Genomic DNA, 108,118 nt, shown 5'->3' on the forward strand with positions numbered 1-108,118 from the left:
CGAACTCGCCCTGGGGAATGAAGATGACGCGGGTGACCGAGAACACGAGCACCAGCGCCAGCGCCATGAGCCCGTAGATCGCCCCGTTCACGATACCGTCCTGCCCCAGTATCAGGGCGATTTGCAAGTCCATGCATCCACTCCGGCGTGGCGCACGCAGGCCCCCGGCCCGCGTACGCGCTCGCACGCACGCTCCGGTTGAAGGTCAGTCTTGAGGCTGGTATTTCCAGGTACCGTTCTCGATCTTGACCATCACGCGCGCGCGCTGGTCCAGACCCAGATGGTCCGTGGGCGACATGGTGAAGATGCCATGGGCGCCGGGAACGTCCTTCACCGACTCGAGCGCGTCGCGCAAGGCGGCACGGAAAGCCGGCGTGCCGGGCTGCGCCTTCTTGAGCGCGGCCGGAATCGCGGCGCTCATCAGCAGGCCTGCATCCCAGGCGTGGCCGCCGAAGGTCGAGACGCTGCCCTTGCCGTTGGCCGCCTCGTAGGCGTTGACGTAGGCCAGCGCCGACTTCTTCAGCGGATGCGAATCGGGCAGTTGCGCCGCCACCAGCATCGGGCCGGAGGGCAGCAGCGTGCCTTCGACGTCCTTGCCGCCGACGCGCAGGAAGTCGGCGTTCGCGACGCCGTGGGTCTGGTAGATCTTGCCGGCATAGCCGCGCTCCTTGAGCGTCTTCTGCGGCAGCGCGGCCGGCGTGCCGGAGCCGGCGATCAGCACCGCATCGGGCTTGGCAGAGATCAGCTTCAGCGTCTGACCCGTGACCGAGGTGTCGCTGCGCGCGTAGCGCTCGTTCGCCGTCACCTGCAGCTTCTTGAGCGCGGCGGCCTTGCCGAACTCCTGGAACCAGCCTTCGCCGTAGGCGTCGGAGAAGCCGATGAAGCCGACCGTCTTGACGCCGTTGGCCGCCATGTGCTCGGCGATGGCGAGCGACATCATGATGTCGTTCTGCGGCGTCTTGAAGACCCACTTGCGCTTCTCGTCCACGGGCTCGACGATGCGCGCCGAAGCCGCCATCGAGATCATCGGCACCTTCTCCTCGGCCACCACGTCGATCATGGCCAGCGAGTTGGGCGTGACGGTCGATCCGATCACGATGTCGACCTTGTTCTCGCTGATCAGCTTGCGCGTGTTCGACACCGCCGCGGTGGTGTCGGATGCGTCGTCGAGCACGATGTAGTTGATCTTCTGGCCGCCGATGGTCTTGGGCATCAGGCCGATGGTGTTCTTCTCGGGGATGCCGAGCGAAGCGGCCGGGCCCGTCGCCGACAGCGTGACGCCGACGTTGACGTCGGCCTGCGCGGCAAAGGCCATGGCGCACAGGAGCGCCACGCCGAGGCGGGTGAATGATTTCATGAAGGTCTCCGTTGGTTAAAAGATTGCGGCCGCTTCAGCGTTCGTCGAAGGACAACACCACGCGCTCGGTCAAGGGATGCGCCTGGCAGGTCAGGATGAAGCCGCCCGCCACCTCATTCTTGTCGAGCGCGAAGTTGCGCTCCATCCGCACTTCCCCTTCCAGCAGCTTGGCACGGCAGGTGCCGCACACGCCCGAGGTGCATGAATACGGCACCTCCAGGCCCGCCGAAGAGGCGGCGTCGAGGATACTCGGCTGGCCCTTGGCGAACGGGATTTCGCGGCTGAGTCCGTCGCGCACGATGGTGATGCGCGCCTGCTCGGCATCGCCGGGCTGCGCCTCGTGCACCACGGCGCCGACCGGCCCGGCGGGTTGGGCGATGCCGAAGCGCTCGATATGGATGCGCTCCTCGGGCACGCCGGCCGCGAGCAGTGCCGCCTCGGCCTCGTCGTTCATCTGGAAGGGCCCGCAGATGTAGACATGGTCGATCTGCCCGGCGGGCACCAGGCCTTCGAGGAACTCGGCGATCTTCTCGCGGTTCATCACGCCCATGTTGATCGGCACGTCGGTGTGCTCGTCGGAGAACACGTGCTGCAGCGCGACCCGCGTCATGTAGCGGTTCTTGAGGTCCTCGATCTCCTCCTTGAACATCGTGGACTTGAGTGAACGGTTGCCGTAGATCAGCGTGAAGCGGGCGAAGGGCTCGCGCGCCAGCACGGTCTTCATGATCGAGAGGATGGGCGTGATGCCGCTGCCGCCCGCGATGCCCACGTGGTGGCGGTGGGCCTCGGGCTCGATCGGCACGAAGAAGCGCCCCTCCGGCGCCATGACCTGCAGCGTGTCGCCCGGCTGGAGCGCGCTGTTGATCCAGTTGGAGAAGGTGCCGCCCTGTACCTTGCGCACGCCGACGCGCAGCTCGCCGTCGTCGACGCCGGCGCAGATCGAATAGGAGCGCCGCAGGTCCTGGCCGTCGATCTCCTTGCGCAGCGTGAGGTACTGGCCCTGCGTGAAGCCGAAGACCTCGCGCAATTCCTCCGGCACGTCGAAGGAGACGATCACGGCCTCGGAGGTGTCGGGCTCGATCCTGCGCACGCGCAGGGGGTGGAAGATGACGCTCATATCGGCTTGAAGTGTTCGAACGGTTCCCGGCAGGCAAGGCAGCGGTAGAGCGACTTGCAGGCGGTGGCGCCGAAGGCAGACAGCCGCTCGGTGTGCCGGCTGCCGCAGCGCGGGCAGGCAACGGCCGCGCCGGTCCCGCGCCCGAAGATGCGGATCGGGACGGCATCGCCCGGCGCCACCGGTCCGGGCGGTGCAATGCCGTATTCGGAGAGCTTGCGCCGGCCTTCCGCGCTGATCCAGTCGGTGGTCCAGGCCGGCGCGCGCTGCAGCGTGACATGGGCCGGACCGAGGCCTGCTTTCTCGATGGCTTCGAGCACGTCGCGCTCGATCACTTCGGTTGCGGGGCAGCCGGAGTAGGTCGGCGTCAGCACGACTTCGAGTGCATCGCCCCGCTCGATCACGTCGCGCACGATGCCGAGATCGCACACCGAAAGGGCCGGCACTTCGGGATCGAGCACGGTGCCGAGCACCTCCCACGCCTGCTCGCAACGCGTCGGGGCGAAGGCGGCAACATTCACCATACACCCCCCGGATAAGCGCGCTGCAGATGCTGCATCTCGGCCAGGATGTAGCCCATGTGCTCGCTGTGCACGCCGTGCTTGCCGGTGCTCAGGAAGGCCGACTCGGCCGGCGGCACGAGCAAGGCCTCGTCGAGCACGGCGCCCATCTCGGCGAACCAGGCTTCGCGCAACACCGCCCACGCCGGGCCCAGGCCGCTGGCGCTGGCTTCCTCGTCCACGGCGTCCGAGGCGAACAGTTCGGGCACGAAGCGCCACAGCTCCTTCAGCGCAGCCTCCATGCGCGCATGCGATTCGTCCGTGCCGTCGCCCAGGCGCACCACCCAGTCGGCCGAATGCTGCTGGTGGTAGCGCGCTTCCTTGATCGCCTTGCCCGCGATGGCGGCGACCTCCTCGTCGCTCGACGATGCCAGGCGCTCCCACAGCAGCTTGAGCAGCGTCGCGACCATCGCGTTGCGCAGCACGCTGAAGGCGAAGTCGCCGCGCGGCAGCTCGACCAGCGTGAGATTGAAATAGTCGCGCTCGTCGCGCAGGAAGGCGAGCAGGTCTTCATCATGCGCGCGGCCTTCGATCTGGCCGGCCCGGGTGAGCAGCGCACGCGCCTGGCCTACGAGATCGAGCGCCATGTTGCTCATGGCGATGTCTTCTTCGAGCGCCGGCGCGTGGCCGCACCACTCGCCAAGGCGTTGGGCCAGGATCAGGCAGGTGTCGGCGATGCGCAGCAGGTACTGCACGGCAGGGCTGCGGTCGAGTTCGATGGATGCTTGCATGGGGCCTCAGTTCACATGTGGTCGACGGACTTGGGCAGCACGTAGAAGGTGGGATGGCGGTAGACCTTGTCTTCCGCCGGATCGAAGAACATGTCCTTGTCGCCCGGATCGCTGGCCACGATCTGGTCGGAGCGCACCACCCACACGCTCACGCCTTCCTGGCGCCGGGTGTAGACGTCGCGCGCCATCTGCAGCGCCATCTTGGGGTCGGGCGCGTGCAGGCTGCCGCAATGCTTGTGGTCCAGGCCCGCCTTGCTGCGCACGAACACTTCCCACAGCGGCCACTCTTGATCGGTTGTCATGCGGCCTCCTTCAGGTGATTCTGTTTTCGCGCATGCGCCAGCGCCGCTTCGCGCACCCAGGCGCCCTCTTCCCAGGCCTTCACGCGGGCGCCAAGGCGTTCGCGGTTGCACGGGCCGTCGCCGCCGATCACGCGCCAGAACTCGTTCCAGTCGATCGGCCCATGGTCGTGCGCCTGGCGCTCCTCGTTCCACTTGAGATCGGGGTCGGGCAAGGTCACGCCGAGCACCTTGGCCTGTTCGACCGCGGCATCGATGAACTTCTGGCGCAGGTCGTCGTTGGAGAAACGCTTGATGCCCCAGCGCATCGATTGCGCACTGTTGGGCGACTGCTCGTCGGGCGGGCCGAACATCATCACGGACGGCCACCACCAGCGGTTCACCGCGTCCTGCACCATGGCCTTCTGCGCCTCGGTGCCGTGCTGCATCATCGTGAGCAGCGCCTCGTAGCCCTGGCGCTGGTGAAAGCTCTCCTCGCGGCAGATGCGGATCATCGCGCGCGCATAGGGCGCGTAGGAGCAGCGACAGATCGGCACCTGGTTCATGATCGCCGCGCCGTCGACCAGCCAGCCGATGGTGCCCATGTCGGCCCAGGTCAGCGTGGGGTAGTTGAAGATCGAGCTGTACTTGGCCTTTCCCGTGTGCAGCGCATCGAGCATCTGGTCGCGGCTGGTGCCGAGCGTCTCGGCCGCGGCATAGAGGTACAGGCCGTGGCCGCCCTCGTCCTGCACCTTGGCCAAGAGGATGGCCTTGCGCTTGAGCGTGGGCGCGCGGCTGATCCAGTTGCCTTCGGGCAGCATGCCGACGATCTCGGAATGCGCATGCTGGCTGATCTGGCGCACCAGCGTCTTGCGGTAGTGCTCGGGCATCCAGTCCTTGGCCTCGATGAAGCCGCCGGCATCGATGCGTTCGTCGAAGCGCTGCTCGAGAACCATTTCCTCCGCCGACCGGACGACCTTCTTGCCGTCGCCGGATTCCTTGCCCATGGTGTCCATGGCTTGGGTGTACATGACGCTTTCCTTTCAGGTCTTGGGGCGCTCGTCGACCACGCGCCGGGCCTTGCCGGTCAGCGTGCGTTCGATCGAGTCGGGGCGTTTCACCAGCACGGTGGTCGAGATGCCGACCATGGTCTTCACGCGCTGCTGCACCCATTGCGCGATCTGCTCGCGTTCGGCGTCGCCGAGGTCGCCGGCGCCGGCCTGCACTTCGCAATGCAGCTCCACGCTGTCGAGATGGCCCTCGCGCCCGACCTTGATCAGGTACTGGCCCGAGAGCTTCTCGTGCGCGAGCACGATCTCCTCGATCTGCGTCGGGAACACGTTGACGCCGCGGATGATCAGCATGTCGTCGCTGCGCCCGACGATCTTTCCCATGCGGCGGAAGCTGCGCGAGGTGGGCGGCAAGAGGCGCGTGAGGTCGCGCGTGCGGTAGCGGACGATGGGCAGCGCTTCCTTGGTCAGCGAGGTGAAGACGAGCTCGCCCTCTTCGCCGTCCGGCAGCACCTTGCCGGTCTCGGGATCGATGATCTCGGGATAGAAATGGTCTTCCCAGACCACGGGCCCGTCCTTGCTCTCGATGCACTCGCTGGCGACGCCGGGACCCATCACTTCCGAGAGGCCGTAGATGTCGACCGCGTCCATGCCGCCCTTGGCCTCGATCTCGCGGCGCATCGCCTCGGTCCATGGTTCGGCGCCGAAGATGCCGACCTTGAGCGAGTTCTCGCGCGGGTCCAGCCCCTGGCGCTGAAACTCCTCGATGATCACCTGCATGTAGCTGGGCGTGACCATGATGATGTCGGGCCGAAGGTCGCGGATCAGCTGCACTTGCTTCTCGGTCTGGCCGCCCGACATCGGGATCACGGTGCAGCCCGCGCGCTCGGCGCCGTAGTGCGCGCCCAGTCCGCCGGTGAAGAGGCCGTAGCCGTAGGCCACGTGCACGATGTCGCCGGGCCGTCCGCCCGCCGCGCGGATCGAGCGCGCCACCAGGTCGGCCCAGTTGTCGATGTCCTTCAAGGTGTAGCCCACCACCGTCGGCTTGCCGGTGGTGCCGGAAGACGCATGGATGCGCGCGACCTGTTCTCGCGGCACGGCGAAGAGGCCGAAGGGGTAGTTGTCGCGCAAGTCCTTCTTGACGGTGAACGGAAACTTCGCGAGGTCGCTCAATTGCTTGAGGTCGCCGGGGTGCACGCCTTTTTCATCGAAGGCCTTGCGGTAGTGCGGCACCTTGTCGTAGGCGCGCTGCAGGCTGGACTGCAGGCGCTGCAGCTGCAGCGCGGCGATCTCGTCGCGACTGGCCTTCTCGATCGCCTCGAGGTCGCCGGGTGCCGGGCGTTGAACGGGCATGGGGGTGTCTCCTTCTCTTCAAGCCGCAACGACGGGCTTGCCTTTGATCGTGTAGGAGCGTCCGCGGAACACCGCGATCCGCTCGCCGCGCTGATTCAGGACCTCGGTGTCGTAGACGCCCATGCGGCCCGCCTTCGACACTTCGACGCAGCGCGCAACCAGCCGGTCGCCGTGGCGCGCCGGCGCGACGAAATCGATGCCGAATCCCGAGGCGACGGTCACCTCGTTGTAGGAGTTGCAGGCATAGGCGAAGGCCGAATCGGCCAGGGTCGAGATGAAGCCGCCGTGGCAGATGTCGTGGCCGTTGAGCATGTCTTCGCGCACGGTCATGGCGATGTCGGCGCGGCCTGGCCCGATGGCCTCGACCTCCATGCCGAGACCGCGCACGGCGCGGTCGTTGGCGAACATGGCATCGCGCACGCGTTCGGCGGTGTGTTGGGGATGGGTCTCGCTCATCGACGGAACTCCTCAGCGGTCGGTGAAGCGCGGCGGGCGCTTGGCGCGGAAGGCTTCGACGCCCTCGCGGTAGTCGTTGGCGGCACCCAGGCCGCCTTGCAGCCTGGCTTCCATCGCGAGCGCGGACTCCAGATCGAGCTGCTGCGCATCGGCCAGCGCCTGGCGCGTGGCGACCAGTGCAGCAATCGGCATGTCGGCCAGGCGCGTGGCCAGGGTCTCGACCGTGAGCGCCAGCTCGGCGTCTTCCACGCACTTCCAGATCAGGCCCATCTGGGCGGCCTCGGCGGCCGGCAGCTTCTCGCCCAGCAGGGCGAGGCCGAGCGCACGCGCTTGGCCCACGAGCCGCGGCAGCAGCCAGCTGCCGCCGGTGTCGGGCACCAGCCCGATCTTGGTAAAGGCCTGGATGAAGCTCGCGGAGCGCCCGGCCACGACGAGATCGCAGGCCAGCGCGAGGTTGGCGCCCGCACCGGCCGCGACGCCGTGGACCTCGGCGATCACCGGCACCGGCATCGAGCGCAGGCGCAGCACCAGCGGTGCGTAGAGCGATTCGATGACGTGGGCCAGGTCCTTGGGCGGCGCACCGGGCGTGTAGTCGGGCGCGACCATCGGGTCGGCCAGGTCCTGGCCGGCGCAGAAGGCACGCCCTGCGCCGCCGAGCACCACGCAGCGCACGGCACTGTCGGCCGCCGCCTCGTCGAGCGCCGCCATGAGCGCGGCATGCAGTTGGGAGTTGAAGCTGTTGAGCGCTTCCGGCCGGTTGAGCTGGAGCGTGCGCACGGCGCCAGACTGTGTGATGCGTACCAGGGGTTCGTCCATCGTGGTGCTGAGGTGTGAGGATTGATCGGCCAAAAGGGCGAGTTCAATAATTGACCGACCGTTCGGTTGATTATAGGATTCGCGGTCTTGCTGCCGCAAGCCTTGTCCTTTGGTACTAACCCTTAAGCCTAGCTCGCGGCACTCCTTTTTCCAACATCGCCGGAGACCTTCACCCATGACCGCCCTGTTCGATCGCCATCGCACGCTGCTCGACGACGCCCTGCGCGCCCTCGCCCACCGCGGCCATTGGTCCCCTTTTCCGGAAGCCCCTTCGCCCAAGGTCTATGGGGAAAGCGCGCAGGCCGAGGGCCGCAACGCCGCGCTCGCGCTCTGCGGCAAGGACTACCCGCTGGACCAGCCCGGCGAACGCGCGCGCGTCGCCACCGAGCGTTCGCCCTTCGGCGCCACGCTCGACATCCGCTATCCCGAATGCGAAGGTGAAGCGCTGGTCGCCGCCGCGCTGGCGGCCGAGCCCGCCTGGCAGGCCATCGGCCCCGAAGGCCGCGTGGGCGTCGTGCTCGAAGCCTTGAAGCGCATCCATGCACGCAGCTTCGAGATCGCGCATGCCGTGATGCTGACCACAGGCCAGGGGCCGATGATGGCTTTCCAGGCCGGCGGCCCCCATGCCCAGGATCGCGCGCTCGAAGCCATCGCCACCGCCTGGAAAGCCATGGCCGACGTGCCGGCCGAGGCCACCTGGGAAAAGCCGCAGGGCAAGAACCCGCCCGCGGTGCTGAAGAAGCGCTTCGAAGTCGTGGGCCGCGGCATCGCGCTGGTGATCGGCTGCGCGACCTTCCCGACCTGGAACACCTACCCCGGCCTCTTCGCGGCGCTGGCCACCGGCAACCCGGTGATCGTCAAGCCCCATCCCAACGCCGTGCTGCCTGCGGCCATCACGGTCAGCGTGCTGCGCGAGGTGCTGGCCGAAGAGGGGCTGGATCCGAACCTCGTGACGCTCGCGGTCAGCGCCGAACCGCAACTGGCGCAGATGCTGGCCACGCACCATGCGGTGGCCTCCATCGACTACACCGGCGGCAATGTCTTCGGCCGTTGGCTGCAGACGCATGCGACGCAGGCCCGCCTCTATGCCGAGATGGCCGGCGTGAACCTGCTCGTCATCGAATCGACCGATGCCTATGCCGCGATGCTGCGCAACCTCGCGCTGTCGCTCTCGCTCTACAGCGGCCAGATGTGCACCACCACGCAGAACCTGCTGGTGCCGGCTGAGGGCATCCGGACCGACCAGGGACACAAGAGCTTCGAACAGGTCGGCTCCGATCTCGCGCAGGCGATCGACCAACTGCTGGCCGATCCGAAGGTGGCGCTGACGGTGCTCGGCGCCATCGGCTCGCCCCAGACCCTCGAACGGCTGGACAAGGCCGCGAAGGTCGGCCGCACGGTGCTGGCCTCGCGCAAGCTCGAGCACCCCGAGTACCCGCAGGCCGAGGTGCGCACGCCGGCGATCGCCGCCTTGGGCGTGGACGATGCCGACATCTACGAGCAGGAGTGCTTCGGCCCGGTGTCCTATCTGGTGGCCGTGCCTTCGCGCGAGGCTGCGCTCGAAATCGCCGAGCGCAGCGTCCTCCGACATGGCGCCATGACCTTGGGTCTCTACTCCGACGACCCGGCGTACATCGACGACATGGTGAACGCCGCGCGGCGCGCACGCGTCGCGCTATCGATCAATCTCACCCAAAGCGTGATGGTCAACCAGTCGGCCGGCTTCTCCGACTTCCACGCCACCGGCGGCAATCCGGCGGCCAATGCGGCCTACACCACCCTCGCCTTCGTGGCCGACCGCTTCGTGGTCGTGCAGCACCGCCGCCACGCTTGATCAACCGGGAGCTGCCATGCCCTGCTACGCACTCGAAGGCGTCGTGCCGGTGGTCGACCCCAGCGCCTACGTCCATCCCACGGCCGTGCTGATCGGCGACGTGATCGTCGGCCCCGGCTGCTATGTCGGTCCCTGCGCGAGCCTGCGTGGCGACTTCGGCCGCATCGTGCTGGAGCGCGGCGCCAACGTGCAGGACAACTGCACGATCCACGGCTTCCCGGACCAGGACACGGTGGTCGAGGAAAACGGCCACATCGGCCACGGCGCCGTGCTCCACAGCTGCGTGGTGAAGCACGATGCGCTGGTGGGCATGAACGCGGTGGTGATGGACGAGGCCGAGATCGGCGCCTTCGCCTTCGTTGCGGCCTGCGCCTTCGTGCCGGCAGGCATGCGGGTGCCGGCGAAGAGCCTGGTGGCCGGCATTCCCGCCACGGTGCGGCGCGAGCTCGGCGACGACGAGATCGCGTGGAAGCGCGAAGGCACCGAGATCTACCAGGACCTCACGCGCCGCTGCCTGGACAGCCTGGTGGAGGCCGAGCCTTTGCGTGCGGTGGAGGCCGATCGGCCGCGGCTCAAGTCACCGGACGTGCGCTCGCTGATCGCGACCCGGCGCGGCTAGGCCTGCGAAATGACGGTCCGCTCGATCAGGCGGTCGTCGCCCAGCACGATCATCGCGAACAGCAGCTCTTCGAGGTTGTTGGCGAGCGAGGTCTTGCGCGCGAGCAAGGGCGTGGCCTTCGGATCGATCACCAGGAAGTCCGCCTCGCAGCCCGGCTGCAGGTTGCCGATGACGCCTTCGAGCCCCAGCGCGCGCGCCGCGCCTGCGGTGTGGCGCCACCAGAGCTGCGAAGGCGGGATGCTGATGCCCGGCTTGGTCTGGCCCTCGCGGCCCACGTAATAGGCGGCCATCATGGTCGAGAAGGGGCTGAAGCTGGTGCCGCCGCCGACGTCGCTGGCCAGGCCGTAGGCATAGCCGATGCGGTCGGCGCCCTCGAAGTCGAAGAAACCGCTGCCGAGGAACAAGTTGCTGGTCGGGCTCACGGCCGAGGCGGTGGCGGTGTCGCGCATCAGGCGCCGGTCGTCGTCGTCGAAGTGGATGCAGTGGGCGTAGACGGCGCGCTCGCGCATCAGGCCGAAGCCGGCATAGACGTCGAGGTAGGAGCGCGCGCCGGGGAACAGCTCGCGCGCCCACTTCACTTCGTCCTTGTTCTCGGCCACGTGCGAATGGATCCAGGTGTCCGGGTATTTCGCGGCCAGCTCGCCGGCGCCGCGCAGCTGGGCGTCGGTGCTGGTCGGCGCGAAGCGCGGCGTGATCGCATAGCCCAGGCGATCGACGTTGTGCCACTGGCGGATCAGCGACTCGGTGTCGATCAGGCTCTGTTCCGTCTGGTCGCGCACGCCGTCGGGCGAATGCCGGTCCTGCAGCACCTTGCCGGTGATCATGCGCAGCCGGCGGCGCTGCGCCGCCTCGAAGAAGGCCTGCACCGACTGCGGATGCGAGGTCGCGAAGGTCAGCGAGGTCGTGACGCCGTTGCGCAGCAGCTCGTCGAAGAAGACCTCGGCCACCTCCGCCGCGTGCGCCGGGTCGGCAAAGCGGCTCTCGGCCGGGAAGGTGTAGTTCTCGAGCCAGGGCAGAAGGCCTTCCGAGGGCGCGCCGATGATGTCGGTCTGCGGAAAGTGGACGTGCATGTCGACGAAGCCCGGCGCCAGGATGCGCCCCGGCCAGTGCGTGACGTCCACGCCCGGATGGCGGGCCGCCACCGACGCATGGGCGCCGGCGTCCAGCACGCGCTGGCGGCCGGCGGCATCGGGGCCGACCACCAACAGGCCGTCTTGATCGAAAACCGGCTGGCCGGCGGCATCGAATCGCAAAAGGGAGGCACGGTACGCTTGCATGGGCTGGGAGGGTAAGGCAGCGAAGCCGGTACGGAATGTGCGAGCGCATATGGAGGCTATATGACAGCCGCGCTCGGCAGTGGCACATCCTAGGGCCGCACCAGCCGCTCGAACATAATCCGCCTTCAATCCCAACAGGAACAGCGATGAATCCACGCGACGCCGACCGCCGCGCATGCAGGTATTGTCCCTAACATGAAAGTGCTTCTCATCGGGAACTACGTCCCCGACGGCCAGACCAGCATGCTGGCCTTCAAACGCATCCTGGAACGTGAACTCCCCCGCAACGGCTGCGAGCTGCGCGTGCTCACGCCGCCCCGGCGGGTGCAGCGGGTGCCGACCACTTCGCGCCTGTGGAAGTGGCTGGGCTACGTGGACAAGTTCATCCTGTTCATCCCCTCGATCGGGCGCCATCTGCGCTGGGCCGACGTGGTGCACGTGACCGACCACTCCAACGGCATGTACATCCCCTGGGTCAAGAAAAAGCCCAATGTCATCACCTGCCACGACGTGATCGCCGTGCAGGCCGCCAAGGGCATGGTCGAAGGCTGGAACGTGAGCTGGACCGGGCGGCTGTTCCAGCGGCTGATCGTCAAGGGGTTGGCGGCGGCCGATCTGGTCACCTGCGTATCGGATCTGACCCGGCGCGAGCTGCTGGCGCTGGGTCTCGCGCAGGAGCCCAGGGTCAGCGTGGTGCTCAACGGCTTGAACGACGATTTCCGGCCCGTGCCGCCCGAGGAGGCGCAGCCCCTCGTCGAAGGCCTCGGGATCTCGGTGCACGACAACTACCTGATCCACGTCGGCTGGGACCTGGCGCGCAAGAACCGCCGCACGGTGCTCGAGGCCTTCATCGCGCTGCAGGAGCGCGCGGCCGCGAGCGGCGTCGCGGCGCCGGTGCAGCAGCTCCTGTTCGTCGGGCCCGAGCTGGTGCCGGAGATGGCCGAGCTGGCGCGCAAACACGGCGTCGACGATCGCGTCACGACGGTGCAGGGCGTCTCGCACGAGCAGCTGCGTGCACTCTACGCCGGCGCAACCGCGCTGCTCTTCCCCTCGCTGCAGGAAGGCTTCGGCTGGCCGATCATCGAAGCCCAGGCCTGCGGCTGTCCGGTCATTACTTCCGACCTCGCACCCATGAACGAGATCGGGGGCCCGGGTGTGGTCTACGTGGACCCCCACGATCCCGCCGCCATCGCCGAAGCCATCGAGCAGGCTGCGCCGCGCTTCGAAGAGATGCGCCGGCTCGGCATCGAAAACGCCACGCACTACAGCGCGGCGCAGATGGCATCGAACTACGTGGCGGCCTACCGGCGGGTGATCGAAGAGCGAAAGACCGCCCGGTGAAGAAGCTGCTGGCGCTGGCCGTGGTGTTCCTGCCCTGGGCGCTCAAGCGCCGGGTGCTGCGCCGCTTCTGGGGCTACCAGATCGCCGACGGCGCGCGCATCGGGATGTCCTATGTCTTTCCGGGGCAGCTGGTCATGGGCGAAGGGGCCTACATCGGCCACTTCAACGTTGCCATCCACCTGGGCCGGCTCGAATGCGGCGCGCATTCGGTGATCGACCGCTCCAACTGGATCACCGGCCATCCGCCGAAAGGCGCCCACTTCACCCATCGCGCCGATCGCGATCCGACCCTGACGCTGGGCGAGCACGCGGCCGTCACCAAGCAGCACATCATCGACTGCACCGATCGCGTCGACATCGGTGCCTTCACCACCATCGCGGGCTACCGCTCGCAGCTGATCACGCACGGCATCAACGTGGTGGACAACCGGCAGGACTGCAAGCCGATCCGCATCGGCGCCTATTGCCTGGTCGGCACGCGCGTCACGGTGCTGGGCGGCGCCGCCCTGCCCGACCGTTCGATGCTGGGCGCGGGCTCGGTGCTCAACAAGGCGCACACCGAGGAGTACGCGGTCTATGCGGGCTCGCCGGCGGTGCAGGTCAAGACGCTCGATCGCGACGCCAAGTACTTCCACCGCGAGCGCGGCTTCGTGCACTGAGCCGGCCGCCGTTGCCGTTGACGTCTGATGAACATCGCCCATCCCGGCGCGGCTCATTGCCACACGCGGTACACGCGCCCCGTCTGCGAGCCTTCGACGCTGCGCACATAGCCCAGCGCCACCCGCGCAGCCGGCACCGATTCGAAGCCGGGAAAGAAGGAGCCGTAGCTTGGCAGCGATTCGGCCAGCACCGTCGGGCTCACCGCATTGATGCGCAGCCCGCGCGGCAGCTCGGTGGCGGCCGCGCGCACGAAGCCTTCGACCGCCGAATTGACCGCGGTCGCGTTGGCGCCCTGGCGGATCGGCTCCTCGGCCACGATGCCGGTGGTCAGCGTGATCGAGCCGCCGTCGCGCAGCACGTGCTGGCCCAGCAAGGCGAGGCGCACCTGGCCGAGCAGCTTGTCCTGCAGGCCCACATTGAAATCGGCCGGCCGCATCGAGGCCAGCGGCCCGAAGAAAAGGTTGCCGGCCGCCGAGACGATGGCATCCAGCGGGCCGACGGCGGCGAACAGCGCCTCGACACTGGCATCGCTGGTGATGTCGACGCGCCAGTCGCCGTGCTGGCGGCCTGCACTCAGCACCTCGTGGCGTTCGGCCAGCGCCTCCACCACCGCACTGCCCACCGCGCCGTTCGCGCCCACCACAAGAATCTTCATGACCTGCTCCATCGATTGAAAGAAGCAGATTCTTCTGTGCATCGCTCGATCGATAAATGACGCTACGCTTCGTCCATTCGAAAGCAACGGTTAGCAATATGGACAAGCTGCGCGCCATGGAAGTGTTCGTCGCGACGATCGATGCCGGCAGCTTCGCGGCTGCGGCGGAAGCGCTGGACATCTCTGCCGTGATGGTCGGCAAGCACATCCGCGCGCTCGAAACCGAGCTGGGCGCGCGCCTGCTCCAACGCACCACGCGCCGCCACACGCTGACCGAGATCGGCGCCGCTTACCTCGAGCGCTGCCGCGACGTGCTTGCGAGCGTGCGCACGGCCGACGGCGTGGCCGAAGCGCTCAGGGCCGTGCCGCAGGGCACGCTGCGCGTCACGGCGCCGGTGGCCTACGGCGCGCACCGCCTGACGCCGGTGATCGGCGACTACCTGGCGGCGCACCCGCAAGTGAAGGTGGAACTGAATCTCAATGACCGCATGGTCGACCTGGCCGAGGAAGGCTTCGACTGCGGCGTGCGCTCGGGCACGCCGATGGACGAACGCCTGATCGCGCGGCCGCTGGCGCGCTCGCGCATGTTCGCGGTCGCGAGCCCGGCCTTCGTCGCGCGCCATGGCAGGCCGGCCCATCCGCGCGATCTCAAGGCGCTGCCGCTGCTCGGCTTCGCCGCCTGGGGGCCCGATCATTCATGGCGCTTCACGCGCGGCGGCGAGACGGCGCACGTGCCGGTGCGCGGCCCGCTGGCCACCAACAATGGGCAGGCCTTGCTCGCGGCGGCCCTGGCCGGCGTCGGCGTGATCGTGCAGGCCGATCCGCTGCTCGCGCCGGCACTGGCCTCGGGCCAGGTGGTGCAGCTGCTGCCGGACTGGGACTTGCCGACGCGCGAGGTGCACATCGTGCGGCTGCCGGAGGCCCGGCCCAGCGCCAAGCTGCGCAGCTTCGTCGACTTCGTGGTGGAACGCCTCGGCTGAGGGAGGGTCTGTTCAGGCGCTCAGCGCGCGATGCGCCCCTGCACGCCCTCGGCCAGCCAGTTCATCGTGAGGATCTGGTCGTCGCGCAGGCTCGTGCCCTTGGCGATGGCGAGCTTGCCCTCGTTGTCGCGCACGTCCTCGACCGCGCGAAAGACCTGCAGCTTGCCGCTGGCGATGTCCTGCTGGCGCGCCAGCACCTCCTCCTGCACCGCCTTCGGCACCTTGGGCCCGAAGTCGCCGACGCGGATCATCCCTTCCTTGACGCCGCCCCAGACGCTGGTGGCCTTCCAGCTGCCGTCGAGCACGGCCTGCGCGCGCTGCGTGTAGTAGGCGCCCCACTGGTGCGTGACGGCGACGATCTGCGCATCGGGCGCGACCTTGCGCATGTCGGAGTGGTAGGCCACGGCCATCTTGCCGCGCTCCTGCGCCGCGGCCATGACGGCGGTGGAGCCGGTGTGGAAGGCGATCACGTCCACGCCCTGGTTGAACAGCGTCATCGCGGCATCGCGCTCCTTCGGCGGGTCGAACCACGCATCGAGCCAGACGACCTTGACCTGGGCCTGCGGATCGACCGAGCGCATGCCGAGCGTGAAGGCGTTGATGCCCTGCAGCACTTCGGGGATCGCGAAGCCGGCCACGTAGCCCGCGATATGGGTCTTCGTCATGCGGCCGGCCGCGACGCCGGCGAGGTAGCGGCCCTGGTAGTAGCGCGCGTTTGCGGTCGCGACGTTGGGCGCGGCCTTGTAGCCGGTGATGGATTCGAACTTCACGTCCGGGAAATCGCGCGCCACCTTGAGCGTCGGCTCCATGTAGCCGAAGCTGGGCGTGAAGATGAGCTTGTTGCCCTGCTGTGCGAGATCGCGGATCACGCGCTCGGCATCGGCGCCCTCGGGCACGTTCTCCACGAAGGTGGTCTTGACCTTGCCGGGCAACGCGGCCTCGACGGCCTTGCGGCCCTCTTCATGCTGGCGCACCCAGCCGGCATCGGTGATGGGCGCGACATACACGAAGCCGATCTTGAGCGGATCGGCCGCGGGCTTCGGTTGGGAGAATGAAGGCGATAGAAAACAGGCGGCTGCGAGCGCCGCAACGGCGCTGCCCGCGAGGTTTTTGTACATGGTGTTCCTCTACATGGCCCCAGAAAGAAAAGGGCGCTGCGGGGCAGCAGCGCCGGGCGGTATTTTACCGGCGCGCGCTCAGCCGCTACGCGACCGGCTTCCGCGCGTGCTTCTCATGGCGTCGCTGCGCTGCTTCTGCAGTTCCTTCAACTGCGCCAGCTGGCTCGGGCAGTCCGAAGGCGTGGCGACCAGGACGAGCGGGCTGCGCCGCCGCGCTGCGATGGATTTCTCGACGTCCGCCGGGTCGCGGCCCTTCGAGACCAGGCCGGCAGCAACCACGGCCCTGGAATGCAGGAAGAAGGCTTTCTCGAAGGCCGGCGTGCCGCAGCGCGCGGCGATCACGCGGTAGTCCGCCTCCTGCTGTTCGTTGGGCGCCGCCAAGGCGAGTTCTCTTGCGCTCTGGGCACTGGCCGGAAGGCAGATGCCCACGACGGCTGCCGATGCGAGTGCAGCAAATTCCCAACGCGCTTTCATGTTCCGCCCCGTCTCAACACGAATGTGTTCAGCGCCTCATCGTACGTCCGCGCCGGCTTTTTGGGGGGACCGTTTGCGTGAACTATTGCGCGCGCCGCATCTCTTCTTCGAACCATTCGGCAACGCACCGCGCCTCGGGCACGGCATCGGGCGCGAGGCCGTAGTAGTAGCGCGTCAAGGGCATGCGCAGCGCAGGCAGGGCCGGCTGCAATCGCCCCGAGACGAGGTCATGCGCGAGCAGCGAGGTCGGCGCCAGCGCAATGCCCAGCCCGTCGACCGCCGCCTGCAGCACGAAATGCAGGTGGTCGAACTGCAGCCGGCCGGCCGGCTTCGTCCGCGGTGCGCCTACCTGCTTCTTCCAGTCGTCCCAGTCGCTCTTGCGCGTCTTCGCCGACAGCAGCACGTGCGATGCCAGCGCGCGCAGATCGGCCAGAGGCTGCGATCTGAAGAGCGCCGGCGCGCCGACGACCAGCACCTCGTCGTCGAGGAAGGGACTCACCCGCATGGAAGGCGGCCAGCCCTCGAGTCCGCGCCGCACCGCGATGTCGAAGCCGTCGGCGGCCTGCGCCGGCGCGACCGTGCTGGTGACGACCTGGGGCTCGATGTCCGGATGGCGCTCGACGAAAGAAGGCAGCCGCGGGATCAGCCAGCGCACCGCGAAGGACGGCCGCACGTTGATCCGCACCGCGCGGACGGGCGCCTCTCTGCCGAGCGCCCGCGCCGCGGCGCCGATCTGCTCGAGCGCAGGGCCGACCTCGGCGAAGAACTGCTGTCCTTCCGCGCTCAGCGTGACCTGCCGGATGCGCCGCTCGAACAGGGCGACGCCGAGAAATTCTTCGAGGCTGCGGATTTGCCGGCTCACCGCGCCGTGCGTGACATGAAGCTCGACCGCCGCGCGCGTGAAGCTCTGGTGCCGCGCCGCCGCGACGAAAACGCGGATGGCGTTCAGTGGCGGTTCGCGGGTCGGCATGCGTGCGATTTTCTCACGCATGCCGGCGCACGAATGTCGTTTGTCAGGGCAAGCCCGCGCAACGCACCATCGGGTCCTGATGCCTCGAACCCCGCCCGCTGCCGCCGACCTGAACTCGCGCCGCGCCGCCCTCGCACTGGCGCTCTCGCTGCCGGCAGACACCGTGCTCTACCTGCTCCTGCCCATGTACGCGGCGCAGTTCGGCCTGACGCTGGCGGAAGCCGGCATGCTGCTCGCGGCGAACCGGCTGGTGCGCATCGCCGGCTATGGCCAGGTGGCGCGCCTCTATGCGCAGCGCGGCGACCGCCCGACCTGCACGCTGGCCGTGGCGACGGCGGCGCTCTGCGCGCTGGGCTACGCAACGCTCTCGGGCTTCTGGGCGCTGCTGCCGCTGCGGCTGCTGTGGGGCCTGTGCTTCGCGGGCCTCAACCTTTCGACCCAGTCGCTGGCAACGGCAGATCCGGTCGGCGCGTCCCGCCGCAGCGGACGCTCGCGCGCCTTCGTCGCCATCGGGCCGGTGCTCGCGCTGCCCGTGGGCGCGCTGCTCGCGCAATCGACCGGGCCGCGGCCGATCTTCTTCGTGCTCGCTGCGGTGTCGCTCCTCGGCCTTTGCGCGGCACGCAGGCTGCCCTCTGCACCGCACCGCATTGCGACGCCGGTGCGGCGCTTCCAGCGGCCCAACAGCCTGGATGCCTGGTCCTTCATGGAAGGGTTGACGCTGGACGGGCTCTTCATCGTCGGCCTGTCCTACCTCGGCAAGGATCTTCTGCCGGGCGGCGCGGTGGTCGTGGCCGGCCTGCTGATGGCCTTGCGCTACCTGGCGGAAATCCTTCTGAGCCCGGTCGGCGGCCGCATGGCCGAGCGGCTGGGCGCCGAGCGCCTGCTGGTCATCCTGTCGCTGCTCACCGCCGTTGCGCTGGCGGGTTTCGGCGCCGGCTGGCTGTGGAGTTGCGCTGCCGCCATCGTCGTGCTGCGCGCCTTGCAACTGCCGCTGCTGCCGCCCATCGTGGCGCGGCGCACACCGGGGCCCGGGCGTGTTCAGGCGCTGGCCGCACGCTCGGTGTGGCGCGACATCGGCGCCGGCGCCGGGCCCCTGCTCGCGGGGCTCCTGCTGCCGGTCGCTTCCCCGCTGTGGCTCTACGGCCTTCCGGCGCTGCTGCTGGCACTGGCCGCACTGGCGTGCGGGCGAGAGTCGAAGCCAGCCGTGTACCTCCCATCCACTGCCACGAGGAAATGATCTCCATGACCCAGCCCCATGCCATCGAAACCCTCGCCCAGCTCGAAGCGCTGTTCGGCCATGCCGGCGAGGCCTCGATCAAGAAAGAAGTGCCCTATCTGCATCCCTCTTACCAAGCGCTGATTGCGGCCTCGCCCTTCGCCGTGCTTGCCACCTGCAATCCGGGCGGCCTCGACGCTTCGCCGCGCGGCGACCCGCCGGGCTTCGTCGCAGTGCAGGACGAGAAGACGCTTCTCATGCCCGAGCGCCGCGGCAACAACCGCATCGACAGCCTGCGCAACATCGTGGCCGATCCGCGCGTGGCCTTGCTGTTCCTCATCCCGGGCGTCGGCGAAACGCTGCGCGTGAACGGCCGCGCCGGCATCACGGTCGCGCCCGATCTGTTGGAGCGCTTCGCGGTCGATAACAAAGAGCCCCAGTGCGTGGTCGTCATCCGCGTGGAGTCGGTGTTCTTCCAGTGCGCGCGAGCCATTCAGCGTTCCCGGCTGTGGGCGCCGTTGCCGGTCGATGCAGAGCGGTCGGTACCGACGCCGGGCGCCATCCTGGCCGCGCTCACCGCCGGCGAGTTCGATGGCGCGACCTACGACCGCGAACTGCCGGCGCGCCAGGAACGCACGCTGTACTGACATGCTCACGCGCCGGGCACACCCGCACGCACCGCCTCGCGCAACAGCTCCGCCAGCCGCGCCACCGGCGCTTCGGGCTCGGCCTGCGCGCGGTACATGGCCAGCGCCATCTGCGGCAAGGCCGGCAGGCCGGTGCCGGCGCGATCGAGCACGCGCACATGCGAAGGCAATCCGAAGGGCGTTCGCGCCGACAGGCCGAGCCCCGCCGAGGTCGCGGCCCACAGCGCCGCGAGGCTGGCGCTGGTGAACGCATGCCGCCACGGGATGCCCGCGCGGTCGAGCACGGTGGTGACGATCTCGCGCAACGGACATGGCGCGTCGAGCAGCACCAGCGGCAGCGCCTCCTTCGACTTGCGCGCGCCGGGCCGCTGGCGCTCGATCCACCACGGCGCATCGAGCGCCTCGGGCGCCGCCGGGCCCACCCATTGCAGCGGAAGGCGCACCAGGCGCTCGCCGTGCGCCAGCGACAGCCTGCCCTCCACCTCCCAGATCAGCGCCAGGTCGAGCTGGCCCAGGTCGAGCCGCTCGCGCAACTCGGCGCTGCGTGCCACGCAAGCCTCGATGCGCACCTTGGGATGCGCGCGCGAAAAACGGCCGAGCACGCCGGGCAGCAGCGTCTCGCCCAGGTCCTCCTGCAGGCCCAGGCGCACCCAGCCCTGCAGATCGACGCCGCGCATCGCAGCCGCCGCTTCGTCGTTGATCTCGAGCAGGCGGTGCGCATAGGCCAGCATGGTCTGGCCCGCGTCCGTCAGGTCGAGGCCGCGCCCGGCCTTGCGGAACAACGGCGTGCCGGCCTGCGACTCCAGCTTCTTGAGCTGCGCGCTCACGGCCGAGGTGGAGCGCCCCAGCTTGTCGGCCGCGCGCGCAAAACTGCCGAGCGCGATGCCGGTGGAAAAGCTGCGCAGCACATCGAGATCGAACATCACCTGGGCCATGACAATCCTGTTTTTTGGGATGATGGGTTGATTATTTTCTGATTTTCAGAACTCTGGCAACAGCCGACACTGCGTCGCACGATGTCATCCGATCCTCATTTCTCTCCCCGGCACCGCTGGAAGGTGCTCGCCGCCGGCGTGGCCGCCAACGCCGCCTTCTCGGTCGCCTTCAGCGGCATTCCGATGACCGCCGTGCTCATGCGCTCGGGCTACCGGCTCGACAACGCGACGCTGGGCCTGGTGCTCGGCCTCATGGGCCTGGGCATCGCCGTCAGCGAACTGCCCTGGGGCCTGCTCACCGACCGCTGGGGCGATCGGCCCGTGCTGCTGACCGGGCTCGGCGCCACGACGGCGGCGCTCGTCGCAATGGCGCTGTTCGCCGCGCCCACGGCGCAGCAGGTGCCGGGCCTCGGCTGGCTCGGTGCGGGCCTGCTCCTTGTCGGACTGCTCGGCGGCAGCGTCAACGGCGCCAGCGGGCGCGCCGTGATGACCTGGTTCGCGGACGGCGAGCGCGGCCTTGCGATGAGCATCCGGCAGACGGCCGTGCCGCTGGGCGGCGGCATCGGCGCGCTGGTGCTGCCCGTGGTCGCGCTGCACTTCGGTTTCGCGGCGCTGTACGGATTGCTGGCCGCGCTGTGCGCACTGAGCGCCCTGCTCTGCCGGGCCTGGGTGCATGAGCCGCCGGCCGCGCCGCGCGCAACACCCGCAGCGCACGTTGCCGCGCCACACAACGGCCCGCTGCGCGACCCGCGCGTCTGGCGCATCGTTGCCGGCATCGGCATCCTCTGTGCGCCGCAGTTCGCGGTGCTGTCCTTCGGCACCGTGTTCCTGCACGACTTCGGCCATGCCGGCCTCGCCGCGATCACCGCCACCATGGTGACGGTGCAGGTGGGCGCGATGGCGATGCGCGTCTGGAGCGGCCGCTGGACCGACCGCCGCAGGAACCGGCCGGCCTACCTGCGCGCTTGCAGCATGCTCAGCGTGCTGCTGTTCGCCGCGCTCGGCGCAGTGTCGCTGGCCGGCGATGCGACGGTTGTCGATTCATCGACGCTGCGCATCGTGCTGATCGTCTTGCTGGCCGCTTGCGGCGTCTGCGTCTCGGCCTGGCACGGCGTGGCCTACACCGAGCTCGCCGTGCTCGCGGGCGCTGCGCGCGCCGGCACCGCGCTGGGCATGGCCAACACCAGCGTGTTCGCGGTCTGCTTTCTCACACCCTTGTCGATTCCGCACCTGCAGGCCTTGCAGGGCTGGCCACTGGTGTGGTTTGCGGCCAGCGCCTGCGCGTTGATGGCGCTGCCGCTGCTCGTACCAATACAGAGGACCCGGGTCGAGGCCGTGGGCGTACGACCGTGAGAGGTACAAGTGCCGCAATCAGTACAAAGGCAGAATCCGACGCACAGACATCGGCAGAATAGTGCTGTGAATTCAGGGTCAACAGGAAGCCAGAGCAAGAGCCTCCAGCTGCCGTTCATGTCAAACGCGCGAAGCCCATGGCGTACACGTATCTCTTCTTCCAACCCACGCGTCTGCCGCTCGAGCCGCACGAACTTAGCGAGGCTACGGTCCTTCCGTTGAACAACGGTGTTGCAATTCGGGCAGCACTGGCACGCGCGATTCATGCCATCGATTGGGACAGTGATCATGTCGGTCGCACCCAGATCGACGGACAATGGATTGAACTTCACGTTCCTGCGGCAAAGGGCACACTCAGCCTGCGATGCTCGCTGCGAGCGGACCACTCAGCGATCGTTCAGCGCCTGTGCGACCAGCTTGGTTGGCTGGCGTTCGACGAGCGACCTATGTGCTATCAACCGGACCGGGTCCCGATGCCCGCCTAGCGAAATCTCGTCACAGCCCTGCGTCAAGCCCGCGCAAAGGCCTCGTTCAGCCGATCCATCCAGCGCCCCTTCGTCGCCGCGTCGACAAAACTCCCCTCGAAGCTGTTGGCCGCCAGCTGCCACGCATGCTGCGCCGTCAGGCCGGTCGCCGCGAAGGTCTGGATGAAGTTCTCGTTCATGTAGCCGCCGAAGTAGGCCGGGTCGTCCGAGTTCACGGTCGCGACCAGGCCGGCGTCGAGCAAGGCGCCAAGGTTGTGCTGCGCGAGATCGGGAAACACGCAGAGCTTGAGATTGGACAGCGGGCAGACGGTGAGCGGGATGCGGTCCGCTGCCAGGCGCTTCATCAGCGCGGCGTCCTTGGTGCTCTGCACGCCGTGGTCGATGCGCTCGACCTTGAGCACGTCGAGCGCGCTCCACACGTAGGCCGGCGGACCCTCTTCGCCCGCGTGCGCGACCAGGTGGAAGCCGAGCTCGCGGCAACGCGCGAACACGCGCGCGAACTTCTCGGGCGGATGGCCGAGCTCGCTGGAATCGAGGCCAACGCCGATGAAGCGGTCGCGAAACGGCAGCGCCTGTTCGAGCGTGGCGAAGGCGTCTTCCTCGCTCAGGTGGCGCAGGAAGCACAGGATCAGCGCGGCGCTCACGCCGAGCTTGCTCTTCGCGTCGACGCAGGCGCGGTGCAGGCCGTCGATCACGGTCTGCATCGCGACGCCGCGCACCGTGTGCGTCTGCGGGTCGAAGAACATCTCGGTATGGGCCACGTTGTCGGCCGCGGCACGTTCGAGGTACGCCCAGGCCATGTCGTAGAAGTCCTGCTCCGCAAGCAGCACGCTGGCGCCCGCGTAGTAGATGTCGAGGAAGCTCTGCAGGTTGGTGAAGGCGTAGGCGCGGCGCAGCTCTTCCACGCTGGCGTAGGGAATGGCCACGCTGTTGCGCTGCGCGAGCGCGAAGATCAGCTCGGGCTCGAGCGAGCCTTCGATGTGCATGTGCAGCTCGGCCTTGGGCATGGCGCGCAGCAGCGCGGGCAGGCGGTCGGCGGCAACGGGAGGAACGGTGTAGGTCATCAGCAGACTCCGAAAGTGATGCCGCGCGCCAAGAGGTGCCGGCGGTAGAAAGACGAGGCCTTGTCGGCCGCGGTGTGCAGCTCGGCGCGCAGGTCCAGCGGCAGGCGCTTGGGCTGCTGCGATTCGAGCACCGGTTTGTCCTGCAGGAAGATGGTGTCCTGGAATGCGCGCAGTTGCGCATCATCGCGCGCAAAGTCGGCGGTGGCGAGACGGAACCACACCCGGCTGCACTCCGCATCGACGGGGCAGATGAAGAGCGCGATCGATTCCTGGTAGCCGTCGATGCCCACGCTCGCCGCTTCGGGGATCTTGGTCAGCACCGCGGCATAGGGCGCGGTCACCTCGTAGCTGTACTCCACCTTCGCCGGCGCCGTGGAATTGATCGTGGACTGCGGCTGCCAGGCCTTGCAGCCGGTCGCGAGCAGGCCGCCGGGCGTGACCTCGACGCGGTAGTCGTCGATGGCCGTCATGTCGCGCGCGCCAAGCCAGCCTTCGTGCACGAAGCCGAAGTGCGCCATGTCGAGGAAGTTCTCCACCAGGCGAGGCGCGCTGGTCTCGACGTCGTAAGGGCCGCAGTTGAGCTTGCGCAGCTGCACGTCGTGCTCGGCCGCGAAGGCCGGCAGCGCGCCACCCTCGCCTTGCAAGCGCACCCAGACCAAGCCATGGGCTTCCTGCGCCGCATGCATCGTCGCGCGGTGCGTGGCCGGCGGCTGGAAGTCTGGCAGCGCGGGCACGTGTGCGCACCGCCCACCGGTCGCGAACTGCCAGCCGTGATACGGGCACTCCAGCCTCGTGCCGCCTTCGCAGGCCACCACGCGGCCCAGCGAGAGCTGCGCGCCCCGGTGCGGGCAGCGGTCGGCCCAGGCCTGCACCGCACCGGCGGCGTCGCGCCACAGCACGAGGTTTTCGCCGAGCAGGCGCGCGGCGAACGGTGCGCCAGCTACTTCATCGGTGAGCGCAACGGGATGCCAGAGTTCTTTTTCGATCATCGTGAGCGTTGGGAAACGAAAAAGGGTTGCCGATCGGCAACCCTTCAGAACGAATACTCCGACGGCTTACTTCTTGTCGCCGCCCGGCACCTTGCCCTCGACGCCCTTGACGTAGAAGTTCACACCCGAGAGGAACTTGTCGTCGGCGACTGCGTCCTTGGCAACCAGTTCTTTGCCGTCCTGCGCGACGATCGGGCCCTTCCAGATCGAGAAGCTGCCGTCCTTCAGGCCCTTCTTGACTTCCTCGACCTTGGTCTTGATCGGGGCCGGCACGTCTTCGGCCAGCGACACGATGTCGATCGCGCCTTCCTTCACGCCCCACCAGGTCTGGCCGGTGGCCCACTTGCCGTCGAGCGCGTCCTGCACGGCCTTGGTGTAGTACGGCGTCCAGTTGATGACGGCCGAGGCCAGGTGGGCCTTGGGACCGTAGGCGGTCATGTCCGAATCCCAGCCGAAGGCGCGCTTGCCTTTTTCCTGCGCGGTCTTGAGCACGGCCGGCGAGTCGGTGTTCTGGAACAGCACGTCGGCGCCGCCGTTGATCAGCGCGGTGGCGGCCTCGGTCTCCTTCGGCGGGCTGAACCACTCGTTGACCCACACCACCTTGGTCGTGACCTTCGGATTGACCGATTGCGCACCCAGCGTGAAGGAGTTGATGTTGCGCAGCACCTCGGGGATCGGCACCGAGCCGACCACGCCCAGCGTGTTGCTCTTGGTCATCGCGCCCGCGATGATGCCGGCCATGTACGCGCCTTCGTAGGTGCGGCTGTCGTAGGTGCGCATGTTCTCGGCCGTCTTGTAGCCGGTGGCATGTTCGAACTTGACATCCTTGTTGTCGCCGGCGACCTTGAGCATCGGCTCCATGTAGCCGAAGGTGGTGCCGAAGATCAGCTTGTTGCCCTGGCCCACCATGTCGCGGAACACGCGCTCGGCGTCCGCCGACTCGGGCACGCTCTCGACGAAAGTGGTCTTGATCTTGGCGCCGAATTCCTTCTCGACCGCCTTGCGCGCGTTGTCGTGCGCAAAGGTCCAGCCGCCGTCACCCACCGGCCCGACATAGGCGAACGCGACGTTCAGCGGCGCTGCGGGCGCGGGCGCCGCGGCGCTCGGAGCCGGTGCCGGTGCAGCAGGTGCAGGCGCCGGCGCTTCTTCCTTCTTGCCGCAGCCGATGAGGGCGGCCGAAGCGACCGCGGTGACGGCAGCCAGCTTGAGCAGGGAACGCTTGTTCAGATCATTCATTGTCGAAATCCTCAAAAGGACAGGTTGGCAGAGAAACAAAACGAAACTCAATTATGAGCCGGGGTAGAAGGGTTTCCCGATCGATGCCGGCATGTTGACGCGGATGAAGGCCGGGTTGCGCGAGATCAGCGCCAGCACCACGATCGGCGCGATGTACTGCAGCATGCTGAGGAACTGGCTGGGCACGTCGACGCCCGTGCTCTGCAGGTGAAAACCCAGCATCGAGACGCCGCCGAACAGGTAGGCGCCGAGCAGCACCCGCACCGGCCGCCAGGTCGCGAAGGTGGTGAGCGCCAGCGCGATCCAGCCGCGGCCCGCCACCATGCCTTCGACCCAAAGCGGCGTGTAGACCGTCGACAAATAGGCGCCTGCAAGGCCGCACAGCGCACCGCCCGCGATCACCGCCAGGAAGCGGATGCGCCGCACCGGATAGCCCAGCGCATGCGAGGACTCCGGCGACTCGCCGACCGAGCGCAGCACCAGCCCGGCGCGGGTGCGATAGAGGAACCAGATGAGGCCGATGGTGAGCAGCACCGCGAAGTAGACCATGGGGTGGTGCCGGAACAAGGCCGACCCGATGAGCGGAATGTCGCCCAGCACCGGCAGCGCGTAGTTCGTGCTCTCGGGCAGCTTGGCCTGCACGAAGTTGATGCCCGCGAAGGCCGAGAAGCCGACGCCGAACAGGCTCAGCGCGAGCCCGGTCGCGTACTGGTTGGTGTTGAGCCAGATCACCAGCACGCCGAAGAAGGCCGCCAGCAGCGCGCCGGCCACAGCGCCGGCAAGAAAGCCGAGCCAGGTGTTGTGCGTGACCACCACCGTGGCGAAGCCGGCGATCGCGGCGCACAGCATCATGCCCTCGGCGCCGAGGTTCACGATGCCGGCCTTTTCGTTGATCAGCAAGCCCAGCGCCGCGATCGCGAGCACGGTGCCGGCGCTGAGCGTGGAGCCCAGGAGGAGTGCGTAGCTTTCCATCATGCCTCCCGCCGGGCCGCCCCAAGGGCGGCATGCGTCCCCTCGGGGGACAGCGAATACACGAAGTGATGAGCGTGGGGGTTCATTAAATTGCTCCTTCGGTGGCTTGGACGGCGACGGGTGCGGTCAGTGGCGTGCTGGCCTGCAGCGACGAGGTGCCGGCCGGCGCAGCCACCGCCTTGGGCGCCGACTTGCGCCGGATGCGGTAGGCGATCAGCGTGTCGCACGCCAGCAGCGTGAAGAGCAGCAGGCCCTGGAACACGCCGGTCAGCGACTTGGGCAGGCCCAGGCGCGACTGCGCGAGCTCGCCGCCGATGTAGAACATGCTCATCAGGATGGCCGAGAAGATCATGCCCACCGGATGCAGCCGGCCGACGAAGGCCACGATGATCGCGGCGAAGCCGTAGCCCGCCGGCACATAGGGCGTGAGCTGGCCGATCGGGCCCGCCACTTCGAGCGCGCCCGCGAGGCCGGCCGCGCCGCCCGAGGTGAGCAGCGCGATCCACACCGCGCGCCGCGCCGAGAAGCCGGCATAGCGCGCGGCGGCCGGCGCCAGGCCGCCGACCTGCTGCGCGAAGCCCGAGCGCGTGCGGAACAGGAACACCCACAGGGCCGCCGCGCCGATCAGCGCGATGACCAGGCCGATGCTCACGCGCGAGCCCTTCATGAGCCGCGGGATCTGCGTCACCGCCTCGAAGGTCTTGGTCTGCGGGAAGTTGTAGCCCATCGGGTCTTTCCAGGGTCCGTAGACCATGTAGCCCAGGAGCAGCGTCGCGACGTAGACCAGCATCAGGCTCACGAGGATCTCGTTGGCGTTGAACTTGTCGCGCAGGAAGGCCACGATGCCGGCCCAGACCATGCCGCCGAGGATGCCGGCCACCAGGATCGCAGCCACGATCCACGAGCCCGTGGTCTTGTCGGCCAGCAGCGCCACGCCGCCGGCCGCGATCGCGCCGAACACGAACTGCCCTTCGGCACCGATGTTCCAGACGTTGGAGCGGAAGCACACGGCCAGGCCGAGCGCGATGATGAGCAAGGGCGTGGCCTTGACCATCAGCTCGCCCAGCGCATAGCCGCTCTTGATCGGCTCCCAGAAGAAGACCGCGAGGCCCTTGACCGGGTCCTTGCCCAGCAGCGCGAAGAGCACCATGCCGATCAGCACCGTGATGAGCAGGGCCAGGATCGGCGAGCCGTAGCTCCAGAAGCGCGAGAGCTGCGGGCGGGGTTCGAGCTTAAGCATGGGCCACCTCCTTCGCTGCAGCCTGGGGGGCGTTCCACAGGCCGCTCATCCATTCGCCGATCTGCGGCACGGTGGCCGCCGCGCGGTCGATCGAGGGCGAGAGCCGACCCTTGGCGATCACGTGCAGCCGGTCGCTGATCTCGAACAGCTCGTCGAGCTCTTCGCTCACCACCAGCACCGCGCAGCCGGCGTCGCGCAGCGCCAGGATCTCGCCTCGGATCAGCGCCGCGGCGCCCACGTCCACGCCCCAGGTCGGCTGCGAGACGATGAAGATCTTCGGATTGGCGTCGATCTCGCGCCCGACGATGAACTTCTGCAGATTGCCGCCCGAGAGCGAACGCGCCGCCGCGCCGGGCCCGCCGGCCTTGACGTTGAAGCGCCGGATGATCTCGCCGGCATGCTGCTGCAGCGCACCGGTGCGGATCCAGCCGCCCTGGCCCACCGCGTTGCTGCGGGTGAGCAGCATGTTGTGCGCGAGGCTCAGCGTCGGCACCGCGCCGCGGCCCAGCCTTTCCTCGGGCACGAAATGCAGGCCCAGCGCGCGCCGCCTGCGCGGCCGGAAATGCGCGGCCGGCCGGCCGAAGACCTCGATCATCGGCGCCTCGGCGCGCGTGTCCTCGCCGGAGAGCGCGTAGAGCAGCTCTTTCTGGCCGTTGCCCGACACGCCCGCGATGCCCACCACCTCGCCGGCCCGCACGTCGAGCGAGATGCCGTCGAGGTCGACGCCGAACTGGTCTTCGCGCGCCAGCGTCAGGCCCTTGACCCGCAGGGCCACCGCGCCCGCATGCACCGGCCGGTGCTGCAGGGGCGGCGGCTCGGCGCCGATCATCAGGCGCGACAGCGATTCATTGCTTTCGTTCTGCGGGTTGCACACGCCCGTGACCTTGCCGCCGCGCAGCACCGTACAGGCGGTGCAAAGCTCGCGGATCTCGTGCAGCTTGTGGCTGATGTAGAGGATGCTGCAGCCTTCAGAGGCCAGCTTCTTGAGCACCACGAAGAGCTTGACCACCGCCTGCGGGGTCAGTACCGAGGTCGGTTCGTCGAGGATCAGGAGCTTGGGGTCGGTCAAGAGCGCGCGGATGATCTCCACCCGCTGCATCTCGCCGACCGAGAGCGTGTGCACCGGCCGCGACGGGTCGATGTCGAGCCCGTACTCGCTCGCCTTGGCCGTGATGCGGCGCGTGACCTCGGCCAGCGCCAGGCTCTTGTCGAGCCCGAGCCAGACGTTCTCGGCCACGGTGAGCGTGTCGAACAGGCTGAAGTGCTGGAACACCATGCTGATGCCCAGCGCCCTCGCCTCCTGCGGGTTGCGCACGGTGACCGGCTGGCCGTTGAAGGTCACGCTGCCTTCGTCCGGCTTCACGGAACCGTAGATGATCTTCATCAGCGTGGACTTGCCGGCGCCGTTCTCGCCGAGCACGGCATGGGTTTCGCCCGGCGCCACCGTGAGCGAGACGTCGCTGTTGGCGACCACCGCGGGATAGCGCTTCGTAATGTGCGCGAGCTGAAGTCTTTGGATTGTCATGCCTGTGCCTGGCCTTTGGGTTGTTGTTGCCCTGAACCGCCCTTGGGACGATCGCCGTATTTTCGTCAGTGTCCGCCGATATAGATGAACTTGAAAAGGAACACGCCGCCAATGAGCCACACCATCCAGTGCACCTGCCTGGCGCGGCCGGTGAACAGCTTCAGCACCGCATAGGTGATGAAGCCGAAGGCCAGGCCGTTGGCGATCGAGTACGTGAAGGGCATCGCCAGCGCCGTGACGGCGGCCGGGATCACTTCGGTCGTGTCGTCCCAGTCGAGCTCGGTGATGTCCCTAAGCATCAAACAGGCCACGAAGAAAAGCGCCGGTGCGGTCGCATAGGCCGGCACCGAGCCGGCCAGGGGCGAGATCACCAGAGCGGCCAGGAACAGCACCGCCACCGTGAGCGCCGTGAGGCCGGTGCGCCCGCCCGCCTGCACGCCGGCCGCGCTTTCCACGTAGGCCGTGGTGCTCGAGGTGCCCAGCAGCGAGCCCGCGAAGATCGCGCCGCTGTCGGCCAAGAGCGACTTGTTGAGCCGGTCCATCTTGCCCGGCACCAGGAGGCCGGCGCGCCGGGCCACGCCCATCAGCGTGCCGGTGGCGTCGAAGAGCTCGACCAGGAAGAAGACCAGGATCACGTTCAGGATGCCGCCCGAGAGCGCCGACTTGATGTCCAGCTGCAGGAAGGTGGGCGCGATCGAGGGCGGCGCCGAGAACACGCCGTGGAAGGTGTTGCCGCCGAAGAAGAAGGACAGCACCGTCACCGCGATGATGCCGATCAGGATCGCGCCGGGCACCTTGAGCCGGTCGAGCACCACGATCGTGAAGAAGCCCAGCGTCGCCAGCACCACCTGCGGCGTGTGCAGGTCGCCCAGCGTGATGTAGGTGGCCTTCGACGGCGCGACGATGCCCGCGCTCTTGAGCGCGATGATCGCGAGGAAGAGCCCGATGCCGACCGTGATGGCCAGCCTTATCGACTGCGGGATGCCGCGGATGATCAGCTCGCGCAGCTTGAAGAGCGTGACCAGCAGGAACAGGCAGCCCGAGACGAAGACCGCGCCGAGCGCCGCCTGCCAGGTGAAGCCCATCTGCAGCACGACCACGTAGGCGAAGTAGGCGTTGAGCCCCATGCCGGGCGCCAGCGCGATCGGGTAGTTGGCGTAGAAGGCCATGATCGCGGTGCCGAGCGCGGCGATCAGGCAGGTGGCGACGAACACCGCGTCCTTCGGCATGCCCGCATCGCCGAGGATCGACGGGTTGACGAAGATGATGTAGGCCATCGTCAGGAAGGTCGTGAGGCCTGCCACCAGCTCGGTGCGCACTGTCGTGTTGTGCTCCTTGAGCTTGAACATGCGCTCGGCCCAGCCGGTGGCCGGGCGTGCAGAGCTGGTGTCGTGCTCGCTGATGTCGAGCATCTGTTGTGTGCGGTTCATCGCGTTGTCTCCGTCTCTCTTGTGTATATGGCGTGGGTCGAAGTCGCGACGCCCGGCGCGAGTGGAAGAACTGCCTAGCCGGCAGCAGGAAGCGACGGCCTCAGCGAGGCCGCCACGGCTTTGGTTCGCTCGCGCAGCCAGCGCGCGGAGCTCGATGAATGGGTGCGCTCATGCCAGAGCTGGTAGTACATGAGGCGCGGCAGCGCGATCGGGCACTCGAGGATCGCGACCGGCAGGCGGTCGACAAAACGCGCGCAGTACTGGCGACCGGTGGTCAGCACCAGCAGGCTCGAGGCCACCATGTCGGGGATCAGGCTGAAGTGCGCGCAGCGCGCCGTGATGTTGCGCTGCCGGCCCAGCTCGTCGAGCATCTGGTCGATGATGCCGCGCGCGCCGGGGTGCATGGGGGTCGGCGCCACGTGCTCGGCCGCGAGCCAGGTCTCGAGCTCCCAGCCGCGGCGCACGGCCGGATGGTCCTTGTTGACCAGCGAGACGATGTCGTCGGCGAAGAGCCGCGCCATGTGCAGGTCTTCCGGCGGCTTGAGCCAGTTGCCGATCACCAGGTCGACCTGGCCGAGCGACAGGTGCGCGTGATAGTCCGAATCGGACGAGAGCGAATGGATCTCGATGTGGCACAACGGCGCCTGCGCCTTGACCTGCGCCACCAGCATCGGCAGGAACAAAGGGTCGAGGTAGTCGCTGGCCGCGATGCGGAAGGTAGTGGACGCGGTCTGGGGATCGAAGCCGCGCGCATCGGAGAACAGCATCTCCGCGGCGCGCAGGATGCTGGCGGCCGGATCGATCATGCGCAGCCCCGCATCGGTCGGCACCATGCCCGAGCCCGAGCGCACCAGCAATGGGTCGCCCGAGAGCTCGCGCAGGCGCTTCAGCGCTGCAGAAACTGCAGGCTGGTACATGCCCAGGCGGATGGCGGCGCGCGAGACGCTGCGGTCGGTCAACACGGTATGTAGAACCCTGATGAGATGAAGATCGATCTTGTCGAGAAGCGCCTGGTCTCTCATAAGCTGCCCGCATGTTGCTGAATGTGTGGGCAGTTATACAGCGCTGAATTCACGTTAAGTCCGTTCGGGCTGAGCTTGGCCTGTCCTGAGCTTGACGAAGGGTCGAAGGCTTGCGCGGCCCTTCGACAGGCTCAGGGCGAACGGGTTGGGTTATACGGATGCGTTCTGCACCGCAGTGATCGCTCGGAGAATCGACTCGCTGGTGGCCGGCGCGGTCAGCGGCGGGTCCACCTTGTGCTTGCCCACGGCCGACACGGCATCGCGGATCGCGAAGAAGACCGAGAAGGGCAGCAGGAGCGGCGGCTCGCCCACCGCCTTGCTGCGATGGATCGAGTCCTCGAAGTTCTGGCCTTCGAACAGGCGCACGTTGAACACCGGCGGGCAATCGTTGGCCGTCGGGATCTTGTAGGTGCTGGGCGCGTGCGTGGTGAGCAGGCCGGTCTTCGGATGCCACACCAGCTCCTCGGTCGTGAGCCAGCCCATGCCCTGGATAAAGGCGCCTTCGACCTGGCCGATGTCGACCGCCGGGTTCAGCGACTTGCCGGCGTCGTGCAGGATGTCGGCGCGCAGCAGCTTCCACTCGCCGGTGAGCGTATCGACGATCACCTCGCTCACGGCAGCGCCGTAGGCGTAGTAGAAGAAGGGGCGGCCCTGCATCCGGTCCTTGTCCCAGCTGAGGCCCGGCGTGGCATAGAAGCCGTCGGACCAGAGCTGCACGCGGTCGAGGTAGGCCTCGCCGACGACCGTGCTGAACGACAGCGAGCGGCCGTTGACTTCGACCTGGTCGTTGGCGAAGCGCACCGCGCTCGCCTCGCCGCCGTGGCGCGCCGCCGCGCAGGCGGCCAGGCGATCGCGGATCTGGCGCGCGGCGTCCTGCGCAGCCTTGCCGTTGAGGTCGGCCCCGGTCGATGCGGCGGTGGCCGAGGTGTTGGCCACCTTCTGCGTGTCGGTGGCGGTGACGCGCACACTCTCGAAGCTCACGCCGAGTTCGTGCGCCACCACCTGCGCCACCTTGGTGTTGAGCCCCTGCCCCATCTCGGTGCCGCCGTGGTTCACGAGGATCGAGCCGTCGGTGTAGACATGGACCAGCGCGCCGGCCTGGTTGAAGTGCTTGACGTTGAAGGAGATGCCGAATTTCAGCGGCGCCAGCGCGATGCCGCGCTTGAGCACCGGGCTCTTGGCATTGAAGCCCGCGATCTCCTCGCGCCGCGCGCGGTAGCCGCTGGTGCCTTCGAGCTCGGCCACCAGCTCGTGGATGATGTTGTCGCTGACGAGCTGGCCGTAGGGCGTGACGTTGTGCTCCGTCTTGCCGTAGAAGTTGATGCGCCGCACGTCGAGCGGGTCGCGGCCCAGCTCGCGCGCCACGGTGTCGAGGATGTTCTCGATCGCGATCGCGCCCTGCGGGCCGCCGAAGCCGCGGAACGCCGTGTTGCTCTGCGTGTTGGTGCGGCCCGAATAGCCGTGCATCGCCACGTCGGGCAGCCAGTAGGCGTTGTCGAAGTGGCACAGCGCGCGCGTCATCACCGGGCCCGAAAGATCGGCGGAGTGGCCGGCGCGCGAGACCATCGAGATTTCCGCGCCGAGGATGCGGCCCTCGTCGTCGTAGCCGACCTCGTACTCGTACCAGAAGCAGTGGCGCCGGCCGGTGATCAGGAAGTCGTCGTCGCGGTCGAGCCTGAGCTTGACCGGGCGCTGCAGCTTGTTCGCCGCCACCGCCGCCACGCAGGCGAAGAGCGCCGACTGCGACTCCTTGCCGCCGAAGCCGCCGCCCATGCGCCGGCACTCGACGTGCACCTCGTTCGCATGCAGGTGCAGCGCATGCGCCACCAGGTGCTGCATCTCGCTCGGATGCTGGGTCGAGCAGTGCACGTGCATCGTGCCGCCCTCCTTCGGGATCGCGTAGCTGATCTGGCCCTCGAGGTAGAACTGCTCCTGCCCGCCGACGTCGAGCGTGGCCTTCAGCCGGTGCGGCGCCTTCGCGATCGCGGCCTGTGCGCCGCCCTCGTTCGTGCTGCGCACGAGATGCATCGGCGGCAGCACGTACTGGCCTTTCTCATGCGCCTGCTGCGGCGTGATCACCGGCGGCTCGGCCTCGATGTCCTGCGCGTCCTTGGCGCAGGCCGCGGCGCGGCGCGCGGCGTCGCGCGTCTCGGCGATCACGGCAAACACGGGCTGGCCCAGGTAGCGGATGTCGCCGCTGCAGAGGATGGGGTCGTCGTGGATGATCGAGCCGCAGTCGTTGCTGCCCGGAATGTCGGCCGCCGTCAGCACCGCCACCACACCGGGCATGGCGCAGATGGCTTCGAGCTTCATGTTCTGGAGCCGGCCATTGGCCACCGGCGACAGCCCCAGCGCGCAGTGCAGCGTGCCCGCGAGTTCGGGGATGTCGTCGATGTAGGTGGCCTCGCCGGCCACGTGCAGGTGGGCCGATTCGTGCGGCCGGCTGATGCCGACGCGCGCACCGTCGTCGTGCGCCTTGGCCTCGGCGCGCGCATCGATGCGCGCGGCGGTGTTCTTCAGGTAGTCGGCAAAGGCCTCTGCCGATTGCAGCAGGGCGAGGTCGATGGGCTTGTTCATCTCAGACTCCTTGCAGGGCCGCATGGGGCATCACGCTCCAGACGCTGGTGGCTTCCACCGGCAGCGGGTCGGCGGTACGCGTTTCGAGCCACAGCCGCTGCAGCAGGTTCTGCGCCACCTGCAGGCGATAGTCGGCACTGGCGCGCATGTCGGTCAGCGGCTTGAAGTCCTGCGCCAGCGCAAGCTTGGCCGCGTTGACGCTGGCCTGCGTCCAGGGTTTGCCCACCAGCGCCGCCTCGGCCTGCGCCGCGCGCTTGACGACCGCAGCCATGCCGCCGAAGGCCAGGCGCACTTCCTTCACCACGTCACCGTCGAGCGCGATGGAAAAACCGCCGCACAGGGCCGAGATGTCGCAGTCGAAACGCTTGCTGATCTTGTAGGCGCGCACCTGGCGCTGCATGGCTGCGAGCGGCACCACGAGCCCTTGCACGAACTCGCCGGGCTCCAGGCGGTTCTTCATGTAGTCGACATAGAAGTCGGGCAACGGCATGCGGCGCACCCGCTCGCCGCGGCGCAGCTCGATCTCGGCGTCGAGCGACATCAACACCGGCGGCGAATCGCCGATCGGCGAACCGTTGGCGACGTTGCCGCCCATGGTGCCGGCGTTGCGTATGGGCGGCGAGGCGAAGCGCAGCCAGACGTCGGTCAGGCTGGGCAGGCGTCGTGCCAGCGCGCCGAAGGCGGCCTCGAGCGAAGCGCCGGCGCCGATGTAGAGGGCATCCCCGCGCTCTTCCACCACCTTCATCTCCGCGACGTCGCCGACGAAGATGATGTCGCCCAGGTCGCGGAACTGCTTGTTGACCCACAGGCCGACGTCGGTCGAGCCCGCGAGCAGCTGCGCCGCGGGCTTGGCTTCGCGCAGCGCGGCCAGGTCGGCCAACGTGGTCGGGGCGTGGAAGTGGTCCATGCGCTGGCCCAGCAGCGCGGCGTAGTCGAAGCTGTTTTCGTGCTTGAGGCTGGCGAGCGCGGTGACGACCGGCTCGGCGTCGAGCCGCACGCCGGGCAGGTCGAACATGCGCTGGCCGGCATCGAGAATCGGGCGGTAGCCGGTGCAGCGGCACAGGTTGCCCGAGAGATCGTCGGCCAGCTGCTGGCGCGTCGGCCGCGTGCCCCCGGCCTGGTGGTGTTCGTAGGTGGACCACAGCGACATCACGAAGCCCGGCGTGCAGAAGCCGCACTGCGAGCCGTGGCAGTCGACCATGGCCTGCTGCACCGGATGCAGGCGCGTCACCGCGTGCTTGTCGTGCTGCGCGGTGTCGCGGCCCTTGCTGCATTGCGCCTTGAGGTCTTCGACCGTGAACAGCGCCTTGCCGTGCAGCGTGGGCAGGAACTGGATGCAGGCATTCACCGTCGAGAGGCGCAGTCCGCCCACCGCATTCGCCTCGCCGGCTTCGGCCAGTTCGCCGATCACCACGGTGCAGGCACCGCAGTCGCCCTCGTTGCATCCTTCCTTGGTGCCGGTGCAGCGTGCGTCCTCGCGCAGCCAGTCGAGCACCGAACGCGTCGGATGCACGCCGCTCACGTCGACGATCCGGCCGCGGTGGAAGAAGCGGATGGGTTGGGTGCTCGGGGTCATGCTCATGCTCGTGGGAGGCAACTCGTGGTGGCGATCAAAAACCGTGCCTGCGAAGTTAGTCCTTTCACAAGCCGCATGCATACCATCGTGCCCATATGGCCTATGTGGGGGCCGGTATGTGACGCCCGGGAAAACCCTTGGTCGAGGCGCGAGCCAGCCGAGCCGACGGCTAAGATCCGCGCTCCACGTCCCGCCGGGTCACTTCGGCCTCCAAGGGTCGAACGCAAAGGAAAGAAGAACATTCGATGCGACTCACCACCCGAGGTCGTTTCGCCGTCAGCGCGATGATCGACGTGGCCCTCCACGGACAGGCGGACCCGGTCAACCTGGCCAGCATCAGCCGCCGCCAGCAGGTGTCCCTCTCCCATCTGGAACAGCTGTTCGGCAAGCTGCGCCGCCACGGTCTGGTGGTGTCGACGCGCGGGCCCGGCGGCGGCTACTCGCTCGGCCGCAAGGCTGCGGACATCAGCGTGGCGGACATCATCTTTGCGATCGACGACCCTGCCGCCGCCGAGGCGGCGAAGCAAGGGCGAGCCGCAGCTCCCGGCCACCCGAGCCGCTATGCGACGGACGAACTCTGGGCCTCGGTGAACCGTTGCGCCGTCGAGTTCCTCGATGCCGTCACACTCCAAAGCCTGGTCGACGAACAGATCGCGAGCGGCGTGCAGCCCGAAAGCAAGCAGGCCGAGCGGCGGGCCCCGGCCTCTTCCGCGCGAGCCAAGCCACTGCTTCCGGACACGCCCAACTCGGTCTTCGCGCTGGGGCGGATGCTGACGACGAAGCGTTCGTGAGACGCTCGAACACGCCTCTTCCCCCATCTGCCCGCCCTTGAGCACGATCTTCACCAACCTGCGCGACCAGCGCGAGGTGCTGGCCGGCGTGGAGCGCACGCGCAGCCCGGTGATCTTCAGGGAGAACCTGCCTTGAGGAGGCGGGTTTGGCTCTACCTCTTGCTTTTGCCTCGCGAACTCTTCGCGTTCTTCTCCTGGGGCGGCACAAATCCGATGGTCCGTTTCGGCGGTTCAGGGTGGGCGGTAAGTTCGCGCAACGCATCGAAAAGCTGGCGCAGTTGAACGCGCGTGTTACGACTAAAGGCGTCATGCTGCATCGCGATCAACTCGGTTTTTTCCTCCAACGCATCAAGGCGTTTGGCCAAGTCTGCGTGACTGCGAGCCAGTTCGCGCAATTGCACAAACGCCCGCACCACATAGACCGATACGTCCACCGCACGCGGGCTGCTCAGCAAGGTCGCGGTCATGATCGCGCCGTGTTCCGTGAACGCCAGCGGCAACTTGCGCCGGCCACCCCAGCTTGATGTCGCAAATTGCGACTTCAAGCTGGTGTACTCCTCACGCGTCAGCTCGAAAATGAAATCCTTCGGGAAGCGCTCTCGATTGCGGCGCACCTGCTCATTGAGGCGGCGCGTGTCTACGCCATACAAATCGGCCAGATCGCTGTCGAGCAGCACCTTCTGCCCGCGCAAGACGAAGATGCGCTGCCTGATAGCTTCGAGCGCAAGCGACGGCCCCGCAGCGCTCATGAGGCCGCCCTGGCAACGGACAAACGCTTTCCGGTGACAACGGTCATTTTTCTTTACTCCCTGCCGTGTGAAATCGCGCAGGTCCGAGCATAGCGGCGAGCCCGCCTCACCCCTCCCCGAACAACTCCCTCATCACCCCCCTGAGCCAGCTGTTCGCCGGATCCGCCTCGAAGCGCTTGCTCCAGTGCAGCGACACGGTGAAGTCGCGCAGCGGAAAGGCCGGCTCGACGATGGCGTAGCCGCCCTCTTCCGCGAAGCCGCGCGCGATGTTGCGCGGCATCACGACCGCCAGGTCGGTGGCGCGCACGATGGCCGGCAGCACCATGAAGTGCTCGGTGGTCAGGCGCACGCGGTCCTCGAGGTTGAGCAGTTGCAGGATGCGCAGCGTTTCGGCGTGCGTGCGCACCGCCACGTACTCCAGCTTCTGCAGCGCCTCCAGCAGCGCCTTGCCGCTGCGCCGCCCGCGCGTGAAAGGATGGCCCTTGCGCAGCAGCACGATGTAGCGGTCCTTCAGCAGATGGACGCGCTGCGTGTCGCGCACCTTGGGCAGGAAGCCGAAGGCGAAGTCGATGCGGCCGCTGTCGAGCGCGGGCGCGATCTCGGTCGGCGCGAGCGGCAGGGTCTCCAGCCGCACGCCGGGCGCGAGCTCGCCCAGGCGCGCCATCAGCGCGGGCAGGAAGCGGCCCTCGCCGATGTCGCTCATATGGATGCGGAAGGTCTTGCGCGAGGCCGTGGGCTCGAAGCGGTCGGGCTCGTTGAGCGCCTCCTCCAGCGTGCCGAGCGCCGACTGCACGGCGACGGCCAGCCGCTCGGCGCGCGGCGTCGGCGCCACGCCGCCGGCGGTGCGCGTGAAGAGCGCGTCCTCCAGCAGCAGCCGCAGCCGGCCCAGGCCGTGGCTCGCGGCCGGCTGGGTGAGGCCCAGCGAATCGGCGGCGCGGCTCACGCTGCGCGCGCGGTAGACGGCGTCGAACAGGCGCAGAAGGTTCAGGTCGATGGTGTCGATATGCATGGCGTTCATGTCGCTTAGCTCGATTATTTTATTGAACCCGGGCGGCATGCGTCCCACACTCGCCGCTTCGAACAACGTAGAAAGGAGACATCGCCATGCCGAAGACCCGCTCGTTCTGTGCAATGGCCGCGCTGCTGTGCGCCGCCCTCTCCGCCACGGCCCAGCAGCCGCCCGCCGAAGAGCCGGGTTGGGCCAAGGGCCGCCCGAAGACCGAGGCCGCCACGCGCATGGCGCCGGTGCCGGCCTTCCCGATTCCGACCCCGGCCGACAAGCTGCCGACCGCCAAGTTCAAGCTGCCGCCGGGCTTCAAGGTCGAGACCTGGGCCTCGGGCGTGCTCGACGCCCGCGAACTCCGCCAGGGCGCCAACGACACCGTGTTCGTGAGCACGCTGTTCGTCGCCAACAAGGTCTATGCGATCACTCCCAAGGGCAACGCGCGCGAGGTCAAGACCATCATCGACAAGATGGAGAAGGCCACCGGCCTCGAGTACCACAAGGGCGCGCTCTACCTGGCCACGCACAAGCAGATCCTGCGCTACGACAACGTCGATTCGAAGCTGGACAACCCCGGCACGCCGGTCGTGCTCTACGACAAGCTGCCCGGCGGCGAGGACCACAGCTGGAAGTACCTGCGCATCCACAAGGACAAGCTCTACTTCGCGATCGGCGCGCCCTGCAACATCTGCGACCCCGGCGAGTACGCCAAGATCTATCGCATGAACCTCGACGGCAGCGGCATGGAGACCATCGCGAGCGGCGTGCGCAATACGGTGGGTTTCGACTTCGACCCCAAGACCGACCGGCTCTGGTTCACCGACAACGGCCGCGACTGGATGAGCGAGGACCTGCCCAACGACGAGCTCAACGTCGTCACCGGGCCGAACCAGCACTTCGGCTATCCGTTCTGCCACCAGGGCAACATCGCCGATCCGGAATTCGGCTGGGGCAAGTCCTGCGGCGACTACACGAAGCCCGCCGCGCTGCTCGGGCCGCATGCCGGTTCGCTGGGCCTCAACTTCTACCGCGGCAAGATGTTCCCGGCCAAGTACCAGGGCGCGATGTTCATCGCCCGCCACGGCCCGTGGAACCGCACGATCAAGTACGCCGACGTCGCGGTCGCCTGGCCCGACGGCAAGGGCGGCGCCAAGATCGAGCCCTTCATGACCGGCTTCGTCGAGAACAACAGCTACCTCGGGCGCCCGGTCGATTTCCTGGTGCTGAAAGACGGCTCGCTGCTGGTGAGCGACGACCACGCGGGCGCCATCTACCGCATCAGCTACGGCAAGTGATGAGAGGAACGCGAACCTTCGCATTCACGGCCGCAGCGACAGCGTTTCTCTGGCTCGCGGCGCCGGCCGGCGCCCAGGCCCCTTCGGCGGGCGCGTACGCGCAGCGCTACGCGGCGCTGTGTGTGGCCTGCCACGGCGCCAACGGGCGCAGCGAGATGCCGGGCACGCCGGTGCTGGCCGGCCAGCACTCCTTCTACGCGATCACGCAGCTGTTCCTGTTTCGCGAAGGCCGGCGCGCGAACGAGGCCATGACCGCAGTGGCCAAGACCATGAAGGACGATGACCTGCGCGGCTTCTCCGATTTCATCGCCACGCTGCCGCCGGTGCCTGTGCCGGCACCGGCGACGCCGCCCGATGCGGCACGCATGACCCGTGGCCAGGCCCTGGCGCAGGAACACAAATGCGTGTTCTGCCATGGTGCCGATTTCAGCGGCGGCCAGCAGGTGCCGCGCATCGCGCAGCAGCGCGAGGACTACCTGCAACTCACGCTGCGCGAATTCAAGTCCGGCAAGCGCGTCGGCTACACGATGGCCATGGCCGAGGCGGTCGGCCGCATCCCGAACGAGGACCTGGACACCCTCGCCTACTACCTGGCCCGCTTCCCGGGCCGCAAGTAATCCCCACGAGAGAAGACCTTTGGAAGTTTCATTCAGCAAAGAGATCGAGGCCCTGCGCCTCGGCGCCGGCGACACCTTTCATGGCGAGGGCATCCTCGCGATCACCAAGGGCCTGCTGCAGTCGGGCGTGGCCTACGTCGGCGGCTACCAGGGCGCGCCGGTCTCGCACCTGCTCGACGTGATGGTGCAAGCCAAGCCCTACATGGACGAGCTGGGCGTGCACGTCGAGGCCTGCTCCAACGAGGCCTCCGCCGCGGCGATGCTCGGCGCCTCCATCCACTACCCGCTGCGCGGCGCCGTAACCTGGAAGTCCATCGTCGGCACCAACGTGGCGGCCGATGCGCTGTCCAACCTGTCTTCGCCCGGCGTCAAGGGCGGCGTGCTGATCGTGGTGGGCGAGGACTACGGCGAAGGCGCCAGCGTCATTCAGGAGCGCACCCATGCCTATGCGCTCAAGTCCAGCATGTGCCTGCTCGATCCGCGGCCCGACCTGGGCGTGATGGTCAACATGGTGGAGCACGGCTTCCGGCTCTCGGAATACTCCAACATGCCCTGCATGATGGAGCTGCGCATCCGTACCTGCCACGTGCGCGGCAGCTTCGAGTGCAAGAACAACCTGCCGCCGCTGATCTCGACGCGCGCGCTGATGGAAGAGCCGGCCGGCTTCGACTACATGCGGCTCGCGCATCCGCCCGTCACCTTCCGCCACGAGAAGCTGAAGGGCGACGAGCGCCTGCCGGCCGCGCGCCGCTACATCGCCGAGAATCAGCTCAACGAGCTGATCCCCGGCACGCATGCCGACCTCGGCATCGTGGTGCAGGGCGGGCTCTACAACGCGCTGATCCGCAGCCTGCAGCAGCTCGGCCTGGCCGATGCCTTCGGCGCCACCGACATTCCCCTGCTGGTGCTCAACGTCGCCTACCCGCTGGTACCCGAACAGGTGGCCGACTTCTGCGTGGGCAAGCGCGCGGTGCTCGTGGTGGAAGAAGGCCAGCCCGAGTACATCGAGCAGGAGATCGCGACGCTCCTGCGCCGGCGCGACATCCAGACGCCGCTGCACGGCTGCGACATGCTGCCGGCCGCCGGCGAGTACGGCGTCGAGGTGCTGGCGACCGGCCTCGGCCGGTTCGCGCAACGCTACCTGCCGCAGCATGCACAGGACTCGGCCCAGGGCTGGCTCATGGGCAACCGCGACCGCCGCGCCGCGGTGGCCACGCAACTCGAGGCGCCGCTGCCGGCCCGCCCGCCGAGCTTCTGCATCGGCTGCCCCGAGCGGCCGGTGTTCGCCGCGCTCAAGCTCGCGCAGCAGGACAGCGGGCCGGTGCACATCGCGGCCGACATCGGCTGCCACGCCTTCGGCACCTTCGAGCCCTTCTCGATGGGCCACTCGATCCTGGGCTACGGCATGAGCCTGGCGAGCCGCGCGGGCGTGTCGCCGATGATGCAGCGGCGGGCGCTGTCGATCATGGGCGACGGCGGCTTCTGGCACAACGGGCTGCTCACCGGCGTGCAGAGCGCGCTCTTCAACGGCGACGACGCGGTGCTCCTGATCTTCAAGAACGGCTACACCTCGGCCACCGGCACGCAGGACATCATCTCCACGCCCGACGACGAGATGAAGGCGCATGCGGTCGACAAGCAGCAGAGCCTGGTCGACAAGAACCAGACCATCGAATCGACCCTCAAGGGCCTGGGCGTGCAGTGGCTGCGCACCGTGCACACCTACCACGTCGAGAAGATGCGCAGGACGCTCAACGACGCCTTCACGAGCGACTTCAACGGCCTCAAGGTGATCATCGCCGAGGGCGAATGCCAGCTCGAGCGGCAGCGCCGCATCAAGCCCTGGATTGCCAGCCTGTTGAAGAAGGGCGAGCGCGTGGTGCGCGTGAAGTACGGCGTCGACGAGGACGTGTGCAACGGCGACCATGCCTGCATCCGGCTCTCGGGCTGCCCCACGCTCACCATCAAGGACAACCCCGATCCGCTCAAGGTCGACCCGGTCGCGGTGGTGATCGACGGCTGCGTCGGCTGCGGCCTGTGCGGCGAGAACGCGCATGCGGCCACGCTGTGTCCCAGCTTCTACCGCGCCGAGGTGGTGCAGAACCCGAAGTGGCACGAGCGGCTGCTGCATTCGCTGCGCGGTGCCGTCGTTCGCGCATTGCAACCCGCGTGAGCTCCACATGACCACGATGAACCGAACCCAACCCCTCACCCTGCTCGTCTGCGCCCTCGGCGGCGAAGGCGGCGGCGTGCTCACCGAATGGCTGGTCGACACGGCCCGCCATGCCGGCTATGCCGCGCAAAGCACCTCCATCCCCGGCGTCGCGCAGCGCACCGGCGCCACCACCTACTACATCGAGGTCTTTCCGGTGCCGCTGGCCGAGCTCGGCGGACGCCGGCCGGTGTTCAGCCTGAGCCCGGTGCCGGGCGCGCTCGACGCCATCGTCTCCTCGGAGCTGCTGGAGACCACGCGCCAGATCGGCAATGGCATGAGCGCACCGCAGCGCACGCTGGTCATCACCTCCTCGGGCCGCACGCTGACCACGGCCGAGCGCATGCAGCCCGGTGACGGGCGCGCCGATGCCCAGCGGCTGCTCGATGTGGTCAAGGCCTTCAGCCGCGAGCACCATGTGTTCGACATGGGCACCGCGGCGCGCGAAGCCGGCACGGTGGTCAGCGCGGTGATGCTCGGCGCGATCGCGGGCAGCGGGCTGTTCCCGTTCCCGCGCGAGGCCTACGAGCAGGTGGTGCGCGGCGGCGACACCAGCGCGCCCGAGAAGCTCAACAAGATGGCGGCGGCCAGCCTGCGCGGCTTCGCGAAGGCCTTCGACATCGTCGGCATGCCGCGCGCGCAGGCCGCGCTGGTGACGCGACTGCTGTCGAGCGGAGGCGACGAAGCGCCAGTGCAGCCCACGCTGAGCGCCGAGTTGGCACGCGCCTTCCCGCCGCCGGTGCACGACATGCTCGCGCTCGGCCATGCACGGCTCGTCGACTACCAGGACGACGCCTATGCCGGGCTCTACCTCGAACGCCTGCAGCAGGTGCTGGCCGCCGAGCGCGAGTCCGACCCTGCGGGCGCCAACGGCTTCGCGGTCACGCGCGAGATGGCGCGCTGGCTCGCGCTGTGGATGGCCTTCGACGACATCGTGCGCGTGGCCGAGCTCAAGAGCCGCGCCAGCCGCACGCAGCGCGTGCGCAACGAGGTCAAGGCCGGCGAGGACGACATCGTCAAGGTGTATGACCACTTCAAGCCCGGCGCACCCGAGTTCGCGGCGCTGCTGCCGGCCTCGCTGGCACACCGCGTCGCGGCCTGGGACCGGCGAAGGAAGACGCCCTTCGCCCTGCCGCTCAAGATCGGCAGCCACTCGGTCGCCGGCATGGCCTCGCTGCGCGTGCTGGCCTCGCTGCGCTGGCTGCGCAAGCGCGGCAGCCGCTTCGCCGAAGAACAGGCGCTGATCGAACGCTGGCTGGCTGCCGTCGTGCAGGGCACCCGCACCGATTGGCGTCTCGGCCACGAGATCGCGCTGTGCGGCCGGCTCATCAAGGGCTACGGCAGCACCAACGAGCGCGGCAAGCGCAATCTGCTGCACGTGATCGATCACCTGGCCGTGGCGCCGCTGCCCGACGGCTCGCCAGCCGCGCGCGCGGCGGCGATCGCCGCCGCGCGCGAAGCGGCATTGGCCGACGAGGCCGGCACCGCGCTCGACGCCACGCTGGTGCGCCACGGCGCGCCGCCCAGGCCGGTGATCGCGCAGCCGATCCGCTGGATGAAGCGCCCGCCGGCGGCGACCCCCTGAACAACATGAGGAGACGAACGATGACAACACCAAGATCCCGGCGCGCCCTGCTCGCCCTGCTGCTGGCCACCGCCGCCGCGGCGCCCGCGGCCTACGCGCAGGGCAGCGCCTGGCCATCGAAGCCGATCAAGATCGTCGTGAACTTCCCGCCCGGCGGCGCGGCCGACCAGATCGCACGCGCGGTATCGCTGCCGCTGCAGGAAGCGCTCGGGCAGCCGGTGCTGATCGAGAACCGCGGCGGCGCCAACGGCAACATCGGCGGCGAGGTCGCGGCGCGGGCGCCGGCCGATGGCTACACGCTGCTCATGAGTTCGGGCGGCATGGTGTCGGTCAACCCGCACATCTATCCGAAGATGGCCTTCGACCCCGCCAAGGAACTGATGCCGGTCGCCGCGGCTGCGCGCGTGCTGGTGTTCCTGGTGACCAAGCCCTCGCTGCCGCCGGAGAACATCAAGGACTTCATCGCCTACGTGAAGGAGCGCCCCGGCAAACTCTCCTACGGCTCGCCCGGCACCGGCAGCTCGCCGCACCTCGCGGGCGAGATGTTCAAGAGCCAGACGGGCCTGTACGCGGTCCATGTGCCTTACCGCGGCGCGGCGCCGGCGCTGCAGGACCTGCTGGCCGGCCAGCTCGACTACTACTTCGACCCGGGCATCGGGCTCGCCCAGGTGCGCGCCGGCAAGCTGCGCCTGCTGGCCGTGGGCAGCCCCAAGCGCTCGCCGCTGTTCCCCGATGTGCCGACGCTGGACGAAGCCGGCCTCAAGGGCTTCGATGCCGACACGGTGTTCGGCTTCTACGCGCCGGCCCGAACGCCGCCCGAGATCGTGACCCGGCTCAACCGCGAGATCAACCGCATCCTCGCGATGCCGGCGGTGAAGGAACGTATCGCCAGCCTGGGCGGCGAAGCGCTGCCCGGCACGCCGGCCGCTTTTCAGGAGCGCATCGCAGCGGATTCCACGCGCTTCGCTGCCATCATCCGGGAACGAAAAATCCTCGCGGACTGAGCTCGCCCCACGCTTTCATCGCATGAGCCCACAAGTCATCTACACCGTGCGCGTCGAGTTCGGGGACTGCGACCCGGCCGGCATCGTCTGGTTTCCCAATTTCTTCCGCTGGATCGATGCGGCCTCGCGTCACTTCTTTGCCGAGCGCGGCGTGCCGCGCTGGGAAGAAACGGCACAGACCCTCGGCGTGATCGGCACGCCGCTGGTCGATACCCATACGCGCTTCGTCAAGAGCGCGAGCTATGGCGACACGCTGTCGATCGCGGTGGCCATTCCCGAGTGGCGCGACAAGAGCTTCCTGCAGACCTACCGCATGAAGCGCGGCGAAGATCTGATCCTCGAATGCGAAGAGGTGCGCATCTTCGCCGCCACGCGCGAAGGCGGCGGCATCCGCGCGGTGCCGATCCCGCCGGAGATCCGACGGCTCTGCGAGTAGGCCCCGCGCCCAGCTCAAGCAGACGGATGCGCTCGGCCACTGCGCCAAGCGCATGGGCCTCGCGTAATGATTTCGTGCCAATCGGATTCATCGTTTCGGCCATTCGCTGCCGCGGATGTGCCGCCTAAACTGCAAAACGAATACCCGACAACGCCAGACTCGGCCCCTCGACGGTCAATCGCCTGGGCAGAGCGAGGGAATTCATCCCCTGGCCCCCCAGGTTTTTGGGGACGTCAATAAAATCCGTGTCGACGACCCCCGCCAAGAGCTGCGCACTTCGCCTAACTTTGATCCCCAATGCCCGAGATTGACTTGACTGCGCAAACAGCAGCGGTTCGCAGTGTTCTTGCCACCCATGGAATTCTCCGCGCATTGGCGCTGCTCAATGACAGGACGCAGTACCGATACACGGCCATCTACAAGTTGAGCGGCAATGCGTTGCGGGCAGAGCACGTCTTCGATCGCTCCTCTGAATACCGCACCTGGTTGAAAGCAGTTCCCCTGGACAAGAGCTTTTGCCAACACGCGATCGAGGAAGGCGAATTCACGACCAGCCACGTCTCCAAAGACAAGTCCTTGATGAGCTACCGCCCTTATGTCGGCCTTGTCGAGTCGTACTACGGGCGGTTGCTGACACGCGATTCCGGGACGCCCTATGGCACGTTCATCCATTTCGATCTGGAGCCTCGCAGCATCGACGCGCAGGAGGTCTCGTTTCTCCAGCAAGTGACGCCGCTGTTTCTCGATTACCTCGAGTGAGTTGCGAGCAGGCGCGAACAGCTCCGCGCCAAGCCGGATAGCGGCATCAAAGCGGGCCGCGTGCCCAAGGCCCCCAGATCGCGAACGTGATACCGGGCGATTGCACGTTCACAAACAGTACCTTGCCCACCGGATCGAAGCAGGCTCCGCAGAACTCGCTGCTGCGGTAGTCGCCCGGCGCGACCATCTTGCCGGCCGAAGCGATCTGATCGGCGCCGAGGTTCACGTTGTGGCGCGCGAACACGAAGCTGGCGCCGTCGGGCGTCAGGCCGACCAGGCGCTCGATGCGACCCTGGCCTTGGTCGTCGACGCCGCCGCCGTCCTCGCAAAGCAGCACGCCGCCGCGCGGGCTGATCGTGATGTTGTCGGGGTTGTTGGCGGCCACCGCGTCGAGCGACACGAAGACCGCCTTGAGCATGCCCGTGGCCAGGTCGTACTCCCACACCGCGCCTTCGCCGTTGCCGCCCGCGCCCGCGGCGTTCACGCCGGTGGCGGTGTCGACGATGAACAGCTTGCCGTCGCGATACCAGATGCCTTCGCCGCGCGCCATGCGCAAGCCGCCTTGCGCCCAGCCCTGCGCGAACGGGCCGGCCACCGACGTGGTGCCCACAAAGCCGGGCAGCGCAATCGACGCCGGGTTCGCATCGGGATCGGCGATGTCCACCCATTCGAGGCTGTGCGTGTCACCGGTCGAGGCGACATTGAGGTCGGCGTTGGCCTTGCCGACCACCTTGGCCATCTGCAGCTTGCCGCCCGCTTCATAGCTGCCCGGGCGGCCGCTCGCATCGCTGGGGATGAAACGATAGAAGCCCGACTTGTTGCGGTTGTCCTCGGTGAGGTAGGCGAAGCGCGTCTTCGGGTCGACGGCGACGGCCTCGTGGCTGAACCGGCCCATCGCGACGATCGGCTTGCCCGTCGTCTCGGCCGCGTTGGCGCGCACCTCGAACACGTAGCCGTGCTTCTTGCCGCCTTGCGACTCGAGATTGCTGCCGGTCTCTTCGCAGGTGAGCCAGGTGCCCCAGGGCGTGGGGCCGCCGGCGCAGTTGGTGAGGGTGCCGCCCAGGCTCGCCTCCATGCCGAGCCACTGGCGGCCCTTGAAGCGCAGGTTGGTAGTTCCGCCGCCGGCAAATCGGCCGTTCACGCTGCTCGAGGCGGTGTCGTACATCGCCGGCGCCTGGATCAGGCTCGTCGACTGGCCGCGCTCGTGGTTGCGCACCAGCACCACGTCGACGCTGTTGCCGCGACCGTACGAGGCGATCACCGCCATGCCGTCGTGGTTGCTCGGGCAGGGCTGGCCGTTGTCCATCTGGTCGCCGGTCCAGCCGTAGGAACGGTAGGCGAAGCCTTCAGGCAGCTGCAGCAGCGGCAGGCCCGTGGCTTCGTCGAGCGCCGGCGCGACTGGACCGTACGGGCTGGCAACGAGGCCGGTGCTGCCGGTGGCGGCGTTGGCGTTTCGAGCCTGCAGCGCCTGCATGGTGCCGATGAACGAGAGGGCCGCAACCGAGGTCGAGCCGCGCAGAAAACCGCGGCGGGAATTTAACGACATGAGAGCTCCTGGGGGTGTGGGGTTCCCGCATTGGAGAGTGTCGCGGTGTCAGCGCCGTTACAGCGGCTGTCGCGAGTGCAATCAGGTAACTGAAACGGCACTGAGCGCCTGCCTATGCAATATGCGGATGACGCGCACGTTCGAACAGCGCACGCGCCAGCTTGCGGTGCCGCGCCAGCAGGGGTTTCAGCTCGAGCTTCTCGAACGCCCCTTCGCGGATGACGACAAGGCCGTTGATCACGCTCAGCGCCACCGAGCCCGGCTGGCAGAACACCAGCGCCGCCACCGGATCGTGCCCCGCGCCGGCATGCCCGACGTCCTGCAGATCGAAGGCCACGATGTCGGCCGACATGCCGGGCGCCAGCGCACCGATGTCGTCGCGGCCCAGCACGCGGGCACCGCCAAGGGTGGCGATCTCCAGCGCCTCGCGCGCCGTCATGGCTGCGGGGCCGTAGCCCACGCGCTGCAGCAGCATGGCCTGGCGCGCCTCGCCCAGCAGGTGGGCGCCGTCGTTGGAGGCGCTGCCGTCCACGCCCAGGCCCACCGGCACGCCGGCGCGGCGCATGGCGCCGATCGGCGCGATGCCCGAGGCGAGCCGCATGTTGGAACAGGGGCAGTGCGCCACGCCGGTGCCGGTGCGGCCGAAGAGCGCGATGCCCGCCTCGTCCAGCTTCACGCAGTGCGCGTGCCAGACGTCGCGGCCGACCCAGCCGAGGTCTTCGGCGTACTGGGCCGGCGTCATGCCGAACTTCTCGCGCGAGTAGGCGACGTCGTTGTCGTTCTCCGCCAGGTGCGTGTGCAGCGAGACGCCGCGCTCGCGCGCGAGTTCCGCCGACAGGCGCATCAGCTCGCGCGAGACCGAGAACGGCGAACAGGGCGCGAGCACGATGCGGCGCATCGCATGGCGCCCCGCGTCGTGGTACCGGCCGATGAGCCGTTCGCTGTCGGCGAGGATCGCCTCCTCGCTCTCGACCAGTTCGTCGGGCGGGAGGCCGCCGAGGCTCCTGCCCACGCTCATGCTGCCGCGCGCGGCATGGAAGCGCATGCCCATCGCCTCGGCCGCCGCTATCGAATCGTCGAGGCGCGAGCCGTTGGGAAAGAGATAGAGGTGGTCGCTGGTGGTGGTGCAGCCCGAGAGCATCAGCTCGGCCATCGCGGTCTGCGTGGAGACGCGGATCATCTCGGGTGTGATCCGGGCCCACAGCAGATAGAGATTCGTGAGCCAGCCGAAGAGCTCGGCGTCCTGCGCCTCGGGCACGGCGCGCGTGAGGCTCTGGTACATGTGGTGGTGCGTGTTGACCAGGCCGGGCATCACGACGTGGCCGTGCAGGTCGATGGCTTCAGCCTGGCCGCTTCGCAGCGCATCGATGTAGGCTGCGGGCAACTCGGCCGTAGCGCCCACCCAGGCGACCGCGGGGCCTTCGATCACCACCGCGCCGTCGGCGATCTCGCGCCGCGCGGCGTCCATGGTGACCAGCACCTCGGCATGGCGCAGGATCAAGGGGCGTGGTGGTGTCGCGGAGGTGCTCATGTCATGTTTCCATCCGGCGGCGCCGGCATCAGCGCCAGAACATAGCGCAGCTCGCTCACGCGCGCGCCGCCGATCGTGAACTCGCGCGCCGAGGCCGGGTCCGGCGTGAAGCCCGCGGCGGCATAGAAGCGCCGGGCGCGCTCGTTGCCGGCCAGCACCCACAGGCTGACCGAGGTGCAGGTCTCGGCACGCATGCGCTCCAGCGCGGCGAGCCACAGCGCACGGCCGGTGCCCTGCGACCAGCAGGCGGGCGCCAGGTAGAGCGCCCAGACCTCGGCAGTGCCGGGCGCCGCGTCCTTGTCGCGCGAAGGGCCGAAGGCGACGAAGCCCGCCACCCGACCGTCGGCCATGGCCACGAGCAGTTGCGGCGCGCCCTTGACCACGGCCTCGCGCCAAGCGGTCTCGCGCCCGTCGACCGAGAGCCCCGCCAGATACTCGGCGGAAATCAGTCCGGCGTAGGCCTGCTGCCAGGAAAGAACGTGGACTTCCGCGATCTCGCGGCAGTGCGCCAGCGCGGCCGGTTCGATGTGCGCGGGGGCTGCGGTTTTCATGGACCCATTGTGCGGGTCGCGGATCTCCCTAGGCGCCGCTCTGCATCGCCTGGTTGACGCGCTGGAGCTCCTGGGCCAGCCGCATGGCCTCGGCGCGCGCGGAGCGGACGCCGCGCTGCAGCAGGAAGAACTGCTTGGCATAGGCGTCCGTCAGGCGCGTCCACTGTTCGAAGGACGCGTCCACGCACGCCGAAGATTGATGCACGATTGGCTTCCTCACCATCACTTGGTTCTTACCGGGTTGCGGAGTGGCCGTGATTCCACCAGATGAACGTGTAACGGCCGTGACGCGATGCCGGATCAGCCCTCGAACCCCGGCGGCACAACAAAGCCTCCGAACTCGCGCTCCACCAGTTCGGCAAAGGCAAGGGTCGTGCGGTCCTCGAGGTACGGCCCGACGATCTGCATGCCGACCGGCAGGCCGTCTTCGGCCAGCCCGATCGGCATCGCGGTCGCCGGCAAGCCGGTGAGCGTGGCGACGCTGGCCCAGACCGACTGGGCGCCGTAGGGGATCGCTTGCCCGTCGACCACGATGCGCCGCTTCTCCATCTCGCCGTGGTCGTGCGCAAATGCGGTGGTGGGCAGCACGGGGCAGAGGATCACGTCGAATTCCACGAAGAACTGCCGCCACTGGTGCGCGAAGACGGCACGTGCGCGGTCGGCATGCACCCAATCGCGATGGCTGATCGAGTCGGCATCGGGCATGTCGGCGCCGACCAGGGCCTCCACCAGCGTGCCCCAGGTGGCGGCCAGCCGCGCCAGGTCCGGCAGCAGCGGACTCGTGCGCGCGATCCTGCAGCCGGCTTTGGCGAGCCGCTCCGCCATGCGGTCCAGCGCGGCGCGCACGGCCTGCGAAGCGGGCAGTTGCGGATGGGTGTCGAGCACCAGCACGCGGAAATCCGCCAGCGCGCCGTGGCGCGCGGCCGGCAGCGCGAGCCGCCAGGCCGCGGCCCGGTCATCGTCCGGGCCGGCCGTGAGGTCGAGCGCCAGCGCCAGGTCGCCCGCGCTCCGAGCCATGGGGCCGACCACGGCAAGATCGACATCGGCGCTCACCGACAGCACAGGCGTGCCCGGCGGCGCGAAGCCGCGCATCGGCACCAGGCCGTGCGTCGGCTTGTGCGCGAAGATGCCGCAGCAATGCGCCGGCACGCGCAGCGACCCGGCCAGGTCCGAACCGAATTCGAGCGACACGTAGCCTGCCGCCAGCGCCGCGGCCGAACCGCCGGACGAGCCGCCGGGCGTGCGGCCCTCGTCCCAGGGATTGCGCGTGAAGCCGTAGAGCGGGTTGTCGCTCTGCCAGTCCGCCAGATGCAGCGCGAGGTTGGTCTTGCCGATCAGCACGGCACCCGCGGCCTTGAGGCGCCGAACCACCACCGCATCCTCGGGCGCCAGCGCCTTCCCGGTGCCGGGAATGCCCCAGGTCGTCGGCAGGCCCGCGACGTTGAAGGCCTCCTTGACGGTGAACGGCACACCCAGCAGCGGACGCCGCTCGCCGCGCGCCAGCGCCGCATCGGCCGCGTGTGCCGCGGCACGCGCGCGTTCGAAGTCGCGCACGGCGACGGCATTGATCTGCCGGTCGAAGCGCTCGATGCGCGCAATCGACCGCTCGAGCAGTTCGACGGCCGACACCTGCCGCGCCTGCAGGGCGGCGGCGGTTTCGCGAGTGCTTTGGTAGTAGTCCATGGGTCGCCTGCCGGATGAGTCGCACATGGCCCCATGGTGCGCCGGCCTTCGCTGTCCGGCTTGATCCCTCTTGCGCTGCGCTTGACGAATCTTGCGCAGTTCGGGGTGTGCTGCCTAGACGCTGGGGCGACAGGCCGCGCGGACGATGCGCTGGGTGGGATTCGGCTCGATGTTGCGAAACAGCATGGGACGCGGATTGCCCACATAGTCCACGGTCTTGTGCGACGCGCCCTGCCACAGCGGCTCCAGGTAGTAGCTCGCGTACAGGTAGCTGGCCTTGCCGGCCCGGCAATCGAAGACAACCCGCGACTCGTAGGAGCGGTAGGGAACGCCGTCCCAGTTGATCCGCGGCTCCGAGCGGCTCACGCGCACGTGCATGGTCTTGAAGTCACCCGCGGTCTTGATCGCCACCGGGTCGACCTGGACCGTGTTGACGGAGGCATCGTCCGGATTGCCTGTCACAGTGAACCAAGCGGTCTGGGCCTGCGCGGCGGCAGGAGTCAGGGCGAGCAACACAAACCACCTTCTCACACCGAATCCTTTGCAGTCGATGACCGTAACGATTCTAGGGCCGCGTGGGCTTCGGCGCAGAACACGTAGCCCTCGCGATGCGCGTTTGTATCGCTCTTTGTCTGGGGGCCGGCGGGACATGCAAGGTGACGAAACGCCTCGCGGGAGACACACGCGCGATACGACCGCACTCTCCAATAACCCTCGTCTTCCAACACTCCGGAGCCCGACATGACTCTCTTCTCTCGCCCTGCCTTTCTCGCACTGAGCCTGGCCTTGACCGCCATGCACGCAGCTGCGCAACCCGCCGCGGCTGCCGACCCGCGCGGCCGCTGGATCACCGCCAACGGCAACCTCCAAGTCGAGGTCGCGCCCTGCGGCGCCGCACTTTGCGGCACGGTCACCCAGGTGCTGGGCAACCGCTCCATGAGCCGCGAGGGCGCGGCCATGGAAGCCGCCGATGCACGCCCCGCGCTGGGCATGACGATCCTGCGCGATTTCGCGCCGGTCGACGGCGGCGATGCCGCCCGGCCGCCCACGGAATGGAGCGGCGAGATCTACAACCGCGAGAACGGCAAGACCTACCGCTGCCACATGACGGTCAGCACCGCCGAGCAGCCCGCGGGCGAACTGGTGCTGCACGCGTATGTCGGCATTCCGCTCTTCGGCAAGACGCAGCGCTGGTCGCGCGTGGTCGCCGCGCAATGACCCTCAGAAGCTGTAGCGCAGCAGCCGGCCGAGCCTGCCCAGGGGCGGGACCATGGCAAACACCCGCACCGCCATCCGCGCCGGCCACGACATCCTGGCGATCTGCTGCGGGTCATAGCCGCTCGGGCCATAGGCCGTCAGATCGGTCAGCAGTTTCATCTTGGGGATGCGGCGTTCGAGCTCGTGCGGGTCGTCGATGCTCCAGCGCAGGATGGCGCCGGTGGCTCGCACCGACCGGTGGTAGCGGACGAGTTGCAGGCCGAGCCGGCTGAAGCTGTCGAAGGCCACATGGCCGCCCGGAAAATGCCGCGTGAGCCGCGCGAGCAGTTGCGGCACCGCGTCTTCGGCGAGGTACATGAAAAGCCCTTCGGCGACGACCATGGCCGGACGGTACGAGGGCACCGAGGCCAGCCAGCCGGGCTCGGTGACCGACGCGCCGATCAGGGCGTAGTTCTCGCGCTCCGGATAGAGGCGCCGGCGCAGCGCGATGACCTCCGGATAGTCGACGTCGATCCATCGGATGGTGGGCGGCGGGTCGATCCGGAACACGCGGCTGTCCAGGCCGCAGCCCAGATGCAGCACCGTCGCTCTCGGATACTTCGCAATGAATTCGCGGGTCCAGCCATCGAGGATGTGGGCGCGCATCGCAAGCCCGATCATGTCGTCGCGACTGACCTGCAGTTTGGAAAAGTCGTAGTCGATGCGGCTCATCGCCTCGGCCGCGAAGTGGTCGTGCAGCAGCGAATCGGGCAGCCGACTCTCCTCGCCCTTGGCATAGAGCGTGATGAGGAGGGTTTCTTTCTCCCGGGTGAGAGTGACTTTCTCGGTGGTCACTGCCATCGCGCGAAGCCGGGTTCAGGCGGCCGCGGCCAGCGTCAGCACGCTCGCGTAGCCGGGCTGCGTTTCCATTCGTGCGGTCACACCCCGGCGCTCGAGCAACCGGTGCGCCACCATCGCCGCACCGATCACCGCCCAGCAGTGCGCCACCACCCACAGCCCTCTCCACGACGAGCGCGCGGTCAGCGCCTGCCATTCCTCGGTGCTGAAGAAGTCTTCCGGCTGGGCGCGGGGAGCAACGGCCACGGGTGTCTCCTGAAAGAGCGCGATACCGGCTATTTTGCAGCCATTGCCTCGATCTCGAGCTTCCAGCGCGGATCGAGCAACTGCGAACAGACCACCGTCAGCGACACGCGATGGTCGCCCAGGTATTTGACGCGCAGGCGCACGTTCGCCTCGTCGAACTCGGGCGCGGCCAGGTAGGTGCGAACGGAGACCAGGTCCCGGTAGTCCATGCCGGCCGATCGCAGGATGGTCCCCATGTGGGTCCAGATCAGATCGCCCTGCTCCTCGAAGGACTCGGGCATGGTGATCCCGTCTGCGAGGTAGCCGTTGAGTCCGCTGATGACCAGAAGGCGCGAATCGCCCCTGATCTCCATGGCATGGCTGTAGCAGCGGTAGGGAGGAAACACGCCCTCCGGGTTGTGCTGGATCACCGTCATCGGGATTCGTCCTTTCCATTCACGCGGTGCTTTCGATGTTTCTCGCCATGCGGCCGAGCTTAGCGCCGGTAGCCATGGTGATTCCGAACTGAAGCGAAGGCATCCGGCTCGGGGCCGCACTGGGTGATCGTCCAGCATTTTGCAGGTCCGCGCTCCAACGCAAGCCCAAGATGGAGGATGTCAAGGCCGCCTTCGGGCAGGCAAACTGGCTCCGCACCCATGCGCGAGGAAGTCCATCATGAATGCCCATCGAACTCGAGCTTCTGCGGTCGCGGCAACGGCCTGCTCGCTTCAGTCCACTTCGTGTGCACGGGGCCAACTGTAGCCGCTCGAAGCTACGCATCGTCGCCCTCGACTACGGCTTTTGCGTCGCTCGCGACTCATGACTAGACTGATCGTGTGCCCGTCGGGCTATGGCCGATCTACAAAGCGCTAAGGAGGCCTCAATGACCAACGCTCGGGTTTTGTTGACGGTCGCAGTGCTGGCATTCGGGGTGCCCACGGTGAGCGCCGAGAAGCTTGAAGTGAAATGTGAGTATTGGCACAAGCGCTTGGGTCAGCTTGACGACAAAACGAACCGCATTGACCTGGACGCACGAACTTGCAACGGGCAGCCATGCACGATCTCCGACACTGAGCTCAAGTGGCAAGAGGAAGCCGGTCGTGCCGATTTGAGAATTGATCGCGTCGCAGGCGAGGGTACGGTCAGCTATCTATCGGACGTGATCGCTGATCAGAAGAACTGCAAGACCACCAAGACGGGGCCCTAGGGGGCGTTGTGCTTGCCCTGCCTGCGCGCACGGAAGCCGTCCGATCACTGGCTGCGTTCGCAGTCCGAGGAGGTCGCTCCCGATCCAGGACGCGACCCTGGTCGTCGAGCGCGAAGTTCAGCGCCTTCTTTGGACAGTTTCTTCTACGGGATAGCCTGCGAACGCGGGCTGTGAACGTCAGGCTCTCTGCGGCGGTGGTCGTACACGCGCTCGTTGTTATCTTCGTCGCCGTCAATATACGAGACAGTGATTCCGTCGAGGTCGGCAAGTGGCTGCAGGAAGTCGACAAACTGCGATGCCGTGATGCCTTCGGCCTTGATTACGTCCCAATGCTTGAACAGGATGGACCTCAGCGCCGCTTGCTGCGCTTCTGCATCGTTTGCGGGTGACCAAGGCTTGTCGATCATGGAAGGGGGGATGTCTGCGCTACCGCTTTGGCGAAGCAAGTTCGCCGCCGCGAGCGTCGTTCGATCCTTCGGGGCGCAAGATCCCGTAGGACAGGCATCCAGATTGCGAGGCACCATCTCGAGGCCCTCATCGCGATGATCCATGGCCGAACCTCCTGGGAGTTCTCACTAGACTCCGGGCGCTATCGTAGGGTCGGCAGCGCAGGCATGCCGGCAAATCGCGGTTCGGTCCTACGCTGAAAGAGTTCGTTTCTCGCGAATCTGGGCGGTGGGGGCTGATTCACGTTCCGGTGTGCTGCAGGGCCTGAAGTCTAAAGTTTCAGGGGAGCGAGGCCGACAGGCCGATGCTCAGGTCCAGCAGCTCACGGACCTGTTCGAGCAGCGGTGCGCTCAAATTCTTCGGCGCGCCCGCGCGTCCGTAGCCATGCTTCTTTGGACAAGCGATATAGGACATGCCTTGTCAGCTGGTGACCGGCAGGGACAAGTGGATGCTCGAAGTCATCGGAGGCCGTTCGCGTCATCCCGAGCTTGGACATCACCGCACGAGAACGCGCGTTGCCGGGCACGGTAAGCGCCACGATTTCCGATAGGCCAACGCTTTCGAAACCGAACTCCAGGGCTGCTCGAGCTGCCTCGGTGGCGAAGCCTTGCCCCCAGTACTGGCAACCCAAGCGCCAGCCCACTTCGACGCACGGTGCAACAGGTGCCGTGTAGCTGGGGATCGCAATGCCGACCATTCCGATGAAGCTGGTGACGCCTGGCGCTTCGACCGCCCAGAAGCCAAAGCCTTCACGCAGGAAGTGCTCGGTGATGCGTCCGACGAGTGCGTCACTTTGCGTTCGCGTGAGCGGGCCGAGCAGGTACTGGTTCACCTGCTCGTCAGCGTTCAGTTCCGCGAAAAGAGGCAGGTCCTCGTCTCGCCACGCCCTAAGACGAAGCCGCGGTGTCTGCAGTTCTGGAATTTCACGGCTCATCTGGCACTGGGAGGAGCGAGGGAATGTCCGGTCTTGGCCCGCGAACGGTCGTCTTTGGCGCTATTTCGGTTTCGCATGAATGGCTTTCGCCGCCTCTTCCCAGTTCACGCCATCGAATTTTCGAATCTCGAGCGACGAGAGATCCAGTGCATCGATGCACCGGAGGTTGACGGCCCATCGAGCCGGGTCCAGCCGCGGACGAGTGAACGGCGAAATGCCGCAATGCCTGCAGGAGTAGTGCTTGGCGGTCAACGTTCCGAACTGGTACTGGGTCAGATCCTGTTCACCTGAAACAATACGCAGAGTCTTGTCTGACGCACCATGCCACAGCGCACCCTTGCGACGACAAAGGGAGCAATTACATTCCATGGCGTATGCGACCGTGGCTTGCAGTTCGAACTTGACTCTTCCGCAGTGACAGCTGCCCAAGTAAGTCTGGTGATCAGTCATGGCTGTACCTCGCTTGTTTCGCCATCATGCCATCCAGCGGCCAGCGAAGCGGTGTTGCGCGGCGCTGCTATTGCGGCCGTGATCGGCCTCAGTCCGCCGGCAGCACTTGCCCGACCATAAGTCGATGTCCGTCAGGCGTAGTGACGGCGAACTCACGCATACCCCAGTCTCGGTCGATGGGTGGATGTATCACGATAGCCCCTCGACCGACCCACTCGTCGTGCAGCGCCTGCGCATCGTCGACATGCAGGTAAGCAAAGTAGCTGTGGTCGCCTGTCGCCGAGGGCAGAAGCGCGTCTGGACAGTGACCGAGCATGACGCTGACACTTCCCCTGCAAACCAGTTGCCAGTCCGACCGGCCTCCCCACTGGACGCTGAAGCCGAGTGCATCACGGAAGTACGCCGTATTTCGCTCGAGGTCGGGCACCGCGAGCACGTACGCAAAGGGGCGCAGGTCACTGGGTACAGGCATCAGAACTCCTATGCTGAAAAATGTGCGCCTAAGACGTGTCCCGGCATCCACTTGCGACCGTCTGCTCCTGGCCGAGGGCCGTCCTACCGTGCGCCCGGCCAGAAGGCCAGAGGCTACCAAGGAACACGGGCGGTCGGCCGGACTTTGGCCATGTCCCGAAGGGCAGGTTGCCCTTGGCCATTCGTGCGAGCCAGGCCGAGAGCGAAACCAGGATTAGCAGTTGCCCTTTTTTGCCTGTCCTGGCGGGCATTGCTTCCCGTATCCGCCACCGGGATATCCTGGACCGTCGGGGTAGATAGCGCAGCCCCCAAGCATGGCTGTTGCGAGAAGTGCAGCGACTAGCTTCTTCATGGCGTGGTCCTTCTATCGTTGGCATTCGAGCATAGCTGCTGCGCTTCATGGTCGCGCCGTCGTCGATGGGATCTCCGTGCAGGACTTGGCGACGCGCCCGGACTTCAGCAGACGCCAGACCAGCCATTGCACAATTGCTTCATCAAGGAAACTGGACCTCGCAATGAATCAAGCAAGCTTCGGCAAGGCAATCCCAGTACTCGCCTCACTTGATCTGGCACGCACTTTGGATTTCTACAAGAACGTGCTCGGCTTCCAAACGCGGCACTTCGAGGACTTTTCCTATGGCATGGCAATGCGCGGCGAAACGGAGTTGCACTTCTGGGCCTGCGACGACAAGCACATCGCTGAGAACACCTCGTGCTACATCCGCGTCGCGGACATCGCCGCTGTGCACACGGAGCTCAGTGCCCAGTTGCCTTCGATCCAAGGCGTGGTCCGCACGGCTTGGGGCATGGACGAGCTTTATGTGATCGATCCGGACGGCAATCTCATCAAGTTCGGCCAAGAGTCTCCTGTCGCACCGTAACGCGCGCCGCGGAGCGCGTCGCCGGTTGGCCATGGACATGTGAACCTTTTTCGATCTGGCAAGAGGCCAGTCCTGCGCATAGACTCGCGGCCGATCACTTCTTCGCAACAGGAGTACCCATGGGTTTGATGGACCAGATCGGCCATGCGCTGATGGACAACGACGAACTGCACTTCGCCACCGAGAGCCGGTGCTCGCCCGAGGAGCGATGGCTGGTGGCGTTGAGCGCGCCGCTCTCCGCCTTCAACGGCAACTTCGTCAACGCGGTCGAGACCGGCCAGAGCCCGGAGGCGCTGCGCGAAGGTGTCGCCGGCATGTGGGGCGTCCAGGACCGCAAGAGCTTCGAGCAGACGGCCCGTTGGATCGTCGACGAGGGGCATCGCGAGAAATACCGGGGCGTGTGGCACGGCCTGGTCAAGCTCGACACCGCCCACCGGTCCGCCCCTCTGCTGCTGCGCTCCGTAGCCTCGCTGGTCTTCCCCGGCCTGTTCATGCTGAAACTGCGGGGCGAGCTGGACTACGAGGCCTTTGCCAACCAGACCGGCAAGAGCGTCGCCGACATCGCCACCTTGATGGGTTCCTACAGTGACTGGATGGACGATCTGCGCAAGCCGCTGGGGGTACAGCCCGCGGAGATCACCGACCTGGTCGCATGGGACGCCGTGCGGCTGGCCAGCCTGTCGCGCTGGGCGGTGGACCTGGGCTACATCGACCGCGGCGAGTTCACGGGCTTTGCCTCCGGGCTGGCCGGGCCGGTGCGCGCCGCCTACGGCAACTGGGCCCAGGTCAGCGCTGCCTATGTGGCAGCCGGCCTGATCTGGAACTATTCGGAAGCACGGCAGGAAGCGCTGGTGCGCACGAATGCGATGCTGTTCAGCGACCCGCGCAGCCCGTACAAAGACCTGCCGCTCCACTGAGCGCTCCGGCCAAGGAGATGTCGCGAGCGAGCTTCTTCGCCTGCTGCTCAGTCCGCCTTGATGTCGGCCGCCTTGATCACGCGCGACCACAGGGCCAGTTCCTGGTCGACGAACTTGCCGAGCGCCGGCGGGTCCATGTAGACCGCGAAGGCGCCCTGGTCGTCGACCTTCTTGCGGAAGGCTTCGCTTTCGACGATCTTGCGAATCTCGGTGCTGAGCCTGGCGACGGTCTCGGGCGGCGTCTTGGCCGGCGCGAAGACGGCGAACCACGACTCGACCTCGTAGCCCGGGAAGCCCGCCTCGGCCGAGGTCGGCACATTGGGCATCGAGGGATGCCGCTTGCTGCCGGTGTAGGCCAGCGCCTTGAGCTTTCCGCTCGCGATGTGGCCGATGACCGAAGGCGGCGTGGTGATGAACATGTCGACGTTGCCCGCGATCAGGTCGTTGATCGCCGGACCCGAGCCCTTGTAGGGCACGTGGGTCATCGGCTGCTTGGCCTGGCGCGAGAGCAGTTCGCCCGCGATGTGCTGGATCGAGCCGTTGCCCGAGGAGGCATAGAAAAGGCCGCCGCCGCCCTTCTTCTGGCCGTACTCGACGAGCTCCTTCATCGAGTTCACCGGCAGCTTGCCGCTGACGGCCACCACGTGCGGCGCGCGCATCACCAGCGCGACCGGAACGAAGTCCTTGGTCGGGCTCCACTTGATCTGCTGGAACAGCGCCGGATTGCCGACGTGGTAGCCCGAGTACTGCATCAGGAGCGTGTAGCCGTCGGGCGCGGCGCGGGCCACGGCCTCGGCGCCGATGTTGCCGCTGGCGCCCGGCTTGTTGTCGACCACCACCGGCTGGCCCAGCGCGCGCTGCAGCGGATCGGCGACCATGCGCGCCATGATGTCGGTGGAGCCGGCGGGCGCGGTCGGCACGATCATGGTGATCGGCTTCGAGGGCCAGGTGTCGGCGTGCGATGCGGCGGCGGCCAAGGCAAGGCAGGCTGCGAGAAGGCAGCGAAGAGGTTTCATGTTTGTCTCCTGTAGTGTGTGAGCGTGTCGCGGCGCTCGGCCCTTCAGGGCGCGAGCTCCGAGATCTCGATGAGATTCAGGTCGGGGTCGCGCAGGTAGACGGAGCGGATGCGCGAAGTGGCGCCGGTGCGCATCACCGGCCCTTCGAGGATCGGCACCTGCTTCTCGTTCAGACGCGCGATGACTGCGTCGAGCGGCACCGCGGCGATGAAGCACAGGTCCAGCGCGCCCGGCATCGGCACCTCTGCCTTGGGCTCGAACTCGTGCCCCTTCAGATGCAGGTTGATCTTCTGGTTGCCGAAGCGAAAGGCCTTGCGGCCGCCGCCGAAGGTCTCGAGCGACATCCCCATCACCTCGACATAGAAGCGCACGCAGGCTTCCTCGTTGGCGGTGGTGAGCACCAGGTGGTCCAGATGGTCGATGATGCTTGCTCCTTTTCTTCGCGCGCCTTCGCGCGCGCAACGATGTCGTCGAAATCCGCCGGCGGCGCATGGCGCGTCAGGCGATGGCCGGCGCGCGACACCTGGCTCGACAGTTCGTGCTGCACCAGGTCTTCGAGCTGCGCCGCGGCGCCGATCAGGCCGTCGAGGTTCATGCCGGTGTCGTAGCCCATGCACTGCAGCATGTGGACCACGTCCTCGGTCGCGACGTTGCCGGTCGCACCCGGCGCATAGGGGCAGCCGCCGATGCCGCCGAGCGACATGTCGAGGCGGCGGATGCCAGCCTCGACTGCCGCCACGGTGTTGACGAGCCCCATGCCGCGCGTGTTGTGGAAATGGGCGGTGAAGTCCAGCGCCGGGAAGCGCTCCGACGCGGCGGCGCAGACGGCCTGCACCTGGGTGGGATAAGCCATGCCGGTCGTGTCGCACAGGGTGATGCCGCGCACGTTCAGCGCGGCGAAGCGCCCGATCCAGCCCAGCACCGTGGAAAGCGCCACCTCGCCTTCCATCGGGCAGCCGAACACGCAGGACAGCGACACGTTGACCGGCACCGCGGCCTGCCGCGCCAGCGCGATCACCTCCGACAGCTGCGAGAAGGACTGCTCGCGCGTCATGCGCAGATTGCTGAGGTTGTGGCTTTCGCTCGCCGACATGACGATGTTGAACTCGTCGACGTGGCTGTCGAGCGCACGCTCGGCGCCGCGCAGGTTGGGCACCAGCGCGGTGTAGACCACGCCAGGTTGGCGCGCGATGCGCATCATCACCTCCTCGCCGTCGCGCAGGGCGGGAATGGCCTTGGGCGAAGTGAATGAAGTGACCTCGATCTTCGCGTAGCCGAGGCCGCTGAGCCGATCGACCAGCGCGATCTTGTCTTCCGTAGGAATAAAGCGGCTTTCCATCTGGAAGCCGTCGCGCGTGGCGACCTCGTTGACGAGGAGGCGCGTGCCGTTGCCGGTGTTCATGTTCTTGCTCCTTCAGCGTGCACGCGCGGGCCAGCCGCCCGAGCGCAGGTCGTCGTCGTGTTCACCGAGCCGCGGCGCGGGGTACGCGATGCGGCCCGGCGTCGCGCTGAGCTTGGGCACCACGCCCGGCACCTTGAGCGTGCGGCCGTCGGAGGTGGGGGCCTCGACGATCATTTCGCGCGCCAGGTACTGCGGGTCGGTCGCGATGTCGGCCACCGAGTAGATGCGACCGACCGGCACGCCGGCCGCATCGAGCGCCGCGAGCGCCTCGTCGCGGCTGCGCCGGCTGGTCCAGGCCTCGATGGCGGCATCGAGCGCCTCGGCCTGCTGTACGCGGCCGTCGTTGTGGCGCAGGGCCGGGTCTTCCTCGAGGTCTGGCCGGCCGATGGCACGCATCAGGCGGCGGAAGATGCTGTCGCCATTGCCGGCGACCAGCACGTAGTGGCCGTCGTTGCAACGGTAGGCGTTGGTCGGCGCGATGCCGGGCAGCGCGCTGCCGGCGCGCTCGCGCACGGCACCGAAGGCGTCGTACTCGGGCACCAGGCTTTCCATCACGTTGAAGACCGACTCGTAGAGCGCCACGTCGATGAACTGGCCCTCGCCGCCGTGGGCCGTGCGGTGGTGCAGCGCGGTCAGCACGCCGATCACGCCGTGCAGCGCCGCGAGCGTGTCGCCGAGCGAGATGCCCACCCGCACCGGCACGCGGCCCGGTTCGCCGCTCAGGTAGCGCAGCCCGCCCATCGATTCGCCGAGCACACCGAAGCCCGGCTTGTCGCGGTAGGGGCCGGTCTGGCCGTAGCCCGAGATGCGCAGCATGATGAGGCGTGGATTGAGCGCATGCAGCTGCTCCCAGCCGAGGCCCCAGCCTTCCAGCGTGCCGGGCTTGAAGTTCTCGATCAGCACGTCGGCTTCGAGCGCCAGCGCGCGGGCCGCTTCCTGCCCCTCTTCGCTGCGCAGGTCCAGGCAGACCGAGCGCTTGTTGCGCGACTGCACCTCCCACCACACCGAGCTGCCGTCACGCAGCATGCGCCACTTGCGCAGCGGATCGCCGACGCCGGCCGGCTCCACCTTGATCACGTCGGCGCCGAATTCGGCCAGCGTCTTGCCGGCGAAGGGGCCGGCAATGAGTTGGCCGAGCTCCAGGACCTTGAGGCCTTCGAGTGCATTCATGGCTTGCTTGTCTCTCTTTGCTGTTCGATGGCTGCACTGTAGAAAAACATCACGATTCGCGGAATTGCCATGACGGCAGCACCCCTTCGCGAAACGCGAAGCCCCGGCCTAGAATGGCCCGATGGCCAGCACCATCAATCCGGCCCGCGTCGACTTCGTCACGCTGCGTCTGTTCTGCGCGGTGGCCCAGTCGGGCAGCATCACCAAGGGCGCGGAGGCCTGCCACCTCGCCTTGTCGGCCGCGAGCCGGCGCCTGTCGGATTTCGAGAATGCCACCGGCTCGAAGCTGCTCGACCGCAGCCCGCAGGGCATTGCGCTGACGCCGGCCGGCCACGTCGCGATGCAGCATGCGATGCGGCTGTTCCAGGGCTTCGAGCAGTTCAGCACCGAGCTCAAGGACTATTCGAGCGGCGTGCGCGGCCATGTGCGCCTGTGGGCCAACATGTCGGCGCTCACCGAGTTCCTGCCGGCGGCGCTGGCGACCTTCCTGGAGCGGCATCCCGACATCCGCGTCGAGGTCGAGGAACAGTTGAGCGGCGACATCGTCCGCGCGCTCGTCGATGGCCTCGCGGACGTCGGCGTGTTCGCCGAGAACACGCCGACCTACGGCCTGGACGTGGCGCCCTTCCAGACCGACGAGCTGGTCGTGCTGTGCGCCAAGCAGCATCCGCTGGCGCGCACGCGGCGCGCCGACTTCAAGACCTGTCTCGCGCACGAATTCGTCGGCCTGAACCGCAGCAGCTCATTGCTGGAGCTGACCTCGCGCGCCGCCGAGCAGGCCGGCATCCCGATGCGCCTGCGCGTGCAGGTGCGCAGCTTCGACGCCATGTGCCACATGATCGCGGCCAACCTCGGCATCGGCGTGGTGCCCTTCGCGGCTTGCAAGGCGCAGGTGAGCGCGCTCGATCTGCGGGTCGTGCGGCTCAAGGACGCGTGGGCGGTGCGGCGGCTGCTGATGGCGACCAAGACCGGCGAGCAGCTGTCGCCCGCAGCCGGCCTGCTGCTGCAGCATCTCGCGGCTTCGAGCCAGGCGCCGACGTCGGTTGCGGGCGCATCGTTGCCCGCGCCTCGAGACCGCCGGTCCTGACGAAGGTCGGATCCAGGCCGGATCTCGTTCGTCGAACGCGTCAGCCCGGCGCGCGCCGCCGACGCGCCGGGCCGGCCGCGGCCTCGCGCAGGCACTCGACGAAGGCCCGCGCCGCCGGCGTCAGCCGCGACCAGGCCTGCAGGCGCACCGACACCTGCACGCGCGGCAGCGGCTCCGCCAGGCGCAGGCGCACCAGGCCGCGGGAGGCGACGGGGTCCTCCGCCAGCGACGCGGCGACCAGGGTCAGCGCGTCGGCGTTGCGCACCAGCGAAAGGCCGAACTGGATCGACTGGCACACCACGGTGTTGCGCGGGGCCGCGAGCCCGGCCTGCTGCAGGGCCTGCACGCCGTAGGCCGGAACCGCCCACAGCGCTTCGGCCAGACGGCGCAGGGTGCGCACCCGCGCCAGCGGATGGCCGGCGCGCGCGATGGCCGCCAGCGGGGCCTGCAGCAGCACCTCGCGCTCCAGGCCGTCCTTTTCCGCCGTCCCCTCCAGCTCGCTCAGCACCGCCAGGTCGTGGCCCGATCCCGGGCCGGTCGCCTCGGGACTGGTGATCTCCACCAGCTCCAGCGCGACGCCGGGGCAGCGCCGGCGGAAGGCCAGCAGCGCATCGGGCAGCAGCCGTGCCGCCGCCAGCGAGCTGAACGCGGCGCGCAGGTGGCCGCCGCCGTCGCGCAGCTGCGCAATCTCGTCCTCGGTGCGCCGGACCTCGTCGAACAGCACCGCGGCGCGCCGCAGCAGGGCCTGGCCGATTTCGGTCGGCACGACGCCCCGGGCACTGCGCACGAACAGCGCAACGCCGACCGTGCGCTCCAGCTCGCGGATCGCGTAGGTCATGGCCGGCTGCGTCAGCGCAGCATCGCGCGCCGCGGCACGGATGCCGCCGGCCTCGGCCACGCGGCGGAAGATCTCCAGGTGTCGCAGGTTCATCGGGGAAGGCACCGGTTGGTTGGAATGATGGTGAACAAGAATTTTGATCGCTTGCAAGAATTCCGTGTCTTTTCTTTTATCCCGGCATGCACTACCGTCGCGCGGACCCGGCGGCCCCATGGCCTTGGGCGGCCATTCCCCTCCCTCCTCTTCGAACCATTCCAGAGAACCTGCATGAAGCGTCTGCATTCCCTCGCCACCCTGGCCGCGGCCAGCCTGTTGAGCCTGAACGCCCTGGCCCAAAGCGGCACCGCCGCGGCCCCCGACGCGCTGCAGCAGCGCGGACTGTCCCTGGCCGACGCCACCGAGGCGCAGGTGATCGCGTGGCGGCGCCACATCCACCAGAACCCCGAGCTGTCGTTCCAGGAGAAACGCACCGCCGCCTACGTGGCCGAGGCGCTGGCCCGGATGCCGGGCATCGAGGTGCAGACCGGCATCGCCAAGACCGGCATCAAGGCCGTGCTGCGCGGCGGCAAGCCCGGACCGGTGGTGGCCCTGCGCGCCGACATGGACGCGCTGCCGGTGGAGGAACGCAACGACCTGCCCTTCAAGTCCACCGCCAAGGGCGACTGGCTGGGCAAGGAAGTGCCGGTCTCGCATGCCTGCGGCCACGACACCCACGTCGCGATGTTGCTGGGCGCGGCGCAGGCGCTGTGGAGCATGCGTGCCGAACTGCCAGGCACGGTGGTCTTCCTGTTCCAGCCGGCCGAGGAGCAGGGCCCCGGCCCGGTGCTCAGCGGCGCGCCCGCGATGGTGCAGGCCGGCGTTCTGGACAACCCGAAGGTGGATGTGGTGATGGGCCAGCACATCAACGCCGGCGGCCCGCTGGGCATCGGCTACCGGCGCGGCAGCCTGATGGCGAGCGGCGACGTGTTCAAGATCTCGCTCAAGGGACAAGGCGGCCACGGCTCCTCGCCCTGGACCGCGAAGGAGCCGACGGTGGCGGCGGCCGAGATCGTGCTGGCACTGCAGAACATCGTGAGCCATCGCATCGACCCGCTGGACGGCCCCACCGTGGTCACCGTGGGCATGCTGCAGAGCGGCAACCGCGTGAACATCCTGCCCGACACCGCGGAAGTGGCCGGCACGGTGCGTTCGCTGTCGGCCAAGAACCAGAAGGTGGCGCACGAGAACATCCGCCTGAAGGCGCAGAAGATCGCCGAGCAGCACGGCCTGACGGCCAAGGTGGAGATCGACACCGGCTACGAGGTGCTGGTGAGCGACCCGGGCGCCACCCAGGTGGTGGTGAACGCGCTGGAGGCGGCGGCCGGCCCCGGCGCGCAGGCGCGCGAGATCGGGCCGCGCATGGGCTCGGAGGACTTCGGCTCCTTCGGCAAGAACCGGCCGGTGGTGTTCTGGAACCTGAATGCCTCGCCCTTCGGTGACAGGCCGGGCGCGCCCAACCATTCGTCCGAGTTCGTGATCGACGAGAAGGCCTTGCGCCTAGGCGTGCGCGCCCTGGTGGGCAGCACGCTGGCCTACATGACGACCCGGCCGAACGGGGAGCTGACGGCCTCGCGCTGAGCAGCTAGACCGTTCCTGCGCCCACCAGCATCTCGCACGGCCCGACGAAGCCATCGCTGGTTTCGAAGGCGCGCAAGGCTTCCTCGATGGCTTGCCAGGCCTGCGCGCGCTCGGTCTCGCTCAGGCCCACCATCATCTGGTGCAAGGCACCGAAGGACTCGCGCTCGAAGCGCACGCATTCCGCCGCACTCGGCAGCTTGACCGGCGATGGCACCCTGCGCACCTCGATGTCGCGCAAGCCGGCCTTGGCGAAGGCGGCTTCGAGCACGCCCTCGGCACCGAGCGAGAACGGGCCCGGCTGGCCAGGCAGCGGCGGTGGCAGCTTGGCGCGCTCGCGGATGATCTTCACGGGAATGGAGAAGAAGGCATTGCGCTCGGGTGTCGAGTAGACGATGGCCGCCACGCGCCCGCCCGGCCGCAACGCGCGGCTCATGCCCGCGAGCGCGCGCTGCTGGTCGGGAAAGTAGATCAGGCCGACGCGGCTGATCGCGGCGTCGAAGGAGCCGGCGGGCAGCACGTCGAGCGCCTCGCCGTCGAGCTCGCGCGTTTCGACGTTGGAGAGCCCGGCTTCCTTGGCGTCGGCCGCCGCGCGTTCAAGCAAGGCGGGCGCAATGTCGGTGGCCAGCACATGGCCGCTCTCGCCCACGCGCCGTGCTGCCGAGATCGACTGTTCGCCTGCGCCCGCGGCGATGTCGAGCACGCGGGATCCCGGGCCGATGCGGGCCAGATCGAACATGGTCTCGGTCGCCTCGCCGAGCCAGTCGCCGAGGAAGGGGCCCCAGCGGTGCCAGGCCTCGGCGGCGGCCTGCCACTGCGCGCGTGTCGTGGTCTTGAAGGCGGCGGCATCGAATGCCGGCTGCAGAACGGTGTTCATGGTGCGTCTCCAGAGAAAAGAAGGTGCACGAAGCATCGCTGCGCGTGGCCCTGCGCGCCAGTCCAGAATTTGAACTGGCCTTGCCGGGGCGAGAGGAATAGATTCGCTCCATGATCGACTACGCCCAGTTCTGCACCGTCGCGCGCGGCGCCGAAGTGCTCTGCGAGCGCTGGACGCCCTTGGTCGTGCGCGAGCTGATGTGCGGCAGCACCCGCTTCAACGACATCCGGCGCGGCGTGCCGCGCATGTCGGGCTCGCTGCTCGCGCAGCGGCTGCGCAAGCTCGAGGAGGTCGGCGTCGTCAAGCGCGTGCAGGGCACCGGCGTGTCGGCGGAGTACCACCTCACCGGTGCCGGCGAGGAGTTGCGGCCGATCGTGATGGCGCTCGGCCACTGGGGCGCACGCTGGATCGGCAGCCGCCTGAAGCGCGGCCAGCTCGATGCCGGCTTTCTGATGTGGGACATCCGCCGCTTCGTGCGGCTCGACGAATGCCCGCGCGGGCGCTGCATCGTCGTCCACTTCCGCTTCACCGATGCGCCCGAGGGCGAGCGCCGCTGGTGGCTGGTGGTGGACAAGGGCAGCGCCGACCTGTGCCGCGACGATCCCGGCGAGGACGCGACGCTGATCGTCGAATCGACGGTGCTGGCACTGACCGAAGTCTGGACCGGTGACCGGGACGCCGACGACCTGATCCGCGAACGCCGGTTGCGCGTCACGGGCACCGCGCGCGATGCGCGCGACCTGTGGCGCTGGCTGGGCCGCAGCGCTTTCGCCGAGACGCGCGAGGCCGCCCGGAGGGCCTAGTGCGCCGCCCCGCCGAGGGCCTTGGTCAGCATCACGAGGTCCAACGCCAGCCGCCCGCTGCTGGCGACCTCGTCGCGCTGCGCCTGCAGCAGCGTGCGCTGGGCATCGAGCTGGACCAGGAAATCGGTCAAGCCGTTGTCGTAGCGCACGCGCGCCAATTCCCAGGCGTCGCGGCTGTGGCGCTCCTTCTCCACCAATTGCAGATGGCGCTGCCGGTCTGCCGTGTAGGCGCTCAAGGCATCGTCGATCTCGTGCCAGGCCTTCAGCACCGTCTGCTGCCAGGCCACCGCGGCCTCCTGCTGCTGCAGCTCGCGCAGGGTCACGGTGCTGCGACGCCGGCCGCCGTCGAAGATCGGCAGCTGCAAGCTCGGGCCGATCGCCCACTGCCGGCTGCCCCATTCGCCGAAGCTGCGGCTTCCCACCGATTCGAAGCCGAAGTTCGCGCCCAGCGTGATGCGCGGATACAGGTCGGCGACGGCGACGCCGATGCTGGCGGTGGCCGCATGCAGTTGCGCCTGCGCGCGCTGGATGTCAGGCCGGCGCAGCGCTGCTTCCGAGGGCAAGCCGGGCGAGAGGTCGGGCAATGCGCTCGCCCGCGCATCGGCGCGCTCGGTCAACTGCGCTTGGAGCGCGCCGGGCCGTTCGCCGACCAGCAGCGTGATCTGGTTGATGGCCTGTGCCTCCTGCGCCAGCAATTGCGGCAGCCGCGCGCGCAGATCGGCCGTTTGCGCGCGCTGGCGCGTCACGTCGAGGTCGGTCGTGAGGCCGCCGTCGGCGCGCGCCTTGACCAGCTCGAGCGTCTCCTCGGCCGCGGCGATCTCGGCGCGCGCGATGCGCAGCTGGCGCTGCGCGGTGCGCAGCTCGAAGTAGTTGCGCGCCAGCTCGGACTGCACGCTCAGTTGCACCTGCGCCAGCATCGCCTGTGAGGCCGCGAGGTTGGCATCGGCGGCCTCGATCGAGCGCCGCACGCGGCCCCAGAGATCGAGCTCCCAGGCGGCATCGAAGCCGGCCTGGTAGAGGTTGTGCGGTTCGCTCAGCACGCCGATCAGCTCCTCGCGGTTCGAAGGATTGAGCGCGTCGATCAGGCGCGTGCCCGAACCGAACTCGCTCTGCCGCTGGCGCGTCGCCGCCGCGCTGGCGTTGAGCTGCGGGCCGCGCTGGGCCTCCGCCGCTTGCCTTTGCGTTCGGCTTTGCGCGAAGCGCAGCGCTGCCGTCTGCAGATCGTGGTTGGCGGCGAGCGCCTTGGCCTGCAGCGCGTCGAGCACCGGGTCGGCGAAAACGGACCAACCGATCGGCATGCTCGCCGCGCTTCGAAGCTGCGGGTCGGCCAGTTCCGGCGAACCGCCATGCCAGGCCGAGAAGTCGGCGGGCGCCTCGGGCATCGGGGCCTTGAAATCGGGCCCGACGGCGCAGCCGGCGAACATCAGCGCCGCGAGCACCGTCAGCAGACGGGAAAAGCGAAGGTGTTGCGAGTTGTTCATGTCGCGTTCCGTTTCAGACAAGACGGTTGCGGAAAAGCCAGGCGGCGAGCGGCAGCGTGATGACCGCGATGACGAGCAGCGGAATGAGGTTGTGCCAGACGGTCAAGAGGCCCACGCCCTCGAGGTAGACGCGCTGCACCAGGTCGATGGCGAAACGCAGCGGATTCGCCAGCGTCGCGATCTGCAGCACCTCCGGCATGTTGCGCACCGGCGTGACCAGGCCCGACAGCAGCATCAGCGGCATGATCAGCACGAAGGTGTAGAGCATGGCCTGCTGCATGCTGGCCGACACCGCCGAGATCGACAGCCCGATGCCCACGCTTGCGATGGTGAAGCAGGCGAGGCCGGTGTAGAGCGTGACGAAGGAGCCGGCCATCGGCACCTTGAACCACAGCAGCGTGACCAAGAGCACGATGGTGGACTGCACGAGCCCGATCAGCACCGGCGGCACCGCCTTGCCGACCATGATTTCCATCGGCGACAGCGGCGTAACCAGCAGTTGGTCGAAGGTGCCCTGCTCGCGTTCGCGCGCCACCGACAGGGCCGTCAGCAGCAGCGTCTGCAGCATGCTGAGCGCGGCGATCATGCCGGGCATCAGGTTCCAGCGCGTCTCGAGGTTCGGGTTGTACCAAGCGCGCGAGGCGATGGTCACCGGCGCCTTCGCGCCGCCGTGCTGCAGCCGCCACTCGTCGTTGAAATCCGCGACCACGGAAGCGATGTAGCCGCCGGCAGAGCCCGCCGTGTTGGAGTTGCGGGCATCGATGACGAGCTGGATCGGCGCGCTCTCGCCGGCCTGCAGCTGCTCTTCGAACTGCGGGCCGATCTGAAGCACCAGCAGCACCTGCTGCGCATCGATCACGCGCGCGATGTCGGCCTGGGTGGCGAGCGTCGCGGCGCGGCGGAAGACGCCGGTGCCGTCGAGCTTCGCGACCAGCGCCGTCGAGGCGCCGCTCCTGCTCTGGTCGAGCAGGGCATAGTCGACGTTGCTCAGGTCGTAGGTGGCCGCATAGCCGAACAGCAGGCTCTGCATGAGCGCAGGCACGACCAGGATGGCGCGGCTGGACGGGTCCTTCAGGATCGCCAGGAACTCCTTGCGGCAGAGGTTGGCGATACGGAGCAGTAGCGCGATGAACGAACCGTGCATGGCGAAGCCTTCAGTCGAGTTGTTTGCGCGTGACGAAGCGCGCCAGGCCCAGCAGCAGCACGGCATAGACAACCAGGATCGCGCAGTTGCGCAGCACCAGCGGCCAGACGTCGCCGGCGAGGAAGAGCGTGCGGATCAGCTCCATGAAGTAGGTGGCCGGCAGCGCCTGGCCCACGATGCGCACCGCCGTCGGCACGTTGCGCAGGTCGAACAGAAAGCCCGACAGCATCAGCGAGGGCAGGAAGCTCGCGAGCAGCGCGACCTGGCTCGCGAGGAACTGGTTGCGCGTGACCGAGGAGATGACCAGCCCGATGCCGACCGCGACCAGCATGTAGAGCATGGCGGCGAGGATCAGCAGCGCGAGCGAGCCGACCATCGGAACCTCGAACAGGAAACGCGCGGCGACCAGGCACAGCGCGAGCCCGACCATGCCGATGCCGAAGTAGGGAATGATCTTCGCCAGCAGGATCTCGACCGGCCGCACCGGCGTGACGAACAGCGCCTCCAGCGTGCCGCGCTCCCACTCACGCGCCATCACCAGCGCAGTGAGGAAGGCGCCGACCAGCGTCATGATCAGCACGATCAGGCCCGGCACCAGGTACCAGGTGCTGGTGTTGGCGCTGTTGAACCACATGCGCTGCTCGATGCTGACCGCGCCGATGCCGGTGCCGGGTTGTCCGCGGTCGGCTTGCCGCTGTGCGTTGCCCCCGAGCGCGGCCGTGGCGTAGCGCAGCACGATGCTGGCGCGGCCCGCATCGGCGCCGTGCACGATGACCTGGATGCGCGCATCGCCGGCCGCGAGACGGCGCGAGAAGTCGCCGGGCACGCGCACGATGCCGTCGACCCGGCGCTCGCGCATCAGCAGCTCGGCCTCGCGCATCGAGCTCAGCATGACGGGCGCGATGTAGGGCGTGAGCTGCAGGCCGGCCACCGCATCGGCGGCCGCGGGCGAGCTGTCCTCCATCACCACCGCGAGCGGCGCGTTCTTGACGTCGAGCGAGAGGCCGAAGCCGAAGATCAGGATCAGGATGATCGGCAACAGGATGCCGATGGCGATGCTGCTCGGATCGCGCACGAGCTGCCGCGTTTCCTTGCGCGTGAGTGCGATGAGTCGGCGCCAGAAACCGCTCATGCCCTTGCCTCGCGTGACTGCGTGACGATGCCGATGAAAGCCTCTTCCATGTCCGGCGCGCTGCCCGCCTGCACCCGCACCTCTTGCGGCGTGCCGATGGCCAGCAGCTTGCCGGCGTCCTGGATCACGATGCGGTCGCAGTACTCGGCCTCCTCCATGAAGTGGGTGGTGATGATGACCGTCACGCCGGCTTCGGACAGCGCGGTGATGCGGCGCCAGAACTCACGCCGCGCCAGCGGATCGGTGCCGCTGGTGGGTTCGTCGAGAAACAGGATCTCGGGCTCGTGCAAGAGGCCCGTGGCCATGGCCAGGCGCTGCTTGAAGCCGCCGGGCAGCAGGCCGCTGGTGGCCTTCTCCTGGCCCAGCAGGTCGAACTGCTGCAGCACCGTCTGCATGCGATCCCGCAGGCGCTGCCCGCGCAAGCCGTAGGCGCCGCCGAAGAACTCGAGGTTCTCGGCGACGGTGAGGTTGCCATAGAGCGCGAACTTCTGCGAGACGTAGCCGATCCGGCTGCGGGCCTGTGCACGCGCATGGCGCAGATTGACGCCCGCCACCTGCAGGAAGCCGCTGGTCGCGGGCAGCAGGCCGCAGAGCATGCGGAAGGTGGTGGTCTTGCCGGCGCCGTTGGGGCCGAGCAGGCCGAAGATCTCGCCGCGCCGCACATCGAAACTGGTGCTCGCGACAGCCGTGAAGTCGCCGAACTTGCGCACCAGCTCCTTCACTTCGATCACGACTTCGTCGGGCTCGCCCGCAACGGCAACGGTCGCGATCTGCGGTTGCGCTGCGGCAGCGCCCTTTTCCTTCTCCTTCTTCTGCTTCGCGCGCAGCAGCACCATGAAGCCGTCTTCCAGGCGCGCCGGCACCGGCTCGACGGGCGCGCCGTCGAACAGCGCGGCCAGCGCCTGCTCGTCGGCATCGGGCCGGCGGATGAAGCGCACCTCGCCGCCTTGCGGCACGGCATCGACGATCGACGCCGGCGCATCCAAGAGCTTCGCCTGCAGCGTGCGCGCCGGCACACCCTCGGGCGGCCTGGCGATGAAGCACAGATCGCGCGCGTTGTCGCGGATCTGCTCCGGTGCGCCCTGCGCGATCAGCCGGCCTTCGTGCATCACGAAGACCTGGGCGCAGCGTTCGGCCTCGTCGAGGTAGGCGGTGCTCACGATCACGGAAAGCCGCTCGTCGTCGACCAGGTGCCGCACGATCTCCCAGAGCTCGCGCCGCGACAGCGGATCGACGCCGACCGTGGGCTCGTCGAGCAGCAGCAGCTCGGGCGAGCGCACCAGCGTGCAGGCCAGGCCCAGCTTCTGCTTCATGCCGCCCGAGAGCTTGCCGGCCGGGCGCGCGGTGAAACGGCCCAGGTCGGTCATCTCCATCAGCCGCGCATAGCGCTCGCGCCGCACATTCTTCGGCACGCCGTGCAGATCGGCATAGAGGTCGAGGTTCTCCTGCACGCTCAGGTCTTCGTAGAGCCCGAAGCGCTGCGGCATGTAGCTGATGCGGTCCTGCACGGCCTGCGGATCGGCCGCCACGTCGATGCCCAGCACGTGCAGCGTGCCGCGGTCGGCGCGCAGCAGTCCGGCCGCGAGGCGCAGCAGCGTGGTCTTGCCCGCGCCGTCGGGGCCGACCAGCGCGCAAAGCGTGCCGGCGGGAACCTGCAGCGACACGTCGCCAAGGGCCTGCACCAGCAGCTTGGAGCCCTTGACTTCGAAGCCCTTGTGCAGCCCCTGCCCGGCGAGCGCCGGCGCGGCGGCGTTCATCAGCGCGCGCCTCCGGCCGCCGCGAGCTTGGCGCCGTCGAGCGACAGCCGGACCGTGACCGGCATGCCCAGCCGGAGCCGGTCTTCCTTGTCGTCGGCCAGCACGCGGATCTCGTAGACCAGGCTGCTGCGCAGCTCCTCGGTCTGTACGGTCTTGGGCGTGAACTCGGCCACCGAGGAGATGTAGCCCACCTTGCCGGCGAGCGGCTGGCTGGGGTGGCTGTCGGTCGTGAGCGTGGCCGCCATGCCGGGCTTGATGCGTCCGAGATCGACCTCCGTCACGTAGGCGCGAACCCACTTGGGATCGGTGATCGCGAGCGTGAACACCGGGCGCTGCGGCGAGGCCATGTCGCCCGGCTCCATCAGGCGCGCGCGCACCACGGCATCGATGGGCGCCTTGAGCTCGGCCTGCGCGAGCTGGTGGTTGAGCAGTGCGAGTTCGGCACGCGCCACTTCGAGCTGGGCCTGGGCCTGCGCGATGTCTTCCTTGCGCGGCCCGGTCACGACCAGCTGCTGCGCCTTGCGCGCATTCTCAAGCTGCGCCTCGGCCACCTTGCGGCGGGCCTGCGCGCTGTCGAGATCCTGCTGGCTCACCGCGCGGCCGGCGGTGGTCTGGCGGATGCCCTGCAGCCGGTCGAGCTGCTGTCGTGCGAGCTCGGCATCGGCCTGGGCGGCCGACACGCCGGCGCGGGCCTGCGCCACTTCCTCGGGGCGGCTGCCGGTCTTCAGGCGCTGTAGCGCCTGCTGCTGCACGCCGATCTGCGCCTGCGCCTGGGCCGCGCGCAACTCGAGCGTGCGCGTGTCCAGCATGCCCAGCACCTGGCCGGCCTTCACATGGTCGCCCTCCTGCACCTCGAGCCTGCCGATGCGCTCGCTGCCGTTGAAGGCCAGCGAGACCTGGCGCACGTCGACGTTGCCGTAGAGCACCAGGCTGTCGCTGTCGGCGGGCTTGCGGTTGAAGTACCAGGCGGCCGAAGCGACGGCCGCCAGCAGGACGATGGCGCCAACGATGAGGGGTTTCTTGTTCATGGGTTTGCTCTTGCTTTCTCGCCGGTGCGTCGTCGATGAAGTAGACTGGATGATATCGAATTTGAATTCAAATTCAAACTAATTCCGGCCTTTTCATGGGCCTGTCATATGCCATCCACTGCGAAAAAGAAAGCTTCCATCGCGCCCGCCAGGCGCGCCCCGCGCCCCGACGGTGCCGCTACCCGATCGCATCTGCTCGAGACCGCGGGCCAGGTGTTCGCCGAGCGCGGCTATGCCGATGCCACCAGCAAGGAGATCTGCGAGCGCGCCGGCACGCCGATGGCCTCGGTCAACTACCACTTCGGCAGTCGCGAGGCCTTGTATGAAGAGGTGCTGGTCGAGGCGCACCGCCAGATCGTGAGCGTGGACGAGCTGATCGAGATGACGCGCTCGCTCGGCGATCCGCGGCAGAAGCTGCGCGCGCTGCTCGCGCACATGCTGGCGCCCTCCTCGCGCGAGGCCGCGCCCTGGGGTTTTCGCGTCGTGCTGCGCGAGATCATGTCGCCGGGGCCGTTGGCGCCGGCGCTGGTCGACAAGGCGGTGCGGCCCAAGGCCAAGTTGCTGCTGGGCCTGATCTCGGAAATCCTGGAACTGCCGCCGGACCATCCCGCGGTGCAGCGCGCCCTCGTGTTCTCGGTGCTGCCCTGCATCGTGATGCTGGTGGCGCCGAAGGAGATACCGAGCAAGGTCCTGCCCGCGATCGCCAAAGACAGCGAGGGGCTGCTCGAAGACCTGATGCGCTACATGTTCGCCGGGCTGGATGCGCTCGCGGGCGCGCACCGCAAGCCCGCGCGCGCTTCGCGCGCCTAGCCTGGATTTCCACGCACCACTATTTGGGTAACGCTGCTCGATAGGAGCAGACCGCTTCTGCTGTGTTGGCGGAGGGGCCTGGCCCTCCAGCGTTAGCAGTTGGTGCGCCTACCCCATCATCTCGACGGCCCCACGCGGGGCCGTTGGCATTTCTGCATTGCTTGTGCCAGTCCACGCCAATCTCTCGCCAAGCCGCATGCAGCTTGAGGTTCCCGATCTTTGATGGGTACCGATGGGATTGTCGTTGACACCGCCATTCTCCATATAGCACAATGCACGTATGGGTATAGGCGTACCTAAAGATCTAACAGATATCCGACGATTCTTCGCCGAGCCCTCCCATCCCCGCCAGCGCCAGTACGAAGCGCTGCGCGCCTTCTTCGTCGAAGACCGCCCCTCCCACGAGGTCGCCCGCGCCTTCGGCTACACCCCCGGATCCTTCCGCGTGCTGTGCCATCAGTTCCGCCGCGATCCCGATCCGCAGTTCTTCCACTCTCCCAGTCCCGGTCCACGCACCCAGCCGCTCAAGTCCAAGGCCCACGACCTGGCCGTGGCCCTGCGCAAGCAGAACCATTCGGTCTACGAGATCAGTCAGGCACTCAAGGAGCACGGCACGCCCTTGAGTCCCACCGCCGTGCGCGAAGTGCTGCGCGAGGAGGGCTTCGCGCCGCTGCCGCGGCGCGGCGACGACGAGCGACTTGAGCATCTGGGCCCCACCGCTGAGGCGGTGGCCGACGTGCGCGAGTTCGCGCTACAGCCCGGCACGCAGTTCACCACACGCTGCGGTGGCTTGTTCCTGTTCTTGCCCGATCTGGTGCGCCTGCAGCTCGAGGAGATCGCCGCGCGCGCCAAGCTGCCGGGCTCCAGGATGATCCCCTCGTCTCACGCCCTGCGTTGCGCGCTCGCGCTCAAGCTGTGGTCCATCGAGCGCAAGAGCCATGTCATGGCCTTGGTCACCGATCCGGGCCTGGCGTTGTTTTGCGGCTTGAACGTCATCCCCAAGAAGAGCTACCTGTGCGAGTACTCCTCGCGGGTCGAGCGTGAGCGCACCGTCGCGCTGCTGGCGGCCTGGCACCGCGCCGTCACCGACGAGCAACTGTTCGACGCCCACTCTTTCAACCTGGACTTCCACTCAGTGCCGTACTACGGCGACGATCCCCAGGTCCAGCGCCACTTCGTGTCCGCGCGCAGCCGCGCCCAGCCCAGTGTGCTGGCCTTCCTCGCGCAGGACGCGAGCGGCCGCGCCTTTTGCTACTCCAACGCCGATCTGCGCAAGGGTGAGGAGGCCGAAGAGATCTTCCGCTTCATCGAGTTCTGGAAGCGCCAGCACGGCGCGCTCCCGCGGCACCTGGTGTTCGATTCGCGCCTGACCACCTATGCCCACCTGGCGCGTCTGGATCAGTTGGGCATCACCTTCATCACGCTGCGTCGCCGCTCGGCGGCGCTGCTGCAGGAGGTGGCCGATCTTCCCGCCTCGGCCTGGCGCCGTGTCACGCTGGATGTGCCCGCGCGCAAGTACAAGACCCCGCGCGTGTTCGAGCAATCGATCCGCCTGGCCGGGGCCACCTTGCGTCAGCTCTTCGTGATCGACCTCGGCCATGAGCAGCCCACCATCCTGCTGACCAACGACCCTCACAGCTCTCACGCCAAGCTGCTGACCCGCTATGCCCAGCGCATGTTGATCGAGAACGCCTTGTCCGACGCCGTGCGCTTCTTCCACATGGACGCACTGTCATCGGCGGTGGGCATGAAGGTGGACTTCGACATGGCGCTGCTGGTCGTCGCAAGCGGCCTGTACCGGTTGCTCGCGCGTCGCATGCGCGGCTATGCCGATGCTCAGGCTCGCCACATCTTCCGTGACCTCATCGACACTCCCGCCGACGTCTCGGTCACCGACTCCGAGGTCCACGTCCACTTTCACCGCCGCGCCCACTTGCCCATCGTCCTCGCCTCCGGACTGCTCAATACTGCGATCCCCATCCCCTGGTGGAAGGGCTACTCTCTGCGCATGTCGGCGTAACCCTCAGCACCTGACGAACAGGCCACCGCGTTAGGTCAACTACCCTGCGTGGAAATTCAGGCTAGGCGCCCGGCTCAGGCCATCCGCGCCGGCAGCACGTCGAGCGAACGCAACCGCGCGATCTCTTCCTCGCTGTAGCCGTGCGCCGCCAGGATGTCAGCCGCATGCTGGCCGAAGCTTGGCGATGCGAAGGGTGCGGGCCCGGGCGTGCTGCCGAACTTGACCGGCTTGTCGAAGCCGCGATAGCCGCCCACCTCCGGATGCGTGTAGTGCGCCACCATCTGCTCGGCCAGCACCTGCTCGTTCACGAACATGTCCTCGACCGCACGCGCCGCCGCGCAGGGCACGGCTTCGCCGAAGATGCCTTCCCATTCGAGCGCGCTGTGCTGCTGCAGCGCGGTGCGCAGGCGCGGCACGATCTCGGCCGCGTGCTGCGCGCGCTTGCGCACCGTGTCGTAGCGCGGATCGTCAGCCAGCGCCTGCAGGCCGGTGCGCTCGCACAGGGCCGACCAGAAATGCGGCGTGTTGGCGGACAGGTAGAGGTAACCCTCGCGCGTCGGATGCAGTCCGGTGACGCCGCCGGAGCGCATGTCGCGCCCGACCTCCCTGCCCTCGCCGTCGGCCCACACGAGGCGCGCCGACTGCATGGCCAGCGCGCTGCGCAGCAGCGAGACGCCGACGTACTGCCCGAGGCCGCTGCGGGCGCGCTCCACCAGCGCGGCGCTGACGCCCATGGCCAGCATCGAGGCCGCGTAGTAGTCGACCACCGAGCCGTAGACGATCTCCGGCGGGCCGCCCGCCTTGCCCTGCATGGCGCAGATGCCGGTCATGCTCTGCAGCACCTGGTCGTAGCCGGCCTTGTCCTTGAGCGGCCCCACTTCGCCGTAGCCCGTGACGGCGCAATAGATCAGCGCCGGATAGCGTTCGCGCAGCTGCTCGTAGGCGATGCCGAGCCGCTGTGGCACCGCAGGCCTGAAGTTGTGCACCAGCACGTCGGCCTCGCCGAGCAGGCGATGCAGCACCTCCAGCCCTTCGGGCTTCTTGAGGTCCAGCGCCAGCCCCCGCTTGTTGCGGTTGACGCCGATGAAGGCACGGCTCTCGGCCTCGAGCGTGGACGGGTACTTGCGCAGGTTGTCGCCGGCAGGCGGCTCGATCTTGACCACGGCCGCCCCCATGTCGGCCAGCAGCGTGCAGCCGTAGGGCCCCGCGATGTAGGCGCTGAGGTCGAGCACGCGGATGCCCGACAGCGGGCCGCGGACTGCGTCTTCTTCGATGTTCGTCATCGTCATGGGAGCGCCTTCCGGTTCATTGGGGAGCGATGCGCGCATTCTTCGCGGCCTGGCCCCACTTGCCGATCTCGCCCGCGATAAAGCGGCCGAAATGCTCGCGCGTGTCGGCTGCCGGCGTGAAGGACAGCGCCTTCAGGCGCTCCTGCATCTCGGGCGTCGCCATCGCGCGGCCGACTGCCTGGTTGAGCTTGTCCAGGACGGCGGGCGGCGTGCCCGCGGGCGCAGCCAGCCCGATCCAGCCCACGGCCTCGAAGCCCTTGAGCCCTTGCTCGGCCAGGGTCGGCGCCTCGGGCAGCAAGGGCGTGCGCTCTGCCGAACCGACGCCGATCACCTTGAGCTTGCCCGCGCGCACCTGCGGCAGCACCGCCGGCAGCGCATCGAACATGAACTGCACCTGGCCGCCGATCAGTTGCGGCTGCGCCTCCGCCGCGCCCTTGAACGGCACGTGCACCGCCGGAACGCCGGCCTGGTGCAGGAACATCTCGGTCGTCAGGTGCGAGGTCGAGCCGTTGCCCGCGGAGGCGTAGTTCATCGCGCCCGATTTCGCTTTCGCGATGAACTGCTGCAGGTTGTCGAAAGGCGCGTCGCGGCTGGCCACCATGGTCTGGATCACGAGGCCCACGTTGGTCACCGGCGCTAAGTCGCGCACCGGGTCGTAGGGCAACCTGGCATAGATGGCCGGCGCCACCGCAAAGCCGGCGCTGGTGGCCATCACCAGCGTGTAGCCGTCCGGCGCAGCCTTGGCGACGAAGTCGGTGCCGATGGTGGTGCCGGCGCCGGCCTTGTTCTCCACCACGAAAGGCTGGCCGAGCGAACGCGCGAGCTGGTCGGCCACCAGCCGCGCCAGGATGTCGGTGGCCTGGCCGGCCGCGATTGGCACGATCAGCCTCACCGGGCGATTCGGATAGTCGGCTTGCGCCTGGGCGCGTGGCGCGAGCGCCAGCAGGGAGATCAGGAGCGGCAGCGAAAAGAAGCAGAACGCTCGGCGCGAGGAGAGCATGGGAAGTCGCTTTCGAAAAAAGAACGGAGGCGGCCAGGGCTTCAGGCGAAGCCGTAGAGGCGGGCCGGGTTGTCGACCAGGATGGCCCTGCGCGTCGCGGCATCGGGGACCCACTCGGCGAGCAGGTCCAGGAGCCGCGCATCGTCGGGCTTGTGTTCTTCCTCGGTGGGATGCGGCCAGTCGCTCCCCCACACCAACCGGTCGGGCGCGATGGCGGCCAGCGCACGGGCGTCGTCCACCGTGTCCGCATAGTCCGGCGCGCCGGTGCGCGTGTTGAGGTAGGCGCCGCTGAGCTTGACCCAGGCGCGACCTTCGCGAAGCAGTTCCTGCACGACGGCCAGGGCCGCATCCCGCGCTTCGCCGCCCACCGGCAGGCGCGCCAGGTGGTCGAAGACGACCGGGCACGGCAGCTGCCGCAGCACGGCCGCATGTTCGACGATCTGCGCCGCGTGAAAATGCAGTTGCAGATGCCAGCCGAACGGCGCGATGCGTTCGGCCAGCGGCAACAGCATGTCGAAGCGGGTCGACGCGCCGGTGGCGGCATGCAGCGTGAGCCGCAGGCCGCGGATCCCGCCCGCATCTAGCCGCTGCAGGTCGTCCTCGCTCACCTCGGGCGTCAGCACCGCGATGCCGCGCGTGTGCGCGGGCCCAAGCTGCGCGATCGCATCGAGCGTGGCGCTGTTGTCGGTGCCGTAAGCGCGCGGCTGAACCACCACTGCGCGGCGCGTGCCGAGCCGCTGCTGGATCAGCCGATAGTCGGCGGCCGTGGCATGCGCCGGCGTCGCGACCAGCTTCGCGCCGGGCGCTTCCGCAAAGCGCGCATCGAAGACATGGATGTGCGCATCGCAGGCTTCAGCCGGCGCCGGTTGGCGCGGGAGCGCACTGCCGGCGGAGTTGGGGAAAGCGTTCGTCGCCATCATTCGGTCGAGATGCCCGCGTCCTTGGCAACCTTCTGCCAGTACGGGATCTCGCGCTGGATCTGCGCGGTGAACTGCGCCGCGGTCAATCCCGCGGGCTCGGCGCCTTCGCGCTGGAGGAAGGACTTCATCTCCGGCCCTTCGACGATCTTGTTGATCTCGGCATTGAGGCGCTGCACCACCGCCGGCGGCGTGCCCGCGGGCGCGAGCAGGCCCCACCAGATGCTGAAGCTGTAGCCGGGCACGGCCTGCGCCATCGGCGCCAGCTCCGGCGCGATGGCGGAAGGCTTCGCGCTGGTGATGCCGATCGCGCGCGCCTTGCCCGAACGCAGCGCCGCCTGCAGCGATGGGCCGCTCGCGATCAGCACGTCGACGTTGCCGCCCATCAGATCGGTGGTGGCCGGCGCCATGCCGCGGTAAGGAATGTGCGTGATGAAGACGCCGGCACTCCCCTTCAGCAGCTCGGTCGCGAACTGGTTGGTGCTGCCGGGGCCGGAGGACGCGTAGTTGAGCTTGCCCGGCCGCTGCTTGGCCAGCGCTACCAGCTCGGCCGGCGTCCTTGCCGGCAGGTCGGCGCGCACCGCAACCACGAAAGGTCCCTGCGCCATCATGGCCACCGGCGCGAAGCTCTTCACCGGATCGAAAGGCAAGCGCGGCTGCACCGCGGCATTGGTCACGAAGCTCGAGGACACCGCCGCCAGCGTGTAGCCGTCGGCCGCTGCCTTGGCGACGATGCCGGTGCCCAGCGTGCCGCTGGCACCGGGCTTGTTGTCGATCACCACCGGCTGGCCCAGCGCCTCGGAAAGACGGCGGCCCACGGCCCGCGCGAACACGTCGTTGGAGCCGCCGGCCGGATAAGGCACGACGATCGTTATCGGCCGCGAAGGCCAGGGCTCCTGTGCTGTCGCACTGCTGCAGAAGACGGCGGCGCCGAGCATCGACATCAGGGCGGCTGCCGCGCGACGGCGCCCGGCGAGAGAGGGAATGAAGTGGCGAGCGATGGTCATGTTGTCTCCGGTCTGTTTGTGAAGGTCGATCGATGGGTGCCGCCGGCGCTCAGCGCTCCGGCAGCAGGCCGAGCCGCTTCGCGTCGGCCACGATGGCCTCGGCGCTGTGCACGAAAGGCGCGTCCACCATGCGGCCGTCGACCAGGTAGGCGCCCACGCCGCGGGCTTGCGCTTCGCGCGCCGCTTCGGTCACGCGCAGTGCGCGCGCAATGTCAGCCTCCGAGGGGCAGAACACCTGGTGCGCCAGCGCCACCTGGCTGGGATGGATGCAGCTCTTGCCCAGGTAGCCGAGGCGGCGCGCCATCTCGGCCTCGGCCAGATAGCCTTCGGCGTCCTTGACGTCGGCGAAGGCCGAGTCGTAGGCGAACACGCCGGCCTCCCCGGCCGCCAGCCGCATCGCGAACATGGCTGCATGCACGTTGGCGATGTCGCGGCGCGCGATGCCGAGCGGCTCGAACAGGTCGCCGAAGCCGAGCTGCAGGCCGGCCACGCGCGCATGCGCCTGCGCCATCGCGGCGGCCTGGCGCAGGCCCCTGGGCGACTCCACGTTCAGCAGCAGGCGCGCCGGGCGCGTGACGCCGTTCGCCCGCTCGGCCGTTTCCAGCGCGGCCACTGCGGCCATGACCTGCTCGATGGATTCGGCCTTGGGAAGATTCAAGAGATGCAGGCCCTCGCACGCCACGGCCGCAACGTCGGCCTCGAAGTGCGGCGTGTCGATCGCGTTGACGCGCACGATCAGCGTCTTGCCCGAAGCCTGCGCCGCGGCCGAGCGCAACAGCGCGCCGACCTGTGTCCGCGCCTCGGCCTTGCGATCCTCCGCAACGGCGTCCTCGAGGTCGAAGGAGAGCGCATCGGCAGGGCCGTCGAGCGCCTTGGGAAAGAGCTCCGGGCGCGAGCCGGGCACAAAAAGCTTGCTGCGCACTTTTTTGTCTCCAGAAGAAATTCCGAAGCCGAGTCTGCGCGCAGGCATCCAAAAGAAAAATCGCCTTGTGCTATTTTCAGAATATAGATTTCATCACTGCTGTCCGGTTAAAAGTTGAACAGATTCAACTGGTTAGCGAGGTCAGGCGGTTCCGAATGGGACAGATCGGCCTGCAAGGCGCATGAGAGCTGGGTTTTCTCGAATACCGAGACCGACAATATCTGTAGACAAGTGTAGAGAGAGGCATCGAGTTGAAGCTCCTTCCTGACAATGGCGATGAGCACGTAAGTGGCGACGGCGCACCAGACCTGCGTCTTTACCGCGTTCTCGCTGTTGCCCATGAAGTGTTTGATGCGCAGGTGCTGCTTGATCCACTTGAAGAACAACTCGACCTGCCAGCGGCTCTTGTAGAGCGCAGCGATCGTCAGCGCCGGCAAAGCCATGTGATTGGTCAGGAAGACGAGAGTCTTGCCCGACTCCGGGTCCTTGAACCGGATGCGTCGCAGGTGCTGCGGATACTTCTTCGCCGAGTAGTGCCCATTGAGCATCACTTGCTGATCGCTGATGATGCCGGTGCTGCGATCGGTGGTAGCCGAGTAGACGCGCCGGGCGTCCATCGGCGACTTGGCGCGCGTGACGAAGAAGGCGCCGGCCTGCTGCAGTGCATGCAGCCTCGCGAAGTCGACGTAGCCGCGATCCATCACATAGAACGCGCCGGCCTCGATGACCAGCGTGTCCAGCACGTTCACGTCGTGCAACTTGCCGTCGCTGATGTGGATGAACGCGGGGATGGCCCCGCGCAGGTCCAGCAGGGTGTGCAGCTTGATCGCCGCTTTGGTGGAGCGAAACGGCGCCCAGGAGAACAGGCTCAAGCACAGGTCGATGGTGCTGGAGTCCAGGGCGTAGACCGTGTTGTCCAATTCCACGCCGAGCACCGCATCGCCCACGTAGAGCTTGCGCGCGCGACGGATCAGCACCGCCGCCAGGTCGGACCAGATGCGCCAATCGCGCGACTCGTTCGCATCGGCCAGGGTCGATCGCTTGACCGCCGCGCGAAAACCCATCGCATAGAGCTTGCTGGCATTGGCGGACAGGCTGACCTCGATATCGCGCAGGCTCTCTCGCCACGTCAACTGGGCGAACGCCATGGCGCGGAACTGCTCGGCACAGGTCAGTGTGCGAACGCCCGAGTTGCCACCATAGCGATTCACGATTCGGGCGAAGCTGGTCCATGGAACGAACTCCATGAGTTGAGCGAACAAGGTCTTGCCGACGTACACGCGTGCTCCCCAGGGCTGTCAGACCCCGGAAAGTACGCGGTTCCTCGCGATCGACGTTCAAGTCGGCACCAAACAAAATCGGCCTGCGGCCCGCGCCAGTGCTTGATCTCAGGTTCGGCGCGGGTCATTTAACCGGACAGTAGTGAGATTTCATTTACTGTGAATACCGACTTCCTTAAGAGCTTCGTCGCGGTCATCGAGCACGGGTCGATGGCCGAAGCCGCGCGCCGGCTCAATCTCACGCCGGCGGCGATCGGCCAGCAGGTGCGCGCGCTGGAGCGCGAGATGGGCACGCCGCTGGTCAAGCGCATGGGCCGCACGGTGGCGCCCACCGAGGCCGGCGACCGCATCGCCCTGCGCGCGCGCGAGCTGCTGGTCCAGGTGGTCGACCTGCGCACGGTGGCCAACGACGCGACGCTGTCGGGCGACCTGAGGCTCGGCGCCGGCACCAACGCGCTGCTCGGCATGGTGCCGGACATCCTGGCCGGCCTGGTGAAGCGCTACCCGGGCGTGAACGTCTACGTGCAGCCCGGCTATTCGGTGGACATGCACCCCGCGGTGCAGCGCGGCGAGCTCGACGCCGCCATCGTGCTGCAGTCGCCGGTCGCCTTGCCCAAGGCCTTGTGCTGGCAGCTGCTGCGCGAGGAGCCGCTGGTGGTGCTGGCGCCCGCGAAATGGGCCGGCGCCGATCCGCACAAGCTGCTGGCGACGCAGCCGCTGATTCGCTATGACCGCACGCAATGGGGCGGCAGGCAGGCCGAGCAGTACCTGCGCAAGGCCGGCATCAAACCGCGCGAACGCTTCGAGCTCAACGCGCTCGGTGCCATCGCGGTGATGGTCGACCGCGGTCTCGGCGTTTCGCTGGTGCCCGACTGGATCCGGCCCTGGCCCGAGGGCTTGCGGCTCACGCGAATCCCGCTGCCGCTGCCCTTCGAGCCGCGCCGCATCGGGCTGATCTGGTCGCGTGCGTCGCTTCGGCTGCGGCTGGTCGAGGCGGTGCGCGAAGAGGCGATGGCCTTGTTCCCCGTCGCTACAGGACGGGCAAGACGCGGAAGTCGTTGACGAAGCTCAGGCGTTTGATTGAAGAGAGTACGGAGGTGCGGAGGCGGGCGGTATGCCCTGTGCCGCCGAGGAGCACAGCCTTTCGCGGATCAGGGCTCGCGATTGTCTGAGCCGAAGGCGAGTTCGAGCGAGACCCCGCGAAAGGCGAGCACCGCAGGGCAGCCGCGAAGCGGCCGGCGCAGTGGGGTCGAACGGCCCGTACCGCATACCGGGCGGGCGTCCATGAGACGGAAGAAGACGCCCTACAGCACCAGCAAGGCCCGGAAGTCGTTGACGTTGGTGTGCGTCGGTCCCGTCACGCAGAGGTCGCCGATGGCATCGAAGTAGCCGTAGGCGTCGTTGCGGTCCAGGTGGTCGGCGAGCTTGCGGCCTGCGGCCTCGGCGCGCGCCAGCGTGTCGGGGGTGACGAAGGCGCCGGCATTGTCTTCGACGCCGTCGATGCCATCGGTGTCGGCGGCAAGAGCCCACACATTTTTCTGCCCGGCCAGCGCGCCCGCGAGCCCGAGGCAGAACTCGCCCGCACGGCCGCCGCGGCCCTTGGCCTGGCCCGGCTGGCGCGGCCGGATCGTGACGGTCGTCTCGCCGCCCGAAAGAATCACGCAGGGCTTCGCGAAGGGCGCGCCGCGCAGCGCCACCGCGCGCGCCAGCGCGCCGTGCACCTTGCCGACCTCGCGCGATTCGCCCTCCATCTCGTCGCTCAGGATGTGGGCCTCGATGCCGGCCGCACGCGCCACGGCGGCAACGGCTTCGAGCGATTGCTGCGGCGTGGCGATCAGATGCGTGGCATGGCCCTTGAACACCGCGTCGGCGGGCTTGGGCGTTTCGAGCGCGCCGTTTTCGAGCTGCGCACGCACGGCGGCCGGCACCTCGATGCCGTAGCGGTCGAGGATGGCCAGGGCGTCGGCGCAGGTCGTCGCATCGGGCACCGTGGGGCCGCTCGCGATCACGGCCGGGTCGTCGCCCGGCACGTCGCTGATGGTGAGCGTGACCACCTGCGCCGGCGCGCAGGCCGCGGCGAGCCGGCCGCCCTTGATGCGCGAGAGATGCTTGCGCACGCAGTTCATCTCGCCGATGTGGGCACCCGATTCGAGCAGTTGCTTATTGATGCGCTGCTTGTCGGCCAGCGTGAGTCCTTCGGCCGGCAGCGTGAGCAGGGCCGAGCCGCCGCCCGAGATCAGGCACAGCACCAGGTCGTCGGCCGTGAGGCCTTCGGTCAGCGCGAGGATGCGCTCGGCCGCCTTGAGCCCGGCCTCGTCGGGCACCGGATGCGCGGCCTCGACGATCTCGATGCGCTGCGCCAGGCCTTCGGGACGTGGCGGAATGTGGTGGTAGCGCGTGACGACCAGGCCTTCGAGCTTCGCGTCGGCCGGCCACAGCGCCTCGAGCGCCTGCGCCATCGAGCCGCCGGCCTTGCCGGCGCCGAGCACCAGCGTGCGGCCCTTCGGCGGCTTGGGCAGGTAGGGGCCCATGCTGGCGAGCGGCAGCGCGCGTTCGACCGCGGCACGGTAGAGATGTTCGAGGAATTCGCGCGGCGCGGAATGGGGATCGGGTACGGGATTTGTTGGCTTCATTGCGAGTGTCTCCAGGCCCGATTGTCCACAGGCGCTAATTCGTCTTTGCGCCGGTCTCGAACCACTTGCCGATCAGCGCGCGCTCCGCGTCGGTGATGCCGGTCGAATTGTTCATCGGCATGATCTTGGTCACCACCACCTGCTGGTAGACGCCCTGCGCATGCGCCGCCACCTGGTCGGGCGTGTCGAGCCGCACGTTCTTCATCTGCACCTGCGCGCCGTGGCACATGTAGCAGCGTTGCTCCAGCACCTTCTTGACGTCGCCGAAGGCCACCTTCGGTGCCGCAGCGCCCGCCACCGGCGCGGCCGCGGGCTCGGGCCGCATCCAGACGATGGAAAGGCCCAGCACCACGACGCCGACCATCGCATAGGGCAGCGGATTGCCCGCGTTGCCGAGCTTGAAGCGATGCCGCACCACGAAGAACTGCCGGATCGCCGCGCCGCCGAGCATGATGAGCAGCAGCACGATCCAGTTGTACTTGTGCGTGTAGGTGAAGCTGTAGTGATTGCTCAGCATCGCGAACAGCACCGGCAGCGTGAAGTAGGTGTTGTGCACGCTGCGCTGCTTGCCGCGCTCGCCGTGGATCGGATCGACCGGCAGGCCGGCACGCAGCGCCGCCACGTTCTTGCGCTGGCCCGGGATGATCCAGAAGAACACGTTGCCGCTCATGGTCGTGGCCATCATCGCGCCCACCAGCAGGAAGGCCGCGCGGCCCGCGAACCACTGGCAGGCCAGCCAGGTCGCGAATACGATGAAGAGCGCGACCAGCACGCCGACGATGGTGTCGCCGTTCTTGCGCCGGCCGAAGAGCTGGCAGATGCCGTCGTAGACCATCCAGAAGACGACGAAGAAGGCCAGCGCCACGCCGATTGCGGCGCCGGGCTGCCAGTCCATCCTGGACTTGTCGATCAGGTAGGTGCTCGCGTTCCACAGGTAGGACATGGTGAAGAGCGCGAAGCCGGTGATCCAGGTGGAGTAGCTCTCCCAGTAGGACCAGTGCAGGTGGTCCGGCAGCTTCTTCGGCGCCAGCGCGTACTTCTGCATGTTGTAGAAGCCGCCGCCATGCACCGCCCACTGCTCGCCGCCGACGCCCTTGTCCAATGATTCCTGGTCCTGCGGCTTCTCGAGGCTGTTGTCCAGCATCACGAAGTAGAAGGACGCGCCGATCCAGGCGATGGCGGTGATGACGTGGACCCAGCGCAGCAGCAGATTGGCCCAGTCGAGGTAGTAGCTTTCCATGTGCTCAACCTTGCATTGGCCTGCTCACCACTGCGGGCGCTGTAAGCAGAGAGAGTGCCGCGAACGCAGACCCTCGTGGGGGCCTCGCTCCGCTGCGGCTTGTGGACTGGAGTGTATACACTTTTTAGCTGGAGTTCGAGGGTTTTCTTCACACAGCCGTGCTGGAAAACCCTAGCTCAGCGATTGCAACAACTGTGCCGCCACTGCCACGGCAATGACTTCCGGCTCCTTGCCCGTGATGCCCGGCACGCCGATCGGGCAGGTGATGCGCGCCAGCTCGTCGGCCGTGAAGCCCCTCGCCTCCAGCCGATGGCTGAAGGTCGCCCACTTGGTCTTGCTGCCGATCAGGCCGACGTAAGGCAGGTCGTTGCGCGCGCGCAGGCGCTTCAAGCAGGCGATCACGATGTCCAGGTCCTCGGCATGGCTGAAGCTCATGATCAGCACCCGCGAACCCGGCGCGAGCTGCGCCACCGCGTCCTGCACCGGCTCCGAATGCTCGGTCTCGATCTGCGCCGGCAGCGCATCGGGGAACACGCCGTCGCGGCTGTCGATCCAGCGCACGGTGAAGGGCAGGGTCGACAGCAGCCGCGCCAGCGCCGCCCCCACGTGGCCGCCGCCGAAGAGCGCCACCGGCTCCAGGTGCGCGAGCAGCTCGCCCTGCAGCGCCTTCGCGTCCGATGCCGCGATGCGGCGGAACGAGAGGAACACCACGCCGCCGCAGCACTGGCCCAGGCTCGGGCCCAGCGGATAGCGCCGCACGCCTTCGATGGCCGCGCCGCCGGCAAGCCAGGAGCGCGCTTCCTCGGTGGCCTGGAACTCGAGCTGGCCGCCGCCGATGGTGGCCGTGAGTCCCTCGGCCCAGACCGCCATCCAGGTGCCGGCTTCGCGCGGCGCCGAGCCCTGCGTCTTCTCGACGCGCACCAGCACGCCCTCTTCGCGCGCGAGCCGTGCGAGCAGTTCGTCGACCATGCCGTTCATGAGCGATACCCTCTGTAGTGGGAGCGCCTTGTGCGCAAGGTATAAATCCACCGATGGATCTGCAACTTTTCACGCCGCTGCGCCGCGCCCTCGCGGCCACCCTGACGACCGCACTCGGCCTGGCCGGCTGCGGCACGCCCAGCCCCACGGCACCGATCACTTCGACGGTGCCCGGCCAATTGACCCGCGCCGTTCCCGATGGCTCGACGGCCCACGCGATGCCTAGGCCGTCGAACGCAGCCAACGCCCGCGAGTACCGCCAGGACGCCGCGCGCCACATCTATGCGCGCAACGGCGCACGCATCTACAGCGGCAAGCTGCCGCCGCTGCTCTATGCGGTCGGCACGCTGCAGGTCAGCCTCGACGCCAACGGCAAGGTCGTCTCGATGCACTGGATGCGCGCGCCGAAGCACGCGCCCGAAGTGATCGCGGAGATCGAGCGCACCGTGCTCGAAGCCTCGCCCTACCCGGCCGCCAGCCGCATCGGCAAGCTGGTCTGGACCGACACCTGGCTGTGGGACAAGGGTGGGCATTTCCAGCTCGATACGTTGACCGAAGGCCAGCTCTCTTCGTTTCAAGATCCGCGGTAGGTGGAGTAGCTCCAAGGGCTCACCAGCAGCGGCACGTGGTAGTGCTGGTCGGTGTGGGCCACGCCGAAATCCAGCGACACGCGATTGAGGAAGTTGGGCTCGGGCAGCTTCACACCCTTGGCCTTGAAGTACCCCGCCACGTCGAACACCAGCCGGTAGGTGCCGACCTTCAGCGTGCTGTTGTCGTAGAGCGGTGCGTCGCTGCGGCCATCCGAATTGAGCGTGAAGCGCTTGACGAGCGTCGCCTGCTCGCCGTCGGTGGTGAACAGCGCGACCTCCATGCCGGCCGCGGGGCCGCCGTGCATGGTGTCCAGTACGTGGGTGCTCAAGCCCATGGTTGTGCTCCTTCAAGGCATTCGGGAAATTCCGGTCGACAAAAGTGTATACAGTTCTCGGCTTTGGGTCTATCATGAAAAACATGGACTCGACCACCACCCGCGCCATCGTCGACGCACTCACCAAAGCCATTGTGGAACACCGGCTGCAGCCCGGCAGCAAGCTGGCGGAACAGAAGCTGGCCGACCACTTCGGCGTCTCGCGCACGCTGGTGCGCCAGGCGCTGTTCCAGTTGTCGCAGAACAAGCTGATCCGGCTCGAGCCCGCGCGCGGCGCCTTCGTCGCGGCGCCGGCGGTCGACGAGGCGAAGCAGGTCTTCGCGGTGCGCCGCATGCTGGAAGCCGAGATGACGCGCGCCTTCGTGCGCAGCGTGACACCGGCCAAGATCAAGGCGCTCAGGGAGCATGTGGCGCTCGAGAAAGCCGCGGTCTCGGGCGAAGACGTTTCGGGCCGCACCGAGCTGCTCGGCGACTTCCACGTGCGCATGGCGGAGCTCATGGGCAATGCGGTGCTGGCGCAGATTCTCGGCGAGCTGATCTCGCGCTGCGCCCTCATCACGCTGATGTACCAGAGCGCGAGCGCGGCCGAGCACTCGAACGACGAGCATGCCGACATCGTGAAGGCGCTGGCCGCCAAGGACGAAGAGCTCGCGGTGCAGCTCATGACCGAGCACCTGCTGAACGTCGAGGCCAACCTCGTTTTCGACCGCAAGGTCCCCACCCACGACATCAGCCTCGCATTAGCCTGAAGCGCATGAGCACTTACGACACCACCCTGCCCTACCCGCGCGACCTGGTCGGCTACGGCCGCAACCCGCCCCATGCGCAATGGCCCGGCCGCGCGCGCATCGCGGTGCAGTTCGTCCTCAACTACGAGGAAGGCGGCGAGAACTGCGTGCTGCATGGCGACGCGGGTTCCGAGCAATTTCTCTCCGAGATGTTCAACCCGGCGAGCTTCCCCGACCGGCACATCAGCATGGAGGGCATCTACGAATACGGCTCGCGCGCGGGCGTCTGGCGCATCCTGCGCGAGTTCGAGAAGCGCGGCCTGCCGCTCACCGTGTTCGGCGTCGGCATGGCGCTCGAGCGCTACCCTGAGGTCGCGGCCGCCTTCAAGGAACTGGGCCACGAGATCGCCTGCCACGGCTGGCGCTGGATCCACTACCAGAACCTCGACGAGGCCACCGAGCGCGAGCACATGCGCCTGGGCATGGAAGCGATCCAGAAGCTCACCGGCGAGCGCGCGCTCGGCTGGTACACCGGCCGCGACAGCCCGCGCACGCGCCGCCTGGTCGCCGACTATGGCGGCTTCGAATACGACAGCGACTACTACGGCGACGACCTGCCCTTCTGGATGAAGGTGCAGAAGACCGACGGCAACGTCGTGCCGCAGCTCATCGTGCCCTACACGCTGGACTGCAACGACATGCGCTTCGCGCTGCCGCAAGGCTACTCGCACGCCGACCCCTTCTTCCAGTACATGAAGGACAGCTTCGACGCGCTCTACGCCGAGGGCGAGGAGGCGCCGAAGATGATGAGCATCGGCATGCACTGCCGCCTGCTCGGCCGCCCCGGCCGCATCACGGCGCTGCAGCGCTTCCTGGACCACATCGCGAAGCACGACAGCGTGTGGGTGTGCCGCCGCCTCGACATCGCGCGCCACTGGAAGGCGACGCACCCCTATGCATGAAGCTCTCCCCCAGGCTTGCCCACTTCGTGTGGCCGCCAACCCCCTCACCGGGGGCGACACCAGCGGCCCGGCAAAGCCGGTTCCGCGGTGTCCCCCGAACGGGCCTGGCTTTGCCGGCCGCTGCTTTCATGCCTTCGCCATGGAGTCACTGACATGAAATTGACCATCGAACAACTGAACACCGCCACGCCGGACGAAGTCGCGGCGCTGCTGGCCGGCACCTACGAGCATTCGCCGTGGATCGCGAAACGTGCCGCCGCCGCCCGCCCCTTCCGCTCGCTCGCGCACCTCAAGCACGCGCTGGTGCAGGTCGTCGCCGGCGCCTCCGCCGACGAGCAGCTGGGCCTGATCCGCGCCCATCCCGAGCTCGCGGGCAAGGCCATGGTCAGCAAGACGCTCACCGCCGAATCCACCAACGAGCAGGGCAAGGCCGGCCTGACCGATTGCACGCCCGAGGAGTTCGCGAAGATCCAGCAGCTCAACGCCGACTACAACGCGAAGTTCGGCTTCCCCTTCATCCTCGCGGTGCGCGGGCCGCGCGGCACCGGTTTGAGCAAGCGCGAGATCATCGACACCTTCGAGCGCCGTCTGCACAACCATCCGGGCTTCGAGCTGGGCGAGGCGCTGCGCAACATCCACCGCATCGCCGAGATCCGTCTCGACGACAAGTTCGGCGCCCTGCCCGCGCTCGGCAACGAGGTGTGGGACTGGCAGGAACAACTCTCGGTGCACACCGACCCGGGCTACGCCGAAAAGGGCCAGCTCACCGTGACCTACCTGACCGAGGCACACCGCGCCTGCGCGCGGCAGATCGCCGACGGGATGCGCGAAGCGGGCTTCGACACTGTGAACATCGATGCCGTCGGCAACGTGGTCGGCCGCTACGAGGGCGCCACGCCCGGCGCCAAGACGCTGCTCACCGGCTCGCACTACGACACCGTGCGCAATGGCGGCAAGTACGACGGGCGGCTGGGCATCTTCGTGCCCATGGCTTGCGTGCGTGAGCTCAAGCGCCAGAACCGCCGCCTGCCCTTTGCCTTCGAGGTGGTGGGCTTTGCCGAAGAGGAAGGCCAGCGCTACAAGGCCACCTTCCTGGGCTCGGGCGCGCTGATCGGCCATTTCGATCCCAAGTGGCTGGACCAGAAGGACGCCGACGGCATCACCATGCGCGAGGCACGGCAGATCGCCGGCCTCAAGGAAGAAGACATCGCCAAGCTGCAGCGCGATCCGGCCAAGTACCTCGGCTTCATCGAAGTGCACATCGAGCAGGGCCCGGTGCTCAACGAGCTCGACATCCCGCTCGGCATCGTGACCTCGATCAACGGCGGCGTGCGCTACGTGGGCGAGGTGATCGGTATGGCCAGCCACGCCGGCACCACGCCGATGGACCGCCGCCGCGATGCCGCCGCCGCGGTGGCCGAGCTGATCCTCTTCGCCGAGCAGCGCGCCGCGAGGGACGGCGACTCGGTCGCCACCGTCGGCATGCTCGAAGTGCCGAGCGGCTCGATCAACGTGGTGCCCGGCCTCTGCAAGTTCAGCCTGGATATGCGCGCACCCAACAACCCGCAGCGCGACGCGCTGACGGCCGATGTGCTGGCCGAGCTCAAGGCCATCTGCGAGCGCCGCGGCGTGCGCTACACCCTGGAAGAAAGCATGCGGGCCTCGGCCGCGCCGAGCGCGCCCGAATGGCAGCAGCGCTGGGAGAAGGCGGTGGACACGCTCGGCGTACCGCTGTTCCGCATGCCCAGCGGCGCCGGCCACGACGCGATGAAGCTGCACGAGGTGATGCCGCAGGCCATGCTCTTCGTGCGCGGCATCAACTCCGGCATCAGCCACAACCCGCTCGAATCGAGCACCAATGACGACATGCAGCTGGCGGTGGAAGCCTTCCAGCTGCTGCTGAACAACCTCGCCACCGAACAAGCACCCTCATGACCGACTACAACAAACTCGACGCCTGGATCGACGCCCACTTCGACGAGGAAGTGCAGTTCCTGCAACAGCTGGTGCGCGTGCCCACCGACACGCCCCCGGGCAACAACGCCCCGCACGCCGAACGCACGGCCGAGCTGCTGAAGGACTTCGGCTTCGAGGCCGAGAAGCATGCCGTGCCCGAGCAGGAGGTGAAGGACTACGGCCTCGAATCGATCACCAACCTGATCGTGCGGCGCAAGTACGGAAGCGAGGGCCGCACCGTGGCATTGAATGCCCACGGCGACGTGGTGCCGCCCGGCGAAGGCTGGACGCACGACCCCTACGGCGGCGAGATCGAGAACGGCAGCCTCTACGGCCGCGCCGCCGCGGTCAGCAAGAGCGACTTCGCGAGCTTCACCTTTGCGCTGCGCGCGCTCGAAGCGGTGGCCAGGCCGGCGCGCGGCAGCGTCGAACTGCACTTCACCTACGACGAGGAATTCGGCGGCATCCTGGGCCCGGGCTGGCTGCTCAAGAACGGCCTCACCAAGCCCGACCTGATGATCGCGGCCGGCTTCAGCTACGAGGTGGTGACGGCGCACAACGGCTGCCTGCAGATGGAAGTCACGGTGCACGGCAAGATGGCGCATGCCGCGATCCCGACGACCGGCGTCGACGCGCTGCAGGGCGCGGTGCAGATCCTGAACGCGCTCTATGCGCAGAACACGCTCTACCGGCAGGTCACGTCCAAGGTCGAGGGCATCACGCACCCGTATCTCAACGTCGGCCGCATCGAGGGCGGCACCAACACCAATGTCGTGCCCGGCAAGGTGGTCTTCAAGCTGGATCGCCGCATGATCCCGGAAGAGAACCCGGTCGAGGTCGAGGCCACGATCCGAAAGGTGATCGCCGACGCGGCGGAAGCGCTGCCCGGCATCACGGTCGAGATCAAGCGCCTGCTGCTGGCCAATTCGATGAAGCCGCTGCCCGGCAACAAGCCGCTGGTCGAGGCGATCCAGAAGCACGGCCAGGAGATCTTCGGCGAGCCGATCAAGGCCATGGGCACGCCGCTCTATACCGACGTGCGGCTCTACGGCGAAGCCGGCATCCCGGGCGTGATCTACGGCGCCGGACCGCGCACCGTGCTCGAATCGCACGCCAAGCGCAACGACGAGCGCGTGGTGCTCGAAGACCTGCGGCGCGCGACCAAGGTGATCGCGCGCACGCTCAGCGACCTGCTGAACTGAGCCCGAGCGGGTGCGCCCCGCATGAATCCAATGCGTGCACGGCGGCGTATATCTGGCAGCCGCCGGCGATGCAGCAGCATTTCCAGGCGGCCCGACCCACCTTTTTTTGGAGTCCCGCCATGAATACGAAGCTCATCGCCATCGCCGCCCTTGGCAGCCTCGCAGCCTTTGCTGCGCAAGCCTTCCAGGGCGAGCAGAACCCCCTGCCGCCACCGCCCTTCCAGTCGACGATGACGCGGGCCGCGGTCCAGGCGCAGGCCAGAACCCCCGTCCAGATCAGCAATGGCGGCACCGGCGTGCGGGCTCCCATCAGCGTGGCCGACCGCGCCACGGTCCGCGCGGGCGCACGGGCCATTGCGGCCAACGGCGCAGCCACCTACGGCGAGAACTGAGAACAGCGGCGCCGCTGAGGCGCCGCCGTCGTCTTCAGAGAAGCTCTTCGTCCACGAACATGGACACCACCGACAAGCGCAGCCGCATTCCCCAGTTCGAGTTCGGCTCGTCTGCGAACACGACCTTGTCCTGTCCGTCCTGCGCGACCCACTGGAGTCCCGGCTGGTCGGCGGTGCTGCGAACCTGGTAGCTCCTGGGCAGCCGTTCACCTTGCAGCAGGCTCGCCACCTGGCCGGCCAGCTCCGGGCTGTCGACGATCAGCCCCATCTCGGTGTTGGAGTGGGCCGAGCGGCGGTCCATGTTCAGCGAGCCGATGTAGAGCCAGCGCTGGTCCACCACCGCCACCTTGGCATGCAGGCGGCCGAGCGAGCCGCGCAGTTCGCCGGCGGCGCTGTCCCGCGTCTCGGCACCGGGCATCAGCTCGAACAGCGAGACGCCCATCTGCAGCAAGGCGCCGCGGTAGCGCGCGTAGCCGAAGTGCACCAGCGGCTCGTCCGTCGTGGCCAGCGAGTTGGTGATGACCGACACGCGCACCCGATTGTCGGTGGCCTGCTTGAGGATCTCCATCGTGCGCCGACCCGGAACGAAGTAGGGCGAGGCGACGAGCACCTCGGAACGCGCCGACTGCATCAGCTCGAGCTTGCCGTTCATGACGGCGCCGTAGGCGAGCGACGCATCGCCCGCCGCGGCCTTGGCCGGCACATCGGCGATCACGCGGGCGGCGGCGATGTGCAGTTCGAGGCGCCCATTGGCCAGCTGCGAGCCGACGCTGCTCTGGCCGAGCGGGTCGCGCGCCGCCACCGTCAGGTCGGCGGCGCCGGCTGCACGCACGGTGTCGTCGAACTGGCGCCGGGCGGCTTCCGACGAGAACTCCGGTGCCGCGAGGCTCTGGATCGGATAGGCGTGCTCGCTGTTCCAGTAGCCGTCGAACACCGCCGACAGCTCACGCACCACCGATCCGGCCGCGAACATGTCCATGTCGATGAAGTTGGCGGGCTCGCTGCGGCCGAAGTACTCGTTGGCGATGTTGCGGCCGCCGGTGATCGCGAACACGTTGTCGGCGACCAACAGCTTGTTGTGCATGCGCCGGTTGACGCGCGAGAACTCGTGCAGCGAGAACAGCACGCGCGAGGCGACACTGCCGTCGCGCACCGCCAAGGGGTTGAACATGCGCACTTCGAGGTTCGGGCGGGCGGCCAGGCCGGCCAGCAGCGCGTCCTGGCCGGCTGCGTGCAGGTCGTCCACCAGGAGGCGCACGCGCACGCCGCGGGCGGCGGCGTCGGCCAGCGCACGCAGGAACTGCCGCCCGGACAGGTCGTCGGCGATCTGGTAGTACTGCGCGTCGACGCTCTTCTCGGCGCCACGGGCCAGCGCGAGGCGGGCCTCGAAAGCCTGGTCGCCGGCGGGCAGCAGGCGCATGCCCGACAGCTGCCCGTTGCCGGCCGGCATCGATGCGGCGGCCACCGCGGCGAGGCGGGTGTCGGCCACGTCGATGCGGGCTTGCGAGTTCGGGCGCTGCACGCCGCTCGGCAAGCCGGCACAGGCCGTCAGCATCCCGAACAGCACCACGACGAAGGCCCACACCGCCAGGCGCGGGTCGGCCTTGGCTTGGGCGAGCGCGATCAGGCGCAGGCCGACGCAATGGGCGATCAGCAGGGGGGAGCGAGGGAAAAGGGAGGTCATGGCGGGCTCTCTCTGGTAGGCCTCTAATCTAGGCAAAGCCCCCCTTTGTCACGAGTGCGCAGTGCGCCGCGCGGATGTGACATTGGTCACAGGCGCCGGCGCGCCCGATAATCGTTTGCCGCCATGCAGCCGCCTGGCCGTGCCCCTGCGCAGCACCCGGAGTGACCGATGAATTCCGCCGACGCCAATGACTGCCTGCCGCAGCCTCTGCTCGATGCCATCGCGCCGCACGGGTCGACGCGCTCGTTCGCGGCCCACGCGATCCTGATCAACGAGGGCGACGCGACCGACTCGCTCTACATCCTGCTGAGCGGACGGGTGAAGGTCTACGCCAGTTCGGAGGACGGCCGCGAGGTGGTGCTCGCCGAGTACGGTCCCGGCGAATATTTCGGCGAACTCTCGATCGACGGCGAGAAGCGCTCGGCGTCGATCAAGGCGCTCACGGCGTGCAGCTGCCGCGTGGTCCAGGGTTCGGAGTTGCGCCAGTTCCTCGCGGAGCACCCTGACTTCGCGGTGCACCTGACCCGCAAGCTGATCCGCATGGTGCGGCGCCTGACCGAGCAGGTTCGCAGCATTGCGCTGCAGGACGTCTACGGTCGCATGGTGCGGGTGCTGATCGAGCTGTCCGAGCCGGCCGGCGAGGAGCGCGTGCTGCGCCACAAGCTGACGCAGCAGGACATCGCCGATCGCATCGGCTCCTCGCGCGAGATGGTGAACCGGGTCATGAAGGAACTCACCGCCGGCGGCTATGTCACCCAGCGCGACGGCCGCCTGGTGATCCTGCGCAAGCTGCCGGCCGCCTGGTAGCGGGGCCCGCTAACAGCCCCAGTTCAGGAATCCGGCACGACGCGCCATACGGGCACCTTGCGCTGGAAGCCTTTGAGCGCCAGTTCGCCGGCCTGCTGGATCGACCACTCGCCTTCCGGCCGCGCCTCCTGCAAGGCGGCCTGGACGCGCTGCGACAGCAGGATCTCGCCACCCTCCGCTTCTCCGCACAGCCGTGCGGCCAGGTTGGTCACGGTTCCGATGGCTCCATAGTCGATACGCCCTTCGAAACCGATGCTGCCGATCGTCGCGAAGCCCTGGGCGATGCCGATGCCCATGTGCAAGTCGTAGCCGCGCCGGAGCCACTGGCCGCTGAGGTGGCGCATCTCCTCCTGCATCCGGACGGCCATTCGCACCGCGCGCACCGGCGCATCGGGCACCGGCTGCGGATCGTTGAAGAAGATCATCATGCCGTCGCCGGAAAAGCGCTCCAGCGTCCCCTCGTGGGCCAGCACCAGCCGGCCCATCGCCGCATGGTATTGGCCCAGCACGGCCATCACCTCCTCGGGATCGGCCGTCTCGGTGAAGGCGGTGAAGCCGCGCAGGTCCAGAAAGACGACGGTGATCTCGCGCCGATGGCTCTTGAGCGGATCGTCGGCGCCGCCGGCCAGGATCGCCTGGGCCAGTTGCGGCGAGAAGAAGCGCTTGAGCTGCCCGACGCGTTCGAGCTGCTCTACGGCATCGGCCACGCGCTGTTCGAGCGTGAGGTTCCAGGCCTGCAGCTCGGCCCTCTGCCGCTGGACCTCGTCGTACAAGGCCTTGACGCGCAGCAACGAACGCACGCGCGCCATCAACTCGGCCTGGTGGATGGGCTTGCTCAGAAAGTCGTCCGCGCCCGCCTCCAGCCCCTTCACGCGCTCGTGTTCCGGGTCCAGCGCGGTCACCAGCACCACCGGCAGCACCGCGCAAGCCGGATCGGCACGGATCGCGCGGCACACGTCGTAGCCGTTCATCCCCGGCATCATCACGTCCAGCAAGACCAGGTCGGGCAGGTCGGCCGCGATGCGTGCCAGCGCTTCCTCGCCGGAGGCCGCGGTGCTCGTTCGATAGCCGCGCGCCGTCAGGACGTCGGCGAGCAGTCTGACGTTCTTTTCGACATCGTCGACGACCAGGATGTGGGCACTCATCGCGGTCCCTTCTGTTTCAGGAAGCGATCGACGGTCGCGCGCAGGGTCTTCAGGGCGATCGGCTTGGTCATGAAGGCGTCGAATCCCGAGTTCACGATGCTGCGATGGTCTTCGGGCATGACCGAGGCCGACACCGCGATGACCGGCACCGCCTGCAATGCCGGCTGCTCGCGAATCTTCCGCAGGGCGGCGATGCCGCCCATGCCCGGCAGCTGCACGTCCATCAGGATCAGGTCGGGCGGGTGGTCGATGGCCAGCTGCACGCCCGCCTCCCCGGTCCTCGCCTCCAGCGTGGCGTGGCCCGCGTGCTGCAGGACGTCGCGCATCAGCTTCATGTTCATCTCGTTGTCTTCGATGATCAGGATGGTGCTCATTCGATAACCTCCGCGCCATGCGCTGCGGTGCTATTCGACTTGGGAGCGGCCCGGCGTCTCATATCACAGCCTCCGGAACCTGCATCGGCAACAGGAAGCTGAAGGTCGCGCCTTCGCCGGGCCGGCTTTCGACGCGGATCGTTCCGCCGTGGAGTTCGACGAAGCGCTTGGCCAGCGCCAGGCCCAGGCCGGTGCCTTCCGCCCTGCGCAAAGCGTCGCTGCCGGCCTGGCGGAACTCGTCGAACACCAGGGCCTGGTCCTCCGGGGCGATGCCCACGCCGGTGTCGGCCACGCTGACCTCGGCGACGCTTTGGCCGGCCGCATCGAGGCGCCGGGCGCGGAGGCGCACGCTGCCGCCGGCCGGCGTGAACTTCACCGCATTCGACAGCAGGTTCACGACCACCTGTTTGACCTTTCGGGCATCGGCCACCCATTCCGTCAGTCCATCGCCGATCTCGAGGGAGATCAGCACACCGTCGCGCTGCGCGCGCTCGCGCACCAGGGTCAGTGCGTCGTCCATGAGCAGGCCGAGGTCGATGCAGCTCAGGTCCAGCTCCATCCGGCCCGCCTCGATCTTCGACAGGTCGAGCACGTCGTTGATCAGCGTCAGCAGGTGCTGGCCGGACGAATGGATGTCCTGCAGGTATTCCATCTGCTTGTCGTTGACCTCGCCGAACATCCGCTCGGTCAGCACCTCCGAGAAGCCGATGATGGCGTTCAAGGGCGTGCGCAGCTCGTGCGACATGTTGGCCAGGAATTCCGACTTGTGGCGGTTGGCCACCTCGAGCTCGCGGCCCTTGTTCTCGATCTCGCGGAACAGCCGCGCGTTCTGGATCGCGATCACGGCCTGGTCGGCAAAGGTCTCGACCAGGCGGACTTCCGCATCCGAAAAGGGCTGCACTTCCTTGCGAAGGACGGCGATGATCCCGATCGACGCGCCCTCGCGCACCATCGGCACGGCAAGCACCGTGTGAACGTCGTTGCGCTTCGGCGCCTTGCGCGATGCCGGGGGCCTCCAATCGACCAACTGGGCGACATCCTCGACATGCACCGTCCGGCCTTCGACGAATGCCCGGCCGACCACCGACCTGGCGCTCATCGGCAGGGCATCGTCGCGGCCCGGCCCGGAACCGCCCTTGACCGGATAGCCGGTGACAGCCCGGAAGTGATCGCCCTCCTGCAGCCAGATCTTGCTGGCATCGGCGCGGCAGCGCAGCACGGAGCGCTCGGCGATCGCCTGCAAGGCCGGTTGCAGATCCGACGGCGTGTGGCTGAGCACCCGCAGGACTTCCGCCGCCGCGGTCTGGAATTCGAGCGACGCCGTCAGTTCCGCCGTGCGCTGTTCGACCTTGCGCTCCAGCTCTCCGTACGACTCGCGCAGCTGCGCCGACATGCGGTTGAACTGATCGGCCAAGGCTTCCAGCTCGTCGCCGGTCTTGACGACGATCTGCGCGTCCAGTTCGCCCTCGCCGATGCGCCGCGCGCCCGCGGCGAGCGTGCGGATCGGGCGCACCATGTTGCGCGCCAACACCCATGCAGCCACGGCGGAGACCATCAGGCCGGCCAGCAACAGCAGGCCGGTGCGCAGGATCGAGGCGTTCAGCTTGGCATACACCTCGGCCATCGGCCGCTCGACGAACACGTTCCAGCCCAGCGGCTCGATTGGCGCCACCGAAACCAGCACTTGCGCGCCCTGCAGGTCGTGCGTCACCATGGCCTGCGGGCCCGGCGCCTTCGCCGCCGCCGCCGCCCGGACGTGCGGCAACGACGCCAGGCTGGTCTTGCGCAGCACCAGGCCGATGTCCGGGTCCGCCACGAGCAGGCCGTTGCGGTCCACCACGTAGGCCTTGCCCGCGTCGTCGGTGCTGATGCGCGAGATCACGTCCCAGATGAACTTGAGATTGAGGTCGGCCACCGTCACGGCGCTCTTGTCGCCTTCCGACCGGATCGCCACGGTCATGTAGGGCTCGGTGTCCTTGTGGAAGTACACCGGCCCGAACCAGGGCGAGCCGGCCCGGGCATGCTGGAACGGCGCTTCCGACGAGCGATCCTTTCCGGAGCCCACCGAGTCCATGCCAAGGCGCGACACCGCAACCCGTTCGAGGCCGCTGCCATCGAGCTGCGCCACGTCGGTCACCTCGGGAACCTGGCGCAGCAACCGCAGGAACTCGATGCGGCGCGCTTCCAGGTCCGCTTCGTCGAACAGCGGAACCGACGCGAAGCTCAGCTGTTCGGTGAGCTGCTGGATGTATTGCTCGATCCGCGACGCCGCGCCGACGGCCTTGACTTGCTGCAGGCTGGCCAGCGCCGCCTTGTTTTCCTGATAGGAAAAGTAGAGACTGATCGCGCCCGACGCCAGCAGCACAGTCATGACCAAGGAGAGGATCAGCAGCAGGTACTTGCGGAACAGGTGCCCGCGGTGGATGTCGCGCGTGGACTCTGCCGGCAGAGCGACATCGGGCATGGCACGGCCATCTTCCTCGGCTGCTTTCATTTCGACTGCTGATGGCGCGTTGCCACGGAAGCCCAGCGAGGTCCACGCGGCCGGGGCTTTCATGATTCGATCACTTTGTCGTCGATTGGCTGCGCCATTCACAGCGGCGCGGCGCCGATTTTCCGCCTTTGCGGACTCGGCGAAATCCACCAATCAGCCTATGGAAGACGGAAGCTCCGAAGGAGAAACCTGATGAACGGCAAGAACCTGCGGCTTCTTCTTTGCGCGCTGATGCTTGCCGCCGGCCCCGTCGCCGAGGCCCAGCAGCCCAGGAAGGTGCCGCGCGTGGGCTATCTGGCGGCCGTTTCGGCCAGCGCGGACGCACCCCGGCTCGAGGCATTCCGGCAAGGCCTGCGCGACCTCGGCTATGTCGAAGGACAGAACATCCAGATCGACTACCGCCATGAAAGCCTGGATTTCGAGCGGCTTCCCGGCCATGCGGCCGAGCTGGTCCGACTGGACGTCGACGTCCTCGTCACGGTCACGACCAACGCAGCCCTGGCTGCCAAGAAGACGACCGTCACCATTCCCATCGTCTTCATGGGCGTCACAGACCCGATCACCACCGGCCTGGCCGAAACCCTGGCGCGGCCGGGCGGCAACAGCACGGGGATCACCAACGTGGCGGCGGTCCTGGCCGGCAAGAGGCTGGAGCTGCTGAAGGAAACCATGCCCAAGGCCAGCCGGGTCGCGGTGCTGTGGGACCGCAAGGCGCCGGGCTCCATTCCACAGTGGGAAGCCAGCCAGGCGCCCGCGGAGAAGCTGGGTCTGCAGCTTTATTCGATGGAGGTGAGCAGCGTCGACGAGTACGTGGCTGCGTTCACGCAAGCCGTCAAGGCGCGCAGCAGCGCCGTCTGGATCACGCTCAACCCGGTCGCCAATTCGAACCAGAAGCTCATTGCCGAGCTGGCCATCGCCAGCGGCTTGCCGTCGATCTGCGCACGGGGCGACTATGCGGAAAACGGATGCCTCATGGCCTACGGACCCGGCTACGGCATGGAAGGCAAGGACGGCGCCCGCTACGTCGACAGGATCCTGAAAGGCGCCAAGCCGGCGGATCTTCCGATCGAACAGCCGACGAAGTTCGAATTGCTGATCAACCTGAAGACCGCCAAGCGCATCGGTTTCACGATCCCGCGCTCGGTGCTGAACCGGGCGGACAAGGTGATCCAGTGATGGCGTGCCCTCTTGTCTCTTGTGTCAGCGCGGCGCGTCGCCCTTGCGATAGTCGGCGGTGAGTTCGTCGAGCCGCTGCTTGAGTCCCGCATCGAGCTTGTAGTCGGCCGCCGCGAGCGTGGCATCGAGCTGCTCCGGCCGGCTGGCGCCGAGCAGCGGCGCGGTGATCAGCGGATTGGCCATCACCCACGCGACGGCCAGGGTCGCGAGCGGCACGCCCGCTTCGTCGGCCAGCGCATGCAATTGCGCGACGCTCGCGAAGCTGCGCTCGTTCCAGTAGCGGTCCTGGTACATCGTGCCCGCGGTGCCGAGCGTGAAGCGCGTGTTGTCCTCGGGCTTGGCGCCGGCCTTGTACTTGCCGGTCAGCAGACCGCCCGCGAGCGGGTTGTAGGGAATCACGCCCAGGCTCTCTTCGCCGCAGAGCGGCAGCAGCTCGCGCTCGATCTCGCGGAACAAGAGGCTGTAACGCGGCTGCACCGAGACGAAGCGCGTGAGCTTGTGCAGCTCGGAGCGGCCCAGCGCACGCGCCAGCCGGTAGGCCAGGAAGTTGGAGACGCCGATGTAGCGCGCGCGTCCCGACCTGACGATGACATCGAGCGCCTCCAGGCTCTCGTCGAGCGGCGTCTCGCGGTCGTCGCTGTGGAGCTGGTACAGGTCGACATGGTCGGTCTGCAGCCGTTTGAGCGAGGCGTCGATGGCATCGAGCAAATGCTTGCGCGATGCGCCCTGGTCCCAGGGGTTCGGGCCGACCTTGCCGACCGCCTTGGTGGCGAGCACGAAGCGGCGGCGCGCGCCCGGCCCTTTAGCTTGCAGCCAGCGGCCGATGATCTCTTCGGTGCGGCCGGTGGTCTCGACCGTGCCGCCGAGCGGGTAGACGTCGGCGGTGTCCAGGAAGTTGATGCCGGCCTCGGTCGCCTTATCGAGGATGCGCTGCGATACCGCTTCGTCGGTCTGCAGCCCGAAGGTCATGGTGCCGAGCGCGAGCCGCGACACGGTCAGGCCGGTGCGGCCCAGGCGGGTGGTGGGAATGCTCATGGGTTTGCTGCGATGCGGTGGCGGCAGGCCATCATAGTGATCGCGGCGCGAACGTGCAGAGCTTCACTGAGGGCGTCGCGGGTAGCCGGGCATGTCGAACCCGGCGGCGTCCAGCCGGGCCAGGACCTCGCCGCCCGCGGCGTCGCCCAGCGCGACGAGCGGCGGACGCACCCTGCGCCATGATGGATGCGCAGCGAAGCTGGAGACCACGTGCTTCATCGCCGGGATCATCGGCGCGGCCTGGAAGATCGTGCGAATGGCGTCCGCCTTGGCTTGCAGCTTGGCGGCTTCGGGACCTTGCCAGCCTTCGAACAGGCGATGGATGCCGGCCGGATTCATGTTCACCGTCGCGCTGATGCAACCCGCGCCGCCGATCGGCAAGGCCTGGGAGAGCAAGGACTCGCTGGCCGGGAACACGTCGAAGCCTGCAGTGGCGAAGTTGTCGATCATGGCCTTGGAATTTTTCCAGTCGCCCGAGGAATCCTTGGCGCCCGCGATCGTGCCCGGGTAGCGCTCGAGAAGACGCTCGATCAGGCCGAGCGTGATGGGCACCTGGCTGAGCTGCGGGATGTGATAGAGGTAGATGGGCACGCAGCCGCTTCCCACCCGCTCGATGATCTCCGCGTAATAGGCGAACACGCCATCGTCGGACACGCCCTTGAAATAGAAGGGCGGCAGCACCAGCGCGCCCGAGGCGCCGATCCGCGTGGCGTGGCGGGTCAGTTCCACCGCGTCCGGCAATGCGCAGGCGCCCGTTCCCGGCATGAGCATCGCGGCGGGAATGCCTGCCTCCACCAGGGCCTGCGCCAACGACAGCCGCTCGCCGACGGAAAGCGATGCCGCCTCCGAATTGGTGCCGAAGATCGCCAGCCCCGCATGGTTGTCCACCAGCCAGCGGCAGTGGGCGATGAAGCGCTCGACGTCGGGCTCGAGCTTGTCGTTGAAAGGCGTGAGCACCGGCGCGATCACGCCGTGCAGCCGCTTCGTCATGTGGGAGTTCATGCGGATGAAGTATCGAATGACGGGTGTCCTCGAGGGCAAGAAGCCAGCACGGTCAAAGCAAAAGATTTTTTGGGTTTGATCGAAGGCGGCCTGTACATTCGCGCCGATGGATACGCGCTACCTTCAGAGCTTTGTCGCCGTCGCCGAACTGGGCTCGATGGCCGAGGCGGCGCGCCGGCTCGACCTTACGCCCGCGGCCATCGCCGCGCGCGTCAAGGCGCTCGAGGAAGACATCGGCCTGCCGCTGGTCCAACGCTCCGGCCGCTCCGTGCGCCCCACGGAGGCGGGGCTCAAGATGCTCGATCGCGCCCGCAACGTGCTGCGTGACGTGCGCGACCTGCGGGCGGTCACCAGCGACGGCGCGTCGCTGGGCGAGTTGCGCCTGGGCGTGTTTGTCTCGGCCATGACCAGCGTGCTGCCGCTGGTGCTCAAGCGGCTGTACGCGCGCTTTCCCGATCTGTCGGTCTTCGTCGCGCCCGGCAGCTCCGTGGAACTGTGCCGGCAGGTGACGACCGGCGCGCTCGACGCCGCCATCGTGGTCGAGCCGCAATTCGCCATCGGCAAGGGCTGCACCTTCCAGGCGCTGTTCGAGGAGCGCCTGGTCGTGGTTGCGCCCAAGGCCCTGGCCCGGCGCAAGGCCCATGAGCTGCTCGCGACCGAGCCCTTCATCCGCTATGACCGCTCGGTGGTGGGCGGACAACTGGCCGACCGCTACCTGCGCGACCACGGCATCGGCGTGCGGCAGCGGCTGGAGATCGACAACCTGATGGCGGTCGCGGCACTGGTCGGCCAGGGGCTGGGCGTGGCCTTGCTGCCGGATTGGGCGCCGATGTGGAACAGCGGATTCGCGATCGCACGCGTGGCGCTGCCGGCGCGCGCGCCGGTGCGGCGCGTGGGCCTGATCTGGGCCACGCACGGGCCGCGCGCCGGGCTGGCGAAGGCCCTTCTTGCCGAGGCGCAGGCCGTCTGCAAAGCGCGTGCCTAAGGTTTCGGCGCGCGAAGAAAGTCGAAGTCGACGCCCTTGTCGGCCTGCATCACGGTCTGCAGAAAGAGCCTTCGATAGCCTCGTTCGGCCGTCGGTTCGACCACCGGCGACTCCTTCGCGCGGCGCGCCAGTTCGTCGTCCGATACCAGCAGCGATATTTCGCGCTTCGCCACGCTCAGCCGGATGCGGTCGCCGTTGCGGACATGCGCGAGCGGACCGCCGATGGCCGACTCCGGCGTCACGTGCAGCACGATGGTGCCGAAGGCCGTGCCGCTCATGCGGCCGTCGGAGATGCGCACGATGTCCTTCACGCCCGCGCGCGCGAGCTTGCGCGGGATCGGGATGTAGCCTGCCTCGGGCATGCCCGGTGCGCCCTTGGGGCCGATGTTCTTGAGCACCAGCACGTCCTCGCGCGCGACGTCGAGATCGTCGCTGTCGATGCGCAGGACCAGGTCCTCGATGTTCTCGAAGACCACGGCGCGGCCTTCGTGCTCCATCAGCCCCGCATCCGCCGCGGACTGCTTGATGATGGCCCCGCCCGGCGCCAGGTTGCCGCGCAGCACCGCGATGCCGCCCTGCGGATAGATCGGGTTGTCCACGGCGCGCACCACGTCCTGCGCGAATCTCGGCCCCGCGCGTTCGATCTCTTCGCCCAGCGTCCTGCCGGTGACGGTCATGGCCTCGAGCCGCAGCAAGGGTTGGAGTTCGCGCAGCAGCGTCGCCATGCCGCCGGCCTTGTGGAAGTCTTCCATGTAGTGCTGGCCCGAGGGCTTCAGGTCCAGCAGCACGGGCGTCTCGCGCCCCATGCGGTCGAGCGCGTGCAGATCGATGTCCAGGCCCATCCGGCCCGCGATCGCGGCGAGGTGCACGATGCCGTTGGTCGAGCCGCCGATCGCGAGCAGCACCCGCATCGCGTTCTCGAACGCGGCGGGTGTGAGCACCTTGTCGATGGTCAGGCCGTCGCGCGCGATCTGAACAGCCTGCGCGCCGGTCTGCTCCGCGATGCGGATGCGGTCGGCCGTGACGGCCGGCGGCGAAGCGCCGCCCGGCATCGTCATGCCCAGCGCTTCGGCAATGCAGGCCATGGTGCTGGCCGTGCCCATGACCGAGCAGGTCCCCACGCTCGCCACCAGCTGGTTGTTCACGTCGGCGGTTTCCTCGTCGTCGATTTCGCCCGCGCGGTATTTGCCCCAGTAGCGCCGGCAGTCGGTGCATGCGCCGACGCGCTCGCCGCGATGGCTGCCCGTCAGCATGGAACCGGTAATCAGCTGGATCGAGGGAATGCCGGCCGAGGCCGCGCCCATGAGCTGCGCCGGCACCGTCTTGTCGCAGCCGCCGATCAGGACCACGGCATCCATCGGCTGTGCGCGGACCATCTCCTCGGTGTCCATCGACATGAGGTTGCGCAAGTACATGCTCGTCGGCGCCGCGAAGCTCTCATGGATCGAGATCGTCGGAAAGTCCATCGGCAATCCGCCGGCGAGCATCACGCCGCGCTTCACCGCTTCGATGAGCTGCGGCGCATTGCCGTGGCAGGGGTTGTAGGCGCTGCCGGTGTTCGCGATGCCGACCACGGGGCGGTCGAGCGCCGCGTCGGTATAGCCGGCGCCCTTGATGAAGGCCTTGCGCAGGAAGAGCGAGAAGCCCTGGTCGCCGTAGCTGGTCAGGCCTTTGCGCATGCCCGAGGGTTCATCGGTGCCGTCGGGCTTGGAGGAGGCTTTGGACATGTTCAGTGGGCCCTCATTCGTCGGACTTGATATTGGCGTCGGCAATGACTTTTTTCCAGCGGGCAATCTCGGCTTGGATCTGCTCGTCCGACTTCGCCGGCGTCGTCGGCGCCGCCGCATAGACGCCCTGCTTGAGCAGCATCTCCCTGGCTTCGGGCGATTGCACGAGTTTCGCGAGCGCCTCGTTGAGGCGCGCCACGATGGCCGCGGGAGTGCCCGCCGGCGCCAGGACGCCGAAGGTGGAACTGACTTCGAGGTTCGGCACGCCCGCCTCGGCCGCCGAGGGCACATCGGGCAGCATCGAGATCCGCTGCGGCGTCGTGACCGCCAGCGCACGAAGCTTGGCCGAAGTGATGAAGGGAAGCGAGGCCGGCGCCGTCTCGACCATCAGGCCGACCTGGCCGCCGACCACGTCGGTCATCGCCGGACCGCTGCCCTTGTAGGCGATGTGCGTCATCTTGATGCCGGTCTCGCGCTGGAGGATTTCGGCGGCCATGCGCTGGGGCGCGCCGGCGCCGGACGAGGCGTAGTTCAACTTGTCGGGGTTGGCCTTGGCGTAGGCGATGAGTTCCTTCAGCGTCTTGACCGGAACCTGCGGATTGACCACCACGACCAGCGGCACCGACCCGACGATCATGACGGGCGCAAAGTCCTTCGAGATGTCGTAGCGCAGGCGCCCTTTCTCCAGCGTCGCCATCGTCGCGTGCGAAGTCAGCGCGCCCATCAGCAGGGTGTAGCCGTCCGGCGCTGCCTTCGCGACCGCCTCGGCGCCGATGTTGCCGCCGGCGCCGCCGCGGTTGTCGACCACGACCTGCTGCCCGAGCAGCTCGCCGAGCTTGAGCGCGACGATGCGCCCGATC

Annotated in this window: 106 protein-coding genes (2 of these 106 only partly in view); 36 read left to right on the top strand and 70 right to left on the bottom strand. The window is 67.9% G+C overall.

Annotated features, from left to right (window positions below; genetic code table 11):
• From ACSQ9I_RS21085 to ACSQ9I_RS21130, 10 genes are all read right to left on the bottom strand, one after another.
• Window positions 1-133, bottom strand: partial view of a branched-chain amino acid ABC transporter permease gene (locus ACSQ9I_RS21085; RefSeq protein ID WP_436314339.1) — the 5' portion only. 896 nt of this gene lie to the left of the window's left edge; 133 of the gene's 1,029 nt are visible here — the first part of the coding sequence; it begins with the start codon at window positions 131-133; the stop codon falls past the left edge of the window.
• A gap of 72 nt (window positions 134-205) precedes the next feature.
• Window positions 206-1,357: an ABC transporter substrate-binding protein gene (locus tag ACSQ9I_RS21090; RefSeq protein WP_093102976.1), complete on the bottom strand. Its 1,152-nt coding sequence runs from the start codon at window positions 1,355-1,357 to the stop codon at window positions 206-208.
• Between the two features lie 34 nt (window positions 1,358-1,391).
• Window positions 1,392-2,474: a 1,2-phenylacetyl-CoA epoxidase subunit PaaE gene (gene paaE / locus ACSQ9I_RS21095; RefSeq protein ID WP_093102974.1), complete on the bottom strand. Its 1,083-nt coding sequence runs from the start codon at window positions 2,472-2,474 to the stop codon at window positions 1,392-1,394.
• The gene (gene paaD, locus ACSQ9I_RS21100; RefSeq protein ID WP_093102973.1) at window positions 2,471-2,995 is read right to left on the bottom strand and encodes a 1,2-phenylacetyl-CoA epoxidase subunit PaaD; all 525 of its coding nucleotides are present in this window, start codon (window positions 2,993-2,995) and stop codon (window positions 2,471-2,473) included. Before paaD ends, paaE begins: the two co-directional genes overlap by 4 nt.
• Window positions 2,989-3,762: a 1,2-phenylacetyl-CoA epoxidase subunit PaaC gene (gene paaC / locus ACSQ9I_RS21105; protein WP_436314340.1), complete on the bottom strand. Its 774-nt coding sequence runs from the start codon at window positions 3,760-3,762 to the stop codon at window positions 2,989-2,991. The genes paaD and paaC overlap by 7 nt, the downstream gene beginning before the upstream one ends.
• A gap of 11 nt (window positions 3,763-3,773) precedes the next feature.
• Entirely contained in the window at window positions 3,774-4,064 is a 291-nt protein-coding gene (gene paaB, locus ACSQ9I_RS21110) for a 1,2-phenylacetyl-CoA epoxidase subunit PaaB (protein ID WP_093102970.1), read from the bottom strand.
• A complete protein-coding gene (gene paaA, locus ACSQ9I_RS21115) occupies window positions 4,061-5,071 on the bottom strand; it encodes a 1,2-phenylacetyl-CoA epoxidase subunit PaaA (RefSeq protein WP_436304828.1) in 1,011 nt (336 codons plus the stop codon). The genes paaB and paaA overlap by 4 nt, the downstream gene beginning before the upstream one ends.
• Before the next feature lie 12 nt (window positions 5,072-5,083).
• On the bottom strand, window positions 5,084-6,403 hold the full coding sequence (gene paaK / locus ACSQ9I_RS21120) for a phenylacetate--CoA ligase PaaK (RefSeq protein ID WP_436304829.1): 1,320 nt from the start codon (window positions 6,401-6,403) through the stop codon (window positions 5,084-5,086).
• 18 nt (window positions 6,404-6,421) lie between these two features.
• The gene (gene paaI / locus ACSQ9I_RS21125) at window positions 6,422-6,859 is read right to left on the bottom strand and encodes a hydroxyphenylacetyl-CoA thioesterase PaaI (RefSeq protein ID WP_093102965.1); all 438 of its coding nucleotides are present in this window, start codon (window positions 6,857-6,859) and stop codon (window positions 6,422-6,424) included.
• Window positions 6,860-6,871: 12 nt separating this feature from the next.
• Window positions 6,872-7,675: an enoyl-CoA hydratase-related protein gene (locus ACSQ9I_RS21130; protein WP_093103265.1), complete on the bottom strand. Its 804-nt coding sequence runs from the start codon at window positions 7,673-7,675 to the stop codon at window positions 6,872-6,874.
• Window positions 7,676-7,850: 175 nt separating this feature from the next.
• Here ACSQ9I_RS21130 and paaN point away from each other — a divergent pair, with 175 nt between their 5' ends.
• Window positions 7,851-9,509, top strand: a complete 1,659-nt coding sequence (gene paaN, locus ACSQ9I_RS21135; RefSeq protein WP_436314341.1) for a phenylacetic acid degradation protein PaaN — start codon at window positions 7,851-7,853, stop codon at window positions 9,507-9,509.
• Window positions 9,510-9,525: 16 nt separating this feature from the next.
• Entirely contained in the window at window positions 9,526-10,128 is a 603-nt protein-coding gene (locus tag ACSQ9I_RS21140) for a phenylacetic acid degradation protein PaaY (RefSeq protein WP_093102962.1), read from the top strand.
• Here ACSQ9I_RS21140 and guaD read toward each other — a convergent pair.
• Window positions 10,125-11,405 carry a guanine deaminase gene (guaD, locus tag ACSQ9I_RS21145; RefSeq protein WP_436314342.1) on the bottom strand — a complete coding sequence of 427 codons (1,281 nt, stop codon included), beginning with the start codon at window positions 11,403-11,405 and terminating at the stop codon, window positions 10,125-10,127. The two genes, ACSQ9I_RS21140 and guaD, sit on opposite strands and share 4 nt — an antisense overlap.
• A gap of 195 nt (window positions 11,406-11,600) precedes the next feature.
• Here guaD and ACSQ9I_RS21150 point away from each other — a divergent pair, with 195 nt between their 5' ends.
• Both ACSQ9I_RS21150 and ACSQ9I_RS21155 read left to right on the top strand, forming a co-directional pair.
• The gene (locus ACSQ9I_RS21150; RefSeq protein ID WP_436314343.1) at window positions 11,601-12,746 is read left to right on the top strand and encodes a glycosyltransferase family 4 protein; all 1,146 of its coding nucleotides are present in this window, start codon (window positions 11,601-11,603) and stop codon (window positions 12,744-12,746) included.
• Window positions 12,743-13,405, top strand: a complete 663-nt coding sequence (locus ACSQ9I_RS21155) for an acyltransferase (RefSeq protein ID WP_212733616.1) — start codon at window positions 12,743-12,745, stop codon at window positions 13,403-13,405. The genes ACSQ9I_RS21150 and ACSQ9I_RS21155 overlap by 4 nt, the downstream gene beginning before the upstream one ends.
• A 53-nt stretch (window positions 13,406-13,458) precedes the next feature.
• Here ACSQ9I_RS21155 and ACSQ9I_RS21160 read toward each other — a convergent pair whose 3' ends face one another.
• On the bottom strand, window positions 13,459-14,061 hold the full coding sequence (locus ACSQ9I_RS21160) for a short chain dehydrogenase (RefSeq protein WP_436314344.1): 603 nt from the start codon (window positions 14,059-14,061) through the stop codon (window positions 13,459-13,461).
• Between the two features lie 98 nt (window positions 14,062-14,159).
• On the opposite strand from ACSQ9I_RS21160, the gene ACSQ9I_RS21165 reads away from it, so the two are divergent.
• Window positions 14,160-15,041 (top strand): LysR family transcriptional regulator, encoded by an 882-nt coding sequence (locus tag ACSQ9I_RS21165; protein ID WP_436314345.1) that lies wholly within the window; start codon window positions 14,160-14,162, stop codon window positions 15,039-15,041.
• A gap of 20 nt (window positions 15,042-15,061) precedes the next feature.
• Here ACSQ9I_RS21165 and ACSQ9I_RS21170 read toward each other — a convergent pair whose 3' ends face one another.
• From ACSQ9I_RS21170 to ACSQ9I_RS21180, 3 genes are all read right to left on the bottom strand, one after another.
• On the bottom strand, window positions 15,062-16,159 hold the full coding sequence (locus tag ACSQ9I_RS21170; RefSeq protein ID WP_436314346.1) for a BMP family ABC transporter substrate-binding protein: 1,098 nt from the start codon (window positions 16,157-16,159) through the stop codon (window positions 15,062-15,064).
• 78 nt (window positions 16,160-16,237) lie between these two features.
• A complete protein-coding gene (locus ACSQ9I_RS21175; RefSeq protein ID WP_436314347.1) occupies window positions 16,238-16,633 on the bottom strand; it encodes a hypothetical protein in 396 nt (131 codons plus the stop codon).
• A gap of 82 nt (window positions 16,634-16,715) precedes the next feature.
• Window positions 16,716-17,603 carry a LysR substrate-binding domain-containing protein gene (locus ACSQ9I_RS21180; protein ID WP_436314348.1) on the bottom strand — a complete coding sequence of 296 codons (888 nt, stop codon included), beginning with the start codon at window positions 17,601-17,603 and terminating at the stop codon, window positions 16,716-16,718.
• A 79-nt stretch (window positions 17,604-17,682) separates the two neighbouring features.
• On the opposite strand from ACSQ9I_RS21180, the gene ACSQ9I_RS21185 reads away from it, so the two are divergent.
• On the top strand, window positions 17,683-18,840 hold the full coding sequence (locus ACSQ9I_RS21185) for an MFS transporter (protein ID WP_436314349.1): 1,158 nt from the start codon (window positions 17,683-17,685) through the stop codon (window positions 18,838-18,840).
• Between the two features lie 5 nt (window positions 18,841-18,845).
• Window positions 18,846-19,466, top strand: coding sequence for a pyridoxamine 5'-phosphate oxidase family protein (locus ACSQ9I_RS21190; RefSeq protein ID WP_436314350.1), 621 nt, complete (start codon window positions 18,846-18,848; stop codon window positions 19,464-19,466).
• Between the two features lie 5 nt (window positions 19,467-19,471).
• On the opposite strand, the gene ACSQ9I_RS21195 is transcribed toward ACSQ9I_RS21190, so the two are convergent.
• Complete coding sequence (locus tag ACSQ9I_RS21195; protein WP_436304840.1) at window positions 19,472-20,401, bottom strand: LysR substrate-binding domain-containing protein; 930 nt, start codon at window positions 20,399-20,401, stop codon at window positions 19,472-19,474.
• Between the two features lie 81 nt (window positions 20,402-20,482).
• On the opposite strand from ACSQ9I_RS21195, the gene ACSQ9I_RS21200 reads away from it, so the two are divergent.
• Window positions 20,483-21,754: an MFS transporter gene (locus ACSQ9I_RS21200; protein WP_436309503.1), complete on the top strand. Its 1,272-nt coding sequence runs from the start codon at window positions 20,483-20,485 to the stop codon at window positions 21,752-21,754.
• Between the two features lie 137 nt (window positions 21,755-21,891).
• On the top strand, window positions 21,892-22,239 hold the full coding sequence (locus ACSQ9I_RS21205) for a hypothetical protein (RefSeq protein WP_436314351.1): 348 nt from the start codon (window positions 21,892-21,894) through the stop codon (window positions 22,237-22,239).
• Between the two features lie 23 nt (window positions 22,240-22,262).
• On the opposite strand, the gene ACSQ9I_RS21210 is transcribed toward ACSQ9I_RS21205, so the two are convergent.
• The 10 genes from ACSQ9I_RS21210 to xdhA all read right to left on the bottom strand — a co-directional run bounded on the left by ACSQ9I_RS21210 (window position 22,263) and on the right by xdhA (window position 35,876).
• Entirely contained in the window at window positions 22,263-23,303 is a 1,041-nt protein-coding gene (locus ACSQ9I_RS21210) for an adenosine deaminase (RefSeq protein WP_436314352.1), read from the bottom strand.
• Complete coding sequence (locus ACSQ9I_RS21215) at window positions 23,303-24,292, bottom strand: Rieske 2Fe-2S domain-containing protein (protein WP_436314353.1); 990 nt, start codon at window positions 24,290-24,292, stop codon at window positions 23,303-23,305. The genes ACSQ9I_RS21210 and ACSQ9I_RS21215 overlap by 1 nt, the downstream gene beginning before the upstream one ends.
• Window positions 24,293-24,358: 66 nt before the next feature.
• On the bottom strand, window positions 24,359-25,528 hold the full coding sequence (locus ACSQ9I_RS21220) for a BMP family ABC transporter substrate-binding protein (RefSeq protein WP_093102942.1): 1,170 nt from the start codon (window positions 25,526-25,528) through the stop codon (window positions 24,359-24,361).
• Window positions 25,529-25,579: 51 nt separating this feature from the next.
• The gene (locus tag ACSQ9I_RS21225; protein ID WP_436315793.1) at window positions 25,580-26,500 is read right to left on the bottom strand and encodes an ABC transporter permease; all 921 of its coding nucleotides are present in this window, start codon (window positions 26,498-26,500) and stop codon (window positions 25,580-25,582) included.
• A gap of 85 nt (window positions 26,501-26,585) precedes the next feature.
• Window positions 26,586-27,740 carry an ABC transporter permease gene (locus ACSQ9I_RS21230; RefSeq protein ID WP_436314354.1) on the bottom strand — a complete coding sequence of 385 codons (1,155 nt, stop codon included), beginning with the start codon at window positions 27,738-27,740 and terminating at the stop codon, window positions 26,586-26,588.
• Entirely contained in the window at window positions 27,733-29,265 is a 1,533-nt protein-coding gene (locus ACSQ9I_RS21235) for an ABC transporter ATP-binding protein (protein ID WP_436314355.1), read from the bottom strand. The genes ACSQ9I_RS21230 and ACSQ9I_RS21235 overlap by 8 nt, the downstream gene beginning before the upstream one ends.
• 65 nt (window positions 29,266-29,330) lie before the next feature.
• On the bottom strand, window positions 29,331-30,677 hold the full coding sequence (locus tag ACSQ9I_RS21240; protein WP_093103257.1) for an NCS2 family permease: 1,347 nt from the start codon (window positions 30,675-30,677) through the stop codon (window positions 29,331-29,333).
• 92 nt (window positions 30,678-30,769) lie between these two features.
• Window positions 30,770-31,717, bottom strand: a complete 948-nt coding sequence (locus ACSQ9I_RS21245; protein WP_436314356.1) for a LysR family transcriptional regulator — start codon at window positions 31,715-31,717, stop codon at window positions 30,770-30,772.
• Window positions 31,718-31,867: 150 nt separating this feature from the next.
• A complete protein-coding gene (gene xdhB / locus ACSQ9I_RS21250; RefSeq protein ID WP_436314357.1) occupies window positions 31,868-34,294 on the bottom strand; it encodes a xanthine dehydrogenase molybdopterin binding subunit in 2,427 nt (808 codons plus the stop codon).
• A gap of 1 nt (window position 34,295) precedes the next feature.
• Window positions 34,296-35,876 carry a xanthine dehydrogenase small subunit gene (gene xdhA, locus ACSQ9I_RS21255; RefSeq protein ID WP_436314358.1) on the bottom strand — a complete coding sequence of 527 codons (1,581 nt, stop codon included), beginning with the start codon at window positions 35,874-35,876 and terminating at the stop codon, window positions 34,296-34,298.
• 239 nt (window positions 35,877-36,115) lie between these two features.
• Here xdhA and ACSQ9I_RS21260 point away from each other — a divergent pair, with 239 nt between their 5' ends.
• Window positions 36,116-36,661 carry an Rrf2 family transcriptional regulator gene (locus tag ACSQ9I_RS21260; RefSeq protein WP_436314359.1) on the top strand — a complete coding sequence of 182 codons (546 nt, stop codon included), beginning with the start codon at window positions 36,116-36,118 and terminating at the stop codon, window positions 36,659-36,661.
• Window positions 36,662-36,813: 152 nt separating this feature from the next.
• Here the strand turns inward: ACSQ9I_RS21260 and ACSQ9I_RS21265 are convergent, their stop codons facing one another.
• The gene (locus ACSQ9I_RS21265; protein ID WP_436314360.1) at window positions 36,814-37,410 is read right to left on the bottom strand and encodes an ORF6N domain-containing protein; all 597 of its coding nucleotides are present in this window, start codon (window positions 37,408-37,410) and stop codon (window positions 36,814-36,816) included.
• Between the two features lie 106 nt (window positions 37,411-37,516).
• Entirely contained in the window at window positions 37,517-38,428 is a 912-nt protein-coding gene (locus ACSQ9I_RS21270; RefSeq protein WP_093102930.1) for a LysR family transcriptional regulator, read from the bottom strand.
• An 86-nt stretch (window positions 38,429-38,514) separates the two neighbouring features.
• Here ACSQ9I_RS21270 and ACSQ9I_RS21275 point away from each other — a divergent pair, with 86 nt between their 5' ends.
• The 7 genes from ACSQ9I_RS21275 to ACSQ9I_RS21305 all read left to right on the top strand — a co-directional run bounded on the left by ACSQ9I_RS21275 (window position 38,515) and on the right by ACSQ9I_RS21305 (window position 46,321).
• Window positions 38,515-39,708, top strand: a complete 1,194-nt coding sequence (locus ACSQ9I_RS21275) for a PQQ-dependent sugar dehydrogenase (RefSeq protein WP_436314361.1) — start codon at window positions 38,515-38,517, stop codon at window positions 39,706-39,708.
• The gene (locus ACSQ9I_RS21280) at window positions 39,708-40,325 is read left to right on the top strand and encodes a c-type cytochrome (RefSeq protein ID WP_436290937.1); all 618 of its coding nucleotides are present in this window, start codon (window positions 39,708-39,710) and stop codon (window positions 40,323-40,325) included. The genes ACSQ9I_RS21275 and ACSQ9I_RS21280 overlap by 1 nt, the downstream gene beginning before the upstream one ends.
• Before the next feature lie 19 nt (window positions 40,326-40,344).
• Window positions 40,345-42,498 carry a thiamine pyrophosphate-dependent enzyme gene (locus ACSQ9I_RS21285; RefSeq protein WP_436314362.1) on the top strand — a complete coding sequence of 718 codons (2,154 nt, stop codon included), beginning with the start codon at window positions 40,345-40,347 and terminating at the stop codon, window positions 42,496-42,498.
• A gap of 16 nt (window positions 42,499-42,514) precedes the next feature.
• A complete protein-coding gene (locus ACSQ9I_RS21290; protein WP_436315794.1) occupies window positions 42,515-44,122 on the top strand; it encodes an indolepyruvate oxidoreductase subunit beta family protein in 1,608 nt (535 codons plus the stop codon).
• Window positions 44,123-44,142: 20 nt separating this feature from the next.
• Entirely contained in the window at window positions 44,143-45,126 is a 984-nt protein-coding gene (locus ACSQ9I_RS21295; RefSeq protein ID WP_436314363.1) for a Bug family tripartite tricarboxylate transporter substrate binding protein, read from the top strand.
• Window positions 45,127-45,148: 22 nt separating this feature from the next.
• Complete coding sequence (locus ACSQ9I_RS21300; protein ID WP_093102924.1) at window positions 45,149-45,562, top strand: acyl-CoA thioesterase; 414 nt, start codon at window positions 45,149-45,151, stop codon at window positions 45,560-45,562.
• A gap of 297 nt (window positions 45,563-45,859) precedes the next feature.
• Window positions 45,860-46,321 carry a hypothetical protein gene (locus ACSQ9I_RS21305; RefSeq protein ID WP_436314364.1) on the top strand — a complete coding sequence of 154 codons (462 nt, stop codon included), beginning with the start codon at window positions 45,860-45,862 and terminating at the stop codon, window positions 46,319-46,321.
• Between the two features lie 46 nt (window positions 46,322-46,367).
• Here the strand turns inward: ACSQ9I_RS21305 and ACSQ9I_RS21310 are convergent, their stop codons facing one another.
• The 6 genes from ACSQ9I_RS21310 to ACSQ9I_RS21335 all read right to left on the bottom strand — a co-directional run bounded on the left by ACSQ9I_RS21310 (window position 46,368) and on the right by ACSQ9I_RS21335 (window position 52,163).
• Window positions 46,368-47,867, bottom strand: a complete 1,500-nt coding sequence (locus ACSQ9I_RS21310) for a PhoX family protein (RefSeq protein WP_436314365.1) — start codon at window positions 47,865-47,867, stop codon at window positions 46,368-46,370.
• A gap of 112 nt (window positions 47,868-47,979) precedes the next feature.
• Window positions 47,980-49,398: an 8-oxoguanine deaminase gene (locus ACSQ9I_RS21315; RefSeq protein ID WP_436314366.1), complete on the bottom strand. Its 1,419-nt coding sequence runs from the start codon at window positions 49,396-49,398 to the stop codon at window positions 47,980-47,982.
• On the bottom strand, window positions 49,395-49,949 hold the full coding sequence (locus ACSQ9I_RS21320; protein WP_436314367.1) for an N-acetyltransferase family protein: 555 nt from the start codon (window positions 49,947-49,949) through the stop codon (window positions 49,395-49,397). Before ACSQ9I_RS21320 ends, ACSQ9I_RS21315 begins: the two co-directional genes overlap by 4 nt.
• Before the next feature lie 28 nt (window positions 49,950-49,977).
• The gene (locus ACSQ9I_RS21325) at window positions 49,978-50,154 is read right to left on the bottom strand and encodes a hypothetical protein (RefSeq protein ID WP_436304857.1); all 177 of its coding nucleotides are present in this window, start codon (window positions 50,152-50,154) and stop codon (window positions 49,978-49,980) included.
• A gap of 95 nt (window positions 50,155-50,249) precedes the next feature.
• The gene (locus tag ACSQ9I_RS21330) at window positions 50,250-51,632 is read right to left on the bottom strand and encodes an amidase family protein (RefSeq protein WP_436314368.1); all 1,383 of its coding nucleotides are present in this window, start codon (window positions 51,630-51,632) and stop codon (window positions 50,250-50,252) included.
• Between the two features lie 114 nt (window positions 51,633-51,746).
• Window positions 51,747-52,163, bottom strand: coding sequence for a surface-adhesin E family protein (locus tag ACSQ9I_RS21335; RefSeq protein ID WP_436314369.1), 417 nt, complete (start codon window positions 52,161-52,163; stop codon window positions 51,747-51,749).
• A gap of 210 nt (window positions 52,164-52,373) precedes the next feature.
• On the opposite strand from ACSQ9I_RS21335, the gene ACSQ9I_RS21340 reads away from it, so the two are divergent.
• Entirely contained in the window at window positions 52,374-52,850 is a 477-nt protein-coding gene (locus tag ACSQ9I_RS21340; RefSeq protein ID WP_436314370.1) for a DUF2147 domain-containing protein, read from the top strand.
• Window positions 52,851-52,853: 3 nt separating this feature from the next.
• On the opposite strand, the gene ACSQ9I_RS21345 is transcribed toward ACSQ9I_RS21340, so the two are convergent.
• The 3 genes from ACSQ9I_RS21345 to ACSQ9I_RS21355 are packed head-to-tail and all read right to left on the bottom strand — an operon-like array spanning window position 52,854 to window position 54,349.
• Window positions 52,854-53,690 (bottom strand): class I SAM-dependent methyltransferase, encoded by an 837-nt coding sequence (locus ACSQ9I_RS21345; protein WP_436314371.1) that lies wholly within the window; start codon window positions 53,688-53,690, stop codon window positions 52,854-52,856.
• Between the two features lie 15 nt (window positions 53,691-53,705).
• On the bottom strand, window positions 53,706-53,933 hold the full coding sequence (locus tag ACSQ9I_RS21350; RefSeq protein ID WP_436304860.1) for a hypothetical protein: 228 nt from the start codon (window positions 53,931-53,933) through the stop codon (window positions 53,706-53,708).
• A gap of 29 nt (window positions 53,934-53,962) precedes the next feature.
• Window positions 53,963-54,349 carry a RidA family protein gene (locus ACSQ9I_RS21355; protein ID WP_093102911.1) on the bottom strand — a complete coding sequence of 129 codons (387 nt, stop codon included), beginning with the start codon at window positions 54,347-54,349 and terminating at the stop codon, window positions 53,963-53,965.
• 446 nt (window positions 54,350-54,795) lie between these two features.
• On the opposite strand from ACSQ9I_RS21355, the gene ACSQ9I_RS21360 reads away from it, so the two are divergent.
• The gene (locus ACSQ9I_RS21360) at window positions 54,796-55,119 is read left to right on the top strand and encodes a hypothetical protein (protein WP_436309511.1); all 324 of its coding nucleotides are present in this window, start codon (window positions 54,796-54,798) and stop codon (window positions 55,117-55,119) included.
• A 143-nt stretch (window positions 55,120-55,262) separates the two neighbouring features.
• On the opposite strand, the gene ACSQ9I_RS21365 is transcribed toward ACSQ9I_RS21360, so the two are convergent.
• From ACSQ9I_RS21365 to ACSQ9I_RS21380, 4 genes are all read right to left on the bottom strand, one after another.
• On the bottom strand, window positions 55,263-55,670 hold the full coding sequence (locus tag ACSQ9I_RS21365) for a hypothetical protein (protein WP_436290925.1): 408 nt from the start codon (window positions 55,668-55,670) through the stop codon (window positions 55,263-55,265).
• Window positions 55,671-55,888: 218 nt separating this feature from the next.
• Window positions 55,889-56,500 carry a GNAT family N-acetyltransferase gene (locus tag ACSQ9I_RS21370; RefSeq protein WP_436314372.1) on the bottom strand — a complete coding sequence of 204 codons (612 nt, stop codon included), beginning with the start codon at window positions 56,498-56,500 and terminating at the stop codon, window positions 55,889-55,891.
• Window positions 56,501-56,560: 60 nt separating this feature from the next.
• Entirely contained in the window at window positions 56,561-56,950 is a 390-nt protein-coding gene (locus ACSQ9I_RS21375) for a GFA family protein (RefSeq protein WP_436314373.1), read from the bottom strand.
• Window positions 56,951-57,038: 88 nt separating this feature from the next.
• Entirely contained in the window at window positions 57,039-57,422 is a 384-nt protein-coding gene (locus ACSQ9I_RS21380) for a VOC family protein (protein ID WP_436304866.1), read from the bottom strand.
• A 514-nt stretch (window positions 57,423-57,936) separates the two neighbouring features.
• Here ACSQ9I_RS21380 and ACSQ9I_RS21385 point away from each other — a divergent pair.
• Window positions 57,937-58,302: a bleomycin resistance protein gene (locus ACSQ9I_RS21385; RefSeq protein ID WP_436304867.1), complete on the top strand. Its 366-nt coding sequence runs from the start codon at window positions 57,937-57,939 to the stop codon at window positions 58,300-58,302.
• 119 nt (window positions 58,303-58,421) lie between these two features.
• The gene (locus ACSQ9I_RS21390; RefSeq protein WP_436304868.1) at window positions 58,422-59,219 is read left to right on the top strand and encodes a DUF1266 domain-containing protein; all 798 of its coding nucleotides are present in this window, start codon (window positions 58,422-58,424) and stop codon (window positions 59,217-59,219) included.
• A 47-nt stretch (window positions 59,220-59,266) separates the two neighbouring features.
• On the opposite strand, the gene ACSQ9I_RS21395 is transcribed toward ACSQ9I_RS21390, so the two are convergent.
• From ACSQ9I_RS21395 to ACSQ9I_RS21410, 4 genes are read right to left on the bottom strand one after another with little or no spacing between them, the layout of a single operon-like run.
• On the bottom strand, window positions 59,267-60,235 hold the full coding sequence (locus ACSQ9I_RS21395) for a Bug family tripartite tricarboxylate transporter substrate binding protein (protein WP_436314374.1): 969 nt from the start codon (window positions 60,233-60,235) through the stop codon (window positions 59,267-59,269).
• 44 nt (window positions 60,236-60,279) lie between these two features.
• On the bottom strand, window positions 60,280-60,660 hold the full coding sequence (locus tag ACSQ9I_RS21400; RefSeq protein ID WP_093102899.1) for a VOC family protein: 381 nt from the start codon (window positions 60,658-60,660) through the stop codon (window positions 60,280-60,282).
• Window positions 60,585-61,637, bottom strand: coding sequence for a hydroxymethylglutaryl-CoA lyase (locus ACSQ9I_RS21405; protein WP_436314375.1), 1,053 nt, complete (start codon window positions 61,635-61,637; stop codon window positions 60,585-60,587). The genes ACSQ9I_RS21400 and ACSQ9I_RS21405 overlap by 76 nt, the downstream gene beginning before the upstream one ends.
• Window positions 61,638-61,649: 12 nt before the next feature.
• On the bottom strand, window positions 61,650-62,807 hold the full coding sequence (locus tag ACSQ9I_RS21410) for a CaiB/BaiF CoA transferase family protein (protein WP_436314376.1): 1,158 nt from the start codon (window positions 62,805-62,807) through the stop codon (window positions 61,650-61,652).
• A gap of 121 nt (window positions 62,808-62,928) precedes the next feature.
• Here ACSQ9I_RS21410 and ACSQ9I_RS21415 point away from each other — a divergent pair, with 121 nt between their 5' ends.
• A complete protein-coding gene (locus tag ACSQ9I_RS21415) occupies window positions 62,929-63,894 on the top strand; it encodes a LysR substrate-binding domain-containing protein (RefSeq protein ID WP_436290920.1) in 966 nt (321 codons plus the stop codon).
• 40 nt (window positions 63,895-63,934) lie between these two features.
• On the opposite strand, the gene ACSQ9I_RS21420 is transcribed toward ACSQ9I_RS21415, so the two are convergent.
• Complete coding sequence (locus ACSQ9I_RS21420; protein ID WP_170855484.1) at window positions 63,935-64,825, bottom strand: LysR family transcriptional regulator; 891 nt, start codon at window positions 64,823-64,825, stop codon at window positions 63,935-63,937.
• Between the two features lie 174 nt (window positions 64,826-64,999).
• Here ACSQ9I_RS21420 and ACSQ9I_RS21425 point away from each other — a divergent pair, with 174 nt between their 5' ends.
• Complete coding sequence (locus tag ACSQ9I_RS21425; RefSeq protein WP_436304874.1) at window positions 65,000-66,349, top strand: M20 metallopeptidase family protein; 1,350 nt, start codon at window positions 65,000-65,002, stop codon at window positions 66,347-66,349.
• A gap of 4 nt (window positions 66,350-66,353) precedes the next feature.
• Here the strand turns inward: ACSQ9I_RS21425 and ACSQ9I_RS21430 are convergent, their stop codons facing one another.
• A complete protein-coding gene (locus ACSQ9I_RS21430) occupies window positions 66,354-67,223 on the bottom strand; it encodes a class I SAM-dependent methyltransferase (RefSeq protein WP_436314377.1) in 870 nt (289 codons plus the stop codon).
• A gap of 110 nt (window positions 67,224-67,333) precedes the next feature.
• Between ACSQ9I_RS21430 and ACSQ9I_RS21435 the strand changes: the two genes are divergently transcribed.
• Window positions 67,334-68,026 carry a winged helix-turn-helix transcriptional regulator gene (locus tag ACSQ9I_RS21435; protein WP_436314378.1) on the top strand — a complete coding sequence of 231 codons (693 nt, stop codon included), beginning with the start codon at window positions 67,334-67,336 and terminating at the stop codon, window positions 68,024-68,026.
• Here ACSQ9I_RS21435 and ACSQ9I_RS21440 read toward each other — a convergent pair.
• The 5 genes from ACSQ9I_RS21440 to ACSQ9I_RS21460 are packed head-to-tail and all read right to left on the bottom strand — an operon-like array spanning window position 68,023 to window position 74,568.
• Window positions 68,023-69,507 carry an efflux transporter outer membrane subunit gene (locus tag ACSQ9I_RS21440; RefSeq protein WP_436314379.1) on the bottom strand — a complete coding sequence of 495 codons (1,485 nt, stop codon included), beginning with the start codon at window positions 69,505-69,507 and terminating at the stop codon, window positions 68,023-68,025. The two genes, ACSQ9I_RS21435 and ACSQ9I_RS21440, sit on opposite strands and share 4 nt — an antisense overlap.
• A gap of 13 nt (window positions 69,508-69,520) precedes the next feature.
• Window positions 69,521-70,651 carry an ABC transporter permease gene (locus ACSQ9I_RS21445; protein WP_436314380.1) on the bottom strand — a complete coding sequence of 377 codons (1,131 nt, stop codon included), beginning with the start codon at window positions 70,649-70,651 and terminating at the stop codon, window positions 69,521-69,523.
• Window positions 70,652-70,661: 10 nt separating this feature from the next.
• Window positions 70,662-71,783: an ABC transporter permease gene (locus tag ACSQ9I_RS21450; protein ID WP_436314381.1), complete on the bottom strand. Its 1,122-nt coding sequence runs from the start codon at window positions 71,781-71,783 to the stop codon at window positions 70,662-70,664.
• Complete coding sequence (locus ACSQ9I_RS21455; RefSeq protein ID WP_436314382.1) at window positions 71,780-73,540, bottom strand: ATP-binding cassette domain-containing protein; 1,761 nt, start codon at window positions 73,538-73,540, stop codon at window positions 71,780-71,782. The genes ACSQ9I_RS21450 and ACSQ9I_RS21455 overlap by 4 nt, the downstream gene beginning before the upstream one ends.
• The gene (locus ACSQ9I_RS21460; RefSeq protein WP_436314383.1) at window positions 73,540-74,568 is read right to left on the bottom strand and encodes an HlyD family efflux transporter periplasmic adaptor subunit; all 1,029 of its coding nucleotides are present in this window, start codon (window positions 74,566-74,568) and stop codon (window positions 73,540-73,542) included. The genes ACSQ9I_RS21455 and ACSQ9I_RS21460 overlap by 1 nt, the downstream gene beginning before the upstream one ends.
• A gap of 108 nt (window positions 74,569-74,676) precedes the next feature.
• On the opposite strand from ACSQ9I_RS21460, the gene ACSQ9I_RS21465 reads away from it, so the two are divergent.
• Complete coding sequence (locus ACSQ9I_RS21465; protein WP_093102881.1) at window positions 74,677-75,378, top strand: TetR/AcrR family transcriptional regulator; 702 nt, start codon at window positions 74,677-74,679, stop codon at window positions 75,376-75,378.
• A gap of 280 nt (window positions 75,379-75,658) precedes the next feature.
• Window positions 75,659-77,398, top strand: coding sequence for a hypothetical protein (locus ACSQ9I_RS21470; protein WP_436314384.1), 1,740 nt, complete (start codon window positions 75,659-75,661; stop codon window positions 77,396-77,398).
• A gap of 74 nt (window positions 77,399-77,472) precedes the next feature.
• On the opposite strand, the gene ACSQ9I_RS21475 is transcribed toward ACSQ9I_RS21470, so the two are convergent.
• The 6 genes from ACSQ9I_RS21475 to ACSQ9I_RS21500 all read right to left on the bottom strand — a co-directional run bounded on the left by ACSQ9I_RS21475 (window position 77,473) and on the right by ACSQ9I_RS21500 (window position 83,813).
• Entirely contained in the window at window positions 77,473-78,681 is a 1,209-nt protein-coding gene (locus ACSQ9I_RS21475) for a CaiB/BaiF CoA transferase family protein (RefSeq protein ID WP_436315795.1), read from the bottom strand.
• Between the two features lie 22 nt (window positions 78,682-78,703).
• On the bottom strand, window positions 78,704-79,687 hold the full coding sequence (locus tag ACSQ9I_RS21480; protein WP_436314385.1) for a Bug family tripartite tricarboxylate transporter substrate binding protein: 984 nt from the start codon (window positions 79,685-79,687) through the stop codon (window positions 78,704-78,706).
• Between the two features lie 41 nt (window positions 79,688-79,728).
• The gene (locus tag ACSQ9I_RS21485) at window positions 79,729-80,607 is read right to left on the bottom strand and encodes an amidohydrolase family protein (RefSeq protein ID WP_436314386.1); all 879 of its coding nucleotides are present in this window, start codon (window positions 80,605-80,607) and stop codon (window positions 79,729-79,731) included.
• Window positions 80,604-81,611 carry a tripartite tricarboxylate transporter substrate binding protein gene (locus ACSQ9I_RS21490; protein WP_436314387.1) on the bottom strand — a complete coding sequence of 336 codons (1,008 nt, stop codon included), beginning with the start codon at window positions 81,609-81,611 and terminating at the stop codon, window positions 80,604-80,606. Before ACSQ9I_RS21490 ends, ACSQ9I_RS21485 begins: the two co-directional genes overlap by 4 nt.
• 49 nt (window positions 81,612-81,660) lie before the next feature.
• Window positions 81,661-82,533 (bottom strand): HpcH/HpaI aldolase/citrate lyase family protein, encoded by an 873-nt coding sequence (locus ACSQ9I_RS21495; RefSeq protein ID WP_436314388.1) that lies wholly within the window; start codon window positions 82,531-82,533, stop codon window positions 81,661-81,663.
• A gap of 107 nt (window positions 82,534-82,640) precedes the next feature.
• On the bottom strand, window positions 82,641-83,813 hold the full coding sequence (locus ACSQ9I_RS21500; protein WP_436314389.1) for an IS4 family transposase: 1,173 nt from the start codon (window positions 83,811-83,813) through the stop codon (window positions 82,641-82,643).
• 159 nt (window positions 83,814-83,972) lie between these two features.
• Between ACSQ9I_RS21500 and ACSQ9I_RS21505 the strand changes: the two genes are divergently transcribed.
• Window positions 83,973-84,875, top strand: coding sequence for a LysR family transcriptional regulator (locus tag ACSQ9I_RS21505; protein ID WP_436314390.1), 903 nt, complete (start codon window positions 83,973-83,975; stop codon window positions 84,873-84,875).
• Window positions 84,876-85,117: 242 nt separating this feature from the next.
• Here the strand turns inward: ACSQ9I_RS21505 and ACSQ9I_RS21510 are convergent, their stop codons facing one another.
• The 3 genes from ACSQ9I_RS21510 to xdhC all read right to left on the bottom strand — a co-directional run bounded on the left by ACSQ9I_RS21510 (window position 85,118) and on the right by xdhC (window position 88,664).
• Window positions 85,118-86,446, bottom strand: coding sequence for a glycerate kinase type-2 family protein (locus tag ACSQ9I_RS21510; protein ID WP_436314391.1), 1,329 nt, complete (start codon window positions 86,444-86,446; stop codon window positions 85,118-85,120).
• 34 nt (window positions 86,447-86,480) lie between these two features.
• Window positions 86,481-87,686: a urate hydroxylase PuuD gene (locus ACSQ9I_RS21515; protein ID WP_436290905.1), complete on the bottom strand. Its 1,206-nt coding sequence runs from the start codon at window positions 87,684-87,686 to the stop codon at window positions 86,481-86,483.
• A 171-nt stretch (window positions 87,687-87,857) separates the two neighbouring features.
• Window positions 87,858-88,664, bottom strand: coding sequence for a xanthine dehydrogenase accessory protein XdhC (gene xdhC, locus ACSQ9I_RS21520; RefSeq protein ID WP_436314392.1), 807 nt, complete (start codon window positions 88,662-88,664; stop codon window positions 87,858-87,860).
• 53 nt (window positions 88,665-88,717) lie between these two features.
• On the opposite strand from xdhC, the gene ACSQ9I_RS21525 reads away from it, so the two are divergent.
• A complete protein-coding gene (locus tag ACSQ9I_RS21525) occupies window positions 88,718-89,254 on the top strand; it encodes a hypothetical protein (protein WP_093102861.1) in 537 nt (178 codons plus the stop codon).
• Here the strand turns inward: ACSQ9I_RS21525 and uraH are convergent.
• On the bottom strand, window positions 89,239-89,589 hold the full coding sequence (uraH, locus tag ACSQ9I_RS21530) for a hydroxyisourate hydrolase (protein ID WP_093102860.1): 351 nt from the start codon (window positions 89,587-89,589) through the stop codon (window positions 89,239-89,241). The genes ACSQ9I_RS21525 and uraH overlap by 16 nt on opposite strands.
• A gap of 74 nt (window positions 89,590-89,663) precedes the next feature.
• Between uraH and ACSQ9I_RS21535 the strand changes: the two genes are divergently transcribed.
• The 5 genes from ACSQ9I_RS21535 (at window position 89,664) to ACSQ9I_RS21555 (ending at window position 94,829) form a co-directional block, all read left to right on the top strand.
• Window positions 89,664-90,338: a GntR family transcriptional regulator gene (locus ACSQ9I_RS21535; protein WP_093102858.1), complete on the top strand. Its 675-nt coding sequence runs from the start codon at window positions 89,664-89,666 to the stop codon at window positions 90,336-90,338.
• Window positions 90,339-90,343: 5 nt separating this feature from the next.
• Window positions 90,344-91,279 carry an allantoinase PuuE gene (gene puuE, locus ACSQ9I_RS21540; protein WP_436314393.1) on the top strand — a complete coding sequence of 312 codons (936 nt, stop codon included), beginning with the start codon at window positions 90,344-90,346 and terminating at the stop codon, window positions 91,277-91,279.
• A gap of 153 nt (window positions 91,280-91,432) precedes the next feature.
• Entirely contained in the window at window positions 91,433-93,214 is a 1,782-nt protein-coding gene (uraD, locus tag ACSQ9I_RS21545) for a 2-oxo-4-hydroxy-4-carboxy-5-ureidoimidazoline decarboxylase (protein WP_436314394.1), read from the top strand.
• Window positions 93,211-94,437, top strand: a complete 1,227-nt coding sequence (locus ACSQ9I_RS21550; protein ID WP_436314395.1) for a M20 family metallopeptidase — start codon at window positions 93,211-93,213, stop codon at window positions 94,435-94,437. Before uraD ends, ACSQ9I_RS21550 begins: the two co-directional genes overlap by 4 nt.
• 119 nt (window positions 94,438-94,556) lie before the next feature.
• The gene (locus ACSQ9I_RS21555; RefSeq protein ID WP_093102851.1) at window positions 94,557-94,829 is read left to right on the top strand and encodes a DUF4148 domain-containing protein; all 273 of its coding nucleotides are present in this window, start codon (window positions 94,557-94,559) and stop codon (window positions 94,827-94,829) included.
• Window positions 94,830-94,863: 34 nt separating this feature from the next.
• Here the strand turns inward: ACSQ9I_RS21555 and ACSQ9I_RS21560 are convergent, their stop codons facing one another.
• On the bottom strand, window positions 94,864-96,513 hold the full coding sequence (locus ACSQ9I_RS21560) for a phospholipase D-like domain-containing protein (RefSeq protein WP_436314396.1): 1,650 nt from the start codon (window positions 96,511-96,513) through the stop codon (window positions 94,864-94,866).
• Between the two features lie 168 nt (window positions 96,514-96,681).
• Between ACSQ9I_RS21560 and ACSQ9I_RS21565 the strand changes: the two genes are divergently transcribed.
• Complete coding sequence (locus ACSQ9I_RS21565; RefSeq protein ID WP_436314397.1) at window positions 96,682-97,320, top strand: Crp/Fnr family transcriptional regulator; 639 nt, start codon at window positions 96,682-96,684, stop codon at window positions 97,318-97,320.
• 23 nt (window positions 97,321-97,343) lie between these two features.
• Here ACSQ9I_RS21565 and ACSQ9I_RS21570 read toward each other — a convergent pair whose 3' ends face one another.
• Genes ACSQ9I_RS21570 through ACSQ9I_RS21580 form a run of 3 tightly spaced genes read right to left on the bottom strand, consistent with a single transcriptional unit; the run spans window position 97,344 to window position 101,303 of the window.
• Entirely contained in the window at window positions 97,344-98,465 is a 1,122-nt protein-coding gene (locus tag ACSQ9I_RS21570) for a response regulator (RefSeq protein WP_436290901.1), read from the bottom strand.
• On the bottom strand, window positions 98,462-98,839 hold the full coding sequence (locus ACSQ9I_RS21575) for a response regulator (protein WP_436314398.1): 378 nt from the start codon (window positions 98,837-98,839) through the stop codon (window positions 98,462-98,464). Before ACSQ9I_RS21575 ends, ACSQ9I_RS21570 begins: the two co-directional genes overlap by 4 nt.
• A gap of 58 nt (window positions 98,840-98,897) precedes the next feature.
• Entirely contained in the window at window positions 98,898-101,303 is a 2,406-nt protein-coding gene (locus tag ACSQ9I_RS21580) for an ATP-binding protein (protein ID WP_436314399.1), read from the bottom strand.
• Window positions 101,304-101,525: 222 nt separating this feature from the next.
• On the opposite strand from ACSQ9I_RS21580, the gene ACSQ9I_RS21585 reads away from it, so the two are divergent.
• The gene (locus ACSQ9I_RS21585; protein WP_436314400.1) at window positions 101,526-102,509 is read left to right on the top strand and encodes an ABC transporter substrate-binding protein; all 984 of its coding nucleotides are present in this window, start codon (window positions 101,526-101,528) and stop codon (window positions 102,507-102,509) included.
• A gap of 24 nt (window positions 102,510-102,533) precedes the next feature.
• On the opposite strand, the gene ACSQ9I_RS21590 is transcribed toward ACSQ9I_RS21585, so the two are convergent.
• Complete coding sequence (locus tag ACSQ9I_RS21590) at window positions 102,534-103,544, bottom strand: aldo/keto reductase (protein ID WP_436314401.1); 1,011 nt, start codon at window positions 103,542-103,544, stop codon at window positions 102,534-102,536.
• A 63-nt stretch (window positions 103,545-103,607) separates the two neighbouring features.
• Window positions 103,608-104,534 (bottom strand): dihydrodipicolinate synthase family protein, encoded by a 927-nt coding sequence (locus ACSQ9I_RS21595; RefSeq protein WP_436314402.1) that lies wholly within the window; start codon window positions 104,532-104,534, stop codon window positions 103,608-103,610.
• A 118-nt stretch (window positions 104,535-104,652) separates the two neighbouring features.
• Here ACSQ9I_RS21595 and ACSQ9I_RS21600 point away from each other — a divergent pair, with 118 nt between their 5' ends.
• A complete protein-coding gene (locus ACSQ9I_RS21600) occupies window positions 104,653-105,531 on the top strand; it encodes a LysR substrate-binding domain-containing protein (RefSeq protein ID WP_436304900.1) in 879 nt (292 codons plus the stop codon).
• On the opposite strand, the gene ACSQ9I_RS21605 is transcribed toward ACSQ9I_RS21600, so the two are convergent.
• Both ACSQ9I_RS21605 and ACSQ9I_RS21610 read right to left on the bottom strand, forming a co-directional pair.
• Window positions 105,528-107,258, bottom strand: a complete 1,731-nt coding sequence (locus ACSQ9I_RS21605) for an IlvD/Edd family dehydratase (protein ID WP_436314403.1) — start codon at window positions 107,256-107,258, stop codon at window positions 105,528-105,530. The two genes, ACSQ9I_RS21600 and ACSQ9I_RS21605, sit on opposite strands and share 4 nt — an antisense overlap.
• A 13-nt stretch (window positions 107,259-107,271) precedes the next feature.
• Window positions 107,272-108,118, bottom strand: the 3' portion of a protein-coding gene (locus tag ACSQ9I_RS21610; protein ID WP_436290895.1) for a Bug family tripartite tricarboxylate transporter substrate binding protein. The gene runs 152 nt beyond the window's last position; the window shows 847 of its 999 coding nt (coding positions 153-999); its start codon lies beyond the right edge, outside the window — the gene reads right to left on this strand; its stop codon occupies window positions 107,272-107,274.

Source organism: Variovorax sp. LjRoot84 (assembly GCF_964254305.1).
GTDB lineage: Bacteria > Pseudomonadota > Gammaproteobacteria > Burkholderiales > Burkholderiaceae_C > Variovorax.

What these genes read in the sequence shown, in the direction of transcription:
- ACSQ9I_RS21130 (WP_093103265.1), bottom strand. Translation starts at nt 7,675, where the DNA reads ATGGACGAACCCCTGGTACGCATCACACAGTCTGGCGCCGTGCGCACG.
- ACSQ9I_RS21265 (WP_436314360.1), bottom strand. Translation starts at nt 37,410, where the DNA reads ATGAGCGCTGCGGGGCCGTCGCTTGCGCTCGAAGCTATCAGGCAGCGC.
- ACSQ9I_RS21360 (WP_436309511.1), top strand. Translation starts at nt 54,796, where the DNA reads ATGACCAACGCTCGGGTTTTGTTGACGGTCGCAGTGCTGGCATTCGGG.
- ACSQ9I_RS21230 (WP_436314354.1), bottom strand. Translation starts at nt 27,740, where the DNA reads ATGCTTAAGCTCGAACCCCGCCCGCAGCTCTCGCGCTTCTGGAGCTAC.
- ACSQ9I_RS21225 (WP_436315793.1), bottom strand. Translation starts at nt 26,500, where the DNA reads ATGGAAAGCTACGCACTCCTCCTGGGCTCCACGCTCAGCGCCGGCACC.
- ACSQ9I_RS21290 (WP_436315794.1), top strand. Translation starts at nt 42,515, where the DNA reads ATGAACCGAACCCAACCCCTCACCCTGCTCGTCTGCGCCCTCGGCGGC.
- ACSQ9I_RS21435 (WP_436314378.1), top strand. Translation starts at nt 67,334, where the DNA reads ATGATCGACTACGCCCAGTTCTGCACCGTCGCGCGCGGCGCCGAAGTG.
- ACSQ9I_RS21455 (WP_436314382.1), bottom strand. Translation starts at nt 73,540, where the DNA reads ATGAACGCCGCCGCGCCGGCGCTCGCCGGGCAGGGGCTGCACAAGGGC.
- ACSQ9I_RS21195 (WP_436304840.1), bottom strand. Translation starts at nt 20,401, where the DNA reads ATGGCCCAGGTGATGTTCGATCTCGATGTGCTGCGCAGCTTTTCCACC.
- ACSQ9I_RS21300 (WP_093102924.1), top strand. Translation starts at nt 45,149, where the DNA reads ATGAGCCCACAAGTCATCTACACCGTGCGCGTCGAGTTCGGGGACTGC.
- ACSQ9I_RS21480 (WP_436314385.1), bottom strand. Translation starts at nt 79,687, where the DNA reads ATGCTCTCCTCGCGCCGAGCGTTCTGCTTCTTTTCGCTGCCGCTCCTG.
- ACSQ9I_RS21580 (WP_436314399.1), bottom strand. Translation starts at nt 101,303, where the DNA reads ATGCCCGATGTCGCTCTGCCGGCAGAGTCCACGCGCGACATCCACCGC.
- ACSQ9I_RS21470 (WP_436314384.1), top strand. Translation starts at nt 75,659, where the DNA reads ATGGGTATAGGCGTACCTAAAGATCTAACAGATATCCGACGATTCTTC.
- ACSQ9I_RS21310 (WP_436314365.1), bottom strand. Translation starts at nt 47,867, where the DNA reads ATGTCGTTAAATTCCCGCCGCGGTTTTCTGCGCGGCTCGACCTCGGTT.
- paaE (WP_093102974.1), bottom strand. Translation starts at nt 2,474, where the DNA reads ATGAGCGTCATCTTCCACCCCCTGCGCGTGCGCAGGATCGAGCCCGAC.
- ACSQ9I_RS21420 (WP_170855484.1), bottom strand. Translation starts at nt 64,825, where the DNA reads ATGAACCTGCGACACCTGGAGATCTTCCGCCGCGTGGCCGAGGCCGGC.
- ACSQ9I_RS21390 (WP_436304868.1), top strand. Translation starts at nt 58,422, where the DNA reads ATGGGTTTGATGGACCAGATCGGCCATGCGCTGATGGACAACGACGAA.
- ACSQ9I_RS21165 (WP_436314345.1), top strand. Translation starts at nt 14,160, where the DNA reads ATGGACAAGCTGCGCGCCATGGAAGTGTTCGTCGCGACGATCGATGCC.
- ACSQ9I_RS21425 (WP_436304874.1), top strand. Translation starts at nt 65,000, where the DNA reads ATGAAGCGTCTGCATTCCCTCGCCACCCTGGCCGCGGCCAGCCTGTTG.
- ACSQ9I_RS21515 (WP_436290905.1), bottom strand. Translation starts at nt 87,686, where the DNA reads ATGGAAAGCTACTACCTCGACTGGGCCAATCTGCTGCTGCGCTGGGTC.
- ACSQ9I_RS21375 (WP_436314373.1), bottom strand. Translation starts at nt 56,950, where the DNA reads ATGACTGATCACCAGACTTACTTGGGCAGCTGTCACTGCGGAAGAGTC.
- ACSQ9I_RS21180 (WP_436314348.1), bottom strand. Translation starts at nt 17,603, where the DNA reads ATGCCGACCCGCGAACCGCCACTGAACGCCATCCGCGTTTTCGTCGCG.
- ACSQ9I_RS21090 (WP_093102976.1), bottom strand. Translation starts at nt 1,357, where the DNA reads ATGAAATCATTCACCCGCCTCGGCGTGGCGCTCCTGTGCGCCATGGCC.
- ACSQ9I_RS21450 (WP_436314381.1), bottom strand. Translation starts at nt 71,783, where the DNA reads ATGAGCGGTTTCTGGCGCCGACTCATCGCACTCACGCGCAAGGAAACG.
- ACSQ9I_RS21210 (WP_436314352.1), bottom strand. Translation starts at nt 23,303, where the DNA reads ATGACCTACACCGTTCCTCCCGTTGCCGCCGACCGCCTGCCCGCGCTG.
- ACSQ9I_RS21445 (WP_436314380.1), bottom strand. Translation starts at nt 70,651, where the DNA reads ATGCACGGTTCGTTCATCGCGCTACTGCTCCGTATCGCCAACCTCTGC.
- ACSQ9I_RS21245 (WP_436314356.1), bottom strand. Translation starts at nt 31,717, where the DNA reads ATGAGAGACCAGGCGCTTCTCGACAAGATCGATCTTCATCTCATCAGG.
- ACSQ9I_RS21485 (WP_436314386.1), bottom strand. Translation starts at nt 80,607, where the DNA reads ATGATGGCGACGAACGCTTTCCCCAACTCCGCCGGCAGTGCGCTCCCG.
- ACSQ9I_RS21345 (WP_436314371.1), bottom strand. Translation starts at nt 53,690, where the DNA reads ATGGCAGTGACCACCGAGAAAGTCACTCTCACCCGGGAGAAAGAAACC.
- ACSQ9I_RS21190 (WP_436314350.1), top strand. Translation starts at nt 18,846, where the DNA reads ATGACCCAGCCCCATGCCATCGAAACCCTCGCCCAGCTCGAAGCGCTG.
- ACSQ9I_RS21595 (WP_436314402.1), bottom strand. Translation starts at nt 104,534, where the DNA reads ATGACGAAGCGGCTGCACGGCGTGATCGCGCCGGTGCTCACGCCTTTC.
- paaB (WP_093102970.1), bottom strand. Translation starts at nt 4,064, where the DNA reads ATGACAACCGATCAAGAGTGGCCGCTGTGGGAAGTGTTCGTGCGCAGC.
- ACSQ9I_RS21415 (WP_436290920.1), top strand. Translation starts at nt 62,929, where the DNA reads ATGGCCAGCACCATCAATCCGGCCCGCGTCGACTTCGTCACGCTGCGT.
- xdhB (WP_436314357.1), bottom strand. Translation starts at nt 34,294, where the DNA reads ATGAACAAGCCCATCGACCTCGCCCTGCTGCAATCGGCAGAGGCCTTT.
- uraH (WP_093102860.1), bottom strand. Translation starts at nt 89,589, where the DNA reads ATGGGCTTGAGCACCCACGTACTGGACACCATGCACGGCGGCCCCGCG.
- ACSQ9I_RS21385 (WP_436304867.1), top strand. Translation starts at nt 57,937, where the DNA reads ATGAATCAAGCAAGCTTCGGCAAGGCAATCCCAGTACTCGCCTCACTT.
- ACSQ9I_RS21575 (WP_436314398.1), bottom strand. Translation starts at nt 98,839, where the DNA reads ATGAGCACCATCCTGATCATCGAAGACAACGAGATGAACATGAAGCTG.
- ACSQ9I_RS21440 (WP_436314379.1), bottom strand. Translation starts at nt 69,507, where the DNA reads ATGAACAACTCGCAACACCTTCGCTTTTCCCGTCTGCTGACGGTGCTC.
- ACSQ9I_RS21510 (WP_436314391.1), bottom strand. Translation starts at nt 86,446, where the DNA reads ATGAAGCCAACAAATCCCGTACCCGATCCCCATTCCGCGCCGCGCGAA.
- ACSQ9I_RS21295 (WP_436314363.1), top strand. Translation starts at nt 44,143, where the DNA reads ATGACAACACCAAGATCCCGGCGCGCCCTGCTCGCCCTGCTGCTGGCC.
- paaA (WP_436304828.1), bottom strand. Translation starts at nt 5,071, where the DNA reads ATGTACACCCAAGCCATGGACACCATGGGCAAGGAATCCGGCGACGGC.
- ACSQ9I_RS21465 (WP_093102881.1), top strand. Translation starts at nt 74,677, where the DNA reads ATGCCATCCACTGCGAAAAAGAAAGCTTCCATCGCGCCCGCCAGGCGC.
- paaC (WP_436314340.1), bottom strand. Translation starts at nt 3,762, where the DNA reads ATGCAAGCATCCATCGAACTCGACCGCAGCCCTGCCGTGCAGTACCTG.
- ACSQ9I_RS21475 (WP_436315795.1), bottom strand. Translation starts at nt 78,681, where the DNA reads ATGACGAACATCGAAGAAGACGCAGTCCGCGGCCCGCTGTCGGGCATC.
- xdhC (WP_436314392.1), bottom strand. Translation starts at nt 88,664, where the DNA reads ATGAACGGCATGGTCGACGAACTGCTCGCACGGCTCGCGCGCGAAGAG.
- ACSQ9I_RS21395 (WP_436314374.1), bottom strand. Translation starts at nt 60,235, where the DNA reads ATGAAACCTCTTCGCTGCCTTCTCGCAGCCTGCCTTGCCTTGGCCGCC.
- ACSQ9I_RS21355 (WP_093102911.1), bottom strand. Translation starts at nt 54,349, where the DNA reads ATGACGGTGATCCAGCACAACCCGGAGGGCGTGTTTCCTCCCTACCGC.
- ACSQ9I_RS21205 (WP_436314351.1), top strand. Translation starts at nt 21,892, where the DNA reads ATGGCGTACACGTATCTCTTCTTCCAACCCACGCGTCTGCCGCTCGAG.
- ACSQ9I_RS21365 (WP_436290925.1), bottom strand. Translation starts at nt 55,670, where the DNA reads ATGGATCATCGCGATGAGGGCCTCGAGATGGTGCCTCGCAATCTGGAT.
- guaD (WP_436314342.1), bottom strand. Translation starts at nt 11,405, where the DNA reads ATGCAAGCGTACCGTGCCTCCCTTTTGCGATTCGATGCCGCCGGCCAG.
- xdhA (WP_436314358.1), bottom strand. Translation starts at nt 35,876, where the DNA reads ATGAGCATGACCCCGAGCACCCAACCCATCCGCTTCTTCCACCGCGGC.
- puuE (WP_436314393.1), top strand. Translation starts at nt 90,344, where the DNA reads ATGAGCACTTACGACACCACCCTGCCCTACCCGCGCGACCTGGTCGGC.
- ACSQ9I_RS21140 (WP_093102962.1), top strand. Translation starts at nt 9,526, where the DNA reads ATGCCCTGCTACGCACTCGAAGGCGTCGTGCCGGTGGTCGACCCCAGC.
- ACSQ9I_RS21320 (WP_436314367.1), bottom strand. Translation starts at nt 49,949, where the DNA reads ATGAAAACCGCAGCCCCCGCGCACATCGAACCGGCCGCGCTGGCGCAC.
- ACSQ9I_RS21560 (WP_436314396.1), bottom strand. Translation starts at nt 96,513, where the DNA reads ATGACCTCCCTTTTCCCTCGCTCCCCCCTGCTGATCGCCCATTGCGTC.
- ACSQ9I_RS21370 (WP_436314372.1), bottom strand. Translation starts at nt 56,500, where the DNA reads ATGAGCCGTGAAATTCCAGAACTGCAGACACCGCGGCTTCGTCTTAGG.
- ACSQ9I_RS21220 (WP_093102942.1), bottom strand. Translation starts at nt 25,528, where the DNA reads ATGAATGATCTGAACAAGCGTTCCCTGCTCAAGCTGGCTGCCGTCACC.
- ACSQ9I_RS21585 (WP_436314400.1), top strand. Translation starts at nt 101,526, where the DNA reads ATGAACGGCAAGAACCTGCGGCTTCTTCTTTGCGCGCTGATGCTTGCC.
- ACSQ9I_RS21175 (WP_436314347.1), bottom strand. Translation starts at nt 16,633, where the DNA reads ATGAAAGCGCGTTGGGAATTTGCTGCACTCGCATCGGCAGCCGTCGTG.
- uraD (WP_436314394.1), top strand. Translation starts at nt 91,433, where the DNA reads ATGAAATTGACCATCGAACAACTGAACACCGCCACGCCGGACGAAGTC.
- ACSQ9I_RS21260 (WP_436314359.1), top strand. Translation starts at nt 36,116, where the DNA reads ATGCGACTCACCACCCGAGGTCGTTTCGCCGTCAGCGCGATGATCGAC.
- ACSQ9I_RS21240 (WP_093103257.1), bottom strand. Translation starts at nt 30,677, where the DNA reads ATGCTCGACATCAGCGAGCACGACACCAGCTCTGCACGCCCGGCCACC.
- ACSQ9I_RS21525 (WP_093102861.1), top strand. Translation starts at nt 88,718, where the DNA reads ATGGATCTGCAACTTTTCACGCCGCTGCGCCGCGCCCTCGCGGCCACC.
- ACSQ9I_RS21185 (WP_436314349.1), top strand. Translation starts at nt 17,683, where the DNA reads ATGCCTCGAACCCCGCCCGCTGCCGCCGACCTGAACTCGCGCCGCGCC.
- ACSQ9I_RS21315 (WP_436314366.1), bottom strand. Translation starts at nt 49,398, where the DNA reads ATGAGCACCTCCGCGACACCACCACGCCCCTTGATCCTGCGCCATGCC.
- ACSQ9I_RS21150 (WP_436314343.1), top strand. Translation starts at nt 11,601, where the DNA reads ATGAAAGTGCTTCTCATCGGGAACTACGTCCCCGACGGCCAGACCAGC.
- ACSQ9I_RS21535 (WP_093102858.1), top strand. Translation starts at nt 89,664, where the DNA reads ATGAAAAACATGGACTCGACCACCACCCGCGCCATCGTCGACGCACTC.
- ACSQ9I_RS21215 (WP_436314353.1), bottom strand. Translation starts at nt 24,292, where the DNA reads ATGATCGAAAAAGAACTCTGGCATCCCGTTGCGCTCACCGATGAAGTA.
- ACSQ9I_RS21200 (WP_436309503.1), top strand. Translation starts at nt 20,483, where the DNA reads ATGTCATCCGATCCTCATTTCTCTCCCCGGCACCGCTGGAAGGTGCTC.
- ACSQ9I_RS21555 (WP_093102851.1), top strand. Translation starts at nt 94,557, where the DNA reads ATGAATACGAAGCTCATCGCCATCGCCGCCCTTGGCAGCCTCGCAGCC.
- paaD (WP_093102973.1), bottom strand. Translation starts at nt 2,995, where the DNA reads ATGGTGAATGTTGCCGCCTTCGCCCCGACGCGTTGCGAGCAGGCGTGG.
- ACSQ9I_RS21270 (WP_093102930.1), bottom strand. Translation starts at nt 38,428, where the DNA reads ATGAACGCCATGCATATCGACACCATCGACCTGAACCTTCTGCGCCTG.
- ACSQ9I_RS21550 (WP_436314395.1), top strand. Translation starts at nt 93,211, where the DNA reads ATGACCGACTACAACAAACTCGACGCCTGGATCGACGCCCACTTCGAC.
- ACSQ9I_RS21170 (WP_436314346.1), bottom strand. Translation starts at nt 16,159, where the DNA reads ATGTACAAAAACCTCGCGGGCAGCGCCGTTGCGGCGCTCGCAGCCGCC.
- ACSQ9I_RS21430 (WP_436314377.1), bottom strand. Translation starts at nt 67,223, where the DNA reads ATGAACACCGTTCTGCAGCCGGCATTCGATGCCGCCGCCTTCAAGACC.
- ACSQ9I_RS21410 (WP_436314376.1), bottom strand. Translation starts at nt 62,807, where the DNA reads ATGAATGCACTCGAAGGCCTCAAGGTCCTGGAGCTCGGCCAACTCATT.
- ACSQ9I_RS21460 (WP_436314383.1), bottom strand. Translation starts at nt 74,568, where the DNA reads ATGAACAAGAAACCCCTCATCGTTGGCGCCATCGTCCTGCTGGCGGCC.
- ACSQ9I_RS21340 (WP_436314370.1), top strand. Translation starts at nt 52,374, where the DNA reads ATGACTCTCTTCTCTCGCCCTGCCTTTCTCGCACTGAGCCTGGCCTTG.
- ACSQ9I_RS21570 (WP_436290901.1), bottom strand. Translation starts at nt 98,465, where the DNA reads ATGAGTGCCCACATCCTGGTCGTCGACGATGTCGAAAAGAACGTCAGA.
- ACSQ9I_RS21590 (WP_436314401.1), bottom strand. Translation starts at nt 103,544, where the DNA reads ATGAGCATTCCCACCACCCGCCTGGGCCGCACCGGCCTGACCGTGTCG.
- ACSQ9I_RS21235 (WP_436314355.1), bottom strand. Translation starts at nt 29,265, where the DNA reads ATGACAATCCAAAGACTTCAGCTCGCGCACATTACGAAGCGCTATCCC.
- ACSQ9I_RS21305 (WP_436314364.1), top strand. Translation starts at nt 45,860, where the DNA reads ATGCCCGAGATTGACTTGACTGCGCAAACAGCAGCGGTTCGCAGTGTT.
- ACSQ9I_RS21160 (WP_436314344.1), bottom strand. Translation starts at nt 14,061, where the DNA reads ATGAAGATTCTTGTGGTGGGCGCGAACGGCGCGGTGGGCAGTGCGGTG.
- ACSQ9I_RS21380 (WP_436304866.1), bottom strand. Translation starts at nt 57,422, where the DNA reads ATGCCTGTACCCAGTGACCTGCGCCCCTTTGCGTACGTGCTCGCGGTG.
- ACSQ9I_RS21275 (WP_436314361.1), top strand. Translation starts at nt 38,515, where the DNA reads ATGCCGAAGACCCGCTCGTTCTGTGCAATGGCCGCGCTGCTGTGCGCC.
- ACSQ9I_RS21565 (WP_436314397.1), top strand. Translation starts at nt 96,682, where the DNA reads ATGAATTCCGCCGACGCCAATGACTGCCTGCCGCAGCCTCTGCTCGAT.
- paaN (WP_436314341.1), top strand. Translation starts at nt 7,851, where the DNA reads ATGACCGCCCTGTTCGATCGCCATCGCACGCTGCTCGACGACGCCCTG.
- ACSQ9I_RS21600 (WP_436304900.1), top strand. Translation starts at nt 104,653, where the DNA reads ATGGATACGCGCTACCTTCAGAGCTTTGTCGCCGTCGCCGAACTGGGC.
- ACSQ9I_RS21490 (WP_436314387.1), bottom strand. Translation starts at nt 81,611, where the DNA reads ATGACCATCGCTCGCCACTTCATTCCCTCTCTCGCCGGGCGCCGTCGC.
- ACSQ9I_RS21605 (WP_436314403.1), bottom strand. Translation starts at nt 107,258, where the DNA reads ATGTCCAAAGCCTCCTCCAAGCCCGACGGCACCGATGAACCCTCGGGC.
- paaI (WP_093102965.1), bottom strand. Translation starts at nt 6,859, where the DNA reads ATGAGCGAGACCCATCCCCAACACACCGCCGAACGCGTGCGCGATGCC.
- ACSQ9I_RS21330 (WP_436314368.1), bottom strand. Translation starts at nt 51,632, where the DNA reads ATGGACTACTACCAAAGCACTCGCGAAACCGCCGCCGCCCTGCAGGCG.
- ACSQ9I_RS21280 (WP_436290937.1), top strand. Translation starts at nt 39,708, where the DNA reads ATGAGAGGAACGCGAACCTTCGCATTCACGGCCGCAGCGACAGCGTTT.
- paaK (WP_436304829.1), bottom strand. Translation starts at nt 6,403, where the DNA reads ATGCCCGTTCAACGCCCGGCACCCGGCGACCTCGAGGCGATCGAGAAG.
- ACSQ9I_RS21405 (WP_436314375.1), bottom strand. Translation starts at nt 61,637, where the DNA reads ATGAACACCGGCAACGGCACGCGCCTCCTCGTCAACGAGGTCGCCACG.